90 protein-coding genes and 3 tRNA genes are annotated in these 100,490 nt (G+C 43.0%); 45 read left to right on the top strand and 48 right to left on the bottom strand.

Annotated features, from left to right (window positions below; all coding sequences use genetic code 11):
• Positions 1 to 113 precede the first annotated feature (113 nt).
• Positions 114 to 887: a M90 family metallopeptidase gene (locus H6F42_RS06130; RefSeq protein WP_190398479.1), complete on the bottom strand. Its 774-nt coding sequence runs from the start codon at positions 885 to 887 to the stop codon at positions 114 to 116.
• Between the two features lie 176 nt (positions 888 to 1,063).
• Between H6F42_RS06130 and H6F42_RS06125 the strand changes: the two genes are divergently transcribed.
• The gene (locus H6F42_RS06125; protein ID WP_190398473.1) at positions 1,064 to 2,404 is read left to right on the top strand and encodes an efflux RND transporter periplasmic adaptor subunit; all 1,341 of its coding nucleotides are present in this window, start codon (positions 1,064 to 1,066) and stop codon (positions 2,402 to 2,404) included.
• Positions 2,405 to 2,465: 61 nt separating this feature from the next.
• A complete protein-coding gene (locus tag H6F42_RS06120; RefSeq protein WP_190398472.1) occupies positions 2,466 to 5,690 on the top strand; it encodes an efflux RND transporter permease subunit in 3,225 nt (1,074 codons plus the stop codon).
• A 34-nt stretch (positions 5,691 to 5,724) separates the two neighbouring features.
• Here H6F42_RS06120 and cimA read toward each other — a convergent pair whose 3' ends face one another.
• Positions 5,725 to 7,353 carry a citramalate synthase gene (cimA, locus tag H6F42_RS06115; RefSeq protein ID WP_190398471.1) on the bottom strand — a complete coding sequence of 543 codons (1,629 nt, stop codon included), beginning with the start codon at positions 7,351 to 7,353 and terminating at the stop codon, positions 5,725 to 5,727.
• A 164-nt stretch (positions 7,354 to 7,517) separates the two neighbouring features.
• Between cimA and H6F42_RS06110 the strand changes: the two genes are divergently transcribed.
• Positions 7,518 to 7,730: a hypothetical protein gene (locus H6F42_RS06110; protein WP_190398470.1), complete on the top strand. Its 213-nt coding sequence runs from the start codon at positions 7,518 to 7,520 to the stop codon at positions 7,728 to 7,730.
• Positions 7,731 to 7,748: 18 nt separating this feature from the next.
• Here the strand turns inward: H6F42_RS06110 and H6F42_RS06105 are convergent, their stop codons facing one another.
• The 6 genes from H6F42_RS06105 to H6F42_RS06080 form a co-directional block, all read right to left on the bottom strand.
• Positions 7,749 to 8,171, bottom strand: a complete 423-nt coding sequence (locus tag H6F42_RS06105; RefSeq protein ID WP_190398469.1) for a hypothetical protein — start codon at positions 8,169 to 8,171, stop codon at positions 7,749 to 7,751.
• On the bottom strand, positions 8,164 to 8,376 hold the full coding sequence (locus H6F42_RS06100; protein WP_190398468.1) for a hypothetical protein: 213 nt from the start codon (positions 8,374 to 8,376) through the stop codon (positions 8,164 to 8,166). The genes H6F42_RS06105 and H6F42_RS06100 overlap by 8 nt, the downstream gene beginning before the upstream one ends.
• 485 nt (positions 8,377 to 8,861) lie before the next feature.
• Positions 8,862 to 9,245, bottom strand: coding sequence for a DUF5615 family PIN-like protein (locus H6F42_RS06095; RefSeq protein ID WP_190398467.1), 384 nt, complete (start codon positions 9,243 to 9,245; stop codon positions 8,862 to 8,864).
• Positions 9,238 to 9,576 (bottom strand): DUF433 domain-containing protein, encoded by a 339-nt coding sequence (locus H6F42_RS06090; protein ID WP_190398466.1) that lies wholly within the window; start codon positions 9,574 to 9,576, stop codon positions 9,238 to 9,240. The genes H6F42_RS06095 and H6F42_RS06090 overlap by 8 nt, the downstream gene beginning before the upstream one ends.
• A 94-nt stretch (positions 9,577 to 9,670) precedes the next feature.
• The gene (locus tag H6F42_RS06085; RefSeq protein WP_190398465.1) at positions 9,671 to 9,955 is read right to left on the bottom strand and encodes a HigA family addiction module antitoxin; all 285 of its coding nucleotides are present in this window, start codon (positions 9,953 to 9,955) and stop codon (positions 9,671 to 9,673) included.
• Positions 9,956 to 10,003: 48 nt separating this feature from the next.
• Positions 10,004 to 10,303 carry a type II toxin-antitoxin system RelE/ParE family toxin gene (locus tag H6F42_RS06080; protein WP_347272289.1) on the bottom strand — a complete coding sequence of 100 codons (300 nt, stop codon included), beginning with the start codon at positions 10,301 to 10,303 and terminating at the stop codon, positions 10,004 to 10,006.
• A 598-nt stretch (positions 10,304 to 10,901) separates the two neighbouring features.
• Between H6F42_RS06080 and H6F42_RS06075 the strand changes: the two genes are divergently transcribed.
• The 4 genes from H6F42_RS06075 to H6F42_RS06060 are packed head-to-tail and all read left to right on the top strand — an operon-like array spanning position 10,902 to position 12,893.
• The gene (locus H6F42_RS06075; protein ID WP_190398464.1) at positions 10,902 to 11,318 is read left to right on the top strand and encodes a prevent-host-death family protein; all 417 of its coding nucleotides are present in this window, start codon (positions 10,902 to 10,904) and stop codon (positions 11,316 to 11,318) included.
• Positions 11,305 to 12,174 carry a hypothetical protein gene (locus H6F42_RS06070; RefSeq protein ID WP_190398463.1) on the top strand — a complete coding sequence of 290 codons (870 nt, stop codon included), beginning with the start codon at positions 11,305 to 11,307 and terminating at the stop codon, positions 12,172 to 12,174. Before H6F42_RS06075 ends, H6F42_RS06070 begins: the two co-directional genes overlap by 14 nt.
• Positions 12,171 to 12,659, top strand: a complete 489-nt coding sequence (locus H6F42_RS06065) for a hypothetical protein (protein ID WP_190398462.1) — start codon at positions 12,171 to 12,173, stop codon at positions 12,657 to 12,659. The genes H6F42_RS06070 and H6F42_RS06065 overlap by 4 nt, the downstream gene beginning before the upstream one ends.
• Positions 12,660 to 12,707: 48 nt before the next feature.
• Entirely contained in the window at positions 12,708 to 12,893 is a 186-nt protein-coding gene (locus H6F42_RS06060) for a DUF2281 domain-containing protein (RefSeq protein WP_190398461.1), read from the top strand.
• A gap of 291 nt (positions 12,894 to 13,184) precedes the next feature.
• On the opposite strand, the gene tatC is transcribed toward H6F42_RS06060, so the two are convergent.
• Entirely contained in the window at positions 13,185 to 13,871 is a 687-nt protein-coding gene (gene tatC / locus H6F42_RS06055; RefSeq protein WP_347272290.1) for a twin-arginine translocase subunit TatC, read from the bottom strand.
• Positions 13,872 to 14,480: 609 nt separating this feature from the next.
• Between tatC and H6F42_RS06050 the strand changes: the two genes are divergently transcribed.
• The 4 genes from H6F42_RS06050 (at position 14,481) to H6F42_RS06035 (ending at position 19,298) form a co-directional block, all read left to right on the top strand.
• Positions 14,481 to 14,870, top strand: a complete 390-nt coding sequence (locus H6F42_RS06050) for a hypothetical protein (RefSeq protein ID WP_190398459.1) — start codon at positions 14,481 to 14,483, stop codon at positions 14,868 to 14,870.
• A gap of 232 nt (positions 14,871 to 15,102) precedes the next feature.
• Entirely contained in the window at positions 15,103 to 16,230 is a 1,128-nt protein-coding gene (locus H6F42_RS06045) for an aldo/keto reductase (protein WP_190398458.1), read from the top strand.
• Positions 16,231 to 16,388: 158 nt separating this feature from the next.
• Complete coding sequence (locus H6F42_RS06040; protein ID WP_190398457.1) at positions 16,389 to 16,880, top strand: YajQ family cyclic di-GMP-binding protein; 492 nt, start codon at positions 16,389 to 16,391, stop codon at positions 16,878 to 16,880.
• 174 nt (positions 16,881 to 17,054) lie between these two features.
• On the top strand, positions 17,055 to 19,298 hold the full coding sequence (locus H6F42_RS06035) for a hypothetical protein (RefSeq protein WP_190398456.1): 2,244 nt from the start codon (positions 17,055 to 17,057) through the stop codon (positions 19,296 to 19,298).
• Between the two features lie 89 nt (positions 19,299 to 19,387).
• Here H6F42_RS06035 and H6F42_RS06030 read toward each other — a convergent pair whose 3' ends face one another.
• Positions 19,388 to 22,369, bottom strand: a complete 2,982-nt coding sequence (locus H6F42_RS06030) for a glycoside hydrolase family 38 C-terminal domain-containing protein (RefSeq protein ID WP_190398455.1) — start codon at positions 22,367 to 22,369, stop codon at positions 19,388 to 19,390.
• Positions 22,370 to 22,491: 122 nt separating this feature from the next.
• The gene (locus H6F42_RS06025) at positions 22,492 to 23,448 is read right to left on the bottom strand and encodes a tetratricopeptide repeat protein (protein WP_190398454.1); all 957 of its coding nucleotides are present in this window, start codon (positions 23,446 to 23,448) and stop codon (positions 22,492 to 22,494) included.
• Positions 23,449 to 23,616: 168 nt separating this feature from the next.
• On the opposite strand from H6F42_RS06025, the gene H6F42_RS06020 reads away from it, so the two are divergent.
• From H6F42_RS06020 to H6F42_RS06000, 5 genes are all read left to right on the top strand, one after another.
• On the top strand, positions 23,617 to 25,215 hold the full coding sequence (locus H6F42_RS06020) for a family 10 glycosylhydrolase (RefSeq protein ID WP_190398453.1): 1,599 nt from the start codon (positions 23,617 to 23,619) through the stop codon (positions 25,213 to 25,215).
• Positions 25,216 to 25,449: 234 nt separating this feature from the next.
• Complete coding sequence (gene trpB, locus H6F42_RS06015) at positions 25,450 to 26,682, top strand: tryptophan synthase subunit beta (protein ID WP_190398452.1); 1,233 nt, start codon at positions 25,450 to 25,452, stop codon at positions 26,680 to 26,682.
• 149 nt (positions 26,683 to 26,831) lie between these two features.
• On the top strand, positions 26,832 to 28,316 hold the full coding sequence (locus H6F42_RS06010) for a phospholipase D-like domain-containing protein (protein WP_190398451.1): 1,485 nt from the start codon (positions 26,832 to 26,834) through the stop codon (positions 28,314 to 28,316).
• Positions 28,317 to 28,488: 172 nt separating this feature from the next.
• Positions 28,489 to 29,838 carry a 30S ribosomal protein S12 methylthiotransferase RimO gene (rimO, locus tag H6F42_RS06005; RefSeq protein WP_190398477.1) on the top strand — a complete coding sequence of 450 codons (1,350 nt, stop codon included), beginning with the start codon at positions 28,489 to 28,491 and terminating at the stop codon, positions 29,836 to 29,838.
• Positions 29,839 to 30,274: 436 nt separating this feature from the next.
• Entirely contained in the window at positions 30,275 to 30,700 is a 426-nt protein-coding gene (locus tag H6F42_RS06000; protein ID WP_190398450.1) for an STAS domain-containing protein, read from the top strand.
• Positions 30,701 to 30,763: 63 nt separating this feature from the next.
• Here H6F42_RS06000 and H6F42_RS05995 read toward each other — a convergent pair whose 3' ends face one another.
• The gene (locus H6F42_RS05995) at positions 30,764 to 31,333 is read right to left on the bottom strand and encodes a biotin transporter BioY (protein WP_190398449.1); all 570 of its coding nucleotides are present in this window, start codon (positions 31,331 to 31,333) and stop codon (positions 30,764 to 30,766) included.
• Positions 31,334 to 31,448: 115 nt separating this feature from the next.
• The gene (locus H6F42_RS05990) at positions 31,449 to 32,627 is read right to left on the bottom strand and encodes a beta-ketoacyl synthase N-terminal-like domain-containing protein (RefSeq protein ID WP_190398448.1); all 1,179 of its coding nucleotides are present in this window, start codon (positions 32,625 to 32,627) and stop codon (positions 31,449 to 31,451) included.
• Positions 32,628 to 32,848: 221 nt separating this feature from the next.
• Here H6F42_RS05990 and H6F42_RS05985 point away from each other — a divergent pair, with 221 nt between their 5' ends.
• Positions 32,849 to 33,781, top strand: a complete 933-nt coding sequence (locus tag H6F42_RS05985) for a DUF4253 domain-containing protein (protein ID WP_190398447.1) — start codon at positions 32,849 to 32,851, stop codon at positions 33,779 to 33,781.
• Positions 33,782 to 33,925: 144 nt separating this feature from the next.
• Here H6F42_RS05985 and H6F42_RS05980 read toward each other — a convergent pair whose 3' ends face one another.
• Entirely contained in the window at positions 33,926 to 36,010 is a 2,085-nt protein-coding gene (locus H6F42_RS05980; protein ID WP_190398446.1) for a M3 family metallopeptidase, read from the bottom strand.
• Between the two features lie 273 nt (positions 36,011 to 36,283).
• Between H6F42_RS05980 and ispG the strand changes: the two genes are divergently transcribed.
• Entirely contained in the window at positions 36,284 to 37,519 is a 1,236-nt protein-coding gene (gene ispG, locus H6F42_RS05975) for a (E)-4-hydroxy-3-methylbut-2-enyl-diphosphate synthase (protein ID WP_190398445.1), read from the top strand.
• A gap of 41 nt (positions 37,520 to 37,560) precedes the next feature.
• Here the strand turns inward: ispG and H6F42_RS05970 are convergent, their stop codons facing one another.
• The 6 genes from H6F42_RS05970 to H6F42_RS05945 form a co-directional block, all read right to left on the bottom strand.
• Positions 37,561 to 38,745, bottom strand: coding sequence for a glycosyltransferase (locus H6F42_RS05970; protein WP_190398444.1), 1,185 nt, complete (start codon positions 38,743 to 38,745; stop codon positions 37,561 to 37,563).
• Positions 38,745 to 40,211, bottom strand: a complete 1,467-nt coding sequence (locus tag H6F42_RS05965; RefSeq protein WP_190398443.1) for a hypothetical protein — start codon at positions 40,209 to 40,211, stop codon at positions 38,745 to 38,747. The genes H6F42_RS05970 and H6F42_RS05965 overlap by 1 nt, the downstream gene beginning before the upstream one ends.
• A gap of 10 nt (positions 40,212 to 40,221) precedes the next feature.
• A complete protein-coding gene (locus H6F42_RS05960; protein WP_190398442.1) occupies positions 40,222 to 41,520 on the bottom strand; it encodes a hypothetical protein in 1,299 nt (432 codons plus the stop codon).
• Between the two features lie 102 nt (positions 41,521 to 41,622).
• On the bottom strand, positions 41,623 to 42,525 hold the full coding sequence (gene murQ, locus H6F42_RS05955; protein WP_190398441.1) for an N-acetylmuramic acid 6-phosphate etherase: 903 nt from the start codon (positions 42,523 to 42,525) through the stop codon (positions 41,623 to 41,625).
• Positions 42,522 to 42,707 carry a PCP reductase family protein gene (locus H6F42_RS05950; protein ID WP_190398440.1) on the bottom strand — a complete coding sequence of 62 codons (186 nt, stop codon included), beginning with the start codon at positions 42,705 to 42,707 and terminating at the stop codon, positions 42,522 to 42,524. The genes murQ and H6F42_RS05950 overlap by 4 nt, the downstream gene beginning before the upstream one ends.
• A 168-nt stretch (positions 42,708 to 42,875) precedes the next feature.
• Complete coding sequence (locus H6F42_RS05945; RefSeq protein ID WP_190398476.1) at positions 42,876 to 43,664, bottom strand: response regulator transcription factor; 789 nt, start codon at positions 43,662 to 43,664, stop codon at positions 42,876 to 42,878.
• 297 nt (positions 43,665 to 43,961) lie between these two features.
• On the opposite strand from H6F42_RS05945, the gene H6F42_RS05940 reads away from it, so the two are divergent.
• From H6F42_RS05940 to H6F42_RS05930, 3 genes are all read left to right on the top strand, one after another.
• Complete coding sequence (locus H6F42_RS05940) at positions 43,962 to 44,393, top strand: NUDIX hydrolase (protein WP_190398439.1); 432 nt, start codon at positions 43,962 to 43,964, stop codon at positions 44,391 to 44,393.
• Positions 44,394 to 44,497: 104 nt separating this feature from the next.
• Positions 44,498 to 44,570, top strand: a tRNA-Glu gene (locus H6F42_RS05935).
• Between the two features lie 91 nt (positions 44,571 to 44,661).
• Positions 44,662 to 44,734: transfer RNA gene (locus H6F42_RS05930), tRNA-Glu, on the top strand.
• Between the two features lie 37 nt (positions 44,735 to 44,771).
• Here the strand turns inward: H6F42_RS05930 and dapB are convergent.
• The 6 genes from dapB to H6F42_RS05900 all read right to left on the bottom strand — a co-directional run bounded on the left by dapB (position 44,772) and on the right by H6F42_RS05900 (position 50,318).
• The gene (gene dapB, locus H6F42_RS05925; RefSeq protein WP_190398438.1) at positions 44,772 to 45,593 is read right to left on the bottom strand and encodes a 4-hydroxy-tetrahydrodipicolinate reductase; all 822 of its coding nucleotides are present in this window, start codon (positions 45,591 to 45,593) and stop codon (positions 44,772 to 44,774) included.
• A gap of 46 nt (positions 45,594 to 45,639) precedes the next feature.
• The gene (locus tag H6F42_RS05920; protein WP_190398437.1) at positions 45,640 to 46,038 is read right to left on the bottom strand and encodes a hypothetical protein; all 399 of its coding nucleotides are present in this window, start codon (positions 46,036 to 46,038) and stop codon (positions 45,640 to 45,642) included.
• 81 nt (positions 46,039 to 46,119) lie between these two features.
• Complete coding sequence (locus tag H6F42_RS05915; RefSeq protein ID WP_190398436.1) at positions 46,120 to 46,491, bottom strand: cupin domain-containing protein; 372 nt, start codon at positions 46,489 to 46,491, stop codon at positions 46,120 to 46,122.
• A gap of 266 nt (positions 46,492 to 46,757) precedes the next feature.
• Positions 46,758 to 49,268: a U32 family peptidase gene (locus H6F42_RS05910; RefSeq protein WP_190398435.1), complete on the bottom strand. Its 2,511-nt coding sequence runs from the start codon at positions 49,266 to 49,268 to the stop codon at positions 46,758 to 46,760.
• Between the two features lie 358 nt (positions 49,269 to 49,626).
• The gene (locus H6F42_RS05905; RefSeq protein ID WP_190398434.1) at positions 49,627 to 49,986 is read right to left on the bottom strand and encodes a DUF5615 family PIN-like protein; all 360 of its coding nucleotides are present in this window, start codon (positions 49,984 to 49,986) and stop codon (positions 49,627 to 49,629) included.
• Complete coding sequence (locus tag H6F42_RS05900; protein ID WP_190398433.1) at positions 49,983 to 50,318, bottom strand: DUF433 domain-containing protein; 336 nt, start codon at positions 50,316 to 50,318, stop codon at positions 49,983 to 49,985. Before H6F42_RS05900 ends, H6F42_RS05905 begins: the two co-directional genes overlap by 4 nt.
• A gap of 197 nt (positions 50,319 to 50,515) precedes the next feature.
• Between H6F42_RS05900 and H6F42_RS05895 the strand changes: the two genes are divergently transcribed.
• Entirely contained in the window at positions 50,516 to 51,628 is a 1,113-nt protein-coding gene (locus H6F42_RS05895; protein ID WP_190398432.1) for a hypothetical protein, read from the top strand.
• On the top strand, positions 51,621 to 52,280 hold the full coding sequence (locus tag H6F42_RS05890; RefSeq protein WP_190398431.1) for a hypothetical protein: 660 nt from the start codon (positions 51,621 to 51,623) through the stop codon (positions 52,278 to 52,280). Before H6F42_RS05895 ends, H6F42_RS05890 begins: the two co-directional genes overlap by 8 nt.
• Before the next feature lie 48 nt (positions 52,281 to 52,328).
• Here H6F42_RS05890 and H6F42_RS05885 read toward each other — a convergent pair whose 3' ends face one another.
• The 4 genes from H6F42_RS05885 to argC all read right to left on the bottom strand — a co-directional run bounded on the left by H6F42_RS05885 (position 52,329) and on the right by argC (position 57,250).
• Positions 52,329 to 53,876 carry an NAD(P)H-quinone oxidoreductase subunit N gene (locus tag H6F42_RS05885; protein ID WP_190398430.1) on the bottom strand — a complete coding sequence of 516 codons (1,548 nt, stop codon included), beginning with the start codon at positions 53,874 to 53,876 and terminating at the stop codon, positions 52,329 to 52,331.
• Between the two features lie 238 nt (positions 53,877 to 54,114).
• Entirely contained in the window at positions 54,115 to 54,690 is a 576-nt protein-coding gene (locus H6F42_RS05880) for a hypothetical protein (protein ID WP_190398429.1), read from the bottom strand.
• Between the two features lie 115 nt (positions 54,691 to 54,805).
• Positions 54,806 to 56,029, bottom strand: a complete 1,224-nt coding sequence (locus H6F42_RS05875) for a DUF790 family protein (protein WP_190398428.1) — start codon at positions 56,027 to 56,029, stop codon at positions 54,806 to 54,808.
• Between the two features lie 162 nt (positions 56,030 to 56,191).
• Positions 56,192 to 57,250 carry an N-acetyl-gamma-glutamyl-phosphate reductase gene (gene argC / locus H6F42_RS05870; RefSeq protein WP_190398427.1) on the bottom strand — a complete coding sequence of 353 codons (1,059 nt, stop codon included), beginning with the start codon at positions 57,248 to 57,250 and terminating at the stop codon, positions 56,192 to 56,194.
• 372 nt (positions 57,251 to 57,622) lie between these two features.
• Between argC and mutS the strand changes: the two genes are divergently transcribed.
• Positions 57,623 to 60,328, top strand: coding sequence for a DNA mismatch repair protein MutS (gene mutS / locus H6F42_RS05865; protein ID WP_190398426.1), 2,706 nt, complete (start codon positions 57,623 to 57,625; stop codon positions 60,326 to 60,328).
• A gap of 199 nt (positions 60,329 to 60,527) precedes the next feature.
• Here the strand turns inward: mutS and H6F42_RS05860 are convergent, their stop codons facing one another.
• From H6F42_RS05860 to H6F42_RS05845, 4 genes are all read right to left on the bottom strand, one after another.
• Entirely contained in the window at positions 60,528 to 61,181 is a 654-nt protein-coding gene (locus H6F42_RS05860) for a hypothetical protein (RefSeq protein WP_190398425.1), read from the bottom strand.
• Positions 61,182 to 61,251: 70 nt separating this feature from the next.
• Positions 61,252 to 61,905, bottom strand: coding sequence for a ParA family protein (locus H6F42_RS05855; protein WP_190398424.1), 654 nt, complete (start codon positions 61,903 to 61,905; stop codon positions 61,252 to 61,254).
• A gap of 84 nt (positions 61,906 to 61,989) precedes the next feature.
• Complete coding sequence (lspA, locus tag H6F42_RS05850) at positions 61,990 to 62,469, bottom strand: signal peptidase II (protein ID WP_190398423.1); 480 nt, start codon at positions 62,467 to 62,469, stop codon at positions 61,990 to 61,992.
• 204 nt (positions 62,470 to 62,673) lie between these two features.
• Positions 62,674 to 62,847, bottom strand: coding sequence for a hypothetical protein (locus tag H6F42_RS05845; RefSeq protein ID WP_190398422.1), 174 nt, complete (start codon positions 62,845 to 62,847; stop codon positions 62,674 to 62,676).
• A gap of 265 nt (positions 62,848 to 63,112) precedes the next feature.
• On the opposite strand from H6F42_RS05845, the gene rpaB reads away from it, so the two are divergent.
• Complete coding sequence (rpaB, locus tag H6F42_RS05840) at positions 63,113 to 63,850, top strand: response regulator transcription factor RpaB (RefSeq protein ID WP_190398421.1); 738 nt, start codon at positions 63,113 to 63,115, stop codon at positions 63,848 to 63,850.
• 37 nt (positions 63,851 to 63,887) lie between these two features.
• Here rpaB and dut read toward each other — a convergent pair whose 3' ends face one another.
• From dut to H6F42_RS05810, 6 genes are all read right to left on the bottom strand, one after another.
• Positions 63,888 to 64,325 carry a dUTP diphosphatase gene (gene dut, locus H6F42_RS05835; RefSeq protein ID WP_190398420.1) on the bottom strand — a complete coding sequence of 146 codons (438 nt, stop codon included), beginning with the start codon at positions 64,323 to 64,325 and terminating at the stop codon, positions 63,888 to 63,890.
• 79 nt (positions 64,326 to 64,404) lie between these two features.
• Entirely contained in the window at positions 64,405 to 66,156 is a 1,752-nt protein-coding gene (locus tag H6F42_RS05830) for a serine/threonine-protein kinase (RefSeq protein WP_190398419.1), read from the bottom strand.
• Positions 66,157 to 66,212: 56 nt separating this feature from the next.
• Positions 66,213 to 66,734, bottom strand: a complete 522-nt coding sequence (locus tag H6F42_RS05825; RefSeq protein ID WP_190398418.1) for a DUF4330 domain-containing protein — start codon at positions 66,732 to 66,734, stop codon at positions 66,213 to 66,215.
• A 130-nt stretch (positions 66,735 to 66,864) separates the two neighbouring features.
• On the bottom strand, positions 66,865 to 67,494 hold the full coding sequence (locus tag H6F42_RS05820; RefSeq protein WP_190398417.1) for a DUF2059 domain-containing protein: 630 nt from the start codon (positions 67,492 to 67,494) through the stop codon (positions 66,865 to 66,867).
• 54 nt (positions 67,495 to 67,548) lie between these two features.
• A complete protein-coding gene (locus H6F42_RS05815) occupies positions 67,549 to 68,169 on the bottom strand; it encodes a cofactor assembly of complex C subunit B (protein WP_190398475.1) in 621 nt (206 codons plus the stop codon).
• A 60-nt stretch (positions 68,170 to 68,229) separates the two neighbouring features.
• On the bottom strand, positions 68,230 to 68,787 hold the full coding sequence (locus H6F42_RS05810; protein WP_190398416.1) for a Uma2 family endonuclease: 558 nt from the start codon (positions 68,785 to 68,787) through the stop codon (positions 68,230 to 68,232).
• 427 nt (positions 68,788 to 69,214) lie between these two features.
• Between H6F42_RS05810 and thiL the strand changes: the two genes are divergently transcribed.
• From thiL to bchI, 3 genes are all read left to right on the top strand, one after another.
• Positions 69,215 to 70,249, top strand: a complete 1,035-nt coding sequence (gene thiL, locus H6F42_RS05805; protein WP_190398415.1) for a thiamine-phosphate kinase — start codon at positions 69,215 to 69,217, stop codon at positions 70,247 to 70,249.
• A 286-nt stretch (positions 70,250 to 70,535) separates the two neighbouring features.
• Positions 70,536 to 71,234, top strand: coding sequence for a GDSL-type esterase/lipase family protein (locus H6F42_RS05800; protein WP_190398414.1), 699 nt, complete (start codon positions 70,536 to 70,538; stop codon positions 71,232 to 71,234).
• Between the two features lie 273 nt (positions 71,235 to 71,507).
• Positions 71,508 to 72,575 carry a magnesium chelatase ATPase subunit I gene (gene bchI / locus H6F42_RS05795; protein WP_190398413.1) on the top strand — a complete coding sequence of 356 codons (1,068 nt, stop codon included), beginning with the start codon at positions 71,508 to 71,510 and terminating at the stop codon, positions 72,573 to 72,575.
• A gap of 180 nt (positions 72,576 to 72,755) precedes the next feature.
• On the opposite strand, the gene H6F42_RS05790 is transcribed toward bchI, so the two are convergent.
• The 3 genes from H6F42_RS05790 to H6F42_RS05780 all read right to left on the bottom strand — a co-directional run bounded on the left by H6F42_RS05790 (position 72,756) and on the right by H6F42_RS05780 (position 75,326).
• Positions 72,756 to 73,508 (bottom strand): fatty acid desaturase, encoded by a 753-nt coding sequence (locus tag H6F42_RS05790; RefSeq protein ID WP_190398412.1) that lies wholly within the window; start codon positions 73,506 to 73,508, stop codon positions 72,756 to 72,758.
• Between the two features lie 109 nt (positions 73,509 to 73,617).
• On the bottom strand, positions 73,618 to 74,577 hold the full coding sequence (locus H6F42_RS05785; protein WP_190398411.1) for an orange carotenoid-binding protein: 960 nt from the start codon (positions 74,575 to 74,577) through the stop codon (positions 73,618 to 73,620).
• A 422-nt stretch (positions 74,578 to 74,999) separates the two neighbouring features.
• On the bottom strand, positions 75,000 to 75,326 hold the full coding sequence (locus H6F42_RS05780; protein ID WP_190398410.1) for a hypothetical protein: 327 nt from the start codon (positions 75,324 to 75,326) through the stop codon (positions 75,000 to 75,002).
• Between the two features lie 186 nt (positions 75,327 to 75,512).
• Here H6F42_RS05780 and H6F42_RS05775 point away from each other — a divergent pair, with 186 nt between their 5' ends.
• The 7 genes from H6F42_RS05775 (at position 75,513) to H6F42_RS05745 (ending at position 85,033) form a co-directional block, all read left to right on the top strand.
• The gene (locus H6F42_RS05775) at positions 75,513 to 79,919 is read left to right on the top strand and encodes a hypothetical protein (RefSeq protein WP_190398409.1); all 4,407 of its coding nucleotides are present in this window, start codon (positions 75,513 to 75,515) and stop codon (positions 79,917 to 79,919) included.
• Positions 79,920 to 80,039: 120 nt separating this feature from the next.
• Positions 80,040 to 80,780 (top strand): phycocyanobilin:ferredoxin oxidoreductase, encoded by a 741-nt coding sequence (locus H6F42_RS05770; RefSeq protein ID WP_190398408.1) that lies wholly within the window; start codon positions 80,040 to 80,042, stop codon positions 80,778 to 80,780.
• Between the two features lie 628 nt (positions 80,781 to 81,408).
• A complete protein-coding gene (locus H6F42_RS05765) occupies positions 81,409 to 81,927 on the top strand; it encodes a phycocyanin subunit beta (protein WP_190398407.1) in 519 nt (172 codons plus the stop codon).
• A gap of 122 nt (positions 81,928 to 82,049) precedes the next feature.
• Positions 82,050 to 82,538 (top strand): phycocyanin subunit alpha, encoded by a 489-nt coding sequence (gene cpcA / locus H6F42_RS05760; protein ID WP_190398406.1) that lies wholly within the window; start codon positions 82,050 to 82,052, stop codon positions 82,536 to 82,538.
• 258 nt (positions 82,539 to 82,796) lie between these two features.
• Positions 82,797 to 83,615 carry a phycobilisome linker polypeptide gene (locus H6F42_RS05755; protein ID WP_190398405.1) on the top strand — a complete coding sequence of 273 codons (819 nt, stop codon included), beginning with the start codon at positions 82,797 to 82,799 and terminating at the stop codon, positions 83,613 to 83,615.
• 205 nt (positions 83,616 to 83,820) lie between these two features.
• Positions 83,821 to 84,687, top strand: coding sequence for a phycobilisome rod-core linker polypeptide (locus H6F42_RS05750; protein ID WP_190398404.1), 867 nt, complete (start codon positions 83,821 to 83,823; stop codon positions 84,685 to 84,687).
• Positions 84,688 to 84,814: 127 nt separating this feature from the next.
• The gene (locus H6F42_RS05745) at positions 84,815 to 85,033 is read left to right on the top strand and encodes a phycobilisome linker polypeptide (RefSeq protein ID WP_190398403.1); all 219 of its coding nucleotides are present in this window, start codon (positions 84,815 to 84,817) and stop codon (positions 85,031 to 85,033) included.
• Between the two features lie 164 nt (positions 85,034 to 85,197).
• On the opposite strand, the gene H6F42_RS05740 is transcribed toward H6F42_RS05745, so the two are convergent.
• Both H6F42_RS05740 and H6F42_RS05735 read right to left on the bottom strand, forming a co-directional pair.
• Positions 85,198 to 86,325: an ATP-binding protein gene (locus H6F42_RS05740; protein ID WP_190398402.1), complete on the bottom strand. Its 1,128-nt coding sequence runs from the start codon at positions 86,323 to 86,325 to the stop codon at positions 85,198 to 85,200.
• 16 nt (positions 86,326 to 86,341) lie between these two features.
• Complete coding sequence (locus tag H6F42_RS05735; RefSeq protein WP_190398401.1) at positions 86,342 to 87,499, bottom strand: FIST N-terminal domain-containing protein; 1,158 nt, start codon at positions 87,497 to 87,499, stop codon at positions 86,342 to 86,344.
• 257 nt (positions 87,500 to 87,756) lie between these two features.
• Between H6F42_RS05735 and H6F42_RS05730 the strand changes: the two genes are divergently transcribed.
• From H6F42_RS05730 to mnmA, 3 genes are all read left to right on the top strand, one after another.
• Positions 87,757 to 89,526, top strand: coding sequence for a ShlB/FhaC/HecB family hemolysin secretion/activation protein (locus H6F42_RS05730; RefSeq protein WP_190398400.1), 1,770 nt, complete (start codon positions 87,757 to 87,759; stop codon positions 89,524 to 89,526).
• Between the two features lie 148 nt (positions 89,527 to 89,674).
• Positions 89,675 to 90,457 carry a TIGR03943 family protein gene (locus H6F42_RS05725; protein ID WP_190398399.1) on the top strand — a complete coding sequence of 261 codons (783 nt, stop codon included), beginning with the start codon at positions 89,675 to 89,677 and terminating at the stop codon, positions 90,455 to 90,457.
• Between the two features lie 153 nt (positions 90,458 to 90,610).
• Complete coding sequence (mnmA, locus tag H6F42_RS05720) at positions 90,611 to 91,747, top strand: tRNA 2-thiouridine(34) synthase MnmA (RefSeq protein WP_242018342.1); 1,137 nt, start codon at positions 90,611 to 90,613, stop codon at positions 91,745 to 91,747.
• Positions 91,748 to 91,781: 34 nt separating this feature from the next.
• Here mnmA and H6F42_RS05715 read toward each other — a convergent pair whose 3' ends face one another.
• Positions 91,782 to 92,300 (bottom strand): tetratricopeptide repeat protein, encoded by a 519-nt coding sequence (locus tag H6F42_RS05715; protein WP_190398398.1) that lies wholly within the window; start codon positions 92,298 to 92,300, stop codon positions 91,782 to 91,784.
• Positions 92,301 to 92,573: 273 nt separating this feature from the next.
• Between H6F42_RS05715 and H6F42_RS05710 the strand changes: the two genes are divergently transcribed.
• The 3 genes from H6F42_RS05710 to aroC all read left to right on the top strand — a co-directional run bounded on the left by H6F42_RS05710 (position 92,574) and on the right by aroC (position 94,267).
• Positions 92,574 to 92,858, top strand: coding sequence for an Rpn family recombination-promoting nuclease/putative transposase (locus H6F42_RS05710; protein WP_199288926.1), 285 nt, complete (start codon positions 92,574 to 92,576; stop codon positions 92,856 to 92,858).
• An 88-nt stretch (positions 92,859 to 92,946) separates the two neighbouring features.
• Positions 92,947 to 93,020, top strand: a tRNA-Arg gene (locus H6F42_RS05705).
• A 164-nt stretch (positions 93,021 to 93,184) separates the two neighbouring features.
• On the top strand, positions 93,185 to 94,267 hold the full coding sequence (aroC, locus tag H6F42_RS05700; protein WP_190398397.1) for a chorismate synthase: 1,083 nt from the start codon (positions 93,185 to 93,187) through the stop codon (positions 94,265 to 94,267).
• A gap of 90 nt (positions 94,268 to 94,357) precedes the next feature.
• On the opposite strand, the gene tkt is transcribed toward aroC, so the two are convergent.
• Positions 94,358 to 96,361, bottom strand: coding sequence for a transketolase (gene tkt, locus H6F42_RS05695; protein WP_190398396.1), 2,004 nt, complete (start codon positions 96,359 to 96,361; stop codon positions 94,358 to 94,360).
• 425 nt (positions 96,362 to 96,786) lie between these two features.
• Between tkt and H6F42_RS05690 the strand changes: the two genes are divergently transcribed.
• Positions 96,787 to 96,927, top strand: a complete 141-nt coding sequence (locus H6F42_RS05690) for a hypothetical protein (RefSeq protein WP_190398395.1) — start codon at positions 96,787 to 96,789, stop codon at positions 96,925 to 96,927.
• A 115-nt stretch (positions 96,928 to 97,042) separates the two neighbouring features.
• The gene (locus H6F42_RS05685; protein WP_190398394.1) at positions 97,043 to 98,242 is read left to right on the top strand and encodes an amino acid ABC transporter permease; all 1,200 of its coding nucleotides are present in this window, start codon (positions 97,043 to 97,045) and stop codon (positions 98,240 to 98,242) included.
• 106 nt (positions 98,243 to 98,348) lie between these two features.
• Here the strand turns inward: H6F42_RS05685 and H6F42_RS05680 are convergent, their stop codons facing one another.
• A complete protein-coding gene (locus H6F42_RS05680) occupies positions 98,349 to 99,050 on the bottom strand; it encodes an SAM-dependent methyltransferase (protein ID WP_190398393.1) in 702 nt (233 codons plus the stop codon).
• Positions 99,051 to 99,508: 458 nt separating this feature from the next.
• On the opposite strand from H6F42_RS05680, the gene H6F42_RS05675 reads away from it, so the two are divergent.
• The gene (locus H6F42_RS05675) at positions 99,509 to 100,240 is read left to right on the top strand and encodes a type I restriction-modification system subunit M N-terminal domain-containing protein (protein ID WP_190398392.1); all 732 of its coding nucleotides are present in this window, start codon (positions 99,509 to 99,511) and stop codon (positions 100,238 to 100,240) included.
• 41 nt (positions 100,241 to 100,281) lie between these two features.
• A partial coding sequence (locus H6F42_RS05670) for a helix-turn-helix domain-containing protein (RefSeq protein ID WP_190398391.1) occupies positions 100,282 to 100,490 on the top strand: 209 nt, incomplete at its 3' end.

The following is a 100,490-nucleotide window of genomic DNA, read 5'->3' as shown; positions in this document are numbered from 1 at the left end:
AAACTACTGATTAGGTAATCTGAGTATAGGTCTAAGAACTTTCTGTCCATACCTTTCAACCTCTGTCGGAGTCTATCTTTACTCTACTCTGTTTTCCTTCCACGTAACATCAGTTATTTAAGAGGATCAAGCTTGTAGTACGTTTTTAGAAGTTCATAAATATCATGATGCTTCTGATTTAATTGATGCGGCTTTTCAAAAAAAGCCTCAGTAATGACGGCAAAGAATTCCGCAGGATGAGTTGCGCCATAGGCATCAATGGTGGTCTTTTTACCAAGTTCCACTTGCTTACAAAGTTGCGTAAAAGACTCTGCCATTACCTTAGCCCATATTTTGTGATTAATTGATTCTGGCAAAATTGGCACACCTTCCGCTTCTCCATCCTCTTGATCTAATTGATGGGCAAACTCATGCAGCACCACATTATGACCATCCCGCCAATTTAAAGTATCTTGCTGAACTTGTTCCCAAGAGAGAATTAACTGATCCTTTGTCCATGATTCTCCCAACCTTACCACTTTGCGCTCTTCCACAACATAAAGATCATTCACAACCATCTCATCTACTACATAAGCATGGGGATAGACCAAAATAGAACGGAGGTTGGGGAAGTAGGTTTTCCGATCACCAAATAATAATAAACAGGCGATCGCCGCAATCGTTACCCGCATCTCTTCCGTGATTTGTAATCCCGCACAACCAATAAATTGCTTCTCCTTAAGAAATATTTGGATATTTCCTCGTAATTGCTTTTGCTGTTCCAATGAGAGGAAACCATAAATCGCTAAATTAGTTTCGACAATACTCAGCCAATGCCTTGGAAATGGCTGCTCCATCAGCTGATCGCGTTGCCATTTTCGCAATAAGGGATATATTAAAATGCCCATCGCGATCGCACTGATCACTATGGAAAATAAAGTCGCTAATACGATAGGAGGAAGCACAGGAAATTGATTTATGTGTTAGATACAGCTATAGAAAGCCCTATGGTAAAGCTGTTATCCATAAGGCGATAACTTAGCCTAGAATAACGTTAGAAAACTTAACTTTAATACGCACTGTTATGAAAGCTACTTGGATGCTGGTTGTAATTGCTATTTTATCGGTGTTCAACTTAAGTTGCAGTTCTCAAACTAATAAAGATGCATCTCAAGCCCAAACGCAGAGCCAAAAAGCGCCTGCCGCCGTAGATGTGGCGATCGCCAGTTTAGACTCACTGCAAGCCGAAACCGAATACGCAGGTACAACTGCGCCCATTCAAGAAGTGTCAGTGCGAGCGCGAATAGAAGGAAGATTATTAGCTTTAAATGTAGATATTGGCGATCGGGTCAATGCAGGGCAAGCGATCGCCCAGTTGGATGATGCGGTTCTCTCGGCGACTGTGCTGCAAGCGGATGCCGAAGTTGCGGCAAGGGAAGCGGAAGTCTCTCAGGCAAATGCGGCTGTGGGCAATGCTCGTGCCCAAGTAGAAAGAGCCAGACTGGAATATCAACAAGCACAAGCTGATGCGAATCGCTTCACCCAATTGGCTAAAGATGGAGCCGTATCTTCTCAAACTGCGGAGACTGCGATCACCCGTGCGCGATCAGCTGAGCAGTCTTGGCGATCGGCGGAGCAGCAGGTAAATCTGCAACAGCAAACCGTGGGCGCAAGCTCTCAAAGAGTTTTAGCCCAAGAAGCAATTAAATTAAGGGAACAGGAGCGCCAATCCTACACTACGATTACTGCACCAATTAGTGGTGTTGTGTTAGAGCGAGTTAGTGAAACTGGCAATCTTCTATTCGCAGGGAATGACGTTATAAAATTAGGTGATTTTAGCCAAGTTAAGGTAATTGTGCTGATTTCAGAACTGGAAATTAGCAAAGTTCGTTTAAATCAATCAGTTAATGTTCGGTTTGATACCTTCCCCAATCAGAAGTTTACAGGAACGGTGAGACGGATCTCACCAGTGGCTGATCCTGTGGCGAGATTAATTCCTGTGGAAGTTGTAGTTCCTAATCGCGACAATAAATTGGGGAGCGGTCAATTAGCGAGAGTGCAGTTTTCAAGTAGTCAGGCTCGCCAAATTGCGATCGCAGAAACTGCGCTGGAAGTAGCAGGACGACCGACTCAAGCACCTAAAGAGACGAATACAACTCAAGCGAAGCCAAAAACCGATACCAAGTCTAGTACTAATCCTAATGAAAAGGGCAAGCCCAAAACTGGCACAGTTTTTGTGATTACTGGTGATCAGAAAGAGCCAAAAGTGTCAGCGCGTAAAGTTACCCTTGGCGATCGCCGTGATGGCAAAGTTGTAATTCTCTCTGGTTTAAAGGAAGGCGATCGCCTTGTGGTCAGGAGTGGTGGCAAGTTACAGGATGGTGATGCTGTCAAGCTCAGCGTGTTATCGGAATCTTCTAAGTGATGATGTAACGCACGGAGTGCGTTACATCATCACCTTTTTTAAATTATTTTAAGAGGTAACTATGAGCAACCAAAACTCGTCCAGTCCAAAGCCGACAGGATTTAGCATTAGCGCCACAGCGATTCGCCGCCACATTGGTACGCTGATGCTGACGATCGCCATTTTTGTAATGGGCGCATTTTATATAACTCGCTTACAAGTGGACTTACTGCCATCGATTGTTTATCCCCGTATCGGCGTACAGATTGATGTTCCGGGAGTCTCTCCAGAGGTAGCCATTACCGAAGTCACTAAACCTCTAGAAGAAGCATTAGCAATTACTGAAGGTGTGAATCAGCTTTTTTCGCGTACTCGCGAAGGACAGGTGCGAGTCGATTTGTTTTTTGATGCAGGTAGTAATGTTGATCAGGCTCTGAATGACGCAGTGGCTAGCTTCAACCGAGGTCGGAGCCAGCTACCCGATGTTGTGGAGAATGAGAGAATTTTTAAATTTGATCCTTCCCAATTTCCGATCTATGAGCTTGCGCTCACATCGCCTTCCTTGTCATTGCCAGAGTTGCGACTATTTGCAGATGAGGAGTTGGGGCGTGAGCTAGCGATCGTGCCGGGTGTTGCGGGTGTTGATGTAGTTGGTGGCGTAAAGGAAGAGGTACAGGTCAATCTCGACTTGCCCCGCTTACAATCCGCAGGTGTAAGTGTTAATCAAGTTTTGAACGCATTGCGCGATCGCAATATTGATATTTCGGGGGGGAGGTTACGCAATGGTGCGGTCGAGCCACTGACTCGGGCGATCGGCAAGTTTAAAAATGCTCAAGAGCTAGAAAATTTATCCTTTGTCGTTGGTAATCCATCCAGTACAGCTCCGTCTAGACAAGTCTATTTGCGAGACTTTGCGGAAATTATTGACAGTACTGAAGAACAACGGGTTTTCACAACTTTAAATGGACAGCAAGCGGTGCGTTTGCTCATCACTAAGCAGCCTGATGCAAATACGATTGAAGTAATTGATCGCGTCAAAGAAAAAGTCGCCACTCTTCAGGAAAATGGCTTGATTCCCAGTGATGCAGAGATAACAGCCACCCTTGACGAGTCAAGACTGATCAGGGCTTCGGTTTCCAACGTAGTTTGGTCAGGGATTATTGGTTCTGCCTTAGCGGCGATCGCTGTGTTTTTATTTCTAGGGTCATTACGCCAGACTCTAATTATCACCCTTGCCATTCCCTTGGCGACCCTCGCCGCAATCATCTGTATGGGTATTTTTGGTTTCTCTCTCAACCTGTTCAGTTTAGGTGGACTTGCTCTCGGTGTGGGTATTGTTGTGGATAACTCGATTGTGATGTTAGAGAACATTACTATCGGCATTGAGAAAATTCGCAAGCGCAATGGTGGTGAGGCTAATTTTGATGACATTATCAATCAATCACAGGATAGCAGCGCTGAGATTGAATCAGCCCTAATTGCTTCTACTAGCACTAATCTTGTCGTAATTTTCCCATTTCTATTGTTAGGTGGATTTCTGGCACTACTATTCAATCAACTGATTCTGACCATTAGTTTTGCAGTACTTGCGTCGATTGTGATCGCGGTAACTGTCGTACCGATGATGGCTTCGCGACTACTAGCTATTCCTTGGTCAAGTCGTTTAAATGAATCTTGGTTTATGGTTGGATTTGAGCGTCGTTTTGCAGCGGCGACTCTTGGCTACGCAGGATTTTTAGCAAGGATTGTTCAATATCGCCTTTTGGTCATCATTGCTCTATTCGCCATCCTTGGCGGTGGCGGCTTCCTGATGGCACGACAACTTCCCCAAGAAATCATTCCCCAAGTCAAAACAGGTGATGTCAACGTCAATGCTCAATTTCCCGCAGGTACAACCCTTGCTGAGAACATTAAAGTGATGGAGCTGGTTGACGAAATTCTAATCAAGCAACCTGAAACAGCCTACTCATTTGCAACTATTGGCGGCGGTTCCTTTGGGAATAACGTTACTGCTAATCCTTTGCGTAGTGGTAGTACCGTTACACTCAAGCCAAATGCTGACCTGACGGGCTTTGTGAGTCGCGTGAATCGAGAAATTGCCAAACTAAATCTAGCAGGAATAAGAGTGAGGGTTAACCCTGGGCAAGTGCGCGGGATTATCGTTAACAATTCACCTGTACCCAGAACCGATATTGATGTCGTTTTGCAAGGTAATAATCCAGACCTATTGACGCAAGCAGGTTTAGAAGTTCTTAGTGCTTTGGAGAAGTCAGTCAAAGGAGCAACCTTCCGCCCTGATACTGATGCCCGTCAGCCTGAAGTCCAGATTATTCCTGATTGGGAACGTCTGCAAGCGCTAGGGTTATCCACGCAAGCGATCGGCTCCACTCTGCAAACTGCGATTACAGGTTCGGTTCCCACACAGTTACAACGTGGTGATCGCCTTGTCGATGTGCGCGTACAGCTTGATCCTGCGTTACGCCAAAACTCTTCGCAGTTGCAGCAAGTCCCTCTATTTGTCAGCAATAATCGCCCAGTCCGCCTCGCTGATGTGGCAACTTTGAGCGAAGGTCGCGCCCCAGGGGAAATTCAACGGATTAATCAACGTCAGGTTTACCTAATCCTCGGTAGTGTGGAGCGCGGCGCAAGTCTTAGTGATGCTCTCAAACAAACTGAACAGGCGATCGCGGAAATTGATTTACCCGATGGTGTCACCATATTACCTAGTTCCGCTAAAGCGGCTAATGACAACCTCTCTGGAGCCTTTGGAGTATTGGGGTTACTTGCATCATTCCTCGTATTTGTGGTGATGGCAGTACAGTACAACTCCTTGCTCGACCCATTAGTGATCATGCTGACGATTCCCCTTGCACTGGCTGGAGGTATTGTGGGGCTGTATGTGACCAATAGCTCGATTAATGTGATGGTGGTAATCGGTGTGATCTTGTTAATTGGGATCGTCGTGAATAATGCGATCGTGCTGGTAGAACTGGCGAACCAGTTACGCGAGGAACAGAAATGTAGTCGTATGCAGGCGATGTTACAAGCTGCACCTACCCGTTTACGTCCGATCTTGATGACTACGATTACCACTGTTGTCGGTGCATTTCCTCTAGCTCTTGGCGGCGGCGATGGCGGCGAATTTTTACAACCGCTTGGGATTGTGATTTTTTCTGGGTTAGCCCTTGCCACAATCCTGACCTTATTCCTAATTCCCTGCTCCTATGTGCTGATGCATGAGCTTAATTTGGCAAAATTGATTAAACTGCTTAGGTTTAACGTAATCCCCAAAATTCAAAGTCGATAAAACATAGAGAAGGCGGCGCTAAGCGCCGCCTTCTCTATGTTTTGGTATATCTCACGGCGGCGAGTAGTCCGTACTCTAAACCTTCGCCGATCGCCTTACAGGAAGCATCAATGATATTGTCAGAAACGCCTGCCGTTGACCATCTGCGTTTACCGTTGCTAAATTCGATTAATACTCTAGTTGTCGCCTGTGTGCCGCAGTCACTATTGAGAATCCGCACCTTGTAATCGGTGAGATAGAAGTTGGCAATTTCAGGATAGAAACTAATTAAAGCCTTTCTTAGAGCTAGATCTAGGGCGGACACGGGGCCGTTACCTTCGGCGGCTGTGAGATGTTCTTCGCCATTGACTACCACTTTGACGGTAGCTTGGGAATTCACATCTCCATTTAGCCGATCGCTATCGGTGGCGCAATAGACATAGAAATTACTAATCGTAAAAAACTTAGGGCGATCGCCTAACGCTTCGCGGACTAATAGCTCAAAACTCGCCTCGGCGGACTCGAACTGATAACCGATTTGTTCGAGTTCTTTAGTCATTTGCAAAATCTGCCGACAGGCGGGATCTTCTTTGCGGAGGCAGATGCCAAAGGTTTCTACCTTAGAAATGACATTGCTAATTCCGGCTTGCTCAGAGATTACAATCCGTCGATTGTTGCCGATGCTCTCAGGGGCAATATGCTCGTAAGTAAGCGGATTGCGCTGCACCGCGCTGACATGAATGCCTCCCTTATGGGCAAAGGCGGAAGCCCCGACAAAGGGAGCATGATCGTCGGGAGCAAGATTAACGATTTCACTAACTTGGCGCGAAACTTCCGTAAGTTGGGCGAGGTTATCGGCGGCGATGCAGTCATAGCCCATTTTTAGCTGCAAGTTGGGAATGACGGTGCAGAGATTGGCATTGCCACAGCGCTCACCATAGCCGTTAATTGTCCCCTGTACCATCGTTGCCCCATGCTGGACGGCGGCGATCGCATTGGCAACGGCTAAACCTGAGTCATTGTGGGGATGAATGCCAATTTGCGGAGAGGCGTTACCCCAAGCAATCAGGGATTCATAAACTATTTGTGTGATTTTAGCGACTTCATCGGGCAGAGTGCCGCCATTGGTGTCACAGAGAACAAACCATTCCGCCCCCGCCTCAAAAGCCGCCTTGAGTGTCTTAATGGCATAATCGGGATTATTTTTATAACCATCAAACCAATGCTCAGCATCATAAATAAGGCGGCGATCGCAACTTCTCAAATAGGCGATCGTATCGCCGATCATCTCTAGATTTTCATCTAAAGTAGTACGCAAACCTTCGATGACATGGAGATCCCACGATTTCCCAAAAATCGTAATCCATTTTGTTTCGGCTCCCAAAATTGGCCCAAGCATGGGATCATCCGCAGCCTTGATTCCCGCCCGTCGCGTCGAACAAAACACCACTAATTCGGCATGGCTAAGGCGATATTCTTGCATTCGTCGAAAAAATTCGCCATCCTTAGGATTTGCGCCCGCCCAACCCCCTTCGATAAAAGCAATCCCCATGAGATCGAGGCGATCGGCGATTCGCACCTTATCTTCCACTGATAACGACAACCCTTCGCGCTGAGTGCCATCCCGAAGAGTTGTGTCATATATGAAAATATGTTCACTAGAATTTGATGCGATATTATGCATATTTAAGAATATCTTTGAGGTTTACGCATGAGAAGGTTGCCTTAACTCGGTCATGGTCACAAATTTAGTCCCAGAACTTATCATTAGTATACTTTTGCTTTTTAAGATTTATTATCTCTAGCTACTTAGCATTTATACTTTGAGCATCTTTTGAATTTATAGAGATGAGTGCAGATAGACAGGTTACTCTCAAACGGCTATTACGGGCGATCGCACTTTCGGTCGGCGATTTTGCTTTGTTGCTGGCGCGTTTTAATTCGATAGAGGTGCGCGATCGCCTTGTGGCAGATTTAAAAGCACAATTGGGATCTAGTCTCTATAGATCGCCATATCACGGATGCGGATGGGGTGGTAAATCTTGTGGATATTATGGGTAAGGCGCTAGTACGATTTTATTAGGCTTGTTTCTTATGGCGGACCTCAAAGGAAAGTTGCGATCGATAAAAGCAAACGTCAAATTCCATAAAAAAGTTGACCTGACCTAAAATTAGCGGAACATTAGGCGCTTTTGTCCATGCAAATACTAACTTTGCGGTTTCAAAATCAGATACTTTCGCATTCAAAACAATCACACGCGCTTCAAATTGAGCAAGATTGCCTGTCAGTTGCAACGATGTTGTTTGTTCTTCCCAAATTGCACCAATCTCAATTCCTAACTGGTATGGCAAGACGTTAATAGTTGCGCCAGTATCAAGCAATCCATTTACTTGAATGGAGCGATCTTGATAATCAAGGGTGATGGGCAGTAATGGTCTAAATCCAGCTTCTCCAAGGGCAGGATCGAATGTGGTGTAGGAATATCCTTGAGGTTTACGCATGATTACTTTTTTCTGCTGCCAAAACTTTTAACATGGTATCTGCCGCTTCAAAAGCATCATAGGGCGACCAGATGGGATAGGACATATTTTGTCTGAGTAAGTCGGATTCGTCTTGTGCCAAGTCCGATACTAGGCATTGCATAACGTGTAATTTTTCAGCACGGTTTAGTTTCCGTAATAGCGGCATTAATTCGGTCATAGTCATAAATTTAGTCCATTAAATTACAGTTAGTATACTTTCGCTAATGGAGATCTTAAACTTTGCTTTTTAAGATTCATGATGTCTAGCTGCTTATCATTTATACTTTGAGCATCTTTTGAATTTATAGAGATGAGTGCAGATAGACAGGCTACTCTAAAACGGCTATTACGAGCGATCGCACTTTCTGAAGGCGATTTTGCTTTGTTGTTGGTACGTTGTAATTCGATAGAGGGTTAATGTCACATGTTTAGAAGCTTTTTGAGGAAAAACGATCGCTTGATTTAGAGGCAAAGGTTTCGTTGGTATTTGGGATTGAGTGGGGAGTGGTTCTGTGAAGGTAAATTTCTCAAAGTTGGCTATATTATTATATTCATCATGGCAAGAGATCGCCTGTTTTCATCATCAAATGCGATCGCTAATAGATAAAAGAGATCGCCTCAAATAACAAAAATTGAGTAAAGCAGAACTTGGCGATCACTCACTGTCACTTAGTATTCTCGAATTATAAACATTGGTTTACTAGACTTGGGCTGATTTTGCTTTTGGATGCGAATTAAGCGATCGCTAAGTTCTGTTGTTTGGGATTGCAAAAAGTCATTGATAAATTTGGCTTGTCTCTGATAGTCGCGATCGTCTTTACAAATAATGATGCCACTATGATTCATGCCGCTACGATGTAAGTTGATAAAATCATCACGATTAAAAGTTATTAGAATTCGGTTTTGGTTGGTGGCAAATCTTAGAACTTCAAGATCGGGAATACCTTGATTTGCTTGTCCTGCTTCGTAGGACGTGAGTACATCATGACCGTAATCACGCAGGATTTGCACAATATCGAACGCAAAGTTTTCGTTGGAATAGAATCTAGCCAATGATCGCTTCCTCTTGCTCGGATTGATGAGAGGCGATCGCGCGATCAATTTCTTCTTGATGGGTAGTGTAATAGAATTGGGCGTTGCTCAAGTCGTCTGTGGTTAATGAAGGGAAGTTGCGTAAAAGTTCTGGGGTATCGGCTCCTTGTTGTTGGAGTGAGATGATTGTCCAAACGGGGATGCGGGTGTTGCGGATTCTTGCATGACCGCCACATACGCCGATGGTTTTCTGGATTGTGCGAGATTTTAGTTTTTCTTGCAATAGGGCATATTCATCTGGTGCAAGGGATTCGATTACTTGGGCTAAGGATTCTACTAGCTTTGTATTCATAGCTTTGGGTTTATGTTCTTAACTTGATCGCTATCGCGCAATTCATTCCTGATTTCATCGGTATGTGGATGTCGTATAAAGAAGGCGATCGCTATTAAGCGGCGATTGATTGGATATTTTGATATTCGGATTCCTTAATCTGACTAATCTCCCAATTGTTTTGAAGATTTAGCCAAAATTGAGGGCTTGCTCCCAAGGCACGAGACAGTTTCATGGCTATTAATGCGTTAATATCCTTCTTGCCATCACAAATATCGTGAATTATGTTGGGTGGTACTTCTATATGATTAGCTAAGGCTTCAGAGGAGATATTAATTTCTTCTAGTTCATCCTGTAAGACTTTTCCGGGGTGAATAGGTGTTAGGTGTAGTTGCTGCATGATTGGTTCTAGTACAAGTTTTATGGTTTAACAAATAATTTAAGACTGTCAATTATGATAGTCAATGATTTCTACATCATAAGCATTCTCTTTTAGCCATCGGAAGCAAATACGATATTGATCGTTGATTCGGATACTATATTGTCCTTCTCTATCTCCAATCAAAATTTCTAACCGATTCCCACGAAGTTCACGTAAGTCTTCAAGTGAGCTTGCCGCAGAGATCCGCGCAAGCTTGATTTGAGCCTTTTGATGTAAGGGTTTTGGCAAAAGTTTTAAGCTGTTTTTTGTGACGCGACCATAGTTTATGTCTTCGGTTGCTTTATTCCGAAAGTTATAAATTGCCACTTATATCAACACTTTTGTAAATCATCACTATTCAATCACAAGTTAGCATAGCGATCGCCGATACAATCACCTGCATCTTAAAAATATAACTAAAAAACATAAATCAATTAAGCGATCGCTTGTTGGCTGAACCATTACCAAACGTTACAGGAGGTCTTGACGCTGCGCTTTTGGGCGAAGTTGACGATTCCTAGTGGAGAGCAGGGATTGCTATTTTTTGCTCCCAGCTAGAAAAGATCACTCTTTTGTAGAGGGTTTCGTTTGTTTGATGAATAGTTCATAGAATCCGAGCAAGGTGAGCTTATGCAAATCTACAGGTTGCCAGATTACATTTACAGATCAAATTTGAAAGTTGTATTCACAATTTGCCTCCATACTCCTGAATGGCAGTTGATCATTATATAGCCTCGTTTAATAATCATATATAGAAATCACAGCTAAAAAAGCCAAAGACTTTCTCCGCAATGTTTTTAAGCGCAAAACGTAAAACACGTAAATATCGTAAAACATTATTGACATATTGTGGGTAGGTATGCAATCATTCAATACATAGATTACAGGTCGAGTAATGAAAGATATTATTAATCAGTAGGAAGTCATGAGTTACAGTTTTAAACAGATTCCAATGTCTGAGATGAGAGTGAGTTTGCCTAAAATCAGGCGACTTGTTCAATTGGGAAAGCAACGAATTGTTGTCACCTATTATGGTGAAATTGTAGGTTTCCTCCTGCCTATAGATGATTTAGAGAGGGAGGAAATACCTATTGCTTCAACAGAAGAAATGCAATTAACGCAATTTCGGGATCACATGACAGAAGCGTGGGAACTTCTACAGTCTGGTATAGATTGTATATATTTAACTTTCCACAATAGAAAAGTACTAGTTTTTCTTAGCCCAAAACTATCTCAGCATCTTTCTTTTCCCGTCATTGGCAATGCCAATAAAATGTTTCTTCTCTCAACTCAACTTGAAAATTCAACCGCTAAAGGAGAACAAAATTATGTTTCAATTTGATTATGCTTCCTCCGACGTAAAACAAAAGCTTTGTGAGTATCAGAAAGGAGGAGTGTTTTGGGATGAAATGGTCGAAGATGAACTGAAACCTGTACTACAGCAGTTAAGAGCAACAGGAGAGACAATTTCAGATGTTGGAATCAATATCTGTGGAATCAACCATCAAATCACAGGTAGAACATTTGAGATTGTCTATGCTGTCTTCCCAGAAAAGAAGCTCATCAAATTCTACGAATGTAACTTCCTTTCTCAAGACATCGATTGGCGTGAAATTCTTCGGAGAAGTTTGCATTTCAGCATAGGAGAAATCAATATTCCCCAAATTGGGATTAAGCGGATTATGCTCGCTTTGGAGTTAATATATCAGGGACACAACACTGCTTACGAACTAGGATTGCATGGTGGTAGTAAGGCTAAGAATAAAAAAGACATTGCTAGATACGGGCAATATAATGCCAGCTTTTTGAAAGAACTTGGATTGATTAAAATCCATAAATCTGAACACCAAACTCAAGGAGTTTATGAATGTATTGAGATAATTCGTTCTAGTTTTGCTAATGGAGATCATCAAAATATTCAACGTCTAGTTGCTGAATCTCTTCTTGGATTTCCTGTCATTAAACTTGCCATTCAAGAAACAACTAAGGGAGAGAAAGAATTGACCATCAAGTTGCTGCAAGATATTTTCAAACAACTGGATATCACAGATTGTGGTGGAAAAACAGAGCCTAGACGAGCGCAGTCAGTTCGTGGTCTGATCAATTGGGTCTCTCGTGAAGCTGGAATTCCTATTAGACGAGAAGGGCAAAAACATCTTCAAGAATATCTTGATCTTGACATTTTTAATTATGTATGAAAAATCATCAGTTTGAATTTAAATCGCAACATAAAGTTGGTAAGCAAGGCGAAAGAATTTTAGATGAATGGCTTAGCCAGACATACACTATCTCTGATGTATCTGATAATCCAGAATATCAAGAAATAGGAATAGATCGTCTTTTGTCTTGCTCCAACGGTTTTACTGTTTCTGCTGAATACAAATGTGATGTAGTCGCTAAACGAACAGGAAATCTTTTCTTTGAGACTATTTCTGTTGACTCCAAAAACATTCCAGGATGGGGATGGAGTTCACAAGCTGACTGCTGGATTTTCTTAATACCTAATCAAGAAATTCTAATCGTTAAGCCATCTCTCCTAAGAGCTTTAGTATGGCAAAAATATCGTGAAGCACATGAAAAGAAGGTTCCCAATCAGGACTATAACACTTTTGGATTGCCTATTTCTTTACTTGATGTACGCCCAATTGCAAATCAAGTCCAAAAACTTAACAGCTTATTCTAGTTAAATTAAGCTAGAGAATATTGAGAGTGACAATAGGAGAACAACAAAATGACGTTTAGAGAACAACTTAGCAAAGAACTTGAACAAGCCCCCGAATCATTAGTTGAAGAAATCCTTGACTTTTGCCTATTTCTCAAACAACGTCAGCAAGCCAAAGTTAACAATCAAGCAACTGAAACAAAAACAAACGGAATTCTCGACCTATTAGAGCGAGTCAAAGAAATTCAAGCCTAAGTTCCCAACGAAGAATGGGACAAACTTCCCCATGATGGATCAATTAACCATGACCATTATCTTTATGGTTCTCCAAAGATTGAAGCATGAAAACAGTTTTTGCTGATACAGGATATTGGATCGCCCTACTCGATCCTCAAGATACACTTTACTCAAAAGCAATGAATCTAAGCATCACATTCACTCAAGTATCATTTCACCAGTGAAATGATACTTGAGGAACGCAACTAATATTTTAACGAATTTCATTTTGATTTTGGTTTCAACCTAAAAATAGCAAAAATCGTAAAACTATTTACCCATCGCTTTAACTAAGAAAATGCCACCAAAGTATAAAATGCCGACTGCACCAGCCAATAAACTTTGGGTCATGGGATCAGTTGATGGAGTCAACACCGCACCTAAAATTACTGCACCCAGAACAACATAGCGCCAACCCGCCAACATCCTTTTAGAACTCACAATACCTGTCATGGCTAACAAAGCCTGTATCACGGGTATCTGGAATGCTAAGCCTGTGCTGAAAAGTAGCAATAGGACAAACTCAAAATAGCGATCGATTGACCAAAACTGCTCAACCACATCCCCGCCATAGCTGATAAAGAAATTAAGCGCCGCAGGGATTAATAACTCATAGGCAAAGACAATCCCTAAAACAAATAAAATGCTAGAGCCGAAAACAATCGGCGCGATCGCCCGTTTTTCCTTGCGCGTAAGTCCGGGCAGAATAAATCTGACAATTTGGTACAAAATTGCAGGGCTTGCCACTAATAGACCACTGTAGCCAGCCACCTTAATCGACACAAAGAAATATTCCCCCGGGGCAAGTTGCAAAAATTTCACACCTTGAGCAGGGATTTCTAGCAGAGCCACAATTTTATTAACCAAGGCAAAGCAGCCAATTACCCCCACAAACACCGCAATGAGGGCATAAAAAATTCGCGATCGCAATTCCTCTAAGTGATCGAAGAGGGACATCTCCACATCCTCAAGATCATCCACTACATCAAGATCATCATCGACTTGTGGCTCATCAACAATTTGGGTATCGACTTGAGTATCGACAATGGCGATCGCCTCCGTATTTACTGGCTCCATAGCTGATGCATCTGCCAAATCTTTTGGTTGCTCTGCTTCACTTACCGTCTCTAGCATGGTGTCGTTACTAAAAATCTACTTGTCGATCGCTTAACTCGATTGCTTAAAAACTATCAAATAATCAAAGTATCGCTGTCGCCAAGTATATCAAGAAAAACCCAAAGAGAGTTGCGACAAAAAGTGCTGCAACTATAAGCAATGCTTCAAGAGTAAAGGCTGGGCGAAGCCCAGCCTTTACTCTTGAAGTGCGCCCAGCTACTGAGATTGTAAGTTTTCTAACATTTAGCGGTAAAAAACGAAGGTAATGTTAGTTTTAATATGTTTATAGCTGTCGTCAGTCTTGTTAGGATACAAAATCAGAAGTGAGTGGCGGCGCGAAGCGCCACCACTCACTTCTGGGGTTTTGGTTCCGTCTCACTACAAATGACGATAGCCGCAGAAGACGCATTTATGTTGCATTTCTCTCTGTAAAGTTTTAGGAAAGTTGGCATGGCTTTATTTAAAATTCTCGGTTTATTGGCGATCGCCAGTAGTGTATTTTCCTTAAATACCGAATATCTAAACGCCCAGATCGCGATCGGACAAAATCAGTCCAAAGCAATTTCCCCCGCGCAACAAATGCTATTAGAGATGCAGCAAACTAATGCTCCTGCGGTGGGTGGCGGCAGTATGCAACTATTGCGATTTTCTCAAAACAATCTTTCCTTTGCGCCTCTCGAAGGTTTAGATAGATTTCTTAATTGGCGACTTCCAGAAAAAGAAGTGATTACCGATCGCCAAACTATGGGCGATCGCATTGCCAACTTTAAAAAGCAACAACGTCAGCAAATAATTTCCGATGGAGAAATGTTTGAAGCCATTAATCGCATCTCCCAATAGATGAGAGATATATGGCTTCGCCATATATCTCTCATCTATTCACTTACCAATAGTCAGGGTGCATTTTTTGCCCCGCACCCCTGACTGTTGCCATTCTCGCAAGAAGACGAGTTGCGGCGCGAAGCGCCGCAACTCGTCTTCTTGGGTTTTGATTTGAGAGTGCGTCCCTTTGGACGCACTCTCAAATCATTTAGGATTGCTATATTAGTGAATATATTTATTTAGATAAGCTATGCGCTACCGTCGCTTTGGTAAAACTGAAATGCTCCTATCCGTATTTTCTCTGGGAGCAATGCGCTATTTAGAATCAGCCGACAATGCCCATAGAACTATTTTACGAGCCTTAGAGGTGGGGATTAATCACATTGAAACTGCTCAAGGCTACGGAAAGAGCGAAGAATATATCGGTCAAGCGATGCGAAATGGATTGAAACAACAACGCGATCGCTTTTATTTAACCACCAAAATTTCACCCACTAAAGACGCAGACTCTATGCGTCGTCAGATCGAACATGCACTCAAAAAAATGAATGTGGACTATATCGATAACTTCGATATTCATGGGATTAATCTATCCGAACATATCGAACTAGTGACAAATCCCAATGGATGCATGAAGGCAGTAAGAGAAGCCATCGATCAAAAAATGATTGGACATGTGGGATTCTCCACCCATGCCCCTTTGAACGTCATTCTCGATACGATTCGCACAGATTTATTTGAATCGGTCAATTTACATTACTACTACTTCAATCAACGCAATGCTCCTGCGGTGCAACTAGCCCATGAAAAAGATATGGGTGTATTTATCATTTCACCTTCCGATAAAGGCGGAATGCTCTACAATCCTTCAGAAGAATTAGCAGGGGTTTGCTATCCATTTACCGCCCTATATATGTGCGATCGCTTTTTGCTAAGCGATCCGCGAGTTCATACCCTCAGCCTTGGGGCAGCGATCCCCTCAGAAGTAGATTCCCATCAAGACGCATGGGACAATGACTCGCCGATGTCGGAGCTAGAGCAAGCGGTTCTCGATTGCATGAATCGGCGCTACACATTGCTAGATAAAGATCTGTGTTCTCAATGTTATCAATGCCTACCCTGTCCTGAAAGCATTAATATTCCTGAAGTCCTAAGGCTGCGAAATTTAGTGATCGGCTTTGATATGGTGGAGTTTGGCAAGTATCGTTACAAAATGTTTGAGAATGCGGGACATTGGTTTCCCGGAACTAAAGCAATTCGCTGTACTGATTGCGGCGATTGCTTACCGAGATGTCCCGAAAATCTGGATATACCAAAGCTGTTAAGAGATACTCACGATCGCCTCCATGGTCAAGAGGGTAGACGTTTGTGGGAATAGGACTTTTGATGGCACAGCCACACTGTGTCATCAAAATTAAATTACGAAACCCTAAGCAACTTTTTTGCTATCCTAGATCGCTGTGCCAATATTAGTAATTGCAGTTTATAACCTGTAATTTATAAAATAATCTCCTTCATAACCCCTTAAATAAATCTATGGCTTCTAGTTATTCCTTTGATATTGTGAGCGATTTCGACCATCAAGAACTGGTCAATGCGATCGATCAAACGCGCCGTGAAATTGTCAGCCGCTATGACCTCAAAAGTACGAATACTGAAGTTGAACTAGAAAAGGAACTAATCACTATTAAAACTAATAGCGAAATGACCTTAACTGCGGTAGTTGATGTGTTGCAATCTAAGTCCATTAAGCGTGGTTTATCGCTGAAAATTTTTGACTATGGCGAAATTGAGTCGGCTAGCGGCAATCGCGTCATTCAAAAAATCAAGCTCAAGCGTGGCATCGAACAGGATCAAGCAAAAAAACTATCTAAGACTATCCGTGATAATTTTCCTAAGTCCCAAGCTTCCATACAAGGCGATGCTTTGCGGGTCACTTCCAAATCTAAAGACGAGCTACAGGAAATTATCCAACTTGTCAAAGGCGAGGATTTCCCCCTAGCCTTACAATTTACCAACTATCGTTAAGTATTACGGGCGATTGGCACTGTAATACTTAAGCTAAAAATAGCTACTCCCTTCCCACTTACATCAAACCAAAATAAGTAAAGGCGGCGCGAAGCGCCGCTTTTACTTATTTTAGTTTGATTTGTCCTAGATATGCTAGGCTATGGCAACCGTATAGGATTTGCGATACCGCACATGGAATCTTTGCCTGAATCCCCAAAAACTTTTGGCGATCTTGTTAAGACTGATCCTGAATTACCCGTCGAATTGTCGGCTGGGGCAAGTCCTGCATCTTTAGCGAAATCTTCATCAACACCATCCGTTAGTGATCCACGCGATCGCTTTACATGGGCAAATTTTGGTATTGTTTTAAGTATTCCATTAGTGGGGGGACTAATTGGATTAGGGGTAGTTTATCTCGCCAATCCTTTAGCGATTAGTTGGCTAGGTTCGTCTGAAGCTCCCGCATTTTATTCCAATTCTCTATGGAACATTCCTAAAAGTATTTCTCAAATCCAATCAGAACTAAAGCGAAACCAGCTTAAGTTAGGCGAGAGTTTTGGACTAAAGGAGGGAGAAACTCTTTATACGGTACTGGAAACAGAGACCCAAAATATACGCGAAATTCGTCTCTATCAGTCTGTCATGGATCGAGGTGTAGAAAAGCTTCTGTTAATCAGCACAACCACCATTTCAGGAATTGATGAATACTTTGTGCGATCGCCTCTGCTCAAATACATCACCTATAACCCTCCCGAAAGACTGCAACCAAACCGCAACCGTTTACCCTTAAAAAGGCTTTCCCTTTTAGATAATTCACCCAAGGATATTGGTGGATTAAAAAATGGGATTTGGTTTACGACTTCTGGCAATGTCGATGGCATTACCTATGGACAAATCTACTATTTTGCCGCCGATAAGAGATCGCAACTATTTGAGTTAGATGCTTGGAATAGTCCTGCGGGGGAGCTTCCGAAATGGCGGAATGTATTATCGAACAATAATTCCTCTCAGTTAGTTGTTAACCAAAGTCAAGAATTTGAACCAGCATTCTTGATTTATCAACCAGAAGAAGTGATTCTCAATTCCATTCGCAAAATCCAATTACGACAGATAAACCTCAACGAAGCTAAAAATCAGCCCAAGGCATATCAAGACGCTCTATTAATGGCAAGTGTAGGACTATGGACACCTGCTCTTGAAAAGTTCAATTTCATGGTTACCGAATTGCGTTCTCAAGGCAAAACTCTACCGCCCTTTATTCAAGAGCAGTATGACCTAATTAGTTTGCATTCTAAAATCACCTTTGAGCAAGCTCAAAATCCTAATTCCAATCTGGGGGAAAGAGCTTTGATTAATATCATTGATGGCAGATGGAATGATGCCCTCGCGATCGCTAATGATCCCAGTTATAAAGGCGATAAAATTGCGGAAATGCTGGCGAAATATCATCCACACATTTGGCAAAGGGTGATGACGATGCTGAGCTTTACGGGAGCCAAGGAAATTAAGATCTGGGGTGGCTTGGTGGTATTACATCGCAATGGCTTGCGGCGTGCTGAGCAATGGTTGCGATCGCAAAATGTGGATGCTAAAGATTCCAATCAATTATTGCAACGCCTCGATCTCGCGCCAATTTATTTAAAACCGCAGCAATTATTAGGAACTGTGTCTTACATCGGCAAAGGAAATGCTGGTGCAGATTGGTTCTTGCCTCCGCCAAAGCTGGATGCTGGTCAGGCTTGGTATGAGGTGAGTATTGATTTGATTAAGGATGGCGATCGCTGGCGCAATGATCCTTTTCCCGAATTAAGCGATCGATCTTCCATATTGTTGTGGCGCGTTTTAGGGCTTTCGCTTAATAATAATTTGGGAGTAGTGACCTATGATGCCTATGGCAAGTCCCAAACAGCGACTTTAACAGCCCAATCCCTCTGGGTAAGTGATGGCGGTCGATTAAAGATTCTGGCTTCAGGTGATATTTCTCTTGCCTCAATCCTTAATAAAAGCGTGATTGCCCCCCTTGTGACCAGTGGTGGAATTTTCGATCCGCCAAAAGGATCTTCCGTTGATTGGCAATCCCTCTCTCCTAAAACGATTGAAAAGCTAATCAGAGCGATGTATCGCGAATTACAACGGAACGGGCAGGTCTCCGTAAGTATTGAAGATTTTAGCTTGTTAGTGCAGCAGCAATGGACTTTATCGGCGGTAAATCTTGATGGTTCTGGTAAATCAGAATACTTACTCTTGCTCAATCGAGAACAAATTGATTTAGGCGATCGCCATTATCCGCTAGCGATTACCTTTGCGAACGACGGTTCGCTAATCTTTAGTGATATGAATGGCGGGAGGGTTTGGATTGATGTTTTACCCAGCAATGTCGATGGGCAAATTCTCACGCTCCGTAATGGTCGCTACGAGATGTGGAATTTCCGTTAATTATCAAACCCCAAAAGATGAGTAGCAGCGCTTCGCGCTGCTACTCATCTTTTGGGGTTTATGTCCTAAGCAAAACTTACGTTGCTACATTAAGAAATTAAGAAGGTTTTAATTTCATAGGCTTTAAAAGATACTTTGAAAAGATTAATATTTACATTAGTATTTTCTAGATTGAGTTGAGTTTGAGGATTTTCCATGAGATCACATTCCCATATATTTTTTAATGACAATAAATGTGATGAAATCTCAATATTTGTTTCTGTTGTCTGACCATGCGCCTCGTATAAACGGATGATCCAACCTGATTGATCTTGCGATCGCTTGAAGGCGGAGAGAATAATATTTGGTGCAGAAATATTTAGAAAACTTTGCGAAGTTTCTGGAATTGGCGAATTTTTTAAAACAATTGGATTGTTCAATTCTTGCGCTAATTGGACAATATTTGCCCCGCGCCAATCTCCTTGATGGGGAACTAGGCGATAGGTAAACTGATGATACCCGCGATCGCTATTGGGACTAGGCCAGTTGGGACTCCGCAGCAAAGTTAAACGCAAGCAATCAGGCTTAGCATCATAGCCATACTTACTATCATTAAGAACGGCTAAACCTAGAGAATCTTGCTCTGAGGATATATCTGACCAATATTGCGCGGGAACTTCCCATTTGGCTTTAGCTTCAGGAGTTGCGCCTAAAGTACTACGCTGAATTGTTCCCATCGGAATCTCATAGGTAGCATAGGACGATTGCCAATTTACAGGGAAATTAACTTTAACTAAAGTATATTCCTCTTGCCAATCTATTGAATTATTGACAGTAACAAATGCTTCAAAAGCTGTTAGTTGGATTTCTTGAGTAAAAGTAGAATTACGGAATTTTTGAACAATACGAATGGATACTAACAAGTTGCAATTTTCTGAAATTGTAATTGATTCTAAGATTGCAGATTCTAACTTTTTACTCTCATAATTAGGATCAATATTCCACGCATCCCAATATTGTCCTTTATCTTCAAAAAATTGTAACTCGCTAGAAGATTGCAATATATTTTTTTGCGATCGCTTATCAAATATTTGCGAAATCACTCCAGACTTTGCATCAATCTCAACCCGCAGATAAATATTTTCCAGAAAAAACTTATCATTCTCAGAAGTAATGCTTAAAGGCTGATCTGTTTCTCGAATTGCTACAGTTTTTAAGTCTGCAAAGCCAAAGCTAGGAATATTTTCTAACCAACATAAAGAATTATCGGCAAGTCTAATTAATTGCGATCGCTGCCAGTTTAAAAAATTCCAAGCTTGTAAACATGATGTCTGCTCAACAGATACTAAAATGCGATCGCAAATTTCTCGCGCCTCAGTCCATGTGCGATCGGCATCAGTAAACACTTCAGGAATCGAGGTTCCTGTTAAAATATCGTGAAATTGATTGAGCAGTAATCCTTGCCATGCAGTTTCTAAATCTGCTTGCGGATAGGGAATCTGGCTAGTTAAATAGGCGATCGCACTAAATTTTTCAGCATTGCCTAAAAGCACTTCCATTTGGCGATTTTGCCGCTTCTGATCAGCCTTCGTGGTAAATGTACCGCGATGAAATTCTAAATAAAGCTCATCTTGCCAAACAGGTAAATCTGCGGGTAATTTCTCCTTTAAATTTAAAAGAAAGTTCTCTAGGGTACTAGATTGCATTTGAAAGAATATGGGCGATTCGGCACACTCACGCCCCAGATCTAACATATCAGCAGTTGGTCCCCCACCATGATCGCCCACACCATAGAGCCACGCTGTTTCAGGGATGTGATGCTTTTCTTCTTGATTGGCGAGATACTTAGCGATCGCCACAGGTTCCAATCCTTGACCAAGTTCATTACTGAAATATGTAAAAATCTGACTTCCATCCACACCTTCCCACCAAAAAATTTGATGGGGAAACTTATTGCGATCATTCCATAGTAATTTCTGAGTCACAAAAGCTTCAAAGCCGCTTTTTAAAAGGATTTGCGGCATTTGCCAATGAAAGCCAAAGGTATCAGGCAGCCATGCGATTTTAACTTCGCGCTGGAATTTCGCCCGAAAATATTCTTGACCATAGAGAATCTGTCTAATTAAAGCTTCGCCACTCGGCAAGTTCCCATCTGGCTCTACCCACATCCCCCCGATCAGTTCCCATTTTCCCTCTGCTACGGCTGACTGAATTCGCGCAAATAATTCAGGATATTGTTGCTCCATCCATTGATAGGAAACTGCTGTGCTTTGATTGAAGATCAATTCTGGATAGCTTTTTTGTAAATTTAAAGCGGAGGTAAATGTGCGCTGCATTGCATTCTTAGTTTCCGCGATCGCCCACAACCAAGCCACATCAATATGGGAATTACCGAGTATATAGATCTGGCGTTGTTTGAGGAATTCACTATATTGCAGTAATGGTTCGCGAATTTCTGCGAGTTGGGAAAAAAACTTGGCACTAGTAATAGATTCAGCTACGGAAAAAAGCGCGATTAAGCTATTTGCAGCAGTTTCTAAGGGCTGTAAATCAATTTGATGTTTTGCGAAAATCGGAATATAGGTCTGGAGAACCTCTAGCTCAGTTGCAAATCTATCAGGATCACATAGTTGATGTGGATATTCAAAAACTATTTCTGAACGCTGTAACGCGCCAATGTCATGCTTTGTGCTGTTTAGTTTAATCTCTAAACTAAATTCTTGATTTGTCTTTGCTTCTTGAGTCAATAAAAGGCGGCATTTTTGATCGAATAAATCTCCTTCTTGAACTTTCTCGCCCTTAACCCAAACTTCACAAATATCTGCCCACCAAATTAAATGAAGGCGAATGGTTGCGTCTAGAGTGGGTAAACCTGCATATATTTCGGGAACTTGCCAAACTTGTTTTAAATGAATATTTTCTTCCTTTGGCAAGAAAGATAACATCGGCTGATTCTGCTTAGAATTTACTGTTGGCAATGGCTTCCATTCACCATGATCATTCTGTCTTTGCCAACTGCTAAGGATCGATAAACGCGATCGCGATCGCAATTGAGCGATAACTTGAGTTAGATTGTTTGCATAATCAATCATGGAGACTTTGAAGATTTGAGTTTATGGTTTTGCTAAAGACAATGATACAGATTAGCGATCGCTATATTTAGAAGTTTGTTTAACTGCATCAACTTTTTAGGGTAGCCAAGCGGTTTCAAAAGCTAGCGAGACAATAACTTACTCAGATATTCATGAGCTTCTACCCAATTGGGAACGAGGTCGATCGCGGATTGAAAACAGGCGATCGCTTCGTCAGTTTTGCCAATATTGCTGAAGAGAATTCCTAAATTGAAATAGGGTTGGGCAAAATTTGGTTCAATATCGAGAGATTCTTTATAAGCTAAGATGGCATCCATTACCCGATCTTGGCGAATAAAAGCACTTCCGAGATTGCAATGGGCATCGGCATAACTGGGTTCAATTTGAATTGCTCTTTCAAAACAGGCGATCGCTTTATCTACTAAATCACGAACTAAATCGCTAGCATTAGATTGATCTTCGGGCTGGAGAGAATTTATCTTATATAACCATGCTACGCCTAGAGCGTTGTAATCCTTAGCTTGTAAAATTTCCGAGTTATGCGCCTCAGCTCGTTGATAAATGGCGCTAACGGTTTCAGGATCATTTTTAGGAAAATAAATTTGGGCGATCGCGCGATAACCATCCATGTAGTCAGGATTGGAAATGATCGCCCGTTCATAACTGGCGATCGCTTCCGAAATGCGACCTCTCTGCTTGAGACTATCTCCCAATTTGCAATGATATTCCGCTAAGAAGCGATCGGGAGACGATTCTAAGGCTTGCTGAAAATGCGTAATTGCCAGTTCTGCCCAACCCATTTGTTGATAGGCATTTCCCAAACCTAATTGAGCATCTAGGGATAGAGGATCGAGTTCTAGGGCTTTGCTAAAACTGGCGATCGCTTCCATCGTATTGCCTTGCTGTTGATACATTTCCGCAAGGCGCTCGTGGGCTGCTGCAAATTCAGGATTGATGGTAAGGGCGCGTTGATAATTCTTGTAAGCAAGGGGCAGATTGCCAGAGAGCCGATAGCGATCGCCAAATTGCAAATAGGTTTCAGGGGATTCAACGGCGGCTGGATTAATAACATCAGTCATGGCGATTAAAGTCTGCTATGGTATGGAATTTCTATTACAGTACTTGCTGCTGATAGATTAACGAAGATACTTTGGGAAAGTGTTGCTTAGTAACACTTTCCCAAAATATCTTCTAGGATTATTTTTCCCAAAAATCTGGTCGCAATTTCAATTTACGGTAATACAGCAATGCAAGAGTTTGCTAAAACCAATCAAAACCCCACAGCCAAGTGGTGGCAGTTCGCGCCACCACTTGGCTGTGGGACTTTATGTCTTAGGCGAACTATTCGCACCTTTGCGCTGATCTTATTTACTTTGTCCGAAATTTTTATCCAGCCCGTCTCAGCTCAAGTTGGGGAATATTGTCAATTTGAAAATGAGGCGATCGCTAGTAAAGATAAGCTGCGAATTAAGGCTTTACAGAATAGCGATCGCCCAGATCCCACGACGCTTAAAGAATATCAATCGATCGTGCAGCGCCATCGCCAAACCCTAAATACCTGTCGTCAAAAGTCTTGGCTCAAGACTCAAGGCATTTGGCTGCGGCTTTATCCCTGTGACCTGCAAGCGGGAAAACTAGAAGAAATCATGGATCGAATGGTTAATCGTGGTTATAACCAAGTATTTGTTGAGGTGATTTCGGACGGGAAAATTCTGTTGCCGCAGTCGGAAAACTTTACGGCTTGGGATTCGCTAGTGCAGTCGGAGAAATATAAAAATGCTGACTTATTAAAATTGGCGATCGCCAAGGGCAAAGAACGAGGACTGAAGGTTCATGCATGGCTGTTTACGATGAATGTGAGCAAAGGTTATGGACAGGGTTTTGATCTCACTGGACTATCGCGGCAAACCGTAGCTAGACAACAGGCGATCGCCCGCAATGGCTATGGCGATAACACCATCTCGATTATTGAAAATCTGGGCAAAAATCCCGAACGCGAAGTTCCCACCAAGGATCAATTATTTATCGATCCTTACAACTATCAAGCTCAAAAAGATCTCTATCTAGCCGTCAATGAAGTAATCAAGCGTCAACCTGATGGCGTAGCTTTTGATTATGTCCGTTATAAACGGGGTGCTGGTTCGGCTTCCGTGGTGAGCAATGTCCGCTATCTCTGGATTTATGGAGAGGCTTCGTTAAGAGCGCTACGCGATCGCGCCGAAAATCTGCAAGGTTTAGAAATCATCCAGCGCTTTGTCAAACAAGGATTCATTACCCCCAACGATCTCAAAATTGCTAAAACTCGTTATCCCCAAGAATCCGAACCACTCTGGCAAGGTCGCCGCCCTTCTCCCGACAAACCAGCGATCGCTTTTTGGCAAGGCGAATTATGGCGATTAGCCGTAAATCATGCCTTCATCGGCGTTATTTATTATTTAGACAGCATTGCGAAGCCCGTATTTCGTCAAGGTATTCCCGCCAGTATTGCTTTTTTCTCCGACGGCAATCAGCCTGTTGGCAATGGCTTTGATTCACGAATGCAGCCTTGGCATTTATTTAGCAACAAATACGAATGGCGACCAATGGCTTATGCAGTTTGTAATAAACCCGATTGCATTGTCGCGCAAGTGCGAAGGGTTACCCAATTAGCCCCCGCAGGAACCCAAGTAGCGCCGATTTTAGTCGGTCAGTGGGGTGAGCCTTTTAGCAACCGTCCCTCTTTAGAATCACAAATGCAAGCTATACGGACAGCAGTTCCTACGATTAATTCCATTAGTCATTTTGCCTTTGGTTGGCAAAAGCGAGAATTAGCTTTTACGCGATCGCGCCAATTTTGTAAACTCTAGAAAAGCGGCGCTTCGCGCCGCCTTTCTCTTTTAAGTTGATATTTGTTATTCTAGCTATAGCTGTTGCCATTCTTGTTAGGACACAAAACCAGAAGGGAGTTGCGGCGCTTCGCGCCGCAACTCCCTTCTAGGGTTTTGATTTGTACCAATGCAAGTGACCACAGTTATAGAGCGCTACAAGCGCAACTAATCAAGATTTAATCGTAGCCAACTCACCAGTCAAGACTCACCGCAATGACCACAACGCCGATCGCACCCAAAGTTAAAGCTCAACCGACCCTTACCAATCGTCCCGATCAATTAGGGCGATTTGGCATCTTCGGCGGCAAATATGTCCCCGAAACCCTGATGAGCGCTCTTGCTGAGCTAGAAACTGCCTTTTATCATTACAAAAATGATCCCGAATTTAATAATGAATTAGACGGCTACTTGCGGGACTACGTGGGCAGACCTAGCCCCCTTTACTTTGCGGAGAGATTGACACAGCACTACGGCACGGCTCAGATTTATTTAAAGCGCGAAGACCTCAACCACACAGGCGCTCATAAAATTAATAATGCTCTTGCCCAAGTTCTCCTCGCGATTCGCATGGGTAAAAAGCGGGTCATTGCCGAAACAGGCGCAGGACAGCATGGTGTTGCGACTGCCACCGTTTGCGCCCGCTTTGGTCTGGATTGCGTGATCTATATGGGCGTGCAGGACATGGAGCGTCAATCCCTAAATGTCTTCCGCATGAAGCTAATGGGGGCGGAAGTGCGTCCCGTCGAGGCAGGCACAGGCACACTCAAGGATGCTACATCCGAAGCAATTCGTGACTGGGTAACCAATGTTGTTGATACCCATTACATTCTCGGCTCCGTAGCGGGACCCCATCCCTATCCGATGATCGTCCGCGATTTCCATGCCGTCATTGGCAAAGAGAGCCGTCGTCAAAGCCAAGAAAAATGGGGCGGATTGCCTGACATTCTCCTTGCCTGTGTCGGTGGTGGCTCTAATGCAATGGGGCTATTTAATGAATTTGTCGATGAGCCATCCGTGCGTCTAATCGGTGTAGAAGCCGCAGGTAAAGGCACAAATACCGAATTCCACGCCGCAACTCTCACCCTTGGACGGGTGGGCGTATTGCATGGCGCAATGAGCTATCTCTTGCAGGATGAGCAAGGACAAGTTCAGGAAGCGCATTCCATTAGCGCTGGCTTAGATTACCCAGGAGTGGGTCCCGAGCATAGCTATCTCAAGGATCTCGGTCGTGCCGAATACTACAGTGTCACCGATCAAGAAGCCCTCGATGCTTTCCAAAGGCTCTCCCGCTTAGAGGGCATCATTCCTGCCTTAGAAACTTCCCATGCGATCGCCTATCTCGAAACCCTCTGTCCCCAACTAACTCCCAATCAGCGCATCATTATTAACTGCTCTGGTCGAGGCGATAAGGACGTTAATACGGTAATTCAGTACTTGAATCTTTAACAAAAAAAGGGGCGCAAAGCGCCCCTTTTTTTGTTAGAAATGCAAAAGCGTCTCAGCACTCCTTAAATAATCACAAGAGTCAAGGCTACGCCTTGACTCTTGTGGTTTTAGATATAAACTAGAATTGCAAAATTTGACTTCTTGTTTGTATGAGGTTTTTAGCCTATTCACGGCTACGTCATCGACTGCGATCGCTATCTCGTCGCAGAGCCTTTGGGATTTTATTTTGTAGCGTAATTACCTTAATTGCGATCGCCACAAATGCTTGTCAGACACAGGCGGGAATAGTTCCAGCACTACCACAGCATCCCAACATTCAAGTATTTTTTAATCAAAATCAGGCGGCGCGTTATACCGACCCCTACCGCAATATCGAACGCCTTGGCGATAATCTCGAACGGGTGATGATCGACCAAGTTAATAAAGCTAAAGTTAGCTTAGATATTGCCGTTCAAGAACTGCGATTACCCAATATCTCCAAGGCGATCGTTGATGCCAAATTGCGGGGCGTAAACGTGAGGCTCATCCTCGAAAATCAATATAGTCGGGCTTGGAGTGAATTTACGCCTGAAGAAGTCGCTAAAATGAATGCCCGCGATCGCGATCGCTACAAAGACTTTCAAAAATTTGCAGATATCAATAATGATGGTCGTCTGAGTGATGATGAGCTAGATCGACGGGATGGCTTGAGGCTGATCAAGGCGGCAAATGTACCTTGGATTGATGATACTGCCGATGGATCGAAGGGTAGTGGGCTGATGCACCATAAATTCATCATTATTGATGAGCAAGTCATCGTTTTTGGTTCAGCCAATTACACCATGAGCGATATTCATGGCGACTTTACCAAACCTGAAACTAGGGGCAATGCCAATAATCTATTGGTGGTGGGAAGCAAAGAATTAGCCAGATATTTCAAAAAAGAATTTAATCTGATGTGGGGGGATGGACCCAATGGTAAACCTGATAGTCTCTTTGGAACCAAAAAGCGATCGCGCAAAATCGAATATTTGATAGTCGGTGGGGCGCAATTTCGGATCAAGTTTTCCCCAGATTCCCTAGATACCGCCAGAGAGCAAACCAGCAGTGGACTGATTACTACCGCCATCTCAGGCTCTAAAAATTCCGTAGATATGGCTTTATTTGTCTATTCCGATCCCTATATCTCCACGATTTTAGAAGAACGCCAACAGCAAAATGTGCAAATTCGGACGCTAGTTGATCCCCAATTTGCCTATCGTGATTACTCCTCAACCCTTGATATGTGGAGTCTCCAGTCTACCCAAGACTGCAAAACAGGCAAGAGCAGCGCTTGGAAACAACCCCTAAAAACCGTTGGTATTCCTAATTTAGTGAGCGGTGATACTCTGCATCACAAATACGGGATTATTGATCGCAATTTAATTTTGACAGGCTCCCACAATTGGACAAATGCGGCGAATCATGTCAATGATGAATTTTTAGTGGCGATCCAAAATGATATTGTGGCGGCTCATTTCCAAAGGGAATTTGATCGCTTATATAAGGATGCTACTTTTGGTCCCACCGCCAAGTTATCTCAGGCTACGGCAAAAAGCTGTGCAGATCGACTCAAAGGAAAAAATAAACCTCAAGAAGAAGATGCTGAATTTTAATTAAGGCGATCGCATAGCCTGAAGTTTTGTTAAGCTAGATCCTCGGAAATATTGTTCTTCCCTAGTTAGGGCTTAGCAGTAAAATAAAAAACCAATTTTGGGATGGGGCGGCTTTGCCGCCCCATCCCAAAATTGGTTCCTTAAATTTATCACCAACCGCGTCACTACATCTATGGTCAATCTGGTTCCCACCGTCAAACCCACGATCAAACCCACGATCGCCTTCTCCCATTTGGGTTGTGAAAAGAACCGTGTCGATACCGAACACATGCTGGGATTGCTCGTACAAGCAGGCTATCAGGTTGATAGCAACGAAGAATTAGCCGACTATGTGATTGTCAATACCTGTAGCTTTATCGAAGATGCGCGGCGCGAATCGGTGCGAACTTTGGTGGAACTGGCGGAAATGGGCAAACGGATCGTGATTGCTGGATGTATGGCGCAACATTTCCAGCAGGAATTGCTGGATGAAATCCCTGAAGCTGTAGCCCTCGTGGGTACTGGCGACTATCACAAAATTGTCGATGTCATCGAACGTGCCGAGACTGGCGAACGCATCACTGAAATTACCCAAGTTCCGACCTACATCGCCGATGACACCGTACCTCGCTACCGCACTACTAACGAGGCTGTAGCCTATGTGCGTGTTGCCGAAGGTTGCGATTATCGCTGTGCCTTTTGCATCATTCCCCACCTGCGTGGCGATCAGCGATCGCGCTCTATCGAATCCATTGTTACCGAATGCGATCGCCTTGCCTCTGAAGGCGTAAAGGAAATTATTCTCATTTCGCAAATTACGACTAATTACGGACAGGACATCTACGGTCAGCCTCGGCTTGCCGAATTACTAATTGCGCTCGGTCAAGTGGATGTGCCTTGGATCAGGATGCACTACGCCTATCCCACAGGCTTGACTCCCAAAGTGATCAACGCTATGAAAGCCACTCCTAATGTGGTTCCTTACCTTGATTTGCCCTTACAGCATTCTCACCCCGAAGTTTTGCGAGCGATGAATCGACCTTGGCAAGGGCGCGTCAATGACAAGATCATGGAGCAGATCAAAGCTTCTTTGCCTAAAGCGATTACCCGCACGACTTTTATTGTCGGTTTTCCGGGGGAAACCGAGGAACAGTTTGAGCATTTATTAGAGTTTGTAAAACGCCACGAATTTGATCATGTTGGTGTGTTTACTTTCTCGGCTGAAGAAGGGACTCCCGCCTTTGATCTGCCCGATCAACTTCCTGAAGAAGTTAAACAAGAGCGCCGCGATCGCATCATGGCAGCCCAACAAGACATCTCCTATAGGAACAATCAGCGAGAAATAGGCAAAATCGTCGATGTCCTGATCGAGCAGGAAAATCCTGACACTGGCGAACTCATCGGGCGATCGGCGAGATTTGCGCCAGATGTTGATGGCGTAGTTTATGTCCGCGATCCTCAAGCCAAAGCCACCCTTGGCTCCATGTTTTCTGTAAAAATCACCAGCGCTGATCACTACGATCTCTTTGGCGAAATTATTTAACTATAGCTATAAGTAGTTGGTCGCAATTAAACACCCCAAGCTGCAACGCACAGCGTGCGTTGCAGCTTGGGGTGTTTTTTTCTTTGCGCTTAAATCTGAAGCTCTGGGAATAAAAAACGCTGCCCAGCAGCATTTTTTATTCTTTGGGTAGCTTGCGGCGATCGCGCTCAAGAACTTACCTTTGGTATATACAAACACATAGTTTTGGCAATTCTTAAAGCAAAATTATATAGCTAACTTTTTTATAACTTTTTAATTTCTTTTTGCTAACCTTTGTATATCTATTAGGGGTTACAAAAAATTAGATAAGCGGGAATAATAAAGCTTAAGAAACAAAAAACAGTTTGTAGTGTCAACCAAACTTAAGATTCTTGTCCTTGGCAATGTAGTCGAAAACCAGCATATTATTTTCTCGAAGAAGTTGAAAGGAAGAACAATGGATACAATTACTAAGATCAACCAATTATCCTTCCGTCAAGGTTTAAATAGCGCTCCAACTTTTGTCATTAAATTAACCAATAGCAAATTTGATAACGTCGCAGGTTCTGATCTATTGGGCAAAGTAGAATCATGGATTTCTGCAAATGTGATGATGAATAACAAGGAAATTCCTGTTTTGATTGTTGATATGGAAAATGTAGATTTCATTGATAGTCAAGGCTTACAAAAACTATTAGGCTGCCTCAAGTTGATGCAATCCCATAGCAGCAATTTATTGATCACTTCTCAGCAATCCTCTGTGCGTCTAGTGTTTGAAATCACCAGAATTGATCAATTATTTGCAATCTTCCCCAGTATTGATACATGCATGAATCAGTTCAATGTAACTAATTCTGATGCTAACTATCTGGCTGTAGCTTAGTCTTAAACAATCAAACAAATTTTTATTAAAAAGAAAAAGGCGGCAGTTGCCGCCTTTTTCTTTTTAATAAAATAGCAATTTGCGAGAAATTGTCGCAATGACGATCGTCGCACATACCACTAAAAACTGACCTGTCAAAACTTGTACAGAATATTGCCAAAAAGTATTTTGGATCGCACTAAAGTTAGGGATCTGAATCGCCACTAGGTAGATTATGCCGACGAGATGAATAGCGATTAAGCCACCAAAACAACTAATAGCCATCCGATCAATGCTCGGAGGTCTTAAAAATGCTAAAAATCCACAAATCCATCCCCCAGGTAAAAAGCCTAATAAATAGCCAAAAGCTGGCGATCGCAGATAGCTAAGCCCTCCACCTTGGTAAAACACCCCAAATCCGCTTAATCCCAATACTATATAGGCAATTTGAGATAACAGTGCGGCATTCCGTCCACCAAGGCAACCTGTCAGTAAAACCGCACCGATCTGCATGGTCACGCTGATAGATTCGATCGCAATATTATTTCCCTGACCTGCTAAGGAGGGCAAAATCATGGATGGCTGAATAAACGTACTGGCAATTGTTAGCAACAGTCCAGACAAAGCCCACATTAGCTGTAATGGTTTTGGCACAAGCGGCTCAGTCACAAGATAGATAAGGGATGCAGTTAAAATCCTACATGAATTTTGGACAAACCCAAAGAGAGTTGCGGTACTCTGCGCCGCAACTGTCTTTGATTTTGCGTTTTTAAAAACATTGACCAAAGGCAACGATCGCATTTTGTCCGCCAAAGCCAAAACTAAAGTTAAGGGCATATTCTAAATTGGGCGATCGCTCAGGTTTAGAGATGAGATTAATGTCAAAAGCAGGGGTTTGCATTCCCACGCAAGGTGGTAACAGGCGATCGCGTAGAGCTAACAGACAAAAGGCAGACTCCATCATCCCCGTAGCCCCTAAAGTGTGCCCTGTTGCGCCTTTCGTGGCACTCACCGCCATATTAGGAAGAAATCTTTGGATTAAATCAGCTTCGCGGGCATCGTTCATCTGGGTAGCCGTGCCATGCACATTAATATAACCAACTTGCTCAGCAGTAATTTGCGATCGCATTAGACAATCTTTAAGGGCGATCGCAGCCATATGGTTATCTGGATTAGGGCTAGTGGCATGATAGGCATCATTCGTAATTCCCCAGCCTAAAACCTTGCCATAGATTTTGCCGCCTCTTTGCTTTGCAGATTGATAGGATTCTAAAACTAGAGTCGCCGCCCCTTCTCCTAGGGCAAATCCTGACCGTTCGTGACTAAAAGGATATACACCTGATGGGGCTAATACGCCAATTTTTTGAAATCCTGCGATCGTTAAGGGGGTAAGGGCGGCATCGGTGGCGGCGGCGATCGCCATTGCACATTTCCCAGACCGAATTAATTCATAGGCTTGAGCGATCGACCAGTTTGCCGTGGCACAGGCTGCCATTGGTGCAAGCACAGGAGACTGAGTTTGTAATAAATTTGCAATTTGTGCCGATAAATTCGCGGATTGGCATTGCCACCAATAATTATCATTTTGGAGCCGATCAGGATAATCAAGTACCAGTTCTAATTCCCTTTGATTACTCCGACTCGAACCAATCACCACGCCACAATTAGGTAAAGGCAAATCCAAGCAAGCATCGGCGATCGCTTCTAAAACAGATTTTTGTAATAGGTATAGAGATCTAGAGGGGATTCGAGAGGCAAAAACTGGAGACGGATCAAGGTTCTCAATGCGAGCGATAGGAAGTTGCAACTCTGAGTCAAACTTAATTCCTGATTCGCCTTGTAAAATTTTTTGCCAAGTATTTTCGCGATCGCTAGCGATCGCGGTGGTCATCCCAATACCTGATACAACAACTGTGGTTTGGTTAATCTCTCTATCCCAAAATTTCATTGACCGTAATATTAAATTGTAACTTTCCCGTGAAAAAATTTTAAGCAATACAACAATTTGGGTTTTAAGTTTACTTATAGCTGTTGCTATTCTTGTTAGGACACAAAACCCAAGAAGCTAGTTGCGGCGCTTCGCGCCGCAACTAGCTTCTTGGGTTTTGATGCAAGTGACCACAGCTATATGCTTAACTACTTAATGATGGAAGCAATCAATAATTTTAAATGCTTAACTCCATAGAGACCCTACGAGAGCTACTGAGTGGAACCTTTTTAAATAATGCGGATATAATTCCGCTTGATATTCCAATGACAACAAATCTAGCCTTGGCGATCGCGGTTAATCTGGAGAATAGCCTCGAAGCTTGGCATCTACTCAGAAATTTATTGCCGCAAACCCAACGATATCCTGTGATTACAGCTTGCTGGCATTGGGATTCGGGTAGTTGGCAACAAACTCTGAATGATGAAGATTTCTTTTCACGATTTTACTTTGGTGAGGAATATCCAAATTTAGATTTATCTCCACAAGCAATTATTGCAAGGGCTAATTCCGTAACGCCTCAAGAGTTAGATAATTTTCTAGATGAACGCGCTCAAATTAATACCTACGATTTAGAAGAACAGATATTGATAGAGTTAGCCAATACAAGTTCTACCTTTGGGGAAGCGCCATTAAATTCAGAGCTACAGGAACTAGTGCGATTAGGGCTGATTGCCAATATTATTGACGTGGAGAAGTATCTATTTGATTGGGAATTGCAGCAGATCACCGAAATTTCTGCACCATCAAGTCACGAGATGACTTACTTAGACTGGTTTCAACCAACTGGGCAAACGATGGCGCTAATGCTATTGCCAACTTCCCATAGTTGGGAAACTCTCGCTTATTTGTCTTGGTATGGAGGTAGTAAGGGGGCTATTCCTTTATTGAAAAAATGGCATCAATTATATGGTGCTGAGCTAGTTTGTCATTATGGAACGATGTTGCAGTTGCTGATCAGCAAACGACCATCTACTCCCCAAGAAGCTTTTACCTTAGCTAGCGAACAGGTGCTTCTAGCGCCTTGTACCACGCTTTTATCAGGGGTATCAATACGCGACCATGCGCGATCGCTACTCCAAACAGATCGATGGTTTCTTCACGAAAGACCTTAAAACATAAGCTACAGTGCTTTGCCCTGTAGCTTATGTTGGTATCCCAATTCGCCAAAGCTATAGCAATGTAAATTTTGCTTAGGACATAAAACCCAAATAAGTGAAGGCGGCACGAAGTGCCGCCTTCACTTATTTGGGTTTTGATTAGACTTTGGCTAAGCCACTGTGACGCAGTAATGGAGCAGTGCTAGGCTCTCGTCCTCGGAAAGTCTTGAAGACCTCCATTGGATGTTTGCTACCGCCAAGGGCAAGGACTGTATCGCGATAGAGACGACCAGTCGAAGCGATCGCCTCTTCATTTTCGAGTCCCGCTTCCTCGAAGGCGGCAAAAGCATCAGCACTCAGGACTTCCGCCCATTTGTAACTGTAATAGCCTGCGGCGTAGCCTCCTGCGAAGATATGACCAAATGAACAGAGGAAGTTATCTTCGGGCAAAGGTGGGATTACCATCGTCTTTTCGGCAAGGCGCGATCGCAATTGAAGGGGAGTTTCGCTGCCACCAATTTGATAGCGGTGATGGAGTTCGATATCGACAAGGCTAAAGTGCAACTGACGCAACATTCCCGAACCACTCATGTAGTTTTTGGAGTCAATAAGTTTCTGGAAATAGCTTTCTGGTAGAGTTTCGCCTGTCTCGTAGTGTTTTGCCATGCCAAACAAGGTGGCGCGATCGTAGCACCAGTTTTCCATGAACTGGCTAGGCAATTCCACGGCATCCCATTCCACATTATTAATGCCCGATGCACTCGCATAGTCCACCTTGGTTAACATGTGCTGCAAGCCATGTCCGAACTCATGGAAGAGGGTTTCCACTTCGCCAAAGGTCATGAGGCTAGGCTTATCATCGACTGGGGGTGACTGATTGCAAATGAGGTAGGCAACGGGTAATCGGGTAATCGGTGTCCCATTTTCAATGACTTTAGCGCGTCCGATGCAGTCATTCATCCAGGCACCACCCCGCTTCTCAGCAGGACGGCTGTAGGGGTCGAGATAAAAATAGGCGATCGCCTCATTATTCTCGTTCTGAATTTCAAAAAAGCGAACGCTTTCATGCCAGATGGGCGCTTTACCATCCGCAGGAACAACAGTTACCCCAAACAGGCGTTTGACAAGAGCAAAAAGTCCTTCTAAAACTTGAGGTAATGGGAAGTAAGGGCGCAATTCCTCCACGGTGAAGTTAAACTTGATTTCACGCTGACGCTCCGCCCAATAGGAAGTATCCCAATGCTTGAGTTCTTCGGTTTCCCCTTGAGATTTGGCAAATTCCTTTAGTTCTGCAAATTCGGCAACCGCAGCATTATAGCTAGACATACGCAATTCTTCGAGCAACTTCTCTACAGCATCCACGTTAGGAGCCATCTTCCGCGCCAAGCTCAATTCTGCATAGGTGGCATAGCCGAGTAAATTCGCCTTTTGTTGGCGCAATTCGAGGATGCGATCAATTAATGGAGAATTGTCAAATTCTCCACTGGCGGCTCGACTAACGAAAGCACGATAGAGTTTTTCTCGCAAATCATGACGGCGGCTATGCTGCATAAAAGGAACATAACTGGGATAGTCAAGGGTAATACACCAAGGACCACGCTCAGGTGTAGCTCTGTCATCCCCATCTAAACGCGCCGCCTGTGCTGCTTGAGCCAATAAGCTAGGTGGTAAGCCATCGATCTCTTCAGCCAAGGTCAAGGTCATGCTAAAGGCTTTAGTGGCATCCAGCACATGATTGGAGAAGTTTGTCGAAAGCTCAGCAAGTTCCATTTGGATTTTATTGAATTTCTCCTTGGCTTCACCTTCTAAACCCACGCCCGATAGTTCTGCATCACGAATGGCAGCTTCAACAATGCGCTTTTGGGCTGGTTCAAGACTATCCCAATCTGAAGAGCCATATATTGCTTTATAGGCTCTATAGACGGGCTGACTTTGGCTAAAACGATTGAAAAATTCGATCACCTTGGGCTGGACAATTTTGTGAGCTTCACGCAATTCTGCATTGTTTTTAACGCTGAGTAAATGCTCGATCGCTCCCCACGCCCAACCAATCCGCTCGGTGAGTAGTTCTAGTGGCTCGACTAAGCCCAACCATGTGGGCTGAATATTGGCTTCGAGATCGGTTAATCCCTTGCTAGTTTCTTCAAGCAATTGGGTAATTGCAGGAATAACATGTTCGGGTTTGATATCGGGAAATGGTGGCAGCCCTTTGCCAATTAAAAGGGGATTGGAAACTTCACTCATAATTTTTTAAAAGTAATCTTTAAGATTTGTAAATGACTATGATAATTATATATCAAGGAAGAATTTGCACTTGCAGCGCTTTGCGCTCAAGCCCAAACCAAGAAAATTTTGGAGAGAGTTGCCAAGCAACTCTTTCCAAAATTTTCTTGTGGATTATTTGATCAGAAATCACTGTATTAAGTAGTTACTGAGGTTACGTGGAAGTTCTCAGTAAAAACAGTTCACTGTGCCCTACATCAGATAAACTAATAGGCAGAAGTGACTAAAAGTGTTATGACGACTGTTTCTGAGAATACAAAAAGCACCCAAAATGGTCAGGCTGAGACCCATAGCGAAAATCTTGGTGTAATCGTCAGACGCAAAACCCGCCCCGTCCAAGTCGGTAACATTACCATTGGGGGTGGTGCGCCCGTAGTTGTTCAGTCAATGATCAACGAAGATACTCTAGATATTGAAGGTTCAGTTGCGGGAATTCGCCGCTTGCATGAAATCGGATGCGAAATAGTGCGGGTTACTGTCCCTAGCATGGCGCACGCTTCCGCGCTTTCAGAAATTCGCCAAAAATTAAAAAGAACCTACCTTGATGTGCCACTTGTGGCAGACGTACACCACAATGGCATGAAAATTGCCCTTGAAGTTGCCAAGCATATACATAAAGTTCGCATTAACCCCGGACTATATGTATTTGAAAAACCTAAAGCCAATCGCACTGAGTACACCCAATCAGAGTTTGACGAGATTGCCGAAAAGGTAAGAGATACCCTAAAGCCCTTGGTACTGTCCTTAAAAGAGCAGGGCAAAGCCATGCGAATCGGTGTAAATCATGGCTCTCTCGCCGAAAGAATGCTCTTTACCTACGGCGATACACCGCAAGGGATGGTGGAATCAGCGATCGAATTTATTCGGATCTGCGAAGATCTCGACTTCCGCAATATCGTTATTTCCATGAAAGCATCCCGCGTTCCTGTGATGATTGCCGCTTATCAGTTAATGACCAAACGGATGGATCAGCTAGGTATGGACTATCCTCTTCATCTCGGCGTAACCGAAGCAGGCGATGGAGAATATGGACGGATTAAATCCACCGCAGGTATTGCCACATTACTTTCCCAAGGCATTGGGGACACAATTCGCGTCTCTCTGACCGAAGCACCCGAAAAAGAGATTCCCGTCTGCTATAGCATTTTGCAATCTCTTGGTTTGCGTAAAACCATGGTGGAATATGTAGCCTGTCCTTCCTGTGGTCGTACCCTTTTTAATCTCGAAGAAGTTTTACACAAAGTTCGAGAAGCGACTAAACATCTAGTCGGACTTGACATTGCCGTTATGGGATGTATTGTCAATGGACCGGGAGAAATGGCAGATGCCGACTATGGCTATGTTGGCAAAACCCCTGGCACAATTTCGCTATATCGAGGTAAGGAAGAAATTAAGCGCGTTCCCGAAGAAGAAGGGGTAGAACAACTAATAGCACTTATTAAATCTGACGATCGCTGGGTCGATCCCTAGTCCTATAAATGAGAAAGCCTCGCAATGCGAGGCTTTCTCATTTATAGGACTGCGGATAAAGCTTGTTTTAAACCCACAATTATATTTTCGTATGAGTAAGGAGCAATAATTTTCTTACTCTCTTCTCCCCATTGTTTGAGGCGATCGCGATCGCTAAATGCATCTCTCAAGCTATTTACTAACGCCTCAACATGACCCGCCTCAAAAATCAAGCCATTTTGCCAAGGTTTAACCAGATCCTCAGCACAACCTACGTGACTGCTGACTATCACAGGACAGCCCCTACACATCGCCTCATTAATGGCTAAACCCCAAGTTTCGCCACTGCCATAACTGGGTAAAACAAATAAATCTGCCAAAGCATAGGTACGAGGCATCAGTGATTGATTTTGAAAAGGCGCAAAGAAAATATTCTGCAGGCGATCTCCATCTTGTTTTGCTAGATTACGCATCTCATCCTCTAAAACCCCAGCACCAACTATTAACAAAGATACGGCATGTAAATTGGCTAATTGAAAAGCTTTGATTAGATCTAGTGGACGCTTTTTATCTTCAAATTTACCTGCAAATAGAATAATTGCATCAGTAAGAGGAATACCCAATTCCTGCCTCCATTGCTTAGCTTTTGTTAATACCTCTGAACTATTTTCTGTAAAGAACTGATAATTAATCGAGTGGGGCGTAAAGAATAATTTTTTATCTGGGACAGCATGGTATCTGAAGTAGTTGTAATTAGCCTTACCTACATACAAAAATGCATCAAAGCCAGCAAATATTTTAGATATAAATAACTTTTTTAAATTACTTTTCCAATTATTTTGGGTAAATATCCGATGAGAATCTCCCCGAAATATAATCGGAATATTCTTATTTCGCATCTCCCAATTAAATCTGTAAATACTGGCATAGTTATAGGAAGCAGTCAGTAATATAGCGTCAGGTTTAAATGCTAGTACTTGTTGAGTTAAGGTAGGATTCTGCAAGCCAAATATGTGATGAGTACCTCGATCTTTGCTGATATTATCAACAAATTCAAAATCATATCCAACTAGTAAAGGAATATCCCATTTTACAGGTTGCTTAAATCCTTGGTCGATTTGATCGGTAACTCCAAAATCCCAGAGATAGAATACTTTAATATTAAACAAATCATCTTGAGATATCCACCGAAAAAGCGGTGCATAGTACTGAATTGGATGTGAGGCGATAATAGCTAAATTAATCACTAACTTTCTATAGCTTCTATATTTTGTACTTTCATCAAGAAAAACACAAAAACAAATAAGGTTACAGTAGATTGAAATAAAGCCGCCACATATACACCTGCAGTAAATTCAGTTTGGAATGCATAACTAAGTACGAGAATAGAAAATAAGTAGCGATCGCTAAATACAGGCGCATTGATACTTATTAAAGAGACATATCCATAACCAGCTCCAAAAATCAAAGCTAGTAAACCACATCCCCAAATTCCAAAATTAGCATAGGCTTCGGCTAGTACCCCCCAACCAATAGTAGTATTTTGTGTGTCCCTACGAGTTTGTCTGCCATAGTAAATATTTAAAATGGAAGTACCTTCGTGACTAGTAATTTTTTCACTATTTAAAAATCTGGGCACAAGTAGCTGTGGAATAATTCCGTAGGTATATCCCTCTAATAGAGGTTTGCCTTTTTCCGTTAATGATTGGGTTAGCAGAAGTTGTTGCAGAACACTAGCACGATCAACAATAGATTGCTCAGTTTCTACTTTTTCATCTGATTGTGTTGATATTTCTTTAATTCCAAAATCAATCCACTCTACATATCTCGATATATATTGTGAAGGATCTACAGGTTTCTGCCAATATAGTTCTCGGATTGGGGCTTTGCCAGCATGAAGTAATGCGTATATGCTAAGAATTATACAAGCTGTAACCCAAGGAAACTTCCCTTTCCCAAGAGAGTATCCAACAATTGTAATTAAGAATATAGTCAAGGAGTTAATGAGTAAAAGTCCTACACCATTAATAATTAAAGAAATTACAACTAGTATTAAATAAATATTAGTATTGATAGGAGACAATTTATTGGAGCCATATCTATAAGCCATTGAAAAAGTTGCAATGGCAGTCAATCCTAATATTGCTCCACGAATTAAAGAAGTTGAGCCGGAATCTAGTAAGAACCATCCCGCTAGACTGACTACAGTAAATAAATTTCCTATCAATAAAATTGCAAGAAATATAGAGTCTCCCCGTTTCACTGGTAAGACTCTATACTGACTATTGGGCTCAGGAAATCTATTAACGAACTGATACCAAATAAAGCCTGACAGAGCTAAAAATCCCGTAACAGTCATACTGGCAAATAGTCTTTCCGATACAGTATAAACAAATACTGCGGGATTTTCGCTTAGTAAAGGGATGGCACAAGTCCAGAGATAGGTCAAAGAGAAGAGAGGAAAAATCGGCATCCCAAAAGCTTTGCCAGAGCACCAAAGGTATACAGGTATAATTGATGCTAAAGAAATAGTTACTGCACCAAATGCATCTTCAGCAATAATTACGTTGCTACTATATACTTGAGAAATACTAAAAGCGGCATATACTCCTAAAAGGAGCCAGAAAAATGGCAGTAAATTACGCTGTCCATTACGATTAGCTACCTTCGCTTGTCTAGTATCCTGAGATTGACTTGGTAATTGTTTTAGCATGGACAATTGACTAGGCTGAGATATATCTATCAAAAATAGCACATTGACGACGAGTCATTTCTTTAGCCGTGTAAGGCTGAAATACATTCCATTTTGTTGAGTTGCTATAGCTTTCAGATTGAGCTAATAAAGATCTGAGTTTAGGTATCATTAAATTCATAATCTCATTCGGATCAGCTTGGCTAAACGTCACAACCTCCCCTGCTTGACAATTTCTAAGCACATTAACCACCAGACTCTCTTGATGCAAGATCGCTAATATTGGTTTTCGAGCCAGTATATAGGGGTAGACCTTAGAAGCCGAATAGCTCCGATCATCTGAACCAATTATCAAAATGGCATGACTATCCGATAGAACCTGTAACGCTTCAAAATAGGGAATTCTTTGTGGATGTTCGATAACTAGATCGTCTAGATCATAAAGTTTGGCGATCGCCTCAATTTCTTTGTTGTTATCAAAAACCGAATACTTAGTGCCAACAAAATGTAGCTTGACCTTTTGCCAGTCTTCAGGGCAATCGCGACGTAATTTTTGAATACCTAAAAAAAGAGATTTAAGACTAAAGGTCATATCATTCCCGCCTCTACCCACATATACCCAATGTTTGCAGCCATCATTAGGGTCGAATATTTTTTGTTGAACCTTTAGACTTGGCAATATTTCAAAGTCCTTTTCAGGAGCGCCAAAGGGTAATACAGTAAATTGCTCTTCTTTCAGCCAAGCATATCTTTGCATTAACATCTTGGGATATTCAGGAGAAACGCTAATAATGTGACTGGCTTTCTTTAAAGCGAATGGCTCTAAGGTTTGAGCTAAGGTCTGAGCTATCTTATATTTTAATCTTCCTCCAGGTGGTGCGCTTTGAGTGCGATCGTAATAATCACTCAGCCAAGGATCTTGAAAATCGAGAATATAAGGAACTTTGTACTTATTTAACCAATAACGACCTAGCACCATGGTTAAAAACATGGTTGTGGAGAAGTAGACTAAATCAAATTTGTTCTTTTCAAAATATTTGGAAGTAGCGCTAACTAGAAAAGGAATAGAGCGAACTGCTAGGTTTCCTAAAAAGAATTTGCGAGAAAGTTTTTGAGAAATAGCCGAGGCTTGAATTATTTCAGTTTCTGGAGGAATCGTAGACATCAATTGATTATCTAAAATCCCTTCTACAAATTCTGGAGCAATACATAAAACCGTAACTTTCCATCCAAAATCATCGAAGTAGGGCAGAGACATCCGAATTCGTTGATGATCGGCGGCATTGATAGGAGGGAAATGGGGACTGACGATAAGAACGTGGCGTTTCACTTTTGATTTAATGCTAAATTTTGGTAAAGTTTCTCACACAACATATCGCAATTCACAAAATGACCACGCCATTTTGTGAATTGCAGGGCTACCGCTATATTTTCAATTTAGAGAAACTCTAGCCAAATTCTCCCCATTATCTTTGAGTATTTGTTCGGCTGTGTTGACATCTAAATTTTTCCAGTGCATAAGCAGAGCTAGTTTGACTCTTCGACCTGATTGCTCTAAAAGCTCGGCGGCTTCTTCACGGCTAATTGAAGTTAGATCGCGAATGATCCGAATGGCGCGATCTTCGAGTTTGCTATTAGTAACTGAAACATCGATCATGCGATTGCCGTAAACTTTGCCTAGTTGCACCATTACGCCAGTAGAAATAGTATTTAAGACTAGTTTAGTTGCTGTCCCTGCTTTGAGCCTAGTGGAACCAGCTAAAATTTCTGCTCCAACCAAAGGACGAATCTCTATGTCGTATTGAAGGGGAAATTGCTCTGGGGGGACACAGCAAAAGAAGATTGTTTTTGCCCCTCTTTGCCGTGCAGCTTTTAAAGCGCCATGAACATAGGGCGTAGTACCTCCTGCGGTGATCCCAAATACAACATCCCGATCGCTTATATTTTTATCAATAATTATCGCCGCGCCATCTTCTTCGCGATCTTCTAGGGCTTCGGAGCTACGCACCATCGCATTCATGCCTCCTGCAAGGATGCCCTGAATTAATTCAGGATCGCTACAAAAAGTGGGGGGACATTCCGCAGCATCAAGTACGCCCAATCGTCCACTCGTGCCTGCGCCAATATAAAACAATCTGCCACCCTTAGCGATCGCGGCGGCGATAAGATCAATGGCTTGGGCGATCGCCTCTTTTTCGTTGCCTACCGCTTCTACGGCTTTGGTATCTTCTTGGTTGAAGAGTTCCGCAATTTCCAAAGCGCTTAACTGGTCTAAATTGTGGCTATGGGGATTTGCTTGTTCAGTTAATAAATAACCCCGATCTTGATTGCTCACTGCCCAAACTCAACTCTTGCTTTTTCGACAATTTCAGCCGTAATCGTATCACTACCAGAGGCTACTGCTAACTGCTCGATCCGTTGACGAGCCTTTGAACGCACAAAGTAGGGGATATTTTTATATTTTACCTTTGCATCAGTTGTCCAAGTGAGACTTTCAAATTCATCTGCATTTTGCATGGTTTTATACATTTCCAATCTTTTAAAACCTCAGTTTAATGGCGATAGGAAAGTATATAGATAAAATTGTGATTTTATTTAATAGCCGATTAATAGCCGAAGCTCGGTTGCAATATTGCTATTCCCCAAAAGACAGGCAGCGCAAAGCACAACCTGTCTTTACTAGACTTAATACTTGGCAAAGGAACGGCTTGGTGGTGCAGTAAATTGGGGTGGGCGATCGCTAGTAGAACTTTGAACGCTTGCTGAGTTCGGTCTTAAGGGTAGGCGAGATAGCGCTTCGGGGTTAAACCGATAGCCAATATTTCTAACGGTCTGAATTAAATTGGGCTGCTGGGGATCGACCTCTAATTTTTTTCGCAACGATAAAACATGGGTATCGACGGTACGGGGATTATTAATCTCATCTGGCCAGGCGCGTTGCAAAAGTTCGGCACGACTGAGGGCTAACCCTTCGGACTGAGCAAGGACATAGAGCAAGCTAAATTCTTGGGGAGTGAGGTCGATCGCACTGCCCTTAAGTCTTACTTGACGCTGTACCAAGTCAATTTTCAGAACCCCATAGTCTAAGCACGCAGGTGGTGCAGAGGTGCGTAACCGCCGGGTCAAAGCCTCTACCCTAGCCAGAAATTCTTGCATCCCAAAGGGCTTCGTCAAATAATCATCCGCACCCGCTTTTAAACCCTCCACGATGTCAGGCTCACTGGTACGTGCCGAAATTACGAAAATCAAAGAACTTCTTTGCTTATGAAACCAACGGCATAGCTCAACGCCATCCCCATCTGGCAAGTCAGTACTTAAAATAACTAAACTCGGCTGTTGCTTTTGAAAGACCAGCTTTGCTTGCTGACAACTCACAGCCTGAAACACCGAATAGCCAATCTGTTGTAAGTGCCAACCCAAGAGAGAGGCAAGATTCGGATTACCTTCTACAATTTCTATGCTGATCGGAATCAAAGAAATACTCTCCTGCCGAGTAGTGCTTATAGCTCTCGGATTATGAGTCTGCATCATAACTTAGTAGTCAGCAGTATTTTGTAGCTGTAATTACCCTCTAAGGCGCAAAAAGCAATGCCATTCCTCCTATATAGCTGTGGTCACTTGCATTAGGACAAATTAAAGCCCAAGAAACGAGTTGCGGCGCTTTGCGCCGCAACTCATCTTCTGGTTTTGTGTCCTAACAAGAATAGCAACAGCTATAGTTGGAAATAATTTTGTGCATTGTCATAATTCATAGTAAATCTTAGAAATCTCATGGCTTACCGCAATCCCGTTCCTACCGTTGATATCATCATTGCCCTCAGAGATCGCCCCCATCAGCCAATTGTGTTAATAGAACGTCTCAATCCACCCCATGGATGGGCGATCGCTGGGGGATTTGTGGACTATGGCGAGTGTTTAGAAGATGCGGCAAGGCGCGAGGCTCAAGAAGAAACAGGTTTAAAAGTTGAATTAATCGATTTATTAGGAATTTACTCCGATCCTCGTCGTGATGAACGATTACATACGATTAGTACCGTGTATATGGCGGAAGCAGTGGGTGAACCTAAAGCCGATGATGATGCAAAGTCTGTGGGTATTTTCGCGGCGTGGGAGATACCAAGCCAGTTGTGCTTTGATCATGCTCAAATTTTGCAAGACTATTGGCGTTACCGTAACTATGGCATTCGTCCTCCCATCAGGTAAAAAGACACTACTTAAGGGTTGTCTTTTTACCTGATGGATAAAGTTTGCTTTAGGTGTTGACAAACTAACAACTAAATAGTTATCTTAGTAAAGGTCAAGAACACGCCCCCATCGTCTAGAGGCCTAGGACACATCCCTTTCACGGATGCGACGGGGATTCGAATTCCCCTGGGGGTATTCTTGACAAGCAAAAAAGCCTTTGCATTGCAAAGGCTTTTTTGTCGAAAAAGAAACTTAGCTAAATAAGCTAAAAAAACTCAAACAATACGCCCCCATCGTCTAGAGGCCTAGGACACATCCCTTTCACGGATGCGACGGGGATTCGAATTCCCCTGGGGGTATTAAACAAAAAGCCTTCGCATAGCGAAGGCTTTTTGTTTAGAGCAATTTTTCTAGTCCGTAAATTAGCGACTTGAGGGCAAGTACTTTACGGACACAGAGCAAGACTCCTGCCATGTAGCAGGTGCGATCGCTAGCATTATGTTCAATTTTTAAAGTTTCACCCATCGCGCCAAAAATCACTTCCTGACGGGCAACTAGTCCCGGCACACGTACACTGTGAATGTGAATATTTTCGCCATAGGTTGCACCTCTTGCGCCTGTGAGATGTTCTTTTTCCTCGACAAGAGTAGGATTGAAGGATTGACCCAGTTCTGAGAGCATTTGGGCGGTTTTAATAGCAGTGCCGCTAGGAGCGTCAGCCTTTTGATTGTGGTGCAGTTCGATGATCTCGACATGCTGAAAATATTTGGCGGCAGCGATCGCTGCTTGTTGCATTAAAATCACCCCGACGGAGAAATTTGGGGCAATAATACATCCTGTGCTTGCCTTGTCCGCAAAAATGGCAAGGTCGGCAATTTGTTGTTCGCTTAAGCCTGTTGTGCCAACCACAGGACGCACACCATAGGCGATCGCTGAGCGAATATTGTCATAGATGATGCTGGGATGGGTGACATCGATCATTACTGGTAATTGCGGCTCTTGAGAAGCTTGAGCAAGGACAACTTCGAGATTGTCAGTCACAGGTATTTCTAATTCGCCAATACCGATGACTTCGCCGATATCTTCACCGATATGTTTGCGACCGATCGCTCCTACGAGATACATATCTGGAGCTTGGGCGATCGCTTTAATAATTTCGCGTCCCATTTTGCCTGTCGCCCCAGAGACAACAACAGGAATTTGTACATTATTGGTCATGGATTAAAACTGGAAAGCATTATGATTTACGAGCTTAGCTTACAAGTTAGCTGGTTTCTTGATTAATCGCTCTAGTGGCTAATTTAATCGCTCCAATAATCAACAAGAAAATCACACAACTTAAGATTGCTAATATTGTTTCCTGTGGCTTAGGGGAAATAATTACAATAAATCCTTGATCTTTAATCAATGAAGAGAAGCTAGACACACAAAAGGGCATTAAATAAAGTCGAAATATTTGCCAATAATCTATTTTGCTATGACTATTAGAAACGCTTAATACCAATGCAGTACCAATTACACCACTAATTCCCATAGCATTGATCCATAATTTAGGTGTAGGGTCAAAATAAAAAGTAATGACTACTAAATACCAAATTAAATAGCACCATAAAATCAATTTATTGAGTTTGATTTCTTGAAAATATTTCATCAACCATTTCATAGTTTGTATGCCCCGAAAATTACAATAAAATCCAAAGAGGCTGATTTGCTAGGGAAGCGAGCAAATCAGTCTCTTTGGATTTTAGGAAACCGATGTACTGATCACTACAGGTTGATATCCTGCGGTAGCTGGTGAAACAGTTGAGATAAAAACTAACGGTTCTTCGCCATCGTTCAATACTCCATGTACAAACCCTTTGGGCGCAATCACGATATCTCCTGCGGCGATCGCTTCAGTTGTGCCTTGTTGGTCTAAATAATATTTGCCTTTGCCCTGCAAAATAGTCCAAGTATCCTGTCCATGGGGATGAAGATGGGGCGCAATCTCTTGGTTGGGGTTAATGTACCAAGCAACCACGACGGTATCTGGAGATTCGGTAACAACTGAGCGAATAGGCTCTCCGTTTGTTGATTTAAAAAACTTAGCACTATCAAAAATTCGGCTATTACTCATTTGTGTCTATCTTTCCTAGCAAGAAATTAGTCGATCTATTCGCGACTCTCATTTTCTAGCTAAATATCTTTACAGTTTGTCTAACTAATCACCTTGCTAAAATTTCAGTAATGTTGTCATTCTTGTTAGACCACAAAACCCAAGAAGCGAGTTGCGGCGCTTCGCGCCGCAACTCGCTTCTTGGGTTTTGATTTGTCCTAATGCAATTGACCACAGCTATAATTTCAGCTTTGCAAGAGGTCTACTGCAATATTCCTAAATTGTGACTACTCTTCCAAGGAACCTCTGGTTACACCGAGTTGATTTTGTAACTTTAACTCCTTCCAAAGCTTAGAGCCAGAAATTTTGCCAGCTAAAAGTTGTTGATAACGGCTAATCGTTTCCAATACTTGCAAAGGCGACTCATTGACAAACTCTAGACGAAAATGTCGCACACCTATTTCTAGAAAGCGTTGTACGAATTCTGCACCTGTTTGAGCTGTGCCATTAAATACCGTATTGCGACAGCCCGCGTCCGCTAATAGGACGTGTTCTGCTCCTGTGCGATCGCGCAATTTCACCTCATGCTTGTCGCAGGGACGACCGCAATTAGTGTAATCAGTTCCCTCAGAGAGAAAAGCACAGAATACACAATGCTCCATGTGGAACATGGGCATATGTTGATGGATGGTGATTTCAAACCATTGGGGAGGACATTTTTTGAGCAAGGATTCCAATTGATGGATGCTGAGATCGTAGGAAGCGGTGAGGCGTTCTAGGGGGAAAGATTTCTTGAAATAGTTAGCGGTTAAAGGATTCGCGATATTAAATGAGAAGTCGGCAATAATTCTTTCTTCTGCAAAAAACTGTAAATGGTCGTAATTGCGAATTAGATAACCATCAGCATTGCTAGAGCGCACTTGCTGAAGAATATAGTTCTCATTGGGCTTGGTAATGCGTGGTGGTGCAACCCAAATGCTCGGCGCATGGGCAGCTTGTCTGGTCATTTCCACCGCAACCCGATAGGATGTCGGGTCTTCAAATTCACAATAGATGGTCGCAATATCGGTAGTTAGAACTGCTTTTAATTGTTCTAAATTTCGCACCAAGACAATGGTTTGGGGCGCAAGCTCAGTAGCCGATTCAGGCTTAGGTAATAGATCAGTATAGGAATGAGAATGCAGTTGCCAACGTTTGGGACTACTGCGAAGGCTATCTAATTGCTCGACCAGTTCTCGACGGATGCGATTTAATTCGCTGACAGGCAGCATCGCTGCGCCTTGCAAATAATTTTGCAGGGTTCCCAAACGGAAGGGCGTATTTCCCAATCTTCCCAATTGCTCCGTTAAACGTTCCGTTGTTAAGGGCTTATTGGTCGCTTCCTCTAATAACATTGCAGAATCCACTTGAGCAACATTCCCTTGACCATCGCGGGCGATCGCTGTCAGAGCCTGTCCAATTTCGCCATGAATTTCGATGTCAATGGGACGCTGAAAGAGAATCTTTTCGCTGGTATAGGTTTGGCGCAATTGTTTATCGAGTTCAGGATCATTGGTTTTCCAAAGGCGATCGCCTACGCGCACCCGCCGCAAATCCACATCGCGCCGCCCAAAGGTGACGATGGTATCTTTGCCTTGCGATTCCACTGCATAGATGCGTCCTCCTTCTTCGCGATCAGCAGGTTTACCCGCATCAAAAACCACACCATCTCCCGCCTTGAGGGGTGCTTGCAAGCGCAACATCACCTGCTTATCACGACCATCAAGGATCTGGGTGATTTCGCCCAAATACACACCGCGCTTTTTACCAAATCGGGCATGGACAAGGGCTTGATTGTCGATACCATCCAGCCAACCCGTGTATAGCCCTCGCGAAAATGCCATTTCTAATTGGTAGCGATCGCCTGTACTTACCTGATTTTCTAAGCCTGCCACCACCCGATCAATGGCTTGACGATATACCTGCGTCACACTCGCCACATATTCAGGATGCTTCAATCGTCCCTCAATCTTCAGGGATACTACTCCCGCCTCGATCAATTCTGGCAAAACCGCTAACCCTGCCAGATCTTGCGGACTAAGCAGATAACGGCGATCGCCTAAATCCATCGGCTGACCATCAACAATCATTTCGTAAGGCATTCGACAGGCTTGGGCGCATTCCCCACGATTTGCCGATCGCCCGCCCAAGGATTCACTGGTCAAACATTGTCCCGAGTAGGCGACACATAAAGCTCCATGCACAAACACTTCTAGGGGTAGCGAAATCTGGCGATCGCCGATATGTTTTTGGATTTTGCGAATTTCGGCGATCGAGCATTCTCGCGCCAAAACCACTAAATCACATCCCAAGGACTTGGCAAACTCCACACCTGCGCCACTAGTAACCGTCATCTGGGTTGAGCCATGAATCGGGAAATCGGGCGACAAATGGCGAATTAATCGACATAAGCCCACATCCTGCACGATCGCCGCATCTACGCCTGCCGCAATAATCGATCGCAAATAGGATTCTACCGAGCCTAATTCCGATGTAAAAATCAAGGTGTTAAGGGTCACATAACCTTTCACGCCGCGACGATGCAGAAATGCCATCAACTCAGGCAAATCCGCTTCCGTAAAGTTGTGCGCCCGCATCCGCGCATTAAACTTTTCCAAGCCAAAATAAATGGCATCCGCCCCATTTTCCACTGCGGCTTTTGCACAATCCCAAGTTCCCGCAGGGGCAAGTAGCTCTGGGGCTTTGATCGTAGGACTTGTAGGCTCAGTCTCTAAGGATATCGTAGGATTGACCGTCATAGGAAAAATGTGGAGTGCTGTCCTATTCTAGGTTAATACGCAAGTCTGCAAGTGGCGATGCTATTTGTCGTTACGAAATGGACGTTTCCGCACCTATCCCCGATTAGCTGACCAAGACCGTTTATAGATTAAAGATTTACAGTTGTTGAAGCTGAACTTGAGAATTTCTAATGTTAAGGAAAAGGGGATTGATCAAGTCCTGAACGACGAGACGATCGCCATTTTCAACAGGAAGGATTTATTGCTTTATTGAGAGATAAATAGATTGAAGTTTGTTATTAATGTTGGCGAGAGGCGATCGCTAAGCAAACAGTGTATTTTCATGAAATGAGCAAAAGTTTTTTCGCTTATAAAATTTTTAAAAAGGAATCCAACCTATTTTATCGATCCATTCCTCAGCTTCAGAAACTTCCCAAATCAGATTTAATTCTTCAGCGGCTTTGCTGAGAGGCAGGTTTGGACGCAACCAAAATAATCCCCAAGTGTGTCTACCTGATGACCAATGATCGTCTAAGTGTGAAGGCATACTTTTTCGATTATCAGTGATCAATAATCTTTTTGACATTTCTAAATAGATGAGAATTTCAGGATCGAGTGTTCCTAAAGTTGGCATATTTTCTTCACCGACTCGCATGATATCTATTTTGGGGTTAAGCCTTAATAGTGCAGATTTCAACTTTGGCGGAAGATTTTCGTCAAGTAAAAAGCGTATTTTCATGAGATGAGTAACCATTTCTTTTTTGTCTGCTCTCTATTTGCTCGCAATCTTGCGATTACTTCTGATGGTTCTTTCTTTAGCCATTCTTGATAGTGTTGTTCCTGTAACTGCTCTAGGCAGAACATATACTCATCAACTTGAGCGCGATTACGCCAATAATAGGTAATTACGGCATAGATTTTTTCTAAATTTAAGCTTGGCAATTCTTCTAAAATGTCTTCGGGACTATAGCCGCTTAAGTAGTATTTGATGACATCTTGGATGCCAATACGATGACCTTTGATGCGGATGTCATCTGGGCTTAGAAAATCGAAATAGTCTTCTAAAAGCATAGGTATTGCCTCTTCTATGTGAATAATATCTTAGCTCAGTCGTGATTGCCTTAAAAATTCATTATTAAAGTTTTTGGTGAAACTCCTATTCCAGACTGCTATAGTATCTACAGAAAAAATCTAAAAAGTAAATTCATAATCTTTCGTCTCTTTAGACTCCTCGCCTACTCTCAATTACAAAATGAGGATATGGGTATATGAAGTACACAACAAAGAAAATAGAAATTCGCAAAGAGCTTAAGATCCGAGTACGTGAGTGGCTCATTGATTCTGGAGTTAAGTTTATTGAGGATAAAAAGCCAATTGCACTTGGAAGCTCACCTGTAGATTTCCTCATAATTGAACCCTTTTTAATGGTCATAGAGGTTAAATGGTTTAGCCAGTTCTTTTGGCAATTTAAACAAAAAGATATATTGGCACAACGAATTAATCTTGCTAGTCAATATGGGCGCTATATGCCAGTCGTTGCCGTCACAAGTCAAGAAGGTGAACCGATTGGAGAAATACCTCAATTCGATGTCGAGCGTAATTTTTTGTTCTTTGACGATGTTATTGATGGCGAAAATCTGCCTAGCTTTCATCAGTTTAGGGAGTCAATCAAGCTTAATGAGTTAGTTCAAGATATTTTAAAAAGAGGTGAGTCTATAGATTTTCACATAACTGATTCTCAAGAAGTGGAAACCATGTGGGAGAATTCACTCAATCTTTCTAGCTTTTTGCAAGATGAGCCTTTTCCTAATGACAATATTGCAGAACAATTGAGAAAATTATCAGAAGATTGTTTATCTATTGATAGAGAACGGAAATTGGGGCGTAACCCTGATATCAAAATCAATAACGTTCAAACTCTCAGATTGTTACCAAAATTTAAACAAGGTTTTAAAGAGGTAATTAAAAATGAAATAAGGAAATTTGGTGGTGAACTCGAAGAATATAAAATTTCTGAACATTGGTCACAATATAAGTTGCCTTTACCTAAACCAATTATTTGGAGGTCTCCTTATGGCAGAGTTGTAGCTATTCAAGTTCTTTTTGCATTCGATTTCCAATACAAAAATAATCGGGCTAGACAGCTAATTTCAGATGCGTGGATGATTAGAGCTTTGTCGGAGAATAAAGTTGATGATCTGGTTATGCTGTTAGAAAAAAGTGAAGATAATAAGTCGTCAACTTATTTTATAAATGTGTTGGAATCTGCGGGCTGGACAGTTTTACCTTGGGATTTTGCCAAAAAACGACCTCTCTTTATGGAGTTTATTTTGGAAGAAAGAGAAGTTTTCTACGAGCGAATTGCAAAAGTTTATGCCTGAGAACTTACCAGAAGAGATAAAAGCTTTGCAAGGTATTCTAAGTCAAGCTGAAAAATTAGATATAGCAGTTTATCGTGAGCTACAGAAATCGCAAGCTCTTTTAGAACATGGATTTTATACTGAGTCCGCTTTACGTCTTGGTCGAGCAGTTGAGGCTAGTATTTATAGCACTGCTACACTGCTCGGTATATCTGTATCTGTTTCTGGATTAAGTCAGCTTGACCACATAGGAGACGAGATCAAGGTAGCACAAGTAATAATTGCTCAAGGTCATTTGGATAATGGCATCAAGAGGCTTTTGAACTGCATAAAAGGTTTAGCAGATGCAGTAGATATTTTAGTTATACCAAAGCAAAATACCACTCAAAAGCAGTCTCGTGAAAGACCTTTACCTAACCGACAACTCTACAAAGCTTGTAATGAACAAATTGGAAAATTAGAAATTAAGGACAAGAATACTATTAGGGCAAAACTTGGGAGGGAGTCTTCTCAGGTAGAGGAACTTGGAGAAATACGAAACAAAGCTGCTCATGCATCCTTAGACGGTGAAGAGCGCGAAGTTAATAGGGAGGAGTATATGGATCTTGTTGGTAAAGTTTCGACAGTTATTTCAACCTTGTTTGAAATCAAAGTTATTTTGCAATCTTCGTAAAAAAGTAAGGGGAGCGAAATACTCCCCTTACTTTTTATATAGTGCCATTTACGGTGCAGTTGTTGTTAACACTGCTACTGATTTTGCATTTGGAGCTTTAGCTTGAAGAAACTGGGTTTCTTTTACAGCTTGATTGGATAGAGAGAAGAGAGGGTTAGATGCAATACCAGCGATCGCTGTGAAGATTAGCGTAAAGACGATCGCTGCTTGGAGAGGCTTCATACCTACTTGAGTCCATGCGATCGCTGGATAGTTCTTGATCGAAGCAGACATTTCTTGAGGCTCCTTAACTACCATCATCTTGACGACGCGGATGTAGTAATAGAGAGAAACTACGCTCATGACTAGCGCTAATAAGACCAAGCCGTAAGCTTGAGCTTGCCAACCTGCCCAGAAAATGTAGAGCTTACCAAAGAAACCTGCGAGGGGAGGAATACCACCAAGCGAGAGGAGGCATACACTCAAGGCGAGGGTGAGCAAAGGATCTTTTTGGTACAAGCCACTGTATTCACTGATTTGATCGGTTCCTGTGCGGGATGCAAACAGGATCACACAGGCAAATGCACCCATGTTCATGAATAGATACAGGATCAAGTAAAAGATCATGCTGGCGTAACCTGCTTCGGAGTCGATCGCCATGCCGAGCATTACAAATCCTGCTTGACCGATGGAGGAGTAAGCCAACATCCGCTTCATGCTGGTTTGAGCGATCGCGACCACATTACCCAAGACCATACTCAAAATGGTCAATACGACAAACACGTAATGCCATTGCAGCGAAGCCAGAGGAAACGCGGTAATCAAAAATCTGAGCGCTAGTCCGAAGCCAGCTACCTTAGAGCCAATCGACAAAAAGGCAACTACAGGCGTAGGCGAACCTTCGTAAACGTCAGGTGTCCATTGGTGAAAAGGTACTGCGGAGAGCTTAAAGGAAACCCCTGCAATCACAAATACCATCGAGATGATGAGGGCTGTGTTGCTAACGGTGATCTTTGAGGCGATCGCGGACAGAGAAGTTTCGCCGCCTGAGAGTCCGTAGAGCAAGGACATGCCATAAAGGAAAATTGCTGAGCTTGCCGCACCGACTAACAAATATTTCAGCGCTGCTTCATTGGAGCGTGGATCGCGTTTGGTGTAACCCGATAGCAAGTAAGACGAAATACTCAGGGTTTCAAGGGAGACAAATACCATCACCATTTCGTCGGAGCCAGTGAGGAACATCCCGCCGAGGGTAGCACTGAGCAAAATTACGAGATACTCGCCCACTACTACGCCTGACTGCTCTAGATAACGTACTGAAACGAGGATCGTAAATAGAGCCGATAGGGCAATAATGCCACGAAAAATAATGCTGAGTTTGTCGCTATTAAAACTGCCCAAGAAGGCGATCGGATTTTCTAAGCTTGTCCATTGCCACACAAGGGCAGCGGTGACTGCGACTAAACCAGCGATCGCAATATAGGGGAGAACATTTGCCGACTTGCGCCCCGATGCAATTAGATCGACGACTAGCACAAGTACCAATGTCCCAATGACAATTAGTTCTGGCAAAATCGCGCCACTATTGAGTAGAGCATTGAGACTTGCTGTATCCATACTTAATTCATGTGTTGTTGCTAAGGCAATTGTATAGCAAAAGTAGAGAGCGACACTCTGTACCGCTCTCTACTTTTGTATAGCAATTTACAATGATTTCAATAAAAATTTAGCTACCTATAATTACAAATGCTATGTATGGCTGCTGGTATTTACAGCGCTTTGTGTTCAACCTCGAACCAAGAAAAATTGAAAAGCGTTGCTTCGCAACGCTTTTCAATTTTTCTTGTGGTTCTTTTTATACTTTGCGATGATCGCGTTGAGTCTTTGTAGAGCCATTCGCTGAGGTATTTGCCAAATTATTTGCAAAGGGCTGTAAATTCCAACCAAACACCATAAAGCTTTTGTGCTTGCGCTGCATCTGACGCAGGATCTTGACCACTTCCATCAAATCTTCGCGGTTGTCTGGAGGTTTCTTGGTGCGTAGCCTTGCAAAGGGCAGAAGCACCCCAAACTGAGCAGCAGCATTGCAAAATGCGTTAAGCATTGCTCTTTCGGGGGCATGGACTCCTATGGTTGCCTCACCCACTTGAATCAAACAGCCTTTATCACTGCCCGTTGCCTCACGGGTAACCCGATCAATTGTGAGCGAACAACGCATCGTGATGTAGTCCGACACCGCCACAGGATCAGAAAAACTAACATTCCAATCGTGGCTCAGAGCATCAAGCCTTGAGCAGAGCATCAACCAAACTGTAAAAAATTCGGAATAACTTTGGCGATCGCCTTCGCTATGGGTGGCAATACCAAACGAACGAGCCTTAGATGCTGACAGCAACAAAATGGGATCGGAAGCATCAGAAACATGAGTCATAGTCAAAACCAAAAAACTCTTTGATAAATGTACATTATTCAAAGAGTTTTGTCACCTGTCATTTATGGCTATAAATAGGCAAAACCTAGCAAAAAATTGTTTTCTTTGATTTATGCTAGGTTTCTGATGGAATTACTTGCAAAACTGACTTTGGTAAAAGCTTGTCTTTGAACCAAACTGTGAGAGCAGGTGTATCGCTCACCTTTACACCTGCTTTTTCGAGATTTAGACGCTCGGAAATTGCCAAAATTAAATTTTCACAATTAGCCAGCCTTACCTGCGAAAACTTCTTGCGTAAATATTCAGGTCGCCAATACCCAACGATCTCTAATAAGTAACTCCGCCCGTCAGGATGCACTAACCGAAAATCAGGAATCATCACGCTTCCGGGAATAGGAATTAAATCTACTTCTCTTTCTAATTTCCATTCCGTTTTTAAATCTGCCCATTTTTCTGCAAAGGAGGCTTCAAGCGCACTGTCATACATTTTACCCGCAGGATAATGGCTGACTAAGCCACAGTCTGAATTGAGGGTAAATAGACCTGTACGCTTTTGTTTTGAATACGCATCTTTTTCGACAAGGGTGGCATTTAGGCTCCATTTAGTAACATGGAGTAAAGCAGGGAGAAGTTTGGCGATCGCTAGTCCATAGCGTGTACTTGTGCCAAATAAACTAGTCGCGCCATCCACGGTAATCGTAAAGCCATAATCAACATCGCCCTCGATATAGGACATTAATTGAAAAAGCTTGAGATAGCGAAAGAGAAGTTTATATTCCCCCGGGTCATTGCGATGCACATTGAGAGTCATGTGACTAGCGCGATAAAAAATCCCTTGTACCTGCGAGAGGTTATAGCGATGGATTAAGTCTTCAGTAGTTGGTGTATCAAATTGCGTCAGAATCCGATTCTCCATCAGATCTGCATACAGCCCTTGAGTAATTTGAGAAGGAAGTACTTCGCGATTGAGTTCTTGAGTAAGTTTATCCGCAAGTTTCTCTAACGTTTCGCCAGTAGCTTGTTGACTGGGAATAACTTGAGCCGACAGTTCAAAGACGCGGCGGCGCAATTCCTGCGGTTCTAATGGACTAATAATTTCAAAGGTGCTAAAGCTAGATTTGAGAATATGCGCTAATCCCCGCTTTACGCGATAATCAGGCGTATCACCTTCTAGTTCTTGCAATTGGCGATCAAGTTCACTTTGAGGCTTACCTTTGCAACTTTCAAAAATGGCAATTAATACCCTAGCGATCGCCTGATGTTGATCATCCAATTTCAATCTTTTGGGAATGACGGTTTCGCCATTCAGTCGATGCATCAGAAGTTCGCTAGGCAGCATAAAAGAAAAGGCTTATAGATTAGTTACAGCGATTAACGACCAAACGAACCATAAGATATTTTTTGAAAGTGTTACAAAGCAACACTTTCAAAAAATATCTGGATTTGGGTTTGAGGGCAAAGCGCTTTATTATGCAGCATCTATGGCGATCGCTTTGTTCTTTTATGGATAGAACGTTAGCTTAGGCAAAGCTAGGGACTCTTCCCAACCCATCATGATATTCATGCATTGCAAAGCTTGGGCGGCTTGACCTTTCATCAGATTATCGATCGCCGAAACGACGATCACTCGCCCTGTGCGCTCATCGACTTCCACACCGAGATAACAAAGATTTGTCCCTAAGGCCCATTTGGTTTGGGGGAAAGTATTTTTAGGCAATACTTGCACCCATTCAGAATTGCGATAAAAGGACTTATAAATAGTCAGCACATCATCTTTAACCAGCCCGGGGTCACGCAATTTCGCATAGACCGTTGAGAGAATACCGCGAATCATCGGAATTAAGTGGGGCGTAAATTGGACTAATACCTCTTGACCAGCCATATCGCTACAAATCTGCTCAATTTCGGGTGTATGGCGATGATTAGCAATACCGTAGGCTCCGAGCGAGCCGTCCGCTTCCGCTAGCAACAAATTCGTTTTTGGCTGACGACCGCCGCCCGAAGTTCCCGATTTGGCATCAATGATAATCGTACTAGGATCGACCAAGCCTTGCTTTAGCAAAGGCTGTAAAGCTAATAAACTTGCTGTGGGATAGCATCCTGCACAACCAACGAGATCCGCAGTGGCAATGCGATCGCGATAAATTTCAGGTAAGCCATAAACCGCTTTGGCATTAACTTCAGCATCGGTACGCGCTTCTTTGTACCAAGACTCATAGACTTGCAGATCGGTGAAGCGATAATCTGCGGATAAGTCCAAAACTTTACAGCCCTTCGCCAGTAGACGGGGCGCAATTTTGCTAGCTAAGCCATTAGGCAATGATAAAAATACGACTTTGCAGCGATCGGCTACCTCTTCAGGTTCAGCGTTTTCGATGGATAAATTGACAGCATGGGAGATATGGGGATAGAGATCAGCAAAATTTTGTCCCACAGAACCACTACCGCCCATATAGGTAATATTTACCAAGGGATGCTCTAGTAGCAACCTAACCAATTGGATACCGCCGTAACCTGATGCGCCAATAATGCCTACGGGGATACGATTCTGTGCGCTCATAAATCTACTCCATCAAAATAATGAAAATGCTTTCTGCTTTTGGGCTAACAACTTAGCACAAGGCAAGTCTTTAGAGAAATATAAATGTAAAATTTCCTCAAGTCGGAAACATTTGATGCATTAATGGCTTCACAGAAGCAATTTTTGTTAGCGCAACTTTGCTGCGCGTAAGTCCCAGAAATATTTTGAAAGTATTGCTTCGCAATACTTTCAAAATATTTCTGGGTTTAGTTTTGAGGACAAAGCGCTGTAAATAAAAATGCTCAGGCGTTTACAATGAGATTTACAGCAGGACTGAAAACTAAAGTAAAAATTTTTACTTTAGTTTTCAGTCCTAATCTTTGTCCTATGTTCTTTCCTGTCTGAAATTTAATGGCTGAATTAGTTCTGTCCTCGGCTCATATTAATCGCGCTGCCCTTACACCGATGATGCAGCACTATATCGAAATGAAGGAGCAGTATCCCCATGCGGTGATGCTGTATCGATTAGGGGATTTCTTCGAGGCTTTTTTTGAGGATGCAGCACTAATTTCACGGGAATTAGAATTAGTCCTCACGGGGCGCGATGGTGGTAAGGCGATCGGGCGGATTGCGATGGCAGGGATTCCCCACCATGCCCTCGATCGCTATGCCAATCAGTTAGTTGAAAAAGGCTACTCGATCGCTGTTTGTGATCAAATGGAAGCAGCTTCAGAAGCACAGGGATTAGTGCGTCGAGAAGTAACGCGAGTAATTACCCCCGGAACCGTGATCGAAGAGGGAATGCTGGCGGCGAAGAAAAATAATTTTTTAGTAGCGATCGCCAATGGGGGTGATAACTGGGGTTTAGCCTATACTGATATATCCACAGGCGAATTTGCGGTTACGCAGCTAAATAGTACTGAGCATTTAATTCAAGAACTATTGCGCTTACAACCTGCGGAAGTTCTCATTCCCATTGATGTGCCAAATCCGCAATTATTTCGCGGCTCTAAAGCCGAAAAAGCAGGAGACTTTTGGGAAGGGATCGCCCAGAAAAAACAATCATCTTTGCCCGAACCCTTTAGCGCTCTGCCTGAAAGCTTTTGCTATACGCCGCGATCGCAATCTGCCTTTGCCTTAGCTGAAGCCAAACAGCGGATTATCGATACATTCCGAGTGCGATCGCTGGAGGGATTTGGCTGTCAGTCTTTACCCTTAGCGATTAGAGCCGCAGGGGGGATTTTAGAATATTTAGAATCCACTCAAAAAAGCGTGAAGATGCCATTGCAGGGGATTTGCACCTATGCAATCGCTGATTATTTAATTCTTGATAATCAAACGCGCCGCAATTTAGAAATTACTCAAACCGTGCGTGATGGGACATATTTTAGTTCTCTACTTTGGGCTTTGGATAAAACGACAACGGGCATGGGTAGCCGTGCTTTGCGGCGTTGGCTATTGCAACCTCTCAAGGATCTTGCCACCATTAACGAACGTCTTGATACGATTTCCGAACTATATAAACAACATTCTCTCCGCAAGAATCTTAGAAGTTGTTTAAGTCAAATTTATGATATTGAGAGACTATGCAGCCGCATTGGTGCAGGTACGGCGAATGGACGAGATCTCATTGCTGTAGCGATATCCTTAGATCGAATGCGTGATGTTGCCGATGTTGTGGCAAAGTCCAACTCCCGCTATTTAAAGGCTCTACAATCCGTGCCATCGGAACTGCTCCAATTGGGCGCACAGTTGCAAAAAACTTTAGTGGAAGAGCCGCCAATTTATATCACAGAAGGAAATATTATTCGGTCGGGAGTAAATGAACAATTAGATCATCTGCGTCAACAGAGTCGTGATGATGTGGAATGGTTGGCAGCCTTTGAGAAACAGGAAAAGGAACGCACGGGCATTAATACGCTCAAAGTTGGCTTCAGCAAAGCTTTTGGCTATTACATCAGCATTTCTCGCGGTAAAAGTGAACAGGCTCCCGCCGACTATATCCGCAAGCAAACTCTGACTAATGAAGAGCGCTATATTACGCCTGAATTGAAAGAACGGGAAACAAGGATTCTCAATGCGGATAGTGAATTAAAGCAATTGGAATATGACCTGTTTGTGGAATTGAGATTACTTGCCGCCAAACATATCGAACCAATGCGAACTCTGGCTACAGCTCTCGCCGCCGCCGATGTGCTATGTAGCCTCGCCGAAGTTGCCGTCACCTATAACTATTGCCGTCCTGAAGTAAAGAGCGATCGCGCCATTTCTATTCATAATGGTCGTCATCCTGTTGTTGAGCAGTCCTTACCCGCAGGCTTTTTTGTTCCCAATTCCACCTATCTCGGTAATGATCAACAGTCTCCTGCTTGCCCCGATCTGATCGTGCTAACTGGCCCCAATATGAGTGGCAAAAGCATCTATTTGCGCCAAGTAGGACTAATTCAATTAATGGCACAAGTTGGTAGCTTTGTCCCTGCGGAGTCGGCAACTTTGGGCATATGTGATCGCATTTTTACCCGCGTTGGTGCGGTCGATGACTTAGCCACAGGGCAATCGACTTTTATGGTGGAAATGAATGAAACCGCGAATATTCTCAACCATGCTAAAGAGAATTCCCTCGTACTTCTTGATGAAATTGGGCGCGGAACTTCCACCTTTGATGGCATGGCGATCGCATGGTCAGTTGCGGAATATATAGCCAATAACATCAAGGCTAGGGGCATATTCGCCACCCATTATCATGAACTGAATGAACTGGCGAGTCTGCTTCCTAATGTGGCTAATTTCCAAGTCACGGTTAAGGAATTAGAAGATGAAATAATTTTCTTGCACCAAGTTCAAGAGGGTGGTGCGGATCGTTCCTATGGCATCGAGGTGGGACGCTTGGCAGGTTTGCCGCCCAGTGTAATTAGTCGCGCCAAGCAAGTATTAGAACAAATTGCCAAAAATAGCCATATTGCCACAGGCTTGAGATCGGGCGGTTCTCACAATAAGTCCAGTAAGTCTAGTAACCTAGGCGATCGCTCTGATAATTCTCCTCTTAAATCATCCAAAGATTTACTTCAAAAAGCTCAAATGACTATTTTCGATCCGCCCCTCTCCCCCAACGAATAGGAATAGATTGGAATCAAACTATTTCGGCTTTGGGTAGTACAGCTAAGTTTTGCAAGAGCTTACTTCGCAAGCTTTTGCAAAACTTAGCTGGTTTTTAAAACCCTTACGGGGTTTGGGTTTTAATTTACAAAAGTATTGGCATGTTTTCGTGAATTGGTATAAAGGTACAAAATAGAACTCAAGGCGATCGCCTTCAGGATTAATCCATCCATCCAATATTTTTATTGTTTATCTTTTGTAACTGTTCATTAGAACCTGTGGGGCGATGGTAGGGATTGCGATCGCGCTGAGGATAGGGCTGTTCTACGGGTTGCTTGCGAGGGGTAGCGCGATTGTTTTGAGGATTTTGGGATACCAACTGTGAGGAAGTTGGTGCGACGACTTCGGGCGCTTGGACTGTCTCTAGGGACTTAAGTTGTTCTGAGAGTTGAATATTAGCTTCCGCAAGGCGCAAATTATCACGCTTCACTTCTACTAGTTGCTGATCTAATTCACTTTTGAGACTTTCGATCGCCGCTAAAGATTTTTGCAAAAGTTCCATATTAGTTTGACTGAATTTCAAGTCCTTCTGCAAATCGGTAATTGTCTGCAAAAGTTCAGTTTCTTTCTGTTGAGATTGGGTCAAAGCTAATTCTAGGGAAGCAATTTTAGCTTTAGAGTTTCTATCTTCAGCACTCATAAGAGCTTGACTAGTGACAGATTGACTGGGCGCTTTGCTAACAGTATCAGTGACAATTTCTGCTTTTACTTCAATGGTTTTATCAGTATTTTCGGGAGCGATCGCGGAATCCGATCCTTTTTGGGCTTCATCGCGCAGTAAATCGGAAATTCCAACTTTCTTTTTAGTAGACATAGTATTAATTGAGTTTTAATTGGGTTAGTAAAGGTTTGAAGAAGCTGGCTTTGCCAGCTTCAAAGTTTAATCATTTGAGAATATCTCGCCTTAATTCATCAACGACTCGTCGATAATCAGCTTCTGCTTCTCTTGCATTTTTACCCTTCCATTCCGTTACTAATTTCCCTTCCAAAGCTGCACGTTCATGGGCTTTATAAGCTCTCACAAAGGCATGAAAGACAGGTACTCCCACCTCTTGCAAAGTATTTTGCGCTTCTAAAGCCTCATTAAGACATCGGGGATCAACACGGGTCAACAAAACTCGATGGGGTACTTGGGCGGGACGCACAGTACTTTTGACAGTTTCGATCAGGGCAGTTAAGTCCATTGGTGCTGGTGGACTGGGCAAAACCAAATAGTCAGCGATCGCCACAACTGTCGCAAGGGCATGGGAATGTAGGGCAGGCGGTGTATCTACCAATACTAGATCGTAAGTGCTAAGTTTCGGCAATTTTTTTAAATGGGTAGGATCAATTTCCTTAGCAATATCAAAACCCATATTCTGATTGCCCCGTCCTACCCACCAAGACAAACTTCCCTGTATGTCTGCATCAACTACTAATACTTTTGCGTCTTGAGCTAATATTCCTGCCAAGGCGATCGTTGTAGTAGTCTTGCCGACTCCTCCCTTGCCATTGGTTACAACTACGATCTTGGGAGAGTTTTTTGGGGAATTTGCCATGCTGTCTTGTCTCCTAAATTAAGATGCAATCCATAACCCATATTGGAAGAATGGCGAAGCCATTCTTCCAATATGGGTTATGGATCATTTTTTGCGTACTGGTTGGCTTACAAATAAAACGGCGATCGCTAAACAAGCTAGACCGACATTGATCGCCACATCAGCGATATTAAAAATTGCAAAGCGAATGATTCGCACATCAATAAAGTCCACTACATATCCCGCCACAAAGCGATCGATGCCATTACCTGCGGCTCCCGCTAAAATGCAGCCATAGCCCAACTGTTCCCAACGATTGAGATTTTTGCTAAATATGCCAAAGCCAACTAAGCCTAAGCTCACAATCATAGATACCCACTTGAGCCAATCAATTTGTCCGCTAAACAGGCTAAAGGCTGCGCCAGTATTAGTTGCATAGGTCAAGTGAAAGACTCCATCAATCAATGGAACAGAGCGCCATTCTTTGAGGTATTGAACTGCTAAATACTTGGAGGCTTGATCGAGAACTAATCCCAAAGTTGCCGCAATCCAAAAGAGAGAGTTCCCGATTTTGCCAGATGCCATAGAAGGTTTTGAAAAACAACTAAAAAATATTCTTTAAAAGAATGCGATTTTCGATGGTGTGGTTTCGCCGCTTCATCGAAAATTTTCTTATCTCTGATAAGTAGCTGGGCATAATTAAAAACCCAGAACCAAAGCCTGTGGCGCACTCAAAGTTTGCGCCACAGGTTTTGGTTTTTAATTATGCCTAACTACTTAATTAAGGGTCTAGCTAATATCAATGAGACCCAGCCAAGCCAAAAGCCCTTTGCCAGTAATAAATTCGATCCCTACCGCAAGAATAAATCCAATCATTGCAGCACGACCATTTAAGCGCTCTGCATAGGTATTGAATCCCATTTTGGGGTCGGCGGCCTGTGGCACTTGATTTGGTTCAGTCATGATCAAAAAAGTCCTTGTTTTGCATAAAACTTAATACAATTCTACCCCATAGAGTAAAAGCGATCTTTAGCTTTGTAGACGGTACATAAAACCGAAGAGAATAATGGCGGCGCTTCGCACCACCCTTCCTCTCTTTGATTTTGATTTTTTAAGTTTTGTTTTCGGATTGTAACGACCGATTTCTTGTAAACTTAGTTAAATAAATATGTAAAATCATAAAATTTTACTGAATTGCAGCTAGCAACATAATGGAGTGTAAACTGGCTTGGAAAACCATAAGGAAAAAATCCTAGTTGTGGACGACGAAGCAAGTATTCGTCGGATTCTGGAAACACGTCTCTCGATGATCGGTTACGAGGTGGTCACCGCCGCAGATGGCGAAGAAGCGATCGAAGTTTTTCATAAAGAAAATCCTGATTTGGTGGTTCTTGATGTAATGATGCCAAAGCTCGACGGCTACGGGGTATGTCAGGAGCTACGCAAGGAATCTGATATTCCGATCATTATGTTGACAGCTTTAGGTGATGTCGCCGATCGCATTACGGGCTTGGAATTGGGTGCAGATGATTACGTGGTTAAGCCATTTTCTCCCAAGGAATTAGAAGCTCGAATTCGTTCAGTTTTGCGCCGCTTTGATCGCAATGGCACATCAGGTATCCCCAGTTCTGGTGTGATTCATATTAATACGATCAAAATTGATACCAATAAGCGTCAAGTCTATAAATCCGATGAGCGTATTCGCTTAACGGGTATGGAGTTTAGCTTGTTGGAGCTTTTGGTTGGGCGATCGGGTGAGGCTTTTTCGAGAGCTGAAATTTTGCAAGAGGTATGGGGCTATACTCCAGAGCGTCATGTGGATACTCGCGTTGTTGATGTGCATATCTCGCGCCTACGTGCCAAGCTCGAAGAAGATCCTAGTAATCCTGAGCTAATTTTGACGGCGCGGGGGACGGGTTATCTGTTTCAGCGCATCATTGATGGCTCAGAAGCAAAACAATCTTAATAGAAAGGGTTCGCGTTGCGAACCCTTTCTATTAGTTTTAGTGCAACCCAGTACTTCCAAATCCGCCTGTTCCGCGATCGCTACTTCCTAACTCACCTTCGATATAATTTGCTTGAACGACAGGCTTTAAAACTAATTGAGCGATCTTCTGCCCCTTACTGAAGGTATAGGCTTCAGTTCCTAGATTAATTACAATTATTTGAATTTCACCCCGATAACCCGCATCCACAGTTCCGGGAGAATTTAAAACTGAAATTCCATGCTTGAGGGCAAGTCCACTTTTCGGACGAACTTGTAACTCGTAGCCAATGGGAATATCGACGGCTAAGCCCGTGGGAATGGCGGCTCTGTTTAAAGGTTCTAGAGTTAGTTCCGCAACGGAATAAACATCGGCTCCTGCATCGCCTACATGGGCATAGCTAGGAATTTGAGCATCGGGATGGAGCTTTTGAAATTTAATTTCTACGATTTGCATTTTGCAGCTTAGTTATTGTCGTGGGATGTCGGGAGAGTTGTGGTGCAAAGCACCACAACTCTCTTTTGGAGATTTGGGATTAGAAATTGAGGTTATTAGATGGTTGATTAGGGCTAGAAGTCGGATTTGGTCGGGGTGCATCCGTAGGAGTGGGTGCAGTGGTGGGATTTTCGGTAGGGTTAGGGTTATTAGTAGGATCAGGCGATCGCGGAGGACTCGTAGGAATGGGGCTAGTAGTTGGATCAGTAGTCGGGCTAACTGTTGGTTGCTCGCTGGGAGATGGCAAAGGTGTGAGCTTTAGCGAAGGGGTTGGGGTTGGGATTCTAGTGGTTGCGGGCTGAGGTCTAGCAGGAGTCTCTAATTGCACATCTAATTTGTAATTCGTTTCACCAGAACCCGTAGTTTTGACCTTGATGTAATATACGCCATCCTTTTTTAATCGACCTTGCCAGTAACCCGTCGCATTATCGATCGCCCTACGGTCAAGCCCCACTTGTTCATCGGTTTCGATCGTCATTTTCAGATCTGCACCAGTGAGGGATACCGTTAGCAATTGCTCTCTGTCGCCATTGACGCGCACATTCACCACTTGACCGGGCGCAATTTTTTCGGAAATAGTACCGCGCTCTAATCCTTCTCGAACATTGCGAAGTTCGATGCTGGTATTGATGTTAGTAACGCTCGTGGCGCTAGGGGTGCTACTTGGCGAAGCGATCGCTGTCTCGGTGGGATTTGAGGCTACGCGATTACGTCCAAAAAACATAGATGTAACCGCCCACGAACCAACACCAGCGATCAAAATAATCAAAACTCCCAGAAACCAGTTCACGCCACCCCTATTATTAGTACTGGTGCTGCGAGGTGGATTATTGGCATAATTGGCAGGTGGACGCATGTTTGCGCCCGCTACGACAGTACGCTGCGGGATATTTGCTGCCACCGTGGAAGGCACTTGGCGACCTACCGCATAGGTTTTTGCCCCTGAAAAAGAAGCTTGAGCAACCTGTAAAGCCTGCATCACTTCATCTGCTGACCGATAGCGATTAGTGGGTTTATAGCTCAGCATTTGATTGATCACTCTGGCAAAGGCTGGATTCACATTGGTAAATTGTTGCCAATTCCATGCCAGATTGATGCTGTCAAATAGTTCTGAGGGTTCACGCCCCGTCATCAGCACGATGGAAGTTACGGCAAGGGCATAGAGATCGCTATTGGCATAGGCATTGCCCGACTGTAACTGCTCTGGGGGCGCATAGCCTGCTTTACCTGCAACCGTTGAGGCAGGAATTCCCATTTGTGAATTGAGTTTGGCATTGGTTTCTTGCACGACTCCAAAATCAATCAGCACAGGTAAATTATCCTGCGATCGCAACATCAAGTTTTCAGGCGAAATATCGCGGTGAATAATATTGTGACCATGCAAATAACTCAGCACTGGTAAAAGCTGCTGCATCAAGGCAAAAATTTCATTCTCCGAAAAGGTTTGTCCAGTCTTGAGGCGATCGAGCAGCAAATTGCGATAATTTTTGCCTTCTACATAGTCTTGAACTAAGAGTAGCCTTCCCTCTGACTCAAAGGTAGCGCGGAAATCTGGCACTTGAGGATGGCGAATTTGATAGAGTACCGAGGCTTCACGCCGAAATAATTCCTTCGCTTTTTCCGATACCTCTAGGGAATCTTGGGGAGGAATAAATTCCTTAAGTACACAAGTCTCATTAAAGCGCTCTAGATCTTGCGCTAGATAAGTGCGCCCCATACCACCCTGTCCAATCGTTGAGCGGATAGCATAGCGACCTTTAAGAACAAAACCTTGGGGGAATGGGGATTGCATAAAACATTAACTAAATGAATATAAATGGTTTAAATTTGGCAAAGCCAAATTTAAACTTAATACCTGACTGCCATCGCACTGCCACGAATCAAATATTTGGGGCTTTCAATATCAATAGATGTGCCGACCTTGACCTTTTCATTACCAAATACCACACCGTCGTTGGTGACTCTGGCGGTAGCTTCGAGGGTGAGGGCTAGGTCAGACTGAGATGTGGAGACGGCGCGGGGATCATCAAATAAAACTGGAGAACCATCTGCTTTAGCAGCAACAACTTTTGGGGTAGAAATATCAACTTTTTTGATAGTGACTTCGCCGCGTGGTTGGTTACGAATGATGATGTTAACTTTGTCGCCAACTTTGACTAAGTTTTGAGGATTAGTGGCACTAAGACCGCGTACATTCATGTCTACTTGGACAGTTTTGTTTTCGGCAGATAGCATTTGCGCGATCGAACTGCCGCTATTACCGGGGACAACAAATAAGCCGACGAGGACGATCAAAATTGTGGCGATCGCGCCGATGTCCAAAATGCTAAGTTTGCCAAATAAACGACCTTGCCGATCTAAAAGTGCCATGCGTATTTGCTGAATGTAACGGTGGAAATAGGTTTAAAGAGAAAAATTTGAGAAGACGAGTAAACGCCGTCAGCATTACAGTATAAGCGTAAATTGAATTTGTTCAGACATGTAAAGGGCTTTACAAAATTCACTTTGCTTTGGGTAAAGCGTTTAAAAGCTCTTCAGTAATGATTTCGGTCATGATGCTCGATAGTTTGGGTAACAGGATATCGTTAGTGCGGCTCATCGAATCCACCGTAATCTGGGGCAAGACACTAATTGCTTTTTTACCTGTTGAAGATTTGTAAAAGCCGATGATATCGCGCAGTTCTGTCTCGGTGAAATACTTGTCATAAATAGGATAGGAAACCTGCTCCACCAATTGATTGAGGTCAATCTTTTTAATCACGCGATCGCGATATTTGATCGCCATCCGCGACACAATATTACTAAATTGCTTTTGGATTTCGGGGCGATCGCTATCTAGGGCGGGGACAGCCTTCAAAATTGTTGATACCAGCTTCGGTAATTCCGCTCTTACCATCGCGTCCATAATTTGGTTAGCATTTTTACTTGATTGCGTTATTTCCAACAATTCTTTAATCAATTCACGCTTTTCTGATGAAATTACAGGGGAGGCTGATTCTGGGGATTTCTTGGTTTCACTGCTCTCTTGCGGAACTTGCGCGATCGCCTGATTTAAGCTTGAGGACGGTAATAGAGCCGCAGTTGTCAGTAACGAAGAAATAGCAATAGTTGCAAAAATACGATTGAGCATAGTTGTATTAAGTAGATAGCATTTGTAAAGTTGGATGGTGGCAAACTAACTCAACTATTGATATTTGTCGAGATTGTAAGCCAATTTATCCGCGATCGCTGTTACCCAGTTTTCATCCTGTTTTGTATAGCTGCGGGGAATATTTGCTCCTAAAACCATGACTCCTTTTTCGCCCAGAGGTTGCACGATTACGCCCTGAGTATTTTCAGGTAAATAATCAAACTCGACACGCCCCGGGTAAAGCTCTAATTTCACCAAATATATGGGCTTTTGGGTTTTCATCACCCGTTCCGCGATCGCGCCAATATTAACTTGTTTGCTTTTGCCTAAAATGCCTCTGCGAAGAATAGTCTGGCGATCGTAATAAACAGCTACTACTTTCGTAACCGTATTCGTGAGTAATATATGTGTTGCCCAAGCGAGTTCTGTTTTAACTACTTCTGGCAGATTTTCATCAATTTCCAAGCCTTCTGATCCCACCAAAGTGACGGCTTCGGGTGGTTTGGGTTGCACTTGCTGCCATAGCAACCCAATCAAAATTAACACAGCACTTAATAAAACCCCCAAAGCGTCAGCCCGTGACTGACTCGTGGTGAGATTTGCCGTCACCATTCGATTAGCCAATAGTGCTAAGCCGCCCACTATCCCCACCACAAGGGGCAAATATCGAATCATCATTTTTAAAACCAATAAGATCAGAGGTGATGCTGTGCATCACCTCTGATCTTATTGGTTTTAAAACATTTCTTGCCATGAAAAACTGATGTCAGGAAAGGCAAGCATAAAAAATTTATCATCCTGTTCATAACGCTGCATTTTCTTATATCCCTTTGCCGCAGGTTGCGAATATCCAAAAATCACCTGCTCATTGACATCGAATAACCACATTTCAGGAATCCCCGCCGCCGCATACAGGGGCATCTTAACTTCGCGATCATAGGCGATCGTGCTATCTGCAACCTCAATGATTAATAAAATATCCGCACGTGTGGGTAAAGCCTCCGCGTAAAAATCATCCCGCCGCTTCAAGATCGCTAAATCGGGTTGTAGTTCTGATTTATCCTCTAGCCGAATCGGATTTTGTGACCAAATTTGAACTTTGCCTAACAACCGACTAAAAAACAGTTCATTTAATCGAGTTACGCAAACTGCGTGTTTTCTGCCAATTGGTGACATTTCTGTAATTTCTCCATTGATTAACTCCAAGCGATCGCCTTGCCCAAAAACACCAGCTTCGTGCATCAGATGATATTGCTGCGTGGTGAATTTGTGGGTAAGCAGTTGACCTGTCATAAAATCAATCTTCCTGACGATAGATAAAACTACTTATAGCATTAGGACATTATTTAGAGCCAAGCCTCCGAAGGCGTTGATTCATATGACGGAGGGCGGGAAGGACTTTTACGGCGGCGTTGCCCATGTTTTGCTTAGGACATAAACCCCAAAAAGCGAGTTGCGGCGCGAAGCGCCGCAACTCGCTTTTTGGGGTTTGGTTTGTACTGGCTATCTCTTGCTTTGCTATGTATGCAACGTCACGTCCATAGGATTGAGAGTTTAATTAAGCACAAACTGAATCAATCGTTTTAAAACGCTTTGCGCTGAAACTCAAACCCAGAAAAAATTTAAAGGTGTTGCTTTGCAACACCTTTAAATTTTTTCTGGTGGTTCGTTTGAACGATAATTGCTTTAAGAAGCAACGTAGTGCGATCAATTGCTACAAATGACAGAAATAATTAGAAATTCAACTAACAAATCGATTAAAAACTTAGGTGAGCAAGGATTGCTGAAAATATTTCGGCAATATTGCAGTGAAGTGGTGGGGGATGATGCTGCGCCGATGGGGATAACATTGCCAGAACATCAGATGGTCGTTACGGCTGATATGTTAGTTGATGGCGTGCATTTTAGCGATCGCACCACCAGCCCCGAAGATGTTGGTTGGCGGGCGGCGGCGGTAAACTTGTCCGACTTAGCCGCAATGGGAGCCAAGCCTTGGGGCTTAGTGATGGCGGTGGGATTGTCATCTGATACAGAAGTTGCATGGATTGAAGGCGTATATCGGGGATTTAGTGAATGTTTGAAAACCTATGGCACAGAATTAGTCGGTGGTGATACGGTGCGATCGCCAATTCGCACTTTATCGGTAACCGCCTTTGGGCAGGTTCCTCACAATAAGCTCATCCAAAGGCATACAGCCCAAGTTGGTGACGCGATCGCCGTGACGGGATTTCATGGACTCTCCAAAGCAGGATTAGAACTTCTCTTAAATGAGCAACTTCAAAAGAAGTTATTAGCTTCCTTAAAAATTGGACATAGCATTCTCTCAGGAGATGCGCTAACCAAAGCAATTTGTCGCTATCATCAACGCCCCACTCCCCGATTTGATGCGATCTCCACTTTACATAAGCTTCTTAAACAGCAAAATTATTTAAAAGATTTCCCGATCGCAGGGATGGATAGCAGTGATGGTCTTGCTGATGCGATCGCCCAAATTTGTCGAGCCAGCAAGGTCGGCGCAAAAATATTTTGGGGATCACTGCCAATTCACGGAGCCGTAAGAACTTTGGCAGGCGATCAGGCTTTAGATTGGGTTTTGTATGGTGGTGAGGATTTTGAATTGGTTTTATGTATGCCGATGGATTTAGCCGAGTCCTTTGTGCATCAATTGCCTAATGCAGCAATTATTGGCGAAATAATCGCAGGTAATCAAATTGACGGGCTAGAAATGCGATCGGCATTTCAGCATTTTTCTTGAAAATTAGGCGTGCGCGGCGAAGTCGCGCACGCCTAATTTTCAAGAAAAATGCTGCCTATTCTTTGGGCGGGAAGGGTTTAATACCAATTCACGAAAGTGTGCAAACACTTTTGTGAATTGGTATTAAACCCAGCAAAAATTTCAAAAACCCAAAATGGCAGAGCCATTTTGGGTTTTTGAAATTTTTGCTTTTTTGGAGAAATAAGTAAATTTACTTATGAGGTACGCTAATCTATATGTAGTTTTGTGAATTTGCTCATTCCGCATTTTTTTAGCATATTTCCTGATGACGACTTTAGAATTCCTTAATCCTTCCGCACTTACCTCCCGCCCCAATCAACCTCTCCGCATTACTGCCTTTGGTGACAGCTTAATTTATGGCTACGGTGATCCTCTTAATGGTGGATGGGTCGAGTCATTGCGACGGCATTGGATGGGAGCAGACTCAGGACATATTCTCTATAACTTAGGCGTAAGGGGAGACACAGCCGCACAGGTCAACCAGCGACTAGAGCAAGAATTTTTGCTGCGGGGCGAACTCCGCAACAAATTACCCGACTTAATTATTTTGTCGGTTGGAGTCAATGATTCGCCAAGGGTCGGTAAACAGACTGGCAAAAATATCACCGATCGCGATCGCTTCAGTTTAGAAATCGCCAACTTACTAGATAAAGCCCAAAGTCTTTGCCCTGTCTTATTTATTGGCATGGTTCCTGTAAATGAAGCCAAGATGCCCTTTTTAAAATGCTTACATTTCAACCATGAAGATCAGTTCCGTTACAAAAATGTGACGAAGCTGGCTTGCCAAGTTCGCGACATTCCCTATCTAGACGTATTCGAGCTATGGCAAGAACGGGGAGAAGATTGGATAGGCGATCGCCTCTGTGAAGATGGCTTACATCCAAATACCGAAGGCTATCGTGCGCTCTATCAAGATATCTATAACTGGCAACCCCTTAAACAATTGGAATATGTAAGGTTTTAAAAGTAAAGAAATGACGTAGCCATTTCTTCATTTTTAAAACCTTATATCAACTCACGAAAGTGTCGCCACACTTCTGGATGAGTGGTGGTGCTTTTCACCACCACTCATCTTCTGGTTTTGTGTACCAAGAAAAATGTCAACATCTATAAAAAGCACCCCCCATAATACCGAGACTAAAAATAGCGTAGCCATTTTTAGTCTCGGTATTACGGGGGTTGAAAAGTTGTATATTGGCTACAGTGACCCTTTTATCGATCCAAAATTTAAAAAACCTTGATTGCAACTCCCATTAAACCAACGACAAGACGACCTGTATTTCCTTTCACCGCCGTGATCGGACAGGAAGAGATGAAGCTCGCCCTGTTGCTCAACGTCATCGATCCTAAAATCGGTGGAGTCATGGTAATGGGCGATCGCGGTACGGGCAAATCTACCACCGTTCGCGCCCTAGCCGACCTCCTACCCGAAATTGAAGTTGTTGCCGACGATCCCTTTAGCAGCCATCCCACCGATGGCGATCTGCAAAGCGAAGAAGTCCGCCAACGCATTGCCAATGGGGAGAAACTACCCGTGACCACCAAGCAAGTCATCATGGTGGACTTGCCCCTCGGTGCAACTGAAGACCGCGTTTGCGGCACAATCGACATCGAAAAAGCTTTATCCGAAGGCGTAAAAGCCTTTGAAGTCGGACTACTAGCCAAGGCAAATCGCGGCATTCTCTATATTGATGAAGTTAACCTTCTCGATGATCACCTCGTCGATGTGTTGTTAGACTCCGCAGCCTCGGGATGGAATACCGTTGAGCGTGAAGGGATCTCGATCCGCCACCCTGCGCGTTTTGTCCTCGTTGGCTCAGGCAACCCCGAAGAAGGCGAATTGCGTCCCCAGTTGCTCGATCGCTTTGGAATGTATGCCGAAATTAAGACCGCACGCGATCCCGAACTGCGTCTACAAATTGTCGAAAATCGCACCACCTTTGATAACAATCCCCATGGATTTCTATCTGAAAAGTCTGAGCAACAGGCGGAAAAGCAAGCTCAAATCGTGGGAGCGCAGACTATTCTCAATGATGTAAATATCGATCGCGATTTGCGTCTCAAAATTTCGACTGTGTGTGCTGACCTCAACATTGATGGTTTGCGTGGTGACATTGTAACTACTCGGGCAGCCAAGGCGTATGCCGCTTCGGAAGGACGAAAGGATGTAGAAGTAGATGACATCAAAGCTGTAATTGGTCTTTGCTTACGTCACCGTCTCCGCAAAGATCCTCTAGAATCCATTGATTCAGGTTATAAAGTTATCAAAACCTTCAATCAAGTATTTGGAATCGAAGAAGAATAGAAGTATCAAATAGAACCCATAGAACTAAAAAAGATTGAAGCAATGCTTCAATCTTTTTTAGTTGTGAATTAAAAATAAAACCCAGTAAGGGTTTTTATAGCAGCCCCTCTGGTTGAGACACGCAACCTAAGAAGCGAGTTGCGGCGCGAAGTGCCGCAACTCGCTTCTTAGGTTTAAAACTTACTTTGCTATAGGACATGCTGTAGGTAACTTGTACCAAGGAACATGGGGATATTCGTGATGCTCCCAGTGATAATGACCGAAGTTGTAACAACTCAAAAATGACCATAACACCATATAGCGATCGCTATGCAAGCGGGGAGAGAAGTTTAAATTGTTATCAACTAGGCGATGGGGAAGATATGTCCCAAAGAAAAATAGCTGTAGCGAACTGAGGACGAGGGGTAAAAGCCAGAAGAGGATTAGATTTATGAGAGAAACCTTGAAACCAAGCATCAAGATTGCAAGAATCACGATCATGCTGGTAATAAAAGTAAGTAGCGATCGCAAGGGAAAATATTCGCCCATAAATTTGCAATACCAATGGATGGGATTGGCAACATCACCATGAAAATCAGGATCGCCGCTTTGAGAAGGATAGCGATGATGATTAATATGATTTATAAAACAGCGATCGTAGGGCAGAAATCCATAGATACCTAGCATCAAGCGTCCAACTATCTTGTTTAAGCGCAAGTTCTGGGGAATTAAGTTGCCATGCATGGATTCATGGGCAAGAATAAATAGCCCAGTGTGCAGATATGTGCGGATTAAAATAGAACAAATTAGCCATATCCAAGAACTATTGGGTACAAAAATCTGAAAAGAGCCAACTAGACTTGCAATCCATAAACTGGCTATAACCAAGGTTATAATCGCGCCCATCCAATGATCAGTTTTAAGCGTAAGCGCCTTTTTTTGAACGCTAAGCATTTGCATTTCTCAAGAAGCAATTAATGAACTACAAGAAATCCTTAAAAAGTGTTGCAAAGCAGCACTTTTTAAGGATTTCTTAGTTTGAAGCGCAAAGCGCGGTAATTTTTTAACGAATCAAGTTCAATAACTCTTTGGGAGAAGCGAGTAAATCGATCGCTACGAAGAAAATCTTATTGCTAGGATCAAGCAAAAAGCGCCAAGAGATATTCATACCTACACCAGAGCCGAACCAAGGTGTTTGGACTTTTCCAGTGATTTTAATTTGGGTGTAGCCACCATCTGCGGGTTCAGAAATGCCTCTTTCGGGAACAAGCACAAGATTTTGACATTCTTCTGTAAAGAAGCGCATAATTGCTTCTTTACCAACGATTGGTCTTTGGAAGGGAGGTTGCAAAGCACCGTCGGGAAGGAATAGAGCGAGCAAAGCATCGAAATCATTGGCATTCAAGTTATCCATGTAAGACAATACGGTGGGATTGTCAATTCCTTCGATCTTAACTTGAGTGCGCTTTGATAGTTCTTTAGGAGGCAATACTGGCTCAGTAATGCGTGTAACTCCATCCATCTTATTAGGGTCATAACCCATATCCACAACTGAGTTGCGAAGGATTGTGATTTGTTGACCAGGCTCTAGACTAGTTAATGTGGCAAGAACCGCCGAAGCATTAGCTGAAAGCTTGTATCCTTCAGGAATAGGAGCAACAATTCCTTCTTCCATCCATTTGCCAAGTTGATACCAAAAACCTAGCTTGATATTTTGAGACCAAATAGCATAGGTGCGGCAGATAGGAGTATCAGCACGATTAGCTAGGTCACACATGACCTGAGTTTGTTGCTGAAAACTCATTTTCTTGATTTCTTCAAGAGTCAATTCGGCTAACTGCATACTTGCAGCTCCCGGAGCTGCGATCGTTACAGTTTTACCCATCTCAAGGTATGTAAACCAAATCCAAGCGAGTTGATCTTCGGTACTAAGTTGATTGAATCTTGCAGTGGTTGCGGGTACAACGTCAGCAGCCAAGGTATTAGGGAAAATATTTCTTGCAGTGGAAACGGTATATGTCATATGAGTTTTTTTAGGGGTTGACTGAAGGGATTTAAGTCCGTACAAGAGCATAAATTGTCTAAACAAATCTGGAACAAAGCTCTTAAAAACTCAATTCCAGCAGTTATAAGCGAATTAGCTATCGCATATAAGTAATTACAGAACTTGCAATCACTACATAGTTAGAATAATTAATTTAGAAAAGTCACAACAATAAGCTAATAATTAACTGAATAAATTAAGAAAGCTATTGTTATTTAGTGCATATTAATTTCTTTCACTATTATCTACTCATATGGTCATGACCGTTTAAAAACCTCTAAAGATAGAGATCCCCTAACAATCTATACAACGGATTAGAAGAGAGACAATCAAATAAGACGGATGCGGCGCAAAGCGCCGCATCCGTCTTATTTTGGGTTTAATGACGATAATTAGAGGAACTACATACGGGCAAGTGCTGATATTTTAGCGATTTTGTCGGAATTTAAGCCTTCTAACTCACTAATACTCAACCAGCCATCTTTGACCAACCCCGCAAACACAAACACTAGCATCGGTAATCGATAGTCATATTTCCCATCGACTTCATGACGCTTGGCGCTCAAAAAATCATGTAAATGCCACATATCGTCTATTTCTGCAAGAGAAATTGCCTTGTGTTTTACGGAGCCGATCAACTCGCTAATTTCTCGTTTATAGGCAATTTCAAAAGCTTTTTTCGCAATACCTTCCTCTGTTTCTGTCCATTCCGCGTTTGTTAACTGCATTATTAAAATTAAAAAAATATATTTATGTACTTATATTAACAATAGTAACTAAACTTTTGGTTGAAAGGATTATCACTAAGTTTCTTTATTTTCTGTAGGGTGTTTCTGAATAAGAAATGAAAATAATGGATGCAAAATCAGACATAATAAAAGCAATTTCTGATTTTAAATTTGGAGCGATCGCCGATGCCATCAGCCCCCTTGAAATATTTGCGCCTCGATATTCCAATTGATGTTTCACATAACATTATTTTGGAGGGATTAGATGCTTGGTTTGATTTAGAACTAATCTCAGAAATAGATTGGCAATGGCGCAATACTAATCGTTCAGTAAATCGGTTAAAGGTTGTCGCTATTCAGACTGATGACATTTTGGATGGGCTGAACCTATGGCTAGAGATGGGTTTAATTAATGATGATCAAGTCAGACTGATCGCCAAAACGCGCTTTGTGTCGGAGATTTCCGTAGAATCCCCAGAGTCAGCGACTCCACCTAAGAATTCACCAATTTCTAGATCCAATAGACCTGCCGCGAATTTATCAGGATCTCGTTTAACGCGATCGCCTCAAGCTCCACCGAAGCCAATTCCTCCCAAAACAATTCAACCACCGAGTAAAGTCGCGCAAACTGTGCGATCGCTAATTTCGGAATTCAGCACGATGTGGTTGCTGTTTTTGGGTGTGTTTCTGGTAGTCGTCTCATCGGGATTACTTGCCGCGAGTCAGTGGAATAATTTTGATGCACAGGGACAGTATTTACTGCTATTTGCCTACACTTTAGGGTTTTTTGGTGTTAGTTTTTGGACAAGCAAAAATGAGCGTTTGCGCCTGACCACTCGAGCTTTGCAGTTAGTGGCTTTGCTTCTAGTGCCTGCCAACTTTTGGGCGATCGATGGGTTAAGGGTATTAACTAATCCTGCGGGAATGGGGCTAGGATTAATCGCTGGTGGTTTACTCTCAGGGATTGCCATTTTTCTTTTGCAAACCTCTTTTCTCTTTCGCGAGGCACAGGAAATTAACGCAGATTCCCAAAAGCGTAAGCGCACAAGGCGACAGCTTAGCCAAATTTCGATCGCCACAATTCTGATTCTTTCTTGGTTGCATTTGGGATGGTTGATATCTCCCTACTATCCACTTATTGCGGTTTATTTGGGTATTGGCGCGATCGCGATTTCTACTTTTCTCAATCGCGATCAGGGCTTAAATACTGCCGATAGTTCCACATTTCCATTAGCCTTGATTACTGGCGCTTACAGCACGGTGTTATTAGTCAGCCGAGCGCTTTTATTTGCAAATGTTTCTATTTTTAAATTGGGGTTAGCCTTTGGGATCTGTGGCTGGGTATTGGTGCAAATTACGAATAAAACTGAGAGATTGGCTTCAGCTTCGCTCAGCAAAAGTGAATTGACGACTGGAGCCAATAGTCCCTCGGTATTATCATTTCAGAAAAATTTAGGGCAGATTTTATTAGGTTTGGGTTGGCTGGTATCGGTTTGGGATCAATATCCTTGGCAAGCTTTCACAGTAAGTTTATTAGTTCTATGGATCTTGTGCGATCGCCTATTCAAACATGAAGCTCCTCAGGATTTAACTTATTTATTCTTCTGGGGTTTGCAACTGCTTTGGCTAGGCAAAAGATTAATTCCCGAAGTATGGGGCGGACAGACTTTTAAGCAGTTACTTGCTCTATTTCAAACTAATTCGGAAATAACCTTATTAGGAGTCTTGCTGTTTCCCTATGTGATTTTATTTTTAGGGATTGCGGCAGCTTATCGCGATCGCCAAAAGCCGACTTTAGCCCTGCGTGGTGAATTATTAGCCCTAGGATTTGGCGTAACGCTCACTTGTTTGAGTTTCCCGAATTTATATACTCTGACCACAAATTTAACTCTGTCGGCAATTACTCTCTTAGTTGTCCAAGCAAGGCGATCGCCTACTAGCAAAGATCTGAGCAGTCTGGTCTATTGCGCTCATATTGTGAGTTTGATCGCCATGAGCTTAGGGATTTATTTGTTCACTGCCGTGAGTTCAATCTTTGTCTGGAGTGGATTTTTGCTAGGGATCATGTTGCTGGAATGGACTGCGGTTTTAGCGATCGGGAAGTTTACACTTCAAGCTGTTTCTCTGGGGGAGGGGCTTAGGGGTGATGGGGCTAGCCCTCCCCCCCAGTCTCTCCCCCAGAGGGAGAGGGGAGAAAATCCTCGCTCTCAATCTCTCTCCCAGAAGGAGAGAAAAGAAAATCCCCATTTGCAAGCATGGCGGGATAGTGCTTGGCATATTGGCGCAAGTTTGGCGGCGCTTAGTTACATTTTGTTATGGAATGCTGCCATTGAAGGACAACGATTGGGGCAACGTTTTGGAAGTAGTGAATTATTAATTAATAGTAGTTATTGGGGCGTAGCTTGGTTATCTGTGCCGCTATCCCTCACATTTTTGGGAACTTGGCGTGAATTTGCCGATCGCGATTTGGCGATTAAACTCAGCATTGCTGGACTAGCGATCGCCCAATTTCTGACATGGACGGATGATAGTTCCCGCTTGATTGGCTTAGGAGTTGCCTTTGCCCTCATGTTGGTGAATACTCGCCGTAATGAATCCCTTTTAACCACCTTTAACACCGTTGGCTATGGATTACTATTTATTGCGGCGATGCTATGGAGGTTCAAAGTTGGTGATGGTCAGATTGCTCAATTCACCTTTGGGATTACGGGTTTAATAGTTAGCGTTTTGCTGCTTTATGTTCTCAATCATTGGCTAAAATATCGCCGCGATCGCCATGTTGCCGATCTCAATTTACCCTTAAATCAATCCTACGCTCAAGCCTTTGATATCTGGGCGGCGTTCCTTTCCGCCGCATTGCTGATTCTGCAATCATTTCTAGCTATCAGTTTCTTTGCCTTTAACAGTAATAATCAATTAGACCAATTATTTACCAATCTCTTACCTAGCACAGTCTTAGTAACCCTTGGCTTAGGGTATCGCGTCTGGCAATCCACAACTCTATCGCCGCCTTTTTGGACAGAATGGGGCATTGCTTGGAGTATTGAACTACTCACTTCAGGAATAATCGCTGTCTTTAATGGTTCCGCCATTGAACTAGCGATCGCCAATTTAGCCCTTGGTTTCATCACCCAATTACTAGGTGACTGGTGGATGCAGCGCACAGGCGATGGTACAAATAGGGGCGAGTATCCGCGTAGTTGGGATATCGTTCCCTTAATTTATGGGGCGATGGGTTCTTTATTTAGAATCGGTAGCTTCAGTGGTTTAACAGGACTATTTTCCCTAAGCACATCTCTGATCGGCATTGGCATTGGGCGTAGAGCTTCCCAATCGAATCCTCTATTCAAGGCTCTAACCTATCTATCGATGGTGGTCGCCACCTTCTCCGCCTATGAGTTACTGTTCTATCAAATGGTAACCAGTTCTCAAGGTGGTAGCCTCGGTGATGGCTTAGTGATTTTAGCCGTGCTAGGTTGTGCGATCGCCTATGCTTACCAGATTTTTACCGATTGGATTGGGCAGTATTTACGCCTCTCTATTCGCGAAGTTAGTATTTCTGCTCATTTACATTGGACAGCCAGTGTAATTTTCCTATTGTCAGGTAGTTTCTGTAATCCTTCGTCAACGGGAGGAGCAATTGGTGGTAGTTTAGCGATCGCCTTAGCGGTTTATGCCATTACACAGGGCAGATCACCTCTTTACAAAGGTGGAACAGGGCAAGTCGCTCTGTCTAAAGGGGATTTAGGAGAATCCGATCTCTGGATTTATACAGGGCTTACTACTGCCATCGGTGCGATCGCCTATTTCCTCTTCTTTGCCTTCCCCAATCCTTGGCTAATTGGGAATGTGATCCAACCCTACGGGGCGGCGATCGCTTGTGTTATTTCTCTCCTGCTCTATCAGCCACCTTGGGAGGAGTGGGGCTGGGATGAGGAACCTTGGCATAATTTCGCTCTAGTCTTGCCTCTAGTTTTGGTATTTGTCACCCAGACCCAAGTTGCCGCCCCCTGTTTACTAATTGTGGGACTCTTCTATACGATCTATGCCAAGATACGGGAGCAAATTCGCTTTACTTATATCACCCTATTTCTCTGGGACTGGGCAATTCTGACTAATTTGCAAGTTCTAGACCTATCCAGCAGTCTCAGATTTTTAATTAATATTTGCGTTTTTGGTTTCTCTGGACTTTACTTTGCTCAAGTGGAACCAAATTTACAATCTGTACACACAAAGGCTTTGCGTCATACCCTTCGCAGTTTATTGAGTGGCGGTATGGGGCTAATCGCCTTTCTATATTCCTTTAGTGATCCTAGTGTTGCCTTCACGACTTGGATTTTAAGTTTTGCCTTTATCGTCACAGGACTTTCTTTCCGTATTCGGGCTTATCTGTTTATGGGAACCCTAACATTCATTTTGCTAGTCCTCACCCAAGCCGTGATTTTAGTCACTCAATATTCATTCCTGATGTGGGCACTCGGTATCTTTGCGGGGATTGGCTTTATCTTAGTTGCTGCTAATTTTGAAGTGAGACGCGATCGCATTATGGCGTTATTTCGTGATGTAGCGATCGAGTTAGAAACTTGGGAATAGCAATGTGTACTCCCTTTTGTGATTTCAAAATGGCGCAACCCTTTAGGATTGCCATAGACTATAGAATGAAAAACGATATAAAAAACCTTAAAAAAATCTAACTGAATTTTCATCGCAATTATGATCAAATCTCATCCAGTTTCCCTACGAGAGCAGCAATATCCTCTCATCCATGATTTAGCTAATTGTATTGAGTCAGTATGGCAAAACAATTTAGATTTATCTCCCTATCAAGTTCCCGAAGATTTAGGCTATGTAGAAGGAGCTTTAGAAGGAGAGCGCCTCGTAATTGAAAATCATTGTTATAGCACTCCACAATTTCGGAAGCTGCATCTGGAGCTAGCGAGAGTAGGTAATGGGTTGGATATTTTACATTGCGTCATGTTCCCTAATCCTGAGTATGCGATTCCCATTTTTGGGGCGGACTTAGTGGGTGGTCGGGGCAGCATTAGTGCAGCGATTATTGATTTATCGCCTGTGCATCCTGAACGAGCTTTGCCTCCTAGTTATCACAAAGCTTTGTCAGCATTGCCACCTATTCATTTTGACCAAACTCGCGAGTTACCTGAATGGGGAGATATTTTCTCTGATTTTTGTTTGTTTGTGCGTCCAATTGGCGATCGCGAAGAGGCGGCATTTTTAGAAAGAGTTCGTGATTTTTTAACTTTACATTGTCAATTAGCAGTTAACACCACTCCCCTCACTTCCCCCTCAGAAATCGCCCAGATTTTGGCAGGTCAGCGCTATTACTGCGAGAAGCAGCAACAAAATGACAAAACTCGTCGTGTTCTCGAAAAGTCCTTCGGCGCAGAATGGACAGAACGTTATATGACGACGATGCTTTTTGATTACGCATCCTGAATAGGTAGCTACTGCCTTCCACCGAAGGATTAGTGATGCCGCGCGAAGGTCTGTACCACTAATCCTTCGGCTTTAATGTCTATTTTTTTAGAGTGGAATAGAGTAAGCATAATTACTTATTTCAACCTAAAAGATAAGTAGCATAAGCCATTTATCTTTTAGGTTGAAATAACTCAGACAAAGGACTTTATCTAACAATTTGTTACCAATCTTTATATATATTTATATGAAGAAATAAAGCTAAATGCAACGAAGACTTAACAATTAGCGATATAGGTATAATCGCTTACAAATATTGATAGATAAAGGTTTCCCTATATTCATCAGATCCAAACAGCTAACTTGATTGAGGATGTTTGTTTCTTTGCACAAAATCTGCACAAATTAGTTGTTTTAATCGCTTTATCCCCAAGCCACTAAGCACTAAGACCTAGATAGTTTTAGGATTTAGTTCTCTTGAAGTTAAATGAAATAGCTTTGGTAAATTGCTTATATCAATTCACAACAAGTAATTCACTTAGCTTTAGATTTAAAGACACTTGTAGCAAGTGCATATCTAGAGTTAGTAAATTAAGAGGCTCGGATAATTCCCAATTTATAACATTTTTAAAAAAGGAGATTCTTTAGAATGCTAGATGCTTTTACTAAAGTAGTTGCTCAAGCTGATACTCGTGGAGCTTTTGTATCTGATTCCCAAATCGATGCATTGAAGCAATTGGTTTCTGATGGAACCAAGCGTTTGGACGTAGTTAACCGCATCACAGCTAACTCTTCTGCAATCGTTACCAATGCAGCTCGTGATTTGTTTGAAGATCAACCTCAATTGATCGCTCCTGGTGGAAATGCATACACCCATCGTCGTATCGCTGCTTGTATGCGCGACATGGACATCATCCTCCGCTATGTAACCTACGCTGTATTTTCTGGCGATGCTAGCGTTTTGGAAGATCGTTGCCTCAATGGCTTGCGTGAAACCTACAGCGCTCTAGGCGTTCCTGGTGGTTCCGTAGCAGTAGGTATCGAAAAGATGAAAGCCGCAGCGATCGCGATCGCTAATGATCCTAATGGCGTAACCCGTGGCGACTGTAGCGCTTTGATGTCAGAAGTAGCTGGCTACTTTGACAAAGCAGCAGCATCAGTCGGCTAATCATTAATTTTTAGAATTAATTTTTAGAATTAATTTTTTAAAATTAATCTTTTGCAATATTTTCTCTTTCCATTTTTTCTTTTCACAACATCTCAACATAAATTTTTAGAGGTACATTAAATATGAAAACTCCTTTAACAGAAGCAGTTTCTACCGCAGATTCCCAAGGGCGCTATCTTGGTGTTCCAGAAATGCAAGCTGCCTTTGGTCGTTTACGCACAGCGGCTGCAAGCCTTGATGCTGCTAAAGGAATCAGCGCTAAAGCCTCCAGCTTGGCTGAAGGTGCTGCTAACGCTGTTTATCAAAAGTATCCCTACACCACTCAACAGTCTGGCAACAACTTTGCATCTACCCCTCGTGGTAAAGCAAAGTGCGTTCGTGACATCGGCTACTACATCCGTATGGTTACCTACTGTCTAATCGCTGGTAGCACAGGTCCTATGGATGACTACCTCGTAAGTGGTCTAGCCGAAATCAACCGTGCTTTCGATCTTTCTCCTAGCTGGTATGTTGAAGCTTTGAAGTACATCAAAGCTAATCATGGTTTGGGCGGAGATGCAGCTTTGGAAGCTAACTCCTACATCGACTATGCTATCAACGCATTGAGCTAAGATTTTTCTGGATTTTTGGCATCATTTAGATGTGGTGTGGGCTTTGCTCACGCCACATCTAAATACAAAATAATAAGTTCAGAATATAGAATCAAGAAAAACCCGAAGACGGTAAGTAAGCCCTACGGGGATTGCTTACCGTTTTCTATATAGATAAAAGTGATGATATGCCTTGCTAAGCAAGGCATATCATCACTCTAAATTCTTTAAGCGTCAGATTTTTTTTAATTTTTTAAAACTTTTTTAAGGAGCTTTAGTATGACAAGTTCTACTTCTGCTATTCGTCTAGGTTTTGAGCCTTTTGTTAATGCTTCTCCTATAGAGTTAAAGGCAAATTGGACTGGAGCAGATGTTATAGCCGTAATTGCTGCTGCTAATCGCCAAGTTTTTGGCAATTCCCATCTAATGGCATCCGAGCGCTTAGTTGGTGCTGAGTCTCTGCTTGCTAGTGGCAATATCACCGTACGAGATTTTGTTCGCGCATTAGCTCAGTCAAACTTGTATCGAGCAAAGTTTTTTTCCTCTGTTCCAAATACTCGTTTTATTGAATTGAACTTTAAACATCTTTTGGGACGCGCTCCCAATGATGAAGCGGAGATCTCAGAGCATTTAAATCGCTACGTTGAAGAAGGCTACGAAGCGGAAATCAATTCTTACATTGATTCAGCCGAATATCAAGATAATTTTGGCGAGTCGATTGTTCCTTATTACCGAGGTTTCGCATACCAAAGCGGTCAGAGAACCGTAGGGTTCACTCGCATGTTTCAGCTTTATCGTGGATATGCAAACAGCGATAACGTTCAAGGCAAAAACAAATCGACTTGGCTGGCTGACGATCTAGCACGTAATAATGCTGCCCCTATTCGCACCGCTACCTTTGGACAAGGTTTAGCAGGTAACACTTGTGACTCTCGCGGACAACTCTATCGCGTGAGTGCTGTGCAGTCGAATAACGGACGCACCACCCAAATCCGTCGCAGCGTCCGTGAATATTTGGTTACTTACGACCAACTTTCACCGACTTTGCAAAGATTAAACAAGCGCGGTAGTCGCATTACCCAAATCACTCTTGCATAGTGTGTTCATCTAAGGTTTTATTAAAGATATTGATTTGTCTATTTGGATAGTTAAATGAAGTAGTCCAGCGACAGGCTCAGTATTCCTAAGCTTGATGCTTGATTACTTCACAAAATACTACTTTTTCTAGATAAACCAATATTTTTAATAAGACTTTGGCTGTGATCCAATTTCAATTTGCTTAAATACAAAAGGAGAATAAATCGTGGCAATTACAAATGCTGCCTCCCGTTTGGGAACTGTTGCTTATAGTGAAAACAATGTCACTGAATTACGTCCAAATTGGACTCCAGAAAATGCGAAGGCTGTAATTAATGCAGTCTATCGTCATGTATTGGGCAATGATTACATCATGCAATCTGAGCGCCTTGTTGGGCTTGAATCTTTGCTGACCAATGGACAAATTAATGTACGTGATTTCGTCCGTGCAGTCGCAAAATCAGAACTATACAAGACTAAGTTTCTCTATTCTAATTTCCACACTCGTGTAATTGAGTTAAACTTCAAGCATCTTTTGGGACGCGCTCCTTATAGCGAAGCTGAAGTAATCGAGCATCTCGATCGCTACCAAACTGAAGGCTATGATGCTGACATTGATTCTTATATTGATTCAGCAGAATATGAAGCCAACTTTGGTGATTCCACGGTTCCTTTCTACCGTGATTTCAAAGTAAATACTGGTAGCCAAACCGTAGGCTTTACTAGAATGTTCCGCCTCTATCGTGGTTATGCTAATAGCGATCGCTCACAGCTAGAAGGCAGCAGCTCCAGACTAGCTACTGAGCTTGCTCAAAATACTGTTTCTACAATTGTTGGCGCTTCTGGCAGCAACGAAGGATTTGCCTATCGTCCTGCTAAGGGTACGATGACCACCCGTGCGTTTGGTCGTTCTTCTGTAGGATCGGGCGATCGCCTTTACAGAATTGAAGTTGCTGCTGTTTCCTTACCCCAATATCCTAAGGTTCGTCGTAGCAACCGCGAATACATCGTTTCCTACGCAGAATTGTCTAACACCTTGCAACGCATCAATAAAATGGGTGGCAAAGTTGCTAGCGTAACTATTGCTCAATAATTTTAGAAGCACTCTTAGCTATTTGGTCTTAGCTATTTGGTGTTTCTAAGTTAGATGTGGCACGAACACTGTCTGTGTCACATCTAACCCAAAATTAACTCTATTAAATTATTTAGAACTTGTTTATATGATTCCTCCCTCTTCTACAGACAACCGTTTCTTCCTCTACGAAGTATCTGGTCTCAATATCTACGAGCAACCATACAACAGCAACTACACCTTAAATGCGTGTGACAATGTTTTCATTAAAGTTCCCTACAACCGTATGAACGAAAAGATGCGTAGCATCACTCGTCTCGGTGGCAAAATTGTGAATATTCGCCCATTGCAAGCTAACGAAGAATAGTCTTACAGTCAGTGAAAACAAATAAGGAATTGCTTCACTGCGTGAAGCAATTCCTTATTTGTTTATATAGCAAGTTAGCCAGTACAAAAAACCAAAACCCCAAAAGCGAGTTGCAGCGCTTCGGGCCGCAACTCGCTTTTGGGGTTTTATGTCCTTAGCAAGACTTACATTGCTATAGGAATCTGAATACTAAAGTTAGTACCTTTTCCTACTACCGACGTGCAGGTTAATTTACCTTGATGTTTTTCAGTCACTATTTGATAACTGATCGCCATGCCCATTCCTGTTCCCTTGCCAACGGGTTTAGTCGTAAAAAATGGATTAAATATTTTTTGTTGAATTTCTTCAGGAATCCCCCCTCCATTATCTATAATTGCAATCTCAACATAGCGATCGCTAATTAACTTAGTTTGAATCCGAATAAAGGGCGAAACATAGTCATTAGCAGTTTGAGCATTTGCCTGTAATTGTGATTCCTCCAACGCATCGATCGCATTAGCCAGAATATTTACAAAGACTTGATTTAGCTGTCCGGGATAGCAACTTATTAAGGGTAAATCCCCATATTGCTTAATAATTTGAATATCGGGAGCATTAGCATTAAATCGGAGGCGATGGTCGAGAATTAGCAATGTATCATCGAGTCCCTGATGGATATCTACCCTTTTAAACTCCACCTCGTCCATATGCGAAAAATTTCTTAGGGAAAGGACAATCTCGCGAATGCGCTTTGTGCCTACTTCCATTGATTTAATTATTTTAGGCAAATCATCTTGAATAAAATTTAAATCAATCTCTTCAGCGAGACTTCGCATGTCTTTAGTCATGACAGGGCAACATTGCTCCATTGACTTGACAAATTTCAATAAATCTCTCGTGTAATCTCCTAAATAATTTAGATTTCCATGAATAAAATTCACAGGATTATTAATTTCATGGGCAATTCCAGCAATTAGTTGTCCTAGAGAAGACATTTTCTCAGCTTGAATTAGATGTACCTGTGTATTTTGAAGATCAATTAAAGCCTTTTCTAGTTCTAAGTTAGCCTTAGTCAATTCTAAAGTCCGTTCAGAAACCTGTCCCTCAACTGTGGTGAGCAGAACCCGCAATTGATGATTAGCTTGCAAAAGCTCCTCAGAGCTTAGTTCCAATGAACGCTCAATCATTTTGTGATCATCATCATACTGACAATAAGCCTCATCAATGGCATCCAGAAAACCTTGCCATTCCGAAGGAATAGAATCAAGATTGCCAAAGTGTTTTTTGATTTGACGCTGGAGTAAGCGGTGCATTGGTTTAAATAAAAAGCTATTGCTCAGAAAATGTTGTAATTGTCATCGTTTGATTGTGGAGTTCGCAACACTTCCCAAAACCAGCAGGAGCAATTTCGCCATAGGAATAAAAACCCGTTAATACGGTTTTGTTTCCCATAATTTCTCTTACTCCTTCCACTTCTTCTTCGATTCGTTGTTTTAATACTAGTTTTCGTCCTACACAACTAATTAAAATTGCCAGATCAGCAGAGCCATTTTCCATAGGACTAATGCTAGTTTGAGCGGCTGAAATAGCTCCATCCACCAAGCGGTTAAAGTTTGCCTGCATCAATTGGACAATGCTCCCCTCTGGGACATCCCCCGCAAATGTGAGATTTTGCTTGTCCTCATCCACTGCCAAGATGGTACGAACCACTGAGCGATCGCCTGTCGAGTTATATAAACTAAGCGGAAATAATAAGCCTGTAGCAGGCAGACCAGAGGCATAGTCACCAAGATATTTTTTATATAGTTCTAGCGCCGATAGACCATCTAGTTCGTATAACACGTTACCCTTGGATTTAGTAACCATTCTTTTGGGACCAAAGGTTGTCCATCCTCCCAGAGATCCATAACCAATTTTGAGGCGATCGCTATAAATGCCAATAGCGGCGATTACTCCGCGATCAATCAACTCATCCCAAATTACTAAGGTTTCTTGAAACCGCGAACCATCGCCAGAAAGCCCTCCAGTAATGGTGACCGCCTCAGGTAATTGCGATCGTAAGCCCAATATTAAGTCGCTACCATTAACGCTCAACCCATCCGATAGCACAAATAAATGCACTAATCCTTTGGTCTCAAAAGTTTGCGCCAACTTTGCACCAGCATCAAAGCTGTGGGCAGTATCCTCTATCCGCAGAAAATTTCCTTTGATTTGACTATGTTCAAACTCGATCGCTGTTGCTACTACTGCGCCGTCACTAACTTGTGTATTATAAATTTCTCCTGCGGTCGAACAACCTAAAATATGCGCAGTCGGGTAGACACTTTTAAGATGTTGCAGAGATTTTTGAGTCTTTAGAACCTCAGTATCACCAAACATCAATACTAATTGTGCGGTTACTAATTGTGCAGGTAAGTCAGAACTAGATAATGTTGTCTCAGTTTCCCACCCTTGTTTTGCCGTCCATCTAGATTGTTCGATTTTCATGCTTAATTTCCTTGAAAAATTAATGAGATCTAGCTATATTTACGGATTTAGTGTATTTATCATCACATATACTCCTATTTTATAGCCTAAGCATAATGTTGGGGGTATTGCGTAAGTAAGCTAGTACTAGTAATACCAAATGAAGAAATGGCTACGCCATTTCTTCATTTAAAAAAACTGACTGGGTTTGTTTTTTTAATCACAAAAGTGTTGTCACACTTTTGTGATTGGGTATGATTTTTGTCTGGGAAGGCAGTATGATGTTACGCGCAAAGAGTTCTGATAAATTGCCTAAAGTGAAATATCAACTTTCGCTTTTATTGATAGCATCAATATTTGCAAATAGCCTCCTCATTTTGATAAGTAGCTCTATCAATGACTCAAGCAAGGAATTTGAGGCGATCGCCCAAGCAATTCCTCGACCTACGGAACCCAGTAACCTACCCGCCTTACCCGATACCCTACCCAAGCCTCAACCATTTCCCCCCTTTCAATCTCCTCCTTCCATCCCACCCCCTCCTTCCCAATTAAACGATTCAATTATCCCTGAAACTGATGTATTGATAAGAGAAATTAAAGTTTTAGGGAGTACCGTTTTTTCCGAGGCAGAGTTACAACAGGTCGTTAAGCCCTATCTAGGAAAAAATGCCACAATCCAAGACTTATTAGCAATTCGTTCTATTATTACTGACCTTTACATCAATAGCGGTTATCTTACCTCTGGTGCTTTTTTGCCATTACAAGCTCAGGATTTTAAAAATGGCATTATTTCTATTCAAGTAATTGAAGGGGAACTAGAACGCATAGATATTAATGGTTTATCACGATTGCAAGAAGACTATGTGCGATCGCGGATGATCCCCGCAGGTTCTCGACCTCTTAATATCCGTAATTTAGAAGAAGGATTACAATTATTGCAACTTGATCCTCTATTTAGTTCAATTCAAGCCGACCTCAAAGCAGGTAGAACCGTCGGCAGAAGTGTATTGCAAATAGAACTAAAAGAAAATGATCCTTGGTCAAGTTCTCTCATAGTTGATAATCGAGAGTCCCCCAGTGTTGGCTCTTTGGGCGTGTATGCTTCTCTAGGCTATCGCAATTTAACTGGCTTAGGCGATAGTCTTCGCATTGATGCGTCAGGGACAGAAGGTACAAGAAAATATGGAATTCAATATGACTTACCTTTAAATGCTCAAGATGATTTACAACTGCGATATAACTCCAACAATAGTCGAATTGTCGAAAAGCCATTTTCATTGATTGATATCAATAGCCGATCGCAAACTGTAGCGATCGGTTATCGTCATTTTCTCTTCCGCCATCCCACCAGCGAACTATCCTTAGGTTTGACCTTGGAACGGCGAGAAAGCAATGATTTTCTCTTTGGCAATATTCCTTTTTCATTTTCCATTGGTTCCGAAAATGGACGTTCCGTTGTTAATGTTTTACGCTTTAGTCAAGAATGGATTGGTCGAACGATCGACCAAGTGCTGGCGGCGCGATCGCAATTTAATGTAGGGCTAGGAATCTTTGACTCAACGGTAAATAACACGGGAACGGATGGTCGTTTTTTGAGTTGGCAGGGACAATTTCAATGGGTGCAGGCTTTGGACAAGGATGCCATTTCCATTTTTCGTTTAGGAGCGCAGTTAACTAGTCAATCTCTATTACCTACTGAGCAGTTTGGGCTTGGTGGGGTTGATACAATTCGGGGTTATCGCCAAAGTTTATATGTGGGTGATAGTGGTGTTAGTAGTTCTATGGAATTAAGATTTCCGATATTACGCAGTGAGGCGATCGGGCTAATCCAAGTTGCTCCATTCATTGATTTTGGTGCAGTGTGGAATAATTCACCTAATAGTTTTGCAGGAATTCTAGGGAGTACGGGACTGGGATTGAGATGGGAAATTAATCCTAATTTTCGAGCAAAGTTAGAATGGGCAGCCCAATTGGTTTCAACAAACTTTGCCACCAATGCCTCTCAGCCCCAAAGCCTATTTTTTTCATTACAGATTACTGGCTTTTAAGTTCAAATAATAAGGATGGGCGGCGCGAAGCGCCGCCCATCCTTATTATTTTTTTAGGAAATGAGATTGGGCTTCCCGCTTAGCAAGAAGCCCAATCTCATTTATAGCTATACTTACTGAAACGTCGCTTAATTTCTAACACTTTTACATGTCATCTCGCTCCGCCAATTCTTCACGTATAAATAGCTACTGGAAAAAGTTTCTACCTTGGCTCGAATCCTGCGCGATCGCTGCTTGGGGAATCGTACTTACAAAGCTTTGGTTGTCAGGACAGCTATATCTTTTAGTGCATCCTAACTACATTCCGCTTACGGCGATCGCGGGTTTAGGCTTATTGGCAGTAGGTGGTATCGAAGCTTGGCGAGTAGTGCAAAGACGGCGCTACAATTACTCCAACGATCAACAACACGTTAGTTTGATCAAACCCTCCTTAAGTAGCAGCATACTTTTAGTAGTTGCGGTTATTGCTCTATTCATTAATCCTCGCCCATTCACTAGCGAAAAAGCTATTCATCGTGGGGTCATTGAAAATATTGCTGATGCTCGGACTATCCCAAAATCCTTTCGGGCGAGCAATCGACCTGAAGAACGCACCCTCGTAGAATGGGTACGCACCATCAGTTCCTATCCTGAACCAGATGCTTATAAAGGTCAAAAGGCAAAAATTACAGGTTTTGTGGTTCATGCTCCCGATCAGCCTGACAACATGTTTTTGCTGACCCGCTTTGTGATTACTTGCTGTGCGGCGGATGTTTATCCCGTGAGTTTACCCGTCAAAATTACTGAAAATCGGTCTAACTATCCCCCCGATCGCTGGCTACAAATTGAAGGTCAAGCGGATGTGGAAAATAACAATGGCAAACGCCAAGTTGTGATTGTGGCAAATAATATTACGGCGATCGCTGAGCCTAAAAATCCTTACGATTATTAACCCAATGAGAGAATAGCGGCTTCACGTTACCCCAATCCTGAAGATGAGTTGCAGCGCAAAGCGCCGCAACTCATCTTCAGGGTTTATAAAGCATCGCGCCAAAATTTAATGAAGAGCAGTTACAATTGAGTTTGAATGGTTCGATCGCATTAGATGTCAAATATAACCTCAACCCCAGAGCAAATTAATGTTCAAATTGCAGAGCAAACTAATGTCCAAATTGCAGAGCAAGTAAAACAAAAGGTCGTCGTCGGATTATCTGGCGGAGTTGATAGTTCCGTTGCCGCCGCTCTATTGCACCGTGCAGGATATGATGTCACGGGCTTAACCCTATGGTTAATGAAAGGCAAAGGACAATGCTGTTCTGAGGGAATGGTCGATGCTGCACGTCTATGCGAAGAATTAGGCATCCATCATGAAATTGTCGATAGCCGTGATGTCTTTGAACAAAGCATTATTAATTATCTCGTTACAGGCTATGCCGCAGGCGCAACACCTCTGCCCTGTTCACGCTGCAACAAAGCTGTAAAATTTACACCCATGATGACCTATGCTCGCGAAAAATTAGGCATCAATAAAATTGCAACGGGGCATTATGCCAAGCTAAGTTTTAACGCTGATTCGGGACGCTATGAATTGCGCCGAGCCGTTGATGACACCAAAGATCAATCCTATTTTCTCTATGAAGTCGGACAGGAGGAATTAAGCTGCTGTATTTTTCCTCTCGGGGATACTACCAAAGTCGAAACCCGCAAAATCGCCGCCGAATTTGGTTTAGCCACTGCCGAAAAGCCCGAAAGTATGGATCTCTGCCTTGTGGAAGCAAATGGCTCAATGCGAGCCTTTCTCGATAAATATCTCACTCCCGTTCAAGGCAAAATCGTTGATACCAATGGCAATGTGTTGGGTGAGCATGATGGCACATATCACTACACCATTGGTCAACGCAAAGGTTTAGGGGTAGCCGCCGCAAATCCTCTTTATGTAATTGCTCTCGATCCTGTTAAAAATGAAGTGGTTGTTGGCGATCGCTCCGAAGCCCATGATCAGGAATGTCAGATCAATCAAGTGAACTGGGTCTCAATGGCTCCTACCCATGTTCCCTTCCATGCGGAAGTGCAAGTCCGTTATCGTACAGTTCCTGCGGGTGCAACGGTAATTCCATTAGAAGGCGATCGCGCCCAAATTATCTTTGACGAACCACAATTTAGCATTACCCCCGGACAAGCGGCTGTATTTTATCGCGATGACTTGCTCCTCGGCGGCGGATTAATCGAATCCAAAATCTAAACAAAAAAACCTTGCAAAGCAAGGTTTTTTTGTTTTAAGTGGTAGGAACTACTTGTTTTCTTAGAGAAGTTAGGCGACGCTTAGCCGTTTCATTTTTTTCATCTAATACCAACACCTGCTCATACATCTCGATCGCCTGAGGTAACAATTTTTTCTTCTCATAGGCATGACCAAGATTATTGATCGCAGTTACATAGCCAACTTGTAAGGCGATCGCTTCTTTGTAATTTTTGATCGCCAGATCGTACTGGTCTTGCGAAAAATAGGAAAAGCCAAGCGCATTATAAACTTCGGGAATATTATCGCCGCCTTCTTTAAGAGCCTTATTAAATAGGGCGATCGCCTGAGCATAGAGCTTTTTGCGTAAATACACACTACCAAGTTGATAATAATCTTCGGGGCTACCTTTTTCTTTTTGAAGCTTAGGCTGCAATTCAGAAATCACATTTTCTAAGCTACGAGCTTTTAAAATCTGGCGAATAACTAACCAGCTAACCCCCGCTAAGAGCAGGACTAACGCCCCAAGGTATGCGATCGCTAATGTACTATCCATAATTTTATGTATCAGATCAAATTAAATTTCATTGACTTAAGTGAGTAAGAATAATTAAAAATCATAACCAAAACCTGCGGCGCACGCTGCGCGTGCGCCGCAGGTTTTATGGTTTTATATTTAATTTATCTTACTTACTTAACAAACTTTGTCTATCATTGCACTCTAGCAATTTCTTGAGACGCTTTAAAAAGTAATTTTTAACAAAACCCTATAATATCTGGTATAGCTCTGAACAGAGAAATCATCCAAAGATTACTAAGGAGTGAAATTATGAAAGAATCAGTAATTTATCAGGATATATTACTAGAAGGCAAAGCTGAAGGTTTAGCCAAGGGTAAAGCTGAAGGTTTAGCCAAGGGTAAAGCTGAAGGTTTAGCCAAGGGTAAAGCTGAAGAAAAAAATCAAATTGCTCTCAAAATGCTGCGTTCTAACATGGCTGTAGATTTGATTGCTGAATTTACGGGGCTTACCCTCAAGCAAATTCAAAAATTACAAAAGCTTTCGGCACAACAATCGCAAATCCCCAAGTCAAAAAAAATCAACAGATCTTCCTAAAATACATTGGATGTTTCATAGACAGTTTTTGAAACCAATTGCTAAAAATTTGTCTTTCGGTGTAAGATAATAAGCCGTGAATTTATTTGGGCTAGTAGCTCAGTTGTATAGAGCAATCGCCTTCTAAGCGATCGGTCGATGGTTAGAGTCCATCCTAGCCTGTTTCTTTCAAAAGCGAGTGGGTACTCAGTACCGACTCGCTTTTGTCTTGACTATGCCTGAAGCTACAAGACGATTACTATAAAATAGGTGATGGTCTAAGCGATAGTTATATTCTGGCGATCGCCTATTCTTTAGGATTTATTTTTAGGATTTAATATTTAAACATGGGTAGTACATTCGGGCATTTATTTCGCGTCACGACTTTTGGGGAATCTCACGGCGGCGGCGTGGGAGCGATCATCGATGGATGCCCACCACAGCTTGAGCTTAGTGAAGCTGATATTCAGGTCGATCTTGATCGGCGCAAACCGGGGCAAAGCAAAATTGTAACTCCCCGCCGCGAAGACGATCGCGCCCAAATTTTGTCGGGAGTTTTTGAGGGCAAGACCCTTGGCACACCGATCATGATTTTGGTACAAAATAAGGATGCCCGTAGCCAAGACTATTCGGAAATGGCGGAAAAATTTCGACCTTCCCATGCCGATGCTACCTATCAAGCAAAATATGGTATTCGTAACTGGCAAGGGGGTGGTCGATCTTCGGCAAGGGAAACGATTGGACGAGTTGCCGCAGGAGCGATCGCCAAAAAAATCCTCAAACAAGCCGCAGGTGTGGAAATCATTGCCTATGTAAGACAGGTCAAAGATTTAGTTGCGCCCGATATCGATCCAAATACAGTCACGATGGAACAGGTGGAAAGCAATATTTTACGTTGTCCTGATCCTGTGATGGCGGAGAAAATGATTGACTTCATCGACAAAATTCGTCGCGATGGTAACTCCGTTGGCGGCATTGTCGAATGTGTAGCGCGAAATGTACCTGTGGGTCTGGGCGATCCTGTGTTTGATAAGTTGGAAGCGGATCTTGCCAAAGCGGTGATGTCTTTGCCTGCTAGCAAGGGTTTTGAGATTGGTTCGGGGTTTGATGGCGTTCATTTAACTGGGCGTGAACATAACGATGAGTTCTACATGGAAGGAGATCGCCTTCGCACACGCACTAATAATTCGGGCGGCATTCAAGGCGGTATTTCTAATGGAGAGAATATTGTTTTGCGGGTTGCTTTTAAACCCACGGCAACAATTTTGCTAGAGCAGAAAACGGTATCAGTCTCTGGCGAAGAAACTACGCTCACAGGGAGAGGTCGTCACGATCCCTGTGTGTTACCTCGCGCTGTGCCAATGGTGGAAGCGATGGTGGCTTTAGTATTATGCGATCGCTATCTCGCTCAAAAAACAGTTACTTTTTAATCCAAAAAAAGGAAGGGAGTTGCTCTGCGACTCCCTTCCTTTTTTTGGATTTAAAAGAGACTTGCATCGCAAATCTCTTTTAAATTGCTATTAACCTAGAACCTTGCGAGCAGTTGCTACAACGTTATCAACGGTGAAGCCAAACTTGGCATAACCGATAGGGCCAGGAGCCGAAACACCGAAGGTATCCATACCGATCGCTGCGCCTTCAAAACCGACATACTTGTGCCAGCCAAAGGTGCTACCAGCTTCAACACTGACGCGCTTCTTGACGGATGCAGGAAGTACTGATTCTTTGTACTCATCAGATTGCTCATTGAAGAGTTCTTGACAAGGCATCGAGACTACGCGCACTGCCTTACCTTCGCCCGCGAGGATAGCCGCTGCCTTGGTTGCTAACTCAAGTTCGGAACCTGTCGCAATGATGATTAATTCAGGATTGGCAGCTTCGACAACAGTATAAGCACCCTTCTTCGCGCCTTCGATGGAAGTACCAGCGAGGTTCTTCACGTTCTGACGAGTGAAGGCTAGGAAACTAGGACGCTTACGATTGGCGATCGCTACTTGATAAGCAGCAACAGTTTCGTTGGCATCCGCAGGACGAATGGTCAAGGAGTTGGGAATAACGCGCAAAGAGGCAATGGTTTCTACTGGTTGGTGGGTAGGACCATCTTCACCGAGCATTACGGAGTCGTGGGTGAGGATGTACAGTACACCAATCTCTGACAAAGCCGAGAGACGCATTGCGCCGCGCATGTAGTCAGCGAAGACAAGGAAGGTTGCACCGTAAGGAATTGTGCCGCCGTGTAGGAACATTCCATTCATGATTGCGCCCATCGCGTGTTCGCGAACACCAAAGCGGAAGTTACGACCTTCGTAAGATCCATGTTGAAAGTCGGCTAGCCCCTTAACATAGGTCATGTTAGAGTGAGCCAAGTCAGCAGAACCGCCCAAGAATTCAGGAAGTACAGGGGAAAGTGCGTTCAAGCAAGCTTCTGAAAGAAGACGAGTTGAAGTTTCCTTTTGAGCAACAGGCTCAAGGGCTTTTTCCCAACCTTCAGGAAGTTCGCCAGCCATGATGCGATTGAATTCCGCAGCTTCAGCAGGATAAGCTTTTTCGTAAGCAGCGAAGCGCTCATTCCATTCTGCTTCAGCAGTTGCGCCCTTGTCGATCGCCTGATGGAAGCGAGTATAGGCATCCGCAGGAATATCAAAAGGTTCATTTGTCCAACCAAGATTGGCGCGAGTTGCCGCAACTTCATCGCCACCGAGAGCTGCACCATGAACGCCAGATGTACCAGCTTTCTTAGGTGAGCCGTAACCAATGGTGGTGGTGACAACGAGCAAGCTAGGCTTGTCGGTGACAGATTTAGCTTCAGCAAGTGCTTTAGCGATCGCATCTAAGTCTTCGTTACCATCAGCAACCTTAACAACGTGCCAACCGTAAGCTTCGTAACGCATAGCCACATCTTCGGTGAAAGCTAAGTCGGTGCTGCCATCGATGGAGATGCTGTTGCTGTCATACATCATGATCAGCTTGCCGAGCTTGAGGTGTCCGCCCAAGGAAGCTGCTTCAGAAGCGATGCCTTCCATGTTGCAGCCATCACCGAGGATCACATAGGTGTAATGATCAACGATGTTGTGGCCGGGTTTGTTGAAACGCGCCGCCAAATGTGCTTCAGCGATCGCCAAACCAACGGCATTACCGACACCTTGACCAAGAGGACCTGTGGTGACTTCGACACCTGCGGTCTCAAAGTTTTCAGGGTGTCCGGGGGTGGGGCTGCCCAATTGACGGAAATTTTTGATGTCTTCGATGCTAACGCTGTCATAGCCAGTCAGGTGCAGCAAAGAATATTGCAACATACAGCCATGTCCTGCGGACAAGACAAAGCGATCGCGATCAACCCACTTAGGATTTTTGGGATTAAACTTTAAAAACTGATCGAACAGCACAAAAGCCATTGGTGCTGCGCCCATCGGCAGACCGGGGTGACCAGATTTTGCCTTTTCGACCGCATCGATCGATAAAAAGCGGATGGAGTTAATGCAGAGTGTCTCAAGGGTTTGAGGTTTCGAGGGTGCAGCGACCATAGTTACAATTGCTTAGAAAAATTTTGTACTCAATCAGGTACATTTTCCCTCAAAACTGTCCCATAACAATAACAAATTTTAATATTTGGTAGCGTCCTACTCAATTTAGGTTTACATCCATAGGGTAGAGGCAACGTGAAGGCTCTTTACATACTTTCCTTCCAGTGAATAATTAGGCGCGCGCGGCGAAGTTATTCACTGGAAAAAACAGTTAAATATAAGACCTTACAAGCTGTGACGCACGCTGTGCCTGTGCCACAGCTTGTAAGGTCTTATATTGTGCCGAATGGGTGTATCGAAACTCAAACAATTGTTACGGCATCTTAAAATCAGCGATCCCTGACAATTTAAGTACTACCATATACATAGATAGGAAAAAAATCCTAAATTCAAGTTCTCTAGATATTCCTTAAAGGGTGATAGTTATGAACGGCTTAAAACAAAAATTCATGAATATGGTGGAATATTTAAGCGATGCGATCGCCAAAATTTTCACCCCTAGCAAAGACGATTTCCCCGCCACAGGCGCACAGCCCTACAACGGCGATCCTGCCAATAATCAATAAAAAAGAAGAGGGACGCAAAGCGTCTCTCTTCTTTTTTTACGCTGATTTTTTATTGTCCCTTGCTATACTTGGCGCAGCATTATCTGAACTTAATCGCCTTACCTAGCGGTGACCGATGACCCCAAATCCCAGCATCCTCCAACCCCAAGCCCCCCAAGCCCCCCAAGTATTAGTTAGCCCTTGGCAATGGACAAGGAAAAATCTATTTAGCAGTTGGTTTAATAGCTTATTAACCCTTGTCTGTATTTGGTTAATTTACCAACTTGTGACAAATATCTGGACTTGGGCAACAGCGATCGCCCAGTGGTCAGTGGTCAGCAGCAATTTGCGCCTCTTTTTAGTGGGACTTTATCCTGTTAACGAATTTTGGCGATTGTGGAGTATTTTAGCGATCGCTGGTTCTCTATCAGGTATTTCTTGGGGGATATGGGGAAGATTTAGTCGTACTGTGGCGATCGCTATTGGCGCATTATCCATAGCTCTGGGGATTTTATTGCCTGTGGATGGCATCTCGAAACTTTTAATTTTAGGTATTACTGGCGCGATCGCTTTAGGCTTTGGAATTGGTCAGCAATGCAAAAGGTTTACCCAAAGCTCTTTAGTTTTAGCGATCGCATGGCTGGTTTCCTTTCCAATTTCTCTCTGGCTGGTGGGTGGCAACTTTGGACTAACGGCTGTTGAGGTAAATGTATGGAATGGATTAGTTCTTACTTTAATTGTGGCGATTTCTAGCATTACTCTATCTTTTCCTTTGGGCGTATTACTAGCTTTAGGTAGACAAAGCACCTTACCTTTAATCAAAATATTTTGCGTTCTCTATATTGAAATTGTGCGCGGATTACCCTTGATTGGCATTTTATTTATGGCGCAGGTGATGCTGCCTTTATTTTTGCCAGCAGGGCTAGAAATTGATCGAGTACTTCGGGCGATCGCTGCCTTTGTCTTTTTTAGTGCAGCTTATCTTGCCGAAAATGTGCGGGGAGGCTTGCAATCTATTCCGAAAGGACAGTCGGAAGCGGCAAGGGCTTTGGGACTAAGTACTCCTTTAACAATTATCCTAATCGTTTTACCTCAAGCGCTCAAGGCTTCCATCCCTGCCATTGTTGGACAGTTTATCGGTCTATTTAAAGATACATCTCTAGTCGCGATCGTGGGACTTGTCGATCTGATGGGTGTAGCCCGAACGGTTTTGTCACAGCCTGAATTTATCGGTCGCTATGCGGAGGTTTATCTTTTTGTCGCCTTTATCTATTGGATGTTCTGTTTCTCCATGTCTCAAGGTAGCCAAAAACTAGAAAAGAAACTCCAAAACTAAGGGATTGCTACTTTGCAGCAATCCCTTAGTTCTGATTAATTTAGAACATACGCATTAGGTAGATTGGGCGGGGGCTTTGCCTGCGCCCAATCTACCCAAAACTCAGTCAATTCGTTGATTTTCCGTAAGTCCTATAATTTTTAAAGATAATCATTTGATTGCCACCTCTTTGTAGTTCATAGGCAACTTGGATGATTTCTGAGGTGATCCCGTCTTTGGCGAGACTCTCTCTGACGGTATCCAAGTAGGGCGATCGCTCCTGAGCTAAAGTTAATATCGGAAAAATTCTGACTTCTTCAGCGATGCGGCAAAGCTCACGAATTGAGTCTAAATGGAACTCAAGACTAAGGTGCGCTGAATAGAGAAATAAAAAGTGAGAGCATAAAGCCAGTTGAAATTGCTGATCTGCAAAATCGAGCCTTGGCAATTCAGCTTTAAGATATCGACTAGCAGATTTGCCTTGTTCATAGTCTTCGAGAAATAAGGCGATCGCTTTTTCTCGATTAGCCTGTAAATCTGCTGGCGATTTATGATATTTCCATATCCAGTTGCTAGGAGATTTAATCACCTGCTCGATGATGCCATCCACGCAAGCATCAAAGCGACTTTTAATTTCTGCGCCCGTAAATTGATAAATCGGATCGATGGATGTAACTTGATATCCTGCGGCAGTCATCTCCGCATTAAAACTGGCTGGTCCATCGCCTATGCCAATTATCGTTTTTTGGCGATCGCTTTCCGTAAGCGCAAACATTAACTCATATTCGGCTTTTGAGCGTCCAAAAGGGACAATATTATCTAATATCATTAGGATTACGCCATACTAACGAATTTATACCAAAGGAAGAAATGGCTACGCCATTTCTTCCTTTAAAAAATCTTACTGAGTTTGGTTTTTAAATCACAAACGTGTTGGCACACTTTCATGATTTGGTATTACTGGGTTTTGAATGGATGTGGCGCGGGCGAAGCCCGCGCCACATCCATTTGATGTTTAAATCCTAATCATGTTGATTAATCCAAGGTGTCGGAATCGAACCGACATATCAACGATTATGAGTCTATGACGTTATCCCCTGAAAATCTCTGTATATATGAATCTCATATTTTTATTTAATCCATCATAGTCATTTCATAGTCAAAACAGCTTTCTTGGTACAAATAAAACTATTTTTGGAGTGGCGATCGCCTTATAGGACTGCACAAAAATCTCACTTGGATTCTTGACGGTGGTAACATGATGCTTGCTAAAAGTTAGTAGGATCTATGTCAGAAGAGCAACGTCGTCAGCTACAGCAGCAACTTTGGAAGATAGCCGATGATTTGCGCGGCAAGATGAATGCCGATGAATTTCGGGATTATATGCTGGGGTTTATTTTCTATAAATATCTGTCTGAAAAAATTGAACGCTTTGCCGATGAGGTGCTAGAGGGGGATGGCGTTAAGTTTGCGTCACTGATGGAAGAGGATGCTGAAGGTGCGTTAATTATTGAGGAAGTCCGCAAAGCAACGGTTGAGGCTTTGGGTTACTTTTTGAAGCCTTCAGAACTTTTTAAGGCGATCGCACTCAAGGGCAATAACCAACTAGACACCAATAATGAGGGTGAGAGTCATAACTTTATCTTGGCGGATCTAACTAAGATTCTCAAAAATATTGAACAGAGTACGCTGGGGACTGAGAGCGCTGATGATTTTAGTAACTTATTTGAAGATTTAGACTTGACTTCATCGAAGCTAGGGGCAAGTGAGCAAGATAAAAATGAGCTAGTTGTCAAGATTTTGGCTCATCTGCATAAAATTGACTTTCGGCTTGATGATGCTAACGCTGATGTTTTGGGAGATGCCTACGAGTATTTGATTGGTGAGTTTGCCAGTGGTGCGGGTAAGAAGGCGGGAGAGTTTTATACGCCGCAACCTGTTTCGACTTTGTTGGCGAAGTTAGTCACCAGTGAGAAAACAAAATTAAAAACTGTCTATAGCAAAAGAAGGGAAAGATAGGACATAATATTAAAGAAGGAGAGCCAAAAAAAGAACCGAAAATGACAGCAGCCTACAGCCTAGATTTACGAGAGAAAGCAGTATCAGCCGTCGATAGAGGAGAAAAAAAGAGTCACATCTGCCGAACATTGAACATCAGCAGAAATACATTAGATCAGTGGCTACAACTTAGAGAAGAGAAAGGAAACCTAGCTCCCCAAGAGTATCGACGAGGACCGAAACCAAAAATCGATGACCTAGAAGCCTTCCA

The organism is Pseudanabaena sp. FACHB-1998 (assembly GCF_014696355.1).
Lineage (GTDB): Bacteria > Cyanobacteriota > Cyanobacteriia > Pseudanabaenales > Pseudanabaenaceae > Pseudanabaena.
This window is presented reverse-complemented; position numbering and strand designations above follow the sequence as displayed.

Excerpts from the sequence above, each read along its gene's own strand:
- H6F42_RS06105 (WP_190398469.1), bottom strand. The coding sequence starts at position 8,171 with ATGCGTAAACCTCAAGGATATTCCTACACCACATTCGATCCTGCCCTT.
- H6F42_RS06065 (WP_190398462.1), top strand. The coding sequence starts at position 12,171 with ATGAAAAATCATCAGTTTGAATTTAAATCGCAACATAAAGTTGGTAAG.
- H6F42_RS05940 (WP_190398439.1), top strand. The coding sequence starts at position 43,962 with ATGGCTTACCGCAATCCCGTTCCTACCGTTGATATCATCATTGCCCTC.
- H6F42_RS05765 (WP_190398407.1), top strand. The coding sequence starts at position 81,409 with ATGCTAGATGCTTTTACTAAAGTAGTTGCTCAAGCTGATACTCGTGGA.
- mnmA (WP_242018342.1), top strand. The coding sequence starts at position 90,611 with ATGTCAAATATAACCTCAACCCCAGAGCAAATTAATGTTCAAATTGCA.
- H6F42_RS05755 (WP_190398405.1), top strand. The coding sequence starts at position 82,797 with ATGACAAGTTCTACTTCTGCTATTCGTCTAGGTTTTGAGCCTTTTGTT.
- mutS (WP_190398426.1), top strand. The coding sequence starts at position 57,623 with ATGGCTGAATTAGTTCTGTCCTCGGCTCATATTAATCGCGCTGCCCTT.
- H6F42_RS06010 (WP_190398451.1), top strand. The coding sequence starts at position 26,832 with ATGAGGTTTTTAGCCTATTCACGGCTACGTCATCGACTGCGATCGCTA.
- H6F42_RS05990 (WP_190398448.1), bottom strand. The coding sequence starts at position 32,627 with ATGAAATTTTGGGATAGAGAGATTAACCAAACCACAGTTGTTGTATCA.
- H6F42_RS06025 (WP_190398454.1), bottom strand. The coding sequence starts at position 23,448 with ATGACTGATGTTATTAATCCAGCCGCCGTTGAATCCCCTGAAACCTAT.
- H6F42_RS05730 (WP_190398400.1), top strand. The coding sequence starts at position 87,757 with ATGATGTTACGCGCAAAGAGTTCTGATAAATTGCCTAAAGTGAAATAT.
- H6F42_RS05790 (WP_190398412.1), bottom strand. The coding sequence starts at position 73,508 with ATGCTTAGCGTTCAAAAAAAGGCGCTTACGCTTAAAACTGATCATTGG.
- H6F42_RS05710 (WP_199288926.1), top strand. The coding sequence starts at position 92,574 with ATGAAAGAATCAGTAATTTATCAGGATATATTACTAGAAGGCAAAGCT.
- H6F42_RS06020 (WP_190398453.1), top strand. The coding sequence starts at position 23,617 with ATGCAAGAGTTTGCTAAAACCAATCAAAACCCCACAGCCAAGTGGTGG.
- H6F42_RS05855 (WP_190398424.1), bottom strand. The coding sequence starts at position 61,905 with ATGGCAAATTCCCCAAAAAACTCTCCCAAGATCGTAGTTGTAACCAAT.
- H6F42_RS05820 (WP_190398417.1), bottom strand. The coding sequence starts at position 67,494 with ATGCTCAATCGTATTTTTGCAACTATTGCTATTTCTTCGTTACTGACA.
- H6F42_RS05725 (WP_190398399.1), top strand. The coding sequence starts at position 89,675 with ATGTCATCTCGCTCCGCCAATTCTTCACGTATAAATAGCTACTGGAAA.
- argC (WP_190398427.1), bottom strand. The coding sequence starts at position 57,250 with ATGAGCGCACAGAATCGTATCCCCGTAGGCATTATTGGCGCATCAGGT.
- H6F42_RS05985 (WP_190398447.1), top strand. The coding sequence starts at position 32,849 with ATGCTTAACTCCATAGAGACCCTACGAGAGCTACTGAGTGGAACCTTT.
- H6F42_RS06035 (WP_190398456.1), top strand. The coding sequence starts at position 17,055 with ATGGAATCTTTGCCTGAATCCCCAAAAACTTTTGGCGATCTTGTTAAG.
- H6F42_RS06100 (WP_190398468.1), bottom strand. The coding sequence starts at position 8,376 with ATGACTATGACCGAATTAATGCCGCTATTACGGAAACTAAACCGTGCT.
- H6F42_RS06090 (WP_190398466.1), bottom strand. The coding sequence starts at position 9,576 with ATGAATACAAAGCTAGTAGAATCCTTAGCCCAAGTAATCGAATCCCTT.
- H6F42_RS05770 (WP_190398408.1), top strand. The coding sequence starts at position 80,040 with ATGATCAAATCTCATCCAGTTTCCCTACGAGAGCAGCAATATCCTCTC.
- H6F42_RS05880 (WP_190398429.1), bottom strand. The coding sequence starts at position 54,690 with ATGACTCATGTTTCTGATGCTTCCGATCCCATTTTGTTGCTGTCAGCA.
- H6F42_RS05800 (WP_190398414.1), top strand. The coding sequence starts at position 70,536 with ATGACGACTTTAGAATTCCTTAATCCTTCCGCACTTACCTCCCGCCCC.
- tkt (WP_190398396.1), bottom strand. The coding sequence starts at position 96,361 with ATGGTCGCTGCACCCTCGAAACCTCAAACCCTTGAGACACTCTGCATT.
- H6F42_RS05950 (WP_190398440.1), bottom strand. The coding sequence starts at position 42,707 with ATGCAAAATGCAGATGAATTTGAAAGTCTCACTTGGACAACTGATGCA.
- H6F42_RS06110 (WP_190398470.1), top strand. The coding sequence starts at position 7,518 with ATGAGTGCAGATAGACAGGTTACTCTCAAACGGCTATTACGGGCGATC.
- H6F42_RS05675 (WP_190398392.1), top strand. The coding sequence starts at position 99,509 with ATGTCAGAAGAGCAACGTCGTCAGCTACAGCAGCAACTTTGGAAGATA.
- H6F42_RS05900 (WP_190398433.1), bottom strand. The coding sequence starts at position 50,318 with ATGCTTTTAGAAGACTATTTCGATTTTCTAAGCCCAGATGACATCCGC.
- aroC (WP_190398397.1), top strand. The coding sequence starts at position 93,185 with ATGGGTAGTACATTCGGGCATTTATTTCGCGTCACGACTTTTGGGGAA.
- H6F42_RS05965 (WP_190398443.1), bottom strand. The coding sequence starts at position 40,211 with ATGCTAAAACAATTACCAAGTCAATCTCAGGATACTAGACAAGCGAAG.
- H6F42_RS05735 (WP_190398401.1), bottom strand. The coding sequence starts at position 87,499 with ATGAAAATCGAACAATCTAGATGGACGGCAAAACAAGGGTGGGAAACT.
- H6F42_RS05980 (WP_190398446.1), bottom strand. The coding sequence starts at position 36,010 with ATGAGTGAAGTTTCCAATCCCCTTTTAATTGGCAAAGGGCTGCCACCA.
- cpcA (WP_190398406.1), top strand. The coding sequence starts at position 82,050 with ATGAAAACTCCTTTAACAGAAGCAGTTTCTACCGCAGATTCCCAAGGG.
- H6F42_RS06070 (WP_190398463.1), top strand. The coding sequence starts at position 11,305 with ATGTTTCAATTTGATTATGCTTCCTCCGACGTAAAACAAAAGCTTTGT.
- trpB (WP_190398452.1), top strand. The coding sequence starts at position 25,450 with ATGACCACAACGCCGATCGCACCCAAAGTTAAAGCTCAACCGACCCTT.
- H6F42_RS05815 (WP_190398475.1), bottom strand. The coding sequence starts at position 68,169 with ATGATTCGATATTTGCCCCTTGTGGTGGGGATAGTGGGCGGCTTAGCA.
- H6F42_RS05685 (WP_190398394.1), top strand. The coding sequence starts at position 97,043 with ATGACCCCAAATCCCAGCATCCTCCAACCCCAAGCCCCCCAAGCCCCC.
- tatC (WP_347272290.1), bottom strand. The coding sequence starts at position 13,871 with ATGTCCCTCTTCGATCACTTAGAGGAATTGCGATCGCGAATTTTTTAT.
- lspA (WP_190398423.1), bottom strand. The coding sequence starts at position 62,469 with ATGGCATCTGGCAAAATCGGGAACTCTCTCTTTTGGATTGCGGCAACT.
- H6F42_RS05715 (WP_190398398.1), bottom strand. The coding sequence starts at position 92,300 with ATGGATAGTACATTAGCGATCGCATACCTTGGGGCGTTAGTCCTGCTC.
- H6F42_RS05830 (WP_190398419.1), bottom strand. The coding sequence starts at position 66,156 with ATGCAATCCCCATTCCCCCAAGGTTTTGTTCTTAAAGGTCGCTATGCT.
- H6F42_RS05905 (WP_190398434.1), bottom strand. The coding sequence starts at position 49,986 with ATGAAAATACGCTTTTTACTTGACGAAAATCTTCCGCCAAAGTTGAAA.
- H6F42_RS05775 (WP_190398409.1), top strand. The coding sequence starts at position 75,513 with ATGCCATCAGCCCCCTTGAAATATTTGCGCCTCGATATTCCAATTGAT.
- H6F42_RS05860 (WP_190398425.1), bottom strand. The coding sequence starts at position 61,181 with ATGTCTACTAAAAAGAAAGTTGGAATTTCCGATTTACTGCGCGATGAA.
- ispG (WP_190398445.1), top strand. The coding sequence starts at position 36,284 with ATGACGACTGTTTCTGAGAATACAAAAAGCACCCAAAATGGTCAGGCT.
- dut (WP_190398420.1), bottom strand. The coding sequence starts at position 64,325 with ATGCAAATCGTAGAAATTAAATTTCAAAAGCTCCATCCCGATGCTCAA.
- H6F42_RS05885 (WP_190398430.1), bottom strand. The coding sequence starts at position 53,876 with ATGGATACAGCAAGTCTCAATGCTCTACTCAATAGTGGCGCGATTTTG.
- H6F42_RS05690 (WP_190398395.1), top strand. The coding sequence starts at position 96,787 with ATGAACGGCTTAAAACAAAAATTCATGAATATGGTGGAATATTTAAGC.
- H6F42_RS06045 (WP_190398458.1), top strand. The coding sequence starts at position 15,103 with ATGCGCTACCGTCGCTTTGGTAAAACTGAAATGCTCCTATCCGTATTT.
- H6F42_RS05915 (WP_190398436.1), bottom strand. The coding sequence starts at position 46,491 with ATGAGTAATAGCCGAATTTTTGATAGTGCTAAGTTTTTTAAATCAACA.
- H6F42_RS05920 (WP_190398437.1), bottom strand. The coding sequence starts at position 46,038 with ATGAAATGGTTGATGAAATATTTTCAAGAAATCAAACTCAATAAATTG.
- H6F42_RS06030 (WP_190398455.1), bottom strand. The coding sequence starts at position 22,369 with ATGATTGATTATGCAAACAATCTAACTCAAGTTATCGCTCAATTGCGA.
- H6F42_RS05680 (WP_190398393.1), bottom strand. The coding sequence starts at position 99,050 with ATGATATTAGATAATATTGTCCCTTTTGGACGCTCAAAAGCCGAATAT.
- H6F42_RS06130 (WP_190398479.1), bottom strand. The coding sequence starts at position 887 with ATGGGCATTTTAATATATCCCTTATTGCGAAAATGGCAACGCGATCAG.
- H6F42_RS05810 (WP_190398416.1), bottom strand. The coding sequence starts at position 68,787 with ATGACAGGTCAACTGCTTACCCACAAATTCACCACGCAGCAATATCAT.
- H6F42_RS05875 (WP_190398428.1), bottom strand. The coding sequence starts at position 56,029 with ATGCTGCCTAGCGAACTTCTGATGCATCGACTGAATGGCGAAACCGTC.
- thiL (WP_190398415.1), top strand. The coding sequence starts at position 69,215 with ATGACAGAAATAATTAGAAATTCAACTAACAAATCGATTAAAAACTTA.
- H6F42_RS05910 (WP_190398435.1), bottom strand. The coding sequence starts at position 49,268 with ATGACGGTCAATCCTACGATATCCTTAGAGACTGAGCCTACAAGTCCT.
- H6F42_RS06040 (WP_190398457.1), top strand. The coding sequence starts at position 16,389 with ATGGCTTCTAGTTATTCCTTTGATATTGTGAGCGATTTCGACCATCAA.
- H6F42_RS05825 (WP_190398418.1), bottom strand. The coding sequence starts at position 66,734 with ATGGCACTTTTAGATCGGCAAGGTCGTTTATTTGGCAAACTTAGCATT.
- H6F42_RS05890 (WP_190398431.1), top strand. The coding sequence starts at position 51,621 with ATGCCTGAGAACTTACCAGAAGAGATAAAAGCTTTGCAAGGTATTCTA.
- H6F42_RS06060 (WP_190398461.1), top strand. The coding sequence starts at position 12,708 with ATGACGTTTAGAGAACAACTTAGCAAAGAACTTGAACAAGCCCCCGAA.
- H6F42_RS06075 (WP_190398464.1), top strand. The coding sequence starts at position 10,902 with ATGAGTTACAGTTTTAAACAGATTCCAATGTCTGAGATGAGAGTGAGT.
- cimA (WP_190398471.1), bottom strand. The coding sequence starts at position 7,353 with ATGCATAATATCGCATCAAATTCTAGTGAACATATTTTCATATATGAC.
- H6F42_RS05845 (WP_190398422.1), bottom strand. The coding sequence starts at position 62,847 with ATGACTGAACCAAATCAAGTGCCACAGGCCGCCGACCCCAAAATGGGA.
- H6F42_RS05745 (WP_190398403.1), top strand. The coding sequence starts at position 84,815 with ATGATTCCTCCCTCTTCTACAGACAACCGTTTCTTCCTCTACGAAGTA.
- H6F42_RS05780 (WP_190398410.1), bottom strand. The coding sequence starts at position 75,326 with ATGCAGTTAACAAACGCGGAATGGACAGAAACAGAGGAAGGTATTGCG.
- H6F42_RS06000 (WP_190398450.1), top strand. The coding sequence starts at position 30,275 with ATGGATACAATTACTAAGATCAACCAATTATCCTTCCGTCAAGGTTTA.
- H6F42_RS06125 (WP_190398473.1), top strand. The coding sequence starts at position 1,064 with ATGAAAGCTACTTGGATGCTGGTTGTAATTGCTATTTTATCGGTGTTC.
- rimO (WP_190398477.1), top strand. The coding sequence starts at position 28,489 with ATGGTCAATCTGGTTCCCACCGTCAAACCCACGATCAAACCCACGATC.
- H6F42_RS05895 (WP_190398432.1), top strand. The coding sequence starts at position 50,516 with ATGAAGTACACAACAAAGAAAATAGAAATTCGCAAAGAGCTTAAGATC.
- H6F42_RS06085 (WP_190398465.1), bottom strand. The coding sequence starts at position 9,955 with ATGCAGCAACTACACCTAACACCTATTCACCCCGGAAAAGTCTTACAG.
- dapB (WP_190398438.1), bottom strand. The coding sequence starts at position 45,593 with ATGACCAATAATGTACAAATTCCTGTTGTTGTCTCTGGGGCGACAGGC.
- H6F42_RS05740 (WP_190398402.1), bottom strand. The coding sequence starts at position 86,325 with ATGCACCGCTTACTCCAGCGTCAAATCAAAAAACACTTTGGCAATCTT.
- H6F42_RS06120 (WP_190398472.1), top strand. The coding sequence starts at position 2,466 with ATGAGCAACCAAAACTCGTCCAGTCCAAAGCCGACAGGATTTAGCATT.
- H6F42_RS05785 (WP_190398411.1), bottom strand. The coding sequence starts at position 74,577 with ATGACATATACCGTTTCCACTGCAAGAAATATTTTCCCTAATACCTTG.
- H6F42_RS06050 (WP_190398459.1), top strand. The coding sequence starts at position 14,481 with ATGGCTTTATTTAAAATTCTCGGTTTATTGGCGATCGCCAGTAGTGTA.